This is a genomic window from Butyrivibrio sp. MB2005, assembly GCF_000424285.1.
GTDB lineage: Bacteria > Bacillota > Clostridia > Lachnospirales > Lachnospiraceae > Butyrivibrio.
Genome location: NZ_AUJP01000004.1, coordinates 1 through 115,343, shown reverse-complemented (window position 1 = coordinate 115,343; position 115,343 = coordinate 1). Strand labels below are relative to the sequence as shown.

General features: G+C 42.2%; 88 protein-coding genes and 1 pseudogene. 16 read left to right on the top strand and 73 right to left on the bottom strand.

Features of this window, described 5'->3' with window-relative positions; genetic code table 11:
- Window positions 1-100: 100 nt before the first annotated feature.
- A complete protein-coding gene (flgM, locus tag G610_RS0101835) occupies window positions 101-382 on the bottom strand; it encodes a flagellar biosynthesis anti-sigma factor FlgM (RefSeq protein WP_026523417.1) in 282 nt (93 codons plus the stop codon).
- A gap of 326 nt (window positions 383-708) precedes the next feature.
- On the opposite strand from flgM, the gene glnA reads away from it, so the two are divergent.
- Together glnA and G610_RS0101825 are read left to right on the top strand one after the other, a co-directional pair.
- Window positions 709-2,013 carry a type I glutamate--ammonia ligase gene (gene glnA / locus G610_RS0101830; RefSeq protein ID WP_026523416.1) on the top strand — a complete coding sequence of 435 codons (1,305 nt, stop codon included), beginning with the start codon at window positions 709-711 and terminating at the stop codon, window positions 2,011-2,013.
- A 19-nt stretch (window positions 2,014-2,032) separates the two neighbouring features.
- Window positions 2,033-2,578 (top strand): ANTAR domain-containing response regulator, encoded by a 546-nt coding sequence (locus tag G610_RS0101825; protein WP_026523415.1) that lies wholly within the window; start codon window positions 2,033-2,035, stop codon window positions 2,576-2,578.
- A gap of 503 nt (window positions 2,579-3,081) precedes the next feature.
- On the opposite strand, the gene G610_RS19335 is transcribed toward G610_RS0101825, so the two are convergent.
- A complete protein-coding gene (locus tag G610_RS19335) occupies window positions 3,082-5,322 on the bottom strand; it encodes an LTA synthase family protein (protein ID WP_051197466.1) in 2,241 nt (746 codons plus the stop codon).
- A 65-nt stretch (window positions 5,323-5,387) separates the two neighbouring features.
- On the opposite strand from G610_RS19335, the gene G610_RS0101815 reads away from it, so the two are divergent.
- Entirely contained in the window at window positions 5,388-6,227 is an 840-nt protein-coding gene (locus tag G610_RS0101815; protein ID WP_026523414.1) for a glycerophosphodiester phosphodiesterase family protein, read from the top strand.
- Here the strand turns inward: G610_RS0101815 and G610_RS0101810 are convergent.
- Both G610_RS0101810 and G610_RS0101805 read right to left on the bottom strand, forming a co-directional pair.
- On the bottom strand, window positions 6,205-8,493 hold the full coding sequence (locus G610_RS0101810) for a YfhO family protein (protein ID WP_026523413.1): 2,289 nt from the start codon (window positions 8,491-8,493) through the stop codon (window positions 6,205-6,207). The genes G610_RS0101815 and G610_RS0101810 overlap by 23 nt on opposite strands.
- A 6-nt stretch (window positions 8,494-8,499) precedes the next feature.
- Window positions 8,500-11,259, bottom strand: coding sequence for a hypothetical protein (locus G610_RS0101805; protein WP_026523412.1), 2,760 nt, complete (start codon window positions 11,257-11,259; stop codon window positions 8,500-8,502).
- A 135-nt stretch (window positions 11,260-11,394) separates the two neighbouring features.
- Here G610_RS0101805 and G610_RS0101800 point away from each other — a divergent pair, with 135 nt between their 5' ends.
- From G610_RS0101800 to G610_RS0101790, 3 genes are all read left to right on the top strand, one after another.
- Window positions 11,395-12,939, top strand: coding sequence for a glycosyltransferase family 4 protein (locus tag G610_RS0101800; RefSeq protein WP_026523411.1), 1,545 nt, complete (start codon window positions 11,395-11,397; stop codon window positions 12,937-12,939).
- Window positions 12,936-14,075, top strand: a complete 1,140-nt coding sequence (locus G610_RS0101795) for a DegT/DnrJ/EryC1/StrS family aminotransferase (RefSeq protein ID WP_026523410.1) — start codon at window positions 12,936-12,938, stop codon at window positions 14,073-14,075. Before G610_RS0101800 ends, G610_RS0101795 begins: the two co-directional genes overlap by 4 nt.
- A 121-nt stretch (window positions 14,076-14,196) precedes the next feature.
- Entirely contained in the window at window positions 14,197-14,694 is a 498-nt protein-coding gene (locus tag G610_RS0101790; protein WP_026523409.1) for a QueT transporter family protein, read from the top strand.
- A gap of 64 nt (window positions 14,695-14,758) precedes the next feature.
- Here the strand turns inward: G610_RS0101790 and G610_RS21900 are convergent, their stop codons facing one another.
- A complete protein-coding gene (locus G610_RS21900) occupies window positions 14,759-15,778 on the bottom strand; it encodes a hypothetical protein (protein WP_051197464.1) in 1,020 nt (339 codons plus the stop codon).
- A gap of 178 nt (window positions 15,779-15,956) precedes the next feature.
- Here G610_RS21900 and G610_RS0101780 point away from each other — a divergent pair, with 178 nt between their 5' ends.
- Complete coding sequence (locus tag G610_RS0101780) at window positions 15,957-17,303, top strand: PilZ domain-containing protein (RefSeq protein ID WP_035796643.1); 1,347 nt, start codon at window positions 15,957-15,959, stop codon at window positions 17,301-17,303.
- Here G610_RS0101780 and G610_RS19325 read toward each other — a convergent pair.
- Complete coding sequence (locus G610_RS19325; protein WP_051197462.1) at window positions 17,300-20,806, bottom strand: glycosyl hydrolase 115 family protein; 3,507 nt, start codon at window positions 20,804-20,806, stop codon at window positions 17,300-17,302. The two genes, G610_RS0101780 and G610_RS19325, sit on opposite strands and share 4 nt — an antisense overlap.
- 221 nt (window positions 20,807-21,027) lie before the next feature.
- Between G610_RS19325 and G610_RS0101770 the strand changes: the two genes are divergently transcribed.
- The gene (locus G610_RS0101770) at window positions 21,028-22,701 is read left to right on the top strand and encodes a putative bifunctional diguanylate cyclase/phosphodiesterase (protein ID WP_026523407.1); all 1,674 of its coding nucleotides are present in this window, start codon (window positions 21,028-21,030) and stop codon (window positions 22,699-22,701) included.
- A 13-nt stretch (window positions 22,702-22,714) separates the two neighbouring features.
- Here the strand turns inward: G610_RS0101770 and G610_RS0101765 are convergent, their stop codons facing one another.
- Window positions 22,715-23,665 (bottom strand): hypothetical protein, encoded by a 951-nt coding sequence (locus G610_RS0101765; protein WP_026523406.1) that lies wholly within the window; start codon window positions 23,663-23,665, stop codon window positions 22,715-22,717.
- 80 nt (window positions 23,666-23,745) lie between these two features.
- Here G610_RS0101765 and G610_RS0101760 point away from each other — a divergent pair, with 80 nt between their 5' ends.
- Both G610_RS0101760 and G610_RS0101755 read left to right on the top strand, forming a co-directional pair.
- Window positions 23,746-24,816 (top strand): diguanylate cyclase domain-containing protein, encoded by a 1,071-nt coding sequence (locus tag G610_RS0101760; protein WP_026523405.1) that lies wholly within the window; start codon window positions 23,746-23,748, stop codon window positions 24,814-24,816.
- Between the two features lie 116 nt (window positions 24,817-24,932).
- Window positions 24,933-26,105 (top strand): DUF3048 domain-containing protein, encoded by a 1,173-nt coding sequence (locus G610_RS0101755; RefSeq protein WP_026523404.1) that lies wholly within the window; start codon window positions 24,933-24,935, stop codon window positions 26,103-26,105.
- A gap of 56 nt (window positions 26,106-26,161) precedes the next feature.
- Here the strand turns inward: G610_RS0101755 and G610_RS0101750 are convergent, their stop codons facing one another.
- Window positions 26,162-28,048: a putative bifunctional diguanylate cyclase/phosphodiesterase gene (locus G610_RS0101750; protein WP_026523403.1), complete on the bottom strand. Its 1,887-nt coding sequence runs from the start codon at window positions 28,046-28,048 to the stop codon at window positions 26,162-26,164.
- A gap of 108 nt (window positions 28,049-28,156) precedes the next feature.
- Complete coding sequence (locus G610_RS0101745; protein ID WP_026523402.1) at window positions 28,157-28,684, bottom strand: zinc-ribbon domain-containing protein; 528 nt, start codon at window positions 28,682-28,684, stop codon at window positions 28,157-28,159.
- A gap of 87 nt (window positions 28,685-28,771) precedes the next feature.
- Here G610_RS0101745 and G610_RS0101740 point away from each other — a divergent pair, with 87 nt between their 5' ends.
- Both G610_RS0101740 and G610_RS0101735 read left to right on the top strand, forming a co-directional pair.
- Window positions 28,772-29,485 (top strand): ABC transporter ATP-binding protein, encoded by a 714-nt coding sequence (locus tag G610_RS0101740; RefSeq protein ID WP_026523401.1) that lies wholly within the window; start codon window positions 28,772-28,774, stop codon window positions 29,483-29,485.
- A 77-nt stretch (window positions 29,486-29,562) separates the two neighbouring features.
- Window positions 29,563-32,283 (top strand): ABC transporter permease, encoded by a 2,721-nt coding sequence (locus G610_RS0101735; RefSeq protein ID WP_026523400.1) that lies wholly within the window; start codon window positions 29,563-29,565, stop codon window positions 32,281-32,283.
- A gap of 121 nt (window positions 32,284-32,404) precedes the next feature.
- On the opposite strand, the gene G610_RS0101730 is transcribed toward G610_RS0101735, so the two are convergent.
- The 29 genes from G610_RS0101730 to G610_RS21885 form a co-directional block, all read right to left on the bottom strand.
- The gene (locus G610_RS0101730; RefSeq protein WP_026523399.1) at window positions 32,405-33,400 is read right to left on the bottom strand and encodes an ABC transporter ATP-binding protein; all 996 of its coding nucleotides are present in this window, start codon (window positions 33,398-33,400) and stop codon (window positions 32,405-32,407) included.
- Window positions 33,400-34,560 carry an ABC transporter ATP-binding protein gene (locus tag G610_RS0101725; RefSeq protein WP_026496378.1) on the bottom strand — a complete coding sequence of 387 codons (1,161 nt, stop codon included), beginning with the start codon at window positions 34,558-34,560 and terminating at the stop codon, window positions 33,400-33,402. The genes G610_RS0101730 and G610_RS0101725 overlap by 1 nt, the downstream gene beginning before the upstream one ends.
- 10 nt (window positions 34,561-34,570) lie before the next feature.
- Window positions 34,571-36,307 carry an ABC transporter permease gene (locus tag G610_RS22570; RefSeq protein WP_026523398.1) on the bottom strand — a complete coding sequence of 579 codons (1,737 nt, stop codon included), beginning with the start codon at window positions 36,305-36,307 and terminating at the stop codon, window positions 34,571-34,573.
- Window positions 36,308-36,325: 18 nt separating this feature from the next.
- The gene (locus G610_RS0101715) at window positions 36,326-37,312 is read right to left on the bottom strand and encodes an ABC transporter permease (RefSeq protein WP_026523397.1); all 987 of its coding nucleotides are present in this window, start codon (window positions 37,310-37,312) and stop codon (window positions 36,326-36,328) included.
- A gap of 130 nt (window positions 37,313-37,442) precedes the next feature.
- Window positions 37,443-39,896 (bottom strand): ABC transporter substrate-binding protein, encoded by a 2,454-nt coding sequence (locus tag G610_RS0101710; protein WP_026523396.1) that lies wholly within the window; start codon window positions 39,894-39,896, stop codon window positions 37,443-37,445.
- A gap of 82 nt (window positions 39,897-39,978) precedes the next feature.
- Window positions 39,979-40,539, bottom strand: coding sequence for a hypothetical protein (locus G610_RS0101705; RefSeq protein ID WP_026523395.1), 561 nt, complete (start codon window positions 40,537-40,539; stop codon window positions 39,979-39,981).
- Between the two features lie 160 nt (window positions 40,540-40,699).
- Window positions 40,700-42,262: a WecB/TagA/CpsF family glycosyltransferase gene (locus G610_RS23420; RefSeq protein ID WP_242829598.1), complete on the bottom strand. Its 1,563-nt coding sequence runs from the start codon at window positions 42,260-42,262 to the stop codon at window positions 40,700-40,702.
- 16 nt (window positions 42,263-42,278) lie between these two features.
- Entirely contained in the window at window positions 42,279-43,562 is a 1,284-nt protein-coding gene (locus tag G610_RS0101695) for a DegT/DnrJ/EryC1/StrS family aminotransferase (protein ID WP_242829597.1), read from the bottom strand.
- A 4-nt stretch (window positions 43,563-43,566) separates the two neighbouring features.
- Window positions 43,567-45,510 (bottom strand): polysaccharide biosynthesis protein, encoded by a 1,944-nt coding sequence (locus G610_RS19320; RefSeq protein WP_026671037.1) that lies wholly within the window; start codon window positions 45,508-45,510, stop codon window positions 43,567-43,569.
- A 22-nt stretch (window positions 45,511-45,532) separates the two neighbouring features.
- Complete coding sequence (locus G610_RS0101685) at window positions 45,533-48,202, bottom strand: O-antigen ligase family protein (RefSeq protein ID WP_026523392.1); 2,670 nt, start codon at window positions 48,200-48,202, stop codon at window positions 45,533-45,535.
- Complete coding sequence (locus tag G610_RS0101680) at window positions 48,199-49,863, bottom strand: DUF6020 family protein (RefSeq protein WP_026523391.1); 1,665 nt, start codon at window positions 49,861-49,863, stop codon at window positions 48,199-48,201. Before G610_RS0101680 ends, G610_RS0101685 begins: the two co-directional genes overlap by 4 nt.
- The gene (locus tag G610_RS0101675; RefSeq protein ID WP_026523390.1) at window positions 49,847-50,791 is read right to left on the bottom strand and encodes a glycosyltransferase family 2 protein; all 945 of its coding nucleotides are present in this window, start codon (window positions 50,789-50,791) and stop codon (window positions 49,847-49,849) included. Before G610_RS0101675 ends, G610_RS0101680 begins: the two co-directional genes overlap by 17 nt.
- Window positions 50,792-50,795: 4 nt before the next feature.
- Window positions 50,796-51,323 carry a GNAT family N-acetyltransferase gene (locus G610_RS19315; RefSeq protein WP_051197460.1) on the bottom strand — a complete coding sequence of 176 codons (528 nt, stop codon included), beginning with the start codon at window positions 51,321-51,323 and terminating at the stop codon, window positions 50,796-50,798.
- 51 nt (window positions 51,324-51,374) lie between these two features.
- On the bottom strand, window positions 51,375-53,144 hold the full coding sequence (locus G610_RS0101665; RefSeq protein WP_026523389.1) for a hypothetical protein: 1,770 nt from the start codon (window positions 53,142-53,144) through the stop codon (window positions 51,375-51,377).
- A gap of 47 nt (window positions 53,145-53,191) precedes the next feature.
- Window positions 53,192-54,328, bottom strand: a complete 1,137-nt coding sequence (gene rffA, locus G610_RS0101660; RefSeq protein ID WP_026523388.1) for a dTDP-4-amino-4,6-dideoxygalactose transaminase — start codon at window positions 54,326-54,328, stop codon at window positions 53,192-53,194.
- 3 nt (window positions 54,329-54,331) lie between these two features.
- Window positions 54,332-54,811, bottom strand: a complete 480-nt coding sequence (locus tag G610_RS0101655; RefSeq protein WP_026523387.1) for a GtrA family protein — start codon at window positions 54,809-54,811, stop codon at window positions 54,332-54,334.
- A 45-nt stretch (window positions 54,812-54,856) separates the two neighbouring features.
- Entirely contained in the window at window positions 54,857-56,620 is a 1,764-nt protein-coding gene (locus G610_RS0101650) for a hypothetical protein (protein WP_026523386.1), read from the bottom strand.
- Window positions 56,621-56,639: 19 nt separating this feature from the next.
- Window positions 56,640-58,391: an ABC transporter ATP-binding protein gene (locus G610_RS0101645; protein ID WP_026523385.1), complete on the bottom strand. Its 1,752-nt coding sequence runs from the start codon at window positions 58,389-58,391 to the stop codon at window positions 56,640-56,642.
- A gap of 151 nt (window positions 58,392-58,542) precedes the next feature.
- Window positions 58,543-59,685, bottom strand: coding sequence for a glycosyltransferase family 52 (locus G610_RS0101640; protein WP_026523384.1), 1,143 nt, complete (start codon window positions 59,683-59,685; stop codon window positions 58,543-58,545).
- Window positions 59,686-59,861: 176 nt separating this feature from the next.
- Window positions 59,862-60,905, bottom strand: a complete 1,044-nt coding sequence (locus G610_RS0101635; RefSeq protein ID WP_026523383.1) for a glycosyltransferase family 2 protein — start codon at window positions 60,903-60,905, stop codon at window positions 59,862-59,864.
- Window positions 60,906-60,935: 30 nt separating this feature from the next.
- Complete coding sequence (locus G610_RS0101630; protein WP_026523382.1) at window positions 60,936-62,138, bottom strand: hypothetical protein; 1,203 nt, start codon at window positions 62,136-62,138, stop codon at window positions 60,936-60,938.
- A gap of 104 nt (window positions 62,139-62,242) precedes the next feature.
- Window positions 62,243-63,478: an ATP-grasp domain-containing protein gene (locus G610_RS0101625; RefSeq protein WP_035793903.1), complete on the bottom strand. Its 1,236-nt coding sequence runs from the start codon at window positions 63,476-63,478 to the stop codon at window positions 62,243-62,245.
- A gap of 19 nt (window positions 63,479-63,497) precedes the next feature.
- On the bottom strand, window positions 63,498-64,670 hold the full coding sequence (locus G610_RS0101620; RefSeq protein WP_026523380.1) for a PseG/SpsG family protein: 1,173 nt from the start codon (window positions 64,668-64,670) through the stop codon (window positions 63,498-63,500).
- Entirely contained in the window at window positions 64,663-65,700 is a 1,038-nt protein-coding gene (gene pseI / locus G610_RS0101615) for a pseudaminic acid synthase (RefSeq protein WP_026523379.1), read from the bottom strand. The genes G610_RS0101620 and pseI overlap by 8 nt, the downstream gene beginning before the upstream one ends.
- A gap of 51 nt (window positions 65,701-65,751) precedes the next feature.
- On the bottom strand, window positions 65,752-66,456 hold the full coding sequence (gene pseF, locus G610_RS0101610; RefSeq protein ID WP_026523378.1) for a pseudaminic acid cytidylyltransferase: 705 nt from the start codon (window positions 66,454-66,456) through the stop codon (window positions 65,752-65,754).
- Between the two features lie 20 nt (window positions 66,457-66,476).
- Window positions 66,477-67,685: a UDP-4-amino-4,6-dideoxy-N-acetyl-beta-L-altrosamine transaminase gene (gene pseC, locus G610_RS0101605; protein WP_026523377.1), complete on the bottom strand. Its 1,209-nt coding sequence runs from the start codon at window positions 67,683-67,685 to the stop codon at window positions 66,477-66,479.
- A 41-nt stretch (window positions 67,686-67,726) separates the two neighbouring features.
- The gene (gene pseB / locus G610_RS0101600; protein WP_026523376.1) at window positions 67,727-68,728 is read right to left on the bottom strand and encodes a UDP-N-acetylglucosamine 4,6-dehydratase (inverting); all 1,002 of its coding nucleotides are present in this window, start codon (window positions 68,726-68,728) and stop codon (window positions 67,727-67,729) included.
- A 92-nt stretch (window positions 68,729-68,820) separates the two neighbouring features.
- Entirely contained in the window at window positions 68,821-69,228 is a 408-nt protein-coding gene (locus G610_RS23415; protein ID WP_051197458.1) for a helix-turn-helix transcriptional regulator, read from the bottom strand.
- Window positions 69,229-69,377: 149 nt separating this feature from the next.
- A complete protein-coding gene (locus G610_RS21885; RefSeq protein WP_081667126.1) occupies window positions 69,378-72,506 on the bottom strand; it encodes an InlB B-repeat-containing protein in 3,129 nt (1,042 codons plus the stop codon).
- A gap of 157 nt (window positions 72,507-72,663) precedes the next feature.
- Between G610_RS21885 and G610_RS0101580 the strand changes: the two genes are divergently transcribed.
- Entirely contained in the window at window positions 72,664-72,909 is a 246-nt protein-coding gene (locus tag G610_RS0101580) for a helix-turn-helix domain-containing protein (RefSeq protein ID WP_026523374.1), read from the top strand.
- A 535-nt stretch (window positions 72,910-73,444) separates the two neighbouring features.
- Window positions 73,445-73,681 carry a helix-turn-helix domain-containing protein gene (locus G610_RS0101565; RefSeq protein WP_026523373.1) on the top strand — a complete coding sequence of 79 codons (237 nt, stop codon included), beginning with the start codon at window positions 73,445-73,447 and terminating at the stop codon, window positions 73,679-73,681.
- Window positions 73,682-73,767: 86 nt separating this feature from the next.
- Here G610_RS0101565 and G610_RS0101560 read toward each other — a convergent pair whose 3' ends face one another.
- From G610_RS0101560 to G610_RS0101410, 31 genes are all read right to left on the bottom strand, one after another.
- Window positions 73,768-75,558, bottom strand: coding sequence for a hypothetical protein (locus G610_RS0101560; protein ID WP_026523372.1), 1,791 nt, complete (start codon window positions 75,556-75,558; stop codon window positions 73,768-73,770).
- An 8-nt stretch (window positions 75,559-75,566) separates the two neighbouring features.
- Entirely contained in the window at window positions 75,567-76,595 is a 1,029-nt protein-coding gene (locus tag G610_RS0101555; RefSeq protein WP_026523371.1) for a glycosyltransferase family 2 protein, read from the bottom strand.
- 16 nt (window positions 76,596-76,611) lie between these two features.
- On the bottom strand, window positions 76,612-77,835 hold the full coding sequence (locus tag G610_RS19295; protein WP_051197456.1) for a glycosyltransferase family 4 protein: 1,224 nt from the start codon (window positions 77,833-77,835) through the stop codon (window positions 76,612-76,614).
- Window positions 77,832-79,148: a glycosyltransferase family 4 protein gene (locus tag G610_RS0101545; RefSeq protein ID WP_026523370.1), complete on the bottom strand. Its 1,317-nt coding sequence runs from the start codon at window positions 79,146-79,148 to the stop codon at window positions 77,832-77,834. Before G610_RS0101545 ends, G610_RS19295 begins: the two co-directional genes overlap by 4 nt.
- 57 nt (window positions 79,149-79,205) lie before the next feature.
- Window positions 79,206-80,090: a glycosyltransferase gene (locus tag G610_RS0101540; protein WP_026523369.1), complete on the bottom strand. Its 885-nt coding sequence runs from the start codon at window positions 80,088-80,090 to the stop codon at window positions 79,206-79,208.
- Window positions 80,091-80,118: 28 nt separating this feature from the next.
- Window positions 80,119-81,279: an EpsG family protein gene (locus G610_RS0101535; protein WP_026523368.1), complete on the bottom strand. Its 1,161-nt coding sequence runs from the start codon at window positions 81,277-81,279 to the stop codon at window positions 80,119-80,121.
- 25 nt (window positions 81,280-81,304) lie between these two features.
- Window positions 81,305-82,090, bottom strand: a complete 786-nt coding sequence (locus G610_RS0101530) for a glycosyltransferase family A protein (protein ID WP_035793907.1) — start codon at window positions 82,088-82,090, stop codon at window positions 81,305-81,307.
- A gap of 1 nt (window position 82,091) precedes the next feature.
- Window positions 82,092-83,186, bottom strand: coding sequence for a hypothetical protein (locus G610_RS0101525; RefSeq protein ID WP_026523366.1), 1,095 nt, complete (start codon window positions 83,184-83,186; stop codon window positions 82,092-82,094).
- 32 nt (window positions 83,187-83,218) lie between these two features.
- Window positions 83,219-84,634, bottom strand: coding sequence for a sugar transferase (locus G610_RS0101520; protein WP_026523365.1), 1,416 nt, complete (start codon window positions 84,632-84,634; stop codon window positions 83,219-83,221).
- 22 nt (window positions 84,635-84,656) lie between these two features.
- A complete protein-coding gene (locus G610_RS0101515) occupies window positions 84,657-85,427 on the bottom strand; it encodes a glycosyltransferase family 2 protein (protein WP_035793910.1) in 771 nt (256 codons plus the stop codon).
- The gene (locus G610_RS0101510; protein ID WP_026523363.1) at window positions 85,427-86,359 is read right to left on the bottom strand and encodes a glycosyltransferase family 2 protein; all 933 of its coding nucleotides are present in this window, start codon (window positions 86,357-86,359) and stop codon (window positions 85,427-85,429) included. Before G610_RS0101510 ends, G610_RS0101515 begins: the two co-directional genes overlap by 1 nt.
- A 1-nt stretch (window position 86,360) precedes the next feature.
- On the bottom strand, window positions 86,361-87,302 hold the full coding sequence (locus G610_RS0101505) for a GDP-L-fucose synthase family protein (RefSeq protein WP_026523362.1): 942 nt from the start codon (window positions 87,300-87,302) through the stop codon (window positions 86,361-86,363).
- 67 nt (window positions 87,303-87,369) lie between these two features.
- Complete coding sequence (locus tag G610_RS0101500) at window positions 87,370-89,151, bottom strand: LIC_10190 family membrane protein (RefSeq protein WP_026523361.1); 1,782 nt, start codon at window positions 89,149-89,151, stop codon at window positions 87,370-87,372.
- Between the two features lie 14 nt (window positions 89,152-89,165).
- Complete coding sequence (gene rfbD / locus G610_RS0101495; RefSeq protein WP_026523360.1) at window positions 89,166-90,047, bottom strand: dTDP-4-dehydrorhamnose reductase; 882 nt, start codon at window positions 90,045-90,047, stop codon at window positions 89,166-89,168.
- A 64-nt stretch (window positions 90,048-90,111) separates the two neighbouring features.
- Window positions 90,112-90,375: an HPr family phosphocarrier protein gene (locus G610_RS0101490; RefSeq protein WP_026523359.1), complete on the bottom strand. Its 264-nt coding sequence runs from the start codon at window positions 90,373-90,375 to the stop codon at window positions 90,112-90,114.
- A 17-nt stretch (window positions 90,376-90,392) separates the two neighbouring features.
- A complete protein-coding gene (glmM, locus tag G610_RS0101485) occupies window positions 90,393-91,742 on the bottom strand; it encodes a phosphoglucosamine mutase (protein WP_026523358.1) in 1,350 nt (449 codons plus the stop codon).
- A gap of 14 nt (window positions 91,743-91,756) precedes the next feature.
- Window positions 91,757-93,049, bottom strand: coding sequence for a CdaR family protein (locus G610_RS0101480; protein WP_026523357.1), 1,293 nt, complete (start codon window positions 93,047-93,049; stop codon window positions 91,757-91,759).
- Window positions 93,046-93,927 carry a diadenylate cyclase CdaA gene (cdaA, locus tag G610_RS0101475; protein ID WP_026523356.1) on the bottom strand — a complete coding sequence of 294 codons (882 nt, stop codon included), beginning with the start codon at window positions 93,925-93,927 and terminating at the stop codon, window positions 93,046-93,048. Before cdaA ends, G610_RS0101480 begins: the two co-directional genes overlap by 4 nt.
- 6 nt (window positions 93,928-93,933) lie before the next feature.
- On the bottom strand, window positions 93,934-94,899 hold the full coding sequence (locus tag G610_RS19290; RefSeq protein WP_035793915.1) for a hypothetical protein: 966 nt from the start codon (window positions 94,897-94,899) through the stop codon (window positions 93,934-93,936).
- A gap of 4 nt (window positions 94,900-94,903) precedes the next feature.
- Window positions 94,904-95,293: a hypothetical protein gene (locus tag G610_RS0101465; RefSeq protein ID WP_026523355.1), complete on the bottom strand. Its 390-nt coding sequence runs from the start codon at window positions 95,291-95,293 to the stop codon at window positions 94,904-94,906.
- 7 nt (window positions 95,294-95,300) lie between these two features.
- Window positions 95,301-95,726 carry a flagellar protein gene (locus G610_RS0101460; RefSeq protein WP_026523354.1) on the bottom strand — a complete coding sequence of 142 codons (426 nt, stop codon included), beginning with the start codon at window positions 95,724-95,726 and terminating at the stop codon, window positions 95,301-95,303.
- 29 nt (window positions 95,727-95,755) lie between these two features.
- Window positions 95,756-96,469, bottom strand: a complete 714-nt coding sequence (locus G610_RS0101455) for a ComF family protein (RefSeq protein ID WP_026523353.1) — start codon at window positions 96,467-96,469, stop codon at window positions 95,756-95,758.
- Complete coding sequence (recD2, locus tag G610_RS0101450) at window positions 96,462-98,705, bottom strand: SF1B family DNA helicase RecD2 (protein ID WP_026523352.1); 2,244 nt, start codon at window positions 98,703-98,705, stop codon at window positions 96,462-96,464. The genes G610_RS0101455 and recD2 overlap by 8 nt, the downstream gene beginning before the upstream one ends.
- Before the next feature lie 92 nt (window positions 98,706-98,797).
- Complete coding sequence (locus G610_RS0101445) at window positions 98,798-99,172, bottom strand: hypothetical protein (RefSeq protein WP_026523351.1); 375 nt, start codon at window positions 99,170-99,172, stop codon at window positions 98,798-98,800.
- Between the two features lie 17 nt (window positions 99,173-99,189).
- Complete coding sequence (locus G610_RS0101440) at window positions 99,190-100,017, bottom strand: flagellar hook-basal body protein (protein ID WP_026523350.1); 828 nt, start codon at window positions 100,015-100,017, stop codon at window positions 99,190-99,192.
- 89 nt (window positions 100,018-100,106) lie between these two features.
- Entirely contained in the window at window positions 100,107-100,967 is an 861-nt protein-coding gene (locus tag G610_RS0101435; protein WP_026523349.1) for a flagellar hook-basal body protein, read from the bottom strand.
- 54 nt (window positions 100,968-101,021) lie between these two features.
- Window positions 101,022-102,014, bottom strand: a complete 993-nt coding sequence (locus tag G610_RS0101430) for a rod shape-determining protein (protein ID WP_026523348.1) — start codon at window positions 102,012-102,014, stop codon at window positions 101,022-101,024.
- A gap of 201 nt (window positions 102,015-102,215) precedes the next feature.
- Window positions 102,216-105,095: an excinuclease ABC subunit UvrA gene (uvrA, locus tag G610_RS0101425; protein WP_051197495.1), complete on the bottom strand. Its 2,880-nt coding sequence runs from the start codon at window positions 105,093-105,095 to the stop codon at window positions 102,216-102,218.
- A gap of 77 nt (window positions 105,096-105,172) precedes the next feature.
- Window positions 105,173-107,164 carry an excinuclease ABC subunit UvrB gene (gene uvrB / locus G610_RS0101420; protein ID WP_026523346.1) on the bottom strand — a complete coding sequence of 664 codons (1,992 nt, stop codon included), beginning with the start codon at window positions 107,162-107,164 and terminating at the stop codon, window positions 105,173-105,175.
- 221 nt (window positions 107,165-107,385) lie between these two features.
- Window positions 107,386-108,420: a serine/threonine protein kinase gene (locus G610_RS0101415; RefSeq protein WP_026523345.1), complete on the bottom strand. Its 1,035-nt coding sequence runs from the start codon at window positions 108,418-108,420 to the stop codon at window positions 107,386-107,388.
- Entirely contained in the window at window positions 108,417-109,034 is a 618-nt protein-coding gene (locus G610_RS0101410) for a hypothetical protein (RefSeq protein WP_026523344.1), read from the bottom strand. The genes G610_RS0101415 and G610_RS0101410 overlap by 4 nt, the downstream gene beginning before the upstream one ends.
- Before the next feature lie 174 nt (window positions 109,035-109,208).
- On the opposite strand from G610_RS0101410, the gene G610_RS0101405 reads away from it, so the two are divergent.
- A complete protein-coding gene (locus tag G610_RS0101405) occupies window positions 109,209-111,035 on the top strand; it encodes a DUF3298 and DUF4163 domain-containing protein (protein WP_026523343.1) in 1,827 nt (608 codons plus the stop codon).
- A 115-nt stretch (window positions 111,036-111,150) separates the two neighbouring features.
- Here the strand turns inward: G610_RS0101405 and G610_RS19285 are convergent, their stop codons facing one another.
- On the bottom strand, window positions 111,151-111,537 hold the full coding sequence (locus G610_RS19285; RefSeq protein WP_196808101.1) for a DUF4342 domain-containing protein: 387 nt from the start codon (window positions 111,535-111,537) through the stop codon (window positions 111,151-111,153).
- Between the two features lie 179 nt (window positions 111,538-111,716).
- Between G610_RS19285 and G610_RS19280 the strand changes: the two genes are divergently transcribed.
- The gene (locus G610_RS19280; RefSeq protein WP_035796639.1) at window positions 111,717-112,595 is read left to right on the top strand and encodes a cation diffusion facilitator family transporter; all 879 of its coding nucleotides are present in this window, start codon (window positions 111,717-111,719) and stop codon (window positions 112,593-112,595) included.
- A 50-nt stretch (window positions 112,596-112,645) separates the two neighbouring features.
- Here the strand turns inward: G610_RS19280 and G610_RS0101390 are convergent, their stop codons facing one another.
- From G610_RS0101390 to G610_RS23275, 3 genes and pseudogenes are all read right to left on the bottom strand, one after another.
- Window positions 112,646-114,199 carry a sodium/proline symporter gene (locus G610_RS0101390; protein WP_026523342.1) on the bottom strand — a complete coding sequence of 518 codons (1,554 nt, stop codon included), beginning with the start codon at window positions 114,197-114,199 and terminating at the stop codon, window positions 112,646-112,648.
- A gap of 115 nt (window positions 114,200-114,314) precedes the next feature.
- Window positions 114,315-114,908, bottom strand: a complete 594-nt coding sequence (locus tag G610_RS0101385; RefSeq protein ID WP_026523341.1) for a hypothetical protein — start codon at window positions 114,906-114,908, stop codon at window positions 114,315-114,317.
- A 155-nt stretch (window positions 114,909-115,063) separates the two neighbouring features.
- Window positions 115,064-115,343 (bottom strand): annotated as a pseudogene (locus tag G610_RS23275) (RNA-guided endonuclease InsQ/TnpB family protein); the annotation flags it as partial.

The window sequence follows — 115,343 nt, the reverse complement described above, 5'->3', positions numbered from 1 at the left end:
CCTTTCATCTATCTCAAGGCATAACAAAAGAGCCCGCTTCACCCCTGGAGCTAACCACTTAAGTTAAGCCGGCTCTATTAGTTCTTTATTAAATTGGACATTAGCCAAATGATTCGCTGAGTTTAGCGAGGAGCTTATCTGCAAAATCCTCTCCGCTAACGTCATACGTTCCGTTTTGAATAGCAGCCTTAATAGGTGCCGTTACGTCCTCCCTGACATCCGGAGCTTCTTTCACAGCCTGCTTGGCGATCTGAATATCCTTACCGATTGAAGATATCTTAAGAGTGTCAGAAACACTATTAGTCTTCTCAGTCTTAGCGGTCCTATTCACTTTGCCTGTGCCATAAACCTGTTGAATCTGGCTGTAAGCTTCTATACGCATATTCTTGTCCTCCTTCCTTGGAGAATTTCTTCAGTTCTACTACTTTTATCGGCGTATTCTGATTTTACTTTAGATGTATTTGGAAATTTTTTCAAATTTACTTAAAAAATTTTCTCCCGCACACAATCTTGTTGATAAAAAAATCATCATACTCTATATTGTAGTATCCTGTAGGAAAACCCAAGGTATTGTACTTTTCTTCCCCACCGATAATAGTATCGGACAGGAATTAAAAAAACTTAACCCCTTTTTCAAAAAAAATTTTATTTTTTTTTTAGATTTTGAATTACAATAGTAGATAATTGTAAAACGATTTAGGAGGTCATATGAGCAAACTAACAAAAGAGGATATATTCAGGATTGTCGATGAAGAGGATGTGGCTTTCATCAGACTTCAATTCTGCGATATCTACGGAACTCCCAAAAATATAGCAATCACTGCGAACCAGCTCGATGCTGCTCTTAATAACGAGTGCTTCTTTGATGGTTCTGCAATAGAAGGTTTTGGTCAGGACCACGATAGTGAACTGTATCTGTATCCGGACCTGGACAGCTTCCAGATATATCCCTGGCGCCCTCAGAGCGGCAAGGTTGCCAGAATGTTCTGCAACGTATACTCCTCTGACAGGAAGCCCTTCGAAGGTGACCCCAGATATATTCTGAAAAAGGTTCTGTCCCGTGCAGAAGATATGGGCCTTTCATTTAAAGCAGATCCTGAGCTGGAATTTTTCCTGTTCGATCTTGATGATGAAGGTCAGCCTACCACCAATACCCATGAGAGAGCAGGCTATTTTGATCTTGCCCCTGCTGATCAGGGCGAAAATGTCCGCCGCGACATCATCATGAACCTTGAAGAGCTTGATTTTAATATAACCTCATCCCATCATGAGATTTCTCCTGCTCAGCACGAAATAGATTTTACTGAGGACAACGCTGAGATAATGGCAGATAAGATCATGACCTTCAAGATGGCTGTAAAAACCATTGCCAAGAGGCACGGTCTGTATGCAACCTTTATGCCAAAGCCCAAGGAAGGTATCAACGGTTCAGGTATGCATATAAATATTCTCTGCGAGGACAATTCCGGAAAGGACGTCTTTGCTGATGGCAGCGAGTTGTCAGGTACAGCAAAGAGCTTCATCGCAGGTATTTTGCAGCATATAAAGGGTATGGCCCTGGTAACCAATCCACTTGTAAATTCATATAAGAGACTTGTTCCGGGATACGACGCACCTGTTTTCATTTCCTGGTCATCATCTTCATCTAACCGCAGTGCCCTTATCAGAGTACATTCTGCCAAGAGCAGCGGTATCCGCATAGAGCTCAGGAACCCGGATGCTACAAGCAATCCTTATCTTTCACTGGCTCTTATCCTGGCTGCAGGTATGGATGGTATTGAGAAAAAGCTCACTCCTCCCGATGAACTTGTAGCAGGACACAGCGAAGGTCTCACAACTCTTCCCGAGACTCTCGGCGAAGCAATTGAAGCATACAGCAATGATTCTTTTGTTAAGAATATTCTTGGAGAGACTGTTTACAGTAAATTCCTTGATTCCAAGAAAAAGGAATGGAAGAATTTCAGAACCTGCGTAACTCAGTGGGAGCTGAAGGAGTATTTAAGAAACCAGTAACTTCGGGAGATTTTAGAGCTTGCAGAACATCATTGTCGCATTTGCATCGCAGACTGATGCCGGAAATTTCAAAAGCATATTGATGCGTGGCGGTTTTGAGCCGGCGTATGTGTGTACCTCCGGTGCCCAGGTCCTCTCTGCTATGGAGAATCTGGGTAGTGGAGTAATTGTGTGCGGCTATCGTCTCGGTGACATGCTCTACAATGAACTTGCAGAAAACATGTCCGAATATTTCAGCATGCTGCTGATCGCAAGCCCTTCCAAAACTGACGAAGCAGTTTTCCCCGAAAGCATAATCTATCTGCCCACACCTCTCAAAAAGGACGACCTGATCTCCACCTTAGAGCTCATGGTAGAGGGTGTCACAAAACGCAGAAAAAAGATCAAAGAAAAGCACCGTTTCAGAAGTGCCGAGGACCAAAAAGTCATAGACTCAGCCAAAGCTCTCCTAATGGAGCGTCACAAAATGACAGAACCGGAGGCCCATCGTTACCTCCAAAAATGCTCCATGGACTCCGGCACCTCCCTCCTGGAAACTGCCGAAATGATCATATCCCTTGGCTAAAATAGCATACTCGCCCCTCGGCGGCTGCAGAAATTATCGCCATCCCCGCACCGGTGTAGTGGATGGAGCCATCATTGCAGGGTAATCCCTCGCAGGAGCCGTTGTTATGGCCATCCCGTGCAGCTTGCGACGATATGAAAATTCCCAGGGCGTTTATGTATGCTGCGTGCAACATGTTTGAACATCTGCGCCTTTAAATTATCAAAATGGTCCATTGCCAGCTCGTTATGCTCGCTTGTTTTCAAAACCAATAGTAGGTATAAGAAAACGAGCGCTCGCATATAATCGCTGGCAATGGACCATTTTACTAATCCTATGCGCAGATGTGAGTTTTGCTAAGCAGCATACGCTTATAAAAAGCCCTGGGAATTTTCATGTCTTGAGGAGCGCAGCACGGGATGGCTATGATAGCAGCTCCTGCGAGGGGTAAAGCGAAATGATGGCTCAGCCGATTTGTCCCGGTGCGGGGATGGCGACAATTTCGGGCTCCGCCGAGGGGCGGGTCAGCGTCTTGTTTCGCCATCGATGAGGTCAAAGTCGACGCAGTCGATGACGCGGCCTGTCTGGTTGTTTATGACTGCAAAGTGAAGGCCTTTACGCTGGATCATGCGGTCCTGATCGTCTACGATGATGCCAAAGCTGCCCTCATCTGAACCATTCCAGCTGCCCTTAACGAGATAGGTAGTTCCATTGGGGATTGTACCTGTGATCTCGGCATAGTCTTTTGTTACATGACTCTCGGAGCCGTCTGCAGAAATGGCTGCAACGATAGTCATATCCTCCCCTGATACTATATCATCGGTGATTCCGATTTCATTAAGTGCTGCAATGTTGTCCTTGGTAAGACGGGCCGTTGCGTTCTTACGAGTAGAAATCAGAACTGTGTAGTTACCGGTTTCAAGGTAGTCTTCGATGGCAGAAAGGTATTCTGCAAAATCTGTCTGCTTGAGATTCATGTCACCCCTTTGAGCAAATACCTGCCATCTTGAACCAAGGGCACTGTTTACATAAATATTAAAATCTGTATCGTCGACATCTATGTCTGCCAAAGACACTTCAGAAACATAAGACCCATCCGGCTGTTTGTCCATATTCAGGACTATCTTCCTTGATGAATCCCCATCCGGAACACAGTTAAGCTCAACACTTGTGATCTGCTCATTTACATTCTGGATATCAGAAACAACAATCCTTACTGTTCCGTCATCTTCAATCGAAATATCTGCAGCTGCTGTAGGATCGCTGTAATTCTGCATGGCGATGTCATATTCATCCATCTCTGCCAGCTCATCCATGAAAGCAGACCTTCTTGAAAGCTCCTCGAACTCATGCTCCATACCATATTTTTCAAGGAGCGTATCCTCAGATGAAAAGAGGTTTGTTCCAAGTCCAAGTCTATCGCCTTCAATCTTTACGCCCATAGCTGCAAGGGTTGTGGGGAACATGTCAAAGGTAGTGTACTCTCTTCTCTTACCTGTCTGCTGTACACTGGCATCTGCATTTAAGTAGCAGGTATATACTCTTCTGACATAGTCCTCGTCTATCATGGCGCAGAAATCAGCATCCATTGTAGGATGATCTCCCACAAGAACTACAGTGGTATTTTCATAGAAATCCTGCTCTTTTATCCACTTCACAAATTCAGTAACCTGTCTGCTTGAGCAGGCATAAACATTTGAATACTGATCCTCAAACTCGTTCTCGCAAAGTCTGCACACATAACCATCCTCAAAATGGGTATCCGCAGTAATAATTGTGAGATTGAAAGGGTCATCGCTCTTTGACAATTCCTCAAGTCTCTTTTTAGAAAACTCAAAAAGCTTCTCATCTTCATAGCCCCACCACACGCCGTAGTCCTGAGGAATCCATCCCTGCTCCTTGGCATAGGGGTAATCGCAGATATCATAATTGCCATGAGATTTGAAAAACAGCTCTCTTCCGCCAAAGCCCGCTTCCGATCCGCAGACAAATTCATTGTGATAGCCCTCTGCTTCAAGGATATCTCCTATTGCACAAACGCTGGGGAAGAATTTCTCCTGGCTTGACATGCTGTTTGCTTCAATTCGAATCTGCAAAGGAAGGCCTGATGACTGAGCAAATATAGCACCCATAGTCCAGTCAGTCCCGGGCATGGAAAATCCGCCATCAAGAGTTTTATTATCACCGCTGAAGTTCTCATTTTCGTGAGAAAGCTGAGTAAGCTCGGGTATCCTGCTCTTCTCAAAGGATCCGCCGTTTTCTTTATCTGCATCCGTAACCTCTACAGACTCAAGATAAACATAGATGAGATTTCTCTTCTTTACAGGAAACTCCAGGGTTACATCATTTGGATCCACATAGTTTTCTTCGATGAATTTTGATGCATTTATCTGCTGCTCGATATACTTTGTCATATCAAGCATAACCCAGGTATAAGCAATGGCTGCTATCAAAACCGCTATATCAACCAGGATCAGAATAAGTCTCTTTTTGCCGCCAAATACCTTGTTGCCTGCAAAGCTTATTATCAGATACAGGATAATTCCTGCCACAATCGTAGGAAGCAGAGCCTCCATCAAAAACAGCTTTATCATGGCATGTGATGCACCTGACATCGACATCTTTATATTGAATACAAGCTCATTAACCGTCATGGTGCTCCAGGTATGGAAAAACCACCAGGCAGTAAAAAACAATAAAAACGGTATCGTCATGATAAGCGTTACCGGTATATTTCTAAAAACTAATTTCTTTTTCTTTCCCATTAAAAACTCCCAAAAATGATATAATCAAAAGCAGCAATATTATAACATGGAGTGCAAACAAAATCATGAAAAGCTTTATTTTACGCGTGGCAGCATGTTTTTGCATGCTTTCTTTTCTGACAGGCTGCGGAGGCGCAAAAAGAACTGCAAAGGTGGATGCCATGCGAGAATACTTTGCAGAAAACAAATATATTATTCATGCATGCGGCGAGATAGCTGATGAAAACGGCAATCTCTATACCTATACCAATTCAAAGGAAGCCCTGGAAAACAGCTATAATGCGGGGAACCGCATAATTGAGATGGATTTTCATTATACCAGCGATGACCATCTGGTACCGGGCTATGCCTGGGGTGATCTATATAAGGGCGATGAGCAGATGACTCCCGGAGTTGCTCCTTCACTGGCAGATTATCTTGAATGCAAAATTGATGGATGCTTTACTCCCATGACCTTTGAGGATGTGGCAGAATTTATGCGAGCTCACGAAGACCTTCTTATTGTCACTGACACAAAGGAAGAAAACGAGAAATTCTGCAAAATGGTATCCCATGATTACACGGATCTAGAGGACCGCTTTATAATTCAGATCTACCATGCAAAAGAATACGAGCCTGTAATCCGCTCGGGATTTGACCATGTGATCTACACCCTCTACGAAACAGAAGAATCTGAGCGAACTGAAAAAGCCCTTATGGATATCGCAAAAAAGCACCTGGTAGGCTTTACTGTTTACGCAGAGTGGGCTGATGATCCGCAGTTTCTGGAAATCCTGAAAAAAACAGACACCCCCATTTATGTTCATACAGTAAATGAGGATGCTGCCATCGCATCATATTTTGATCTTGGAATAAAAGGCATATACACTGACAGAACCGATCTTAGTGAGAATAACGTTCGGTAACTACAACGGGTGCTGCGGGAATATCTCCCATGGCATCCGTTTTTATTTCCAATTTGCAGCTATCGCCACTCTTAAAATATCCAAGACATATAACCTTCTGACTTGAAGCATTTCCATAGCCTGAAAGGAATTCTCCGTCAAGATAAAGCTCTAAGCTTCTTTCTGTAACCTTATCTCTGTCCATATAAAAATACATAGCGCCATCTTCTTTTGCGGTAATATCAAGACTTACACCATCCTGAGATTTTGCACTTACCACGTCTGCCTCTGCAAAGTTTTCGCAAACATTACCGGTCAGCTTTTCATACAAAATCTTCTGAACCTCAAACGGATTATCTGAATCCGAAGCAGTCTCAACATATTTAATGCATTCCTTCACATTTCTTTCCTCAATATACTTATCAGAAGAAAGCACCTTTTCATTCATAAGGACATTCTGTGCGATAAGCTGCTGCCCTTCTCCAGCCTCAGTACTGCCGTCAGTAATAATATATTTTATTCCAAGAAGTTCATCCGCAAGTCTGGTATTTCCTTTTGCGTATTCCGTATAAAGACCGTTATCATTAAAGCCAAGCTTATAAAGCAAAACTCTGTCTTCCACCTTCAAAAGACTGTTGTAGGTAGAGACACTGCTATATCCAAAATGAATTCCGTCATTGGCCGTTCTGCCTGCGTAGGTCTCTATTCTGTAACCGGCATTTTCGCCATCTGCACCGGTCTTTTCATGTTCATCAATCACATCAAGAGCTGATCTTATTCTATCCATCTGATTAATATAATCACTTTTGGATGTTGCATTAACCGACTGATGTCTGTAGATCCAGATAAAATTAAGCGAGAGCTCTGCTACCAAAACAGCTAAGGAAAATACCACAAGACATCTTCTTAATGCAGCTTTGTCTTTACATACCCTATGCAAAATTATGGCACCTGTAATGCTTATGATAATTGCCGTATTTATTACAAGTACCTTTCTGGAAATAAATCTGACAGGAAGCACATACACGGAAACCAATAAGAGCTCTGCAATTACGCCGCTTATAAGTGTTCCGCCGGCAGTAATTCCATCCCCATTGCACAGACATACAAATCCAAATATCAGACAAAAGAATGAAAAGATAACCGAGTATCTGTAAAGGTAGCCGTAAGCATCAGTCCCAAAATGAGCAAGCTTATTAAGTGCATCTACGCAGAAAAATGCAATCGTAATCAGCACAAAAAATAATGCAGCCATCTTTTTCTTAAAACCAATCCTGAGATTTAAAAAGAAAAGAATAACAACCACAAAAACCGCCGTGCCCACATAAATATTGGGAAGTCCGTCCATTATCTCTATACTGTCGTAGCTCATTGTAAATAGCTTTGAAATAACGCTTAAGGGCGAGATGTCTTTACCTACAGCTTCAGATGATGGCAGTATATTATGAAATGCTGCCGATAAGCCTTTGCTGTGATCCTTGTTGCTTCCCTTTAAAGTAAAAACAACAGGAATCAAAAACCAAATATCAAGTATCGTCGACAGTAACGAATAAAGAGTAACTCTGATAAAGCTTTTGCCATCAATCAGTCTTAAAACTAAGAGCAAAATCGTATAGATCACCAGGAACAAAGCTGTCATAAAAGCGATGTAATAATTCAGATAAATCATTGCCATCGCAGATATAACATAAAAGACTCTGACCTTTTCTTCATTCCTAAGGAGCTTCAGATAAAGCATAAAAACCAGAGGCAAAATCGCTGCCACGTCAACCCACATGGTATTTGTCATGTTGGATACCATCCAGCCGCTAAAAGCATACGCTGTACCAAAAACCGCCTTCACCATAGTGCCGGTAAATGTCTCTTCATCAAAGAAACTTCTCTCGATGTTTTCTGAAAGATAATTCAAAAGTACTCCCATTGAAAAAGCTGCCATTACCATCTTTGCACATATAAGAAATGTTACCGCTGTGGGAATCATTTTTTCAGATATAAAGATAAAGGGTATTAGAAAAGGACTTGTCAGGTAGTATGTCCAGATACCCGTCATGCTACTTCCAAGTCCGCAGTTTTCAGACCACAAAAAGCCGTCCTGACCATGGAAGACGGCTTTGTAATAGGAATAGAAATCAACATATTGCTGTTTCATATCCAGATATAAAAATGTTTTGTCACCAAAAGGAGCTATTCTTTCTATCATGCAAATAGCCATGAACAACGCTGCCGTTAGCAGCGCTGCCACACATCCTGTCATAGCTCCTTTTGAAAAATCATTACGTTTGTTCATCAATATTTATTTCTTTTTACCCTTTATGTATTTAGCAATTTCAGTCCTGATGGGTTTAAGAAGCATCTCATCTACAGGCATATCGCTTCCTGCAGGAAGTGTTTTAAACTTACTGGGAAGTTCGACATTATCGCCCTCGAAGGGATGTATAACTCCTGCTTCATCTCCGCAGATTACTGCTCCGTCACTAAAGGCAGTCAGTTCACCGATCTGCGCATCGGTCATGTTGGCACCTGCAAAACCTGCAAGGCACATACACATTTTTTCACGAACACCGCCATAGCCCTCAGCTGCGTTGTAGACTTTTCCTTCATTTACAATATCGCTGTATTTCTGAACTATTCCTGCGCTCAAAGAAGGATATTTCCTGTCGCTCCTGCCATAGGTTCCAAACGGATTAAGGCTTACATGCTGTCCGTCGCCGTCAGTAACAAGTCTTCCGGGACATACCGCCATGCTGCCAAGAACCTCTCTTGCAAAGCTTATGGTAAGACCTGATAAAGCGCCTTTTAATCCCACAAGTCCTGCTGTCAGCTGATGATTAAATGAGCTGACATTTGAGTTCTCCCTTACAGTTTTTGTAAAACCTGACACGGGATAATCGGAGATCTCTCCGGCAAAGCCCTTCCTGATAACAGAAACGCCGGCCCTGTATAAAGGTGAAATCTGGAAGGGTGCGACTTCCTCGTACTTCTTTATTCCAAGACCTGACGGATCAGGATATTTTACATCCAGATAAACGAAGATTCCATCAGCACCTTTAAGTGCAGGAGAACTTATAAACATAAGGGTATAGTTACCGGGTGCACTTCCAAAGGAATCATGAACTTCCCCTGTTATCCTTACGCCTTCACCTCTTCCTGCAATCTCTACATCCTCAATCTTCTTACACTCAAATTCTTTTACGACACCATTTGACTTAAGGTATGAAGCAAGGAACTGATCATCACCGATTTTCTCATCGCCGTAAAATACTTCACGCACTTTTCCCTTGGTGGCACCTGTTCCTGTAATTACAATTCTAAGATTCCTGCTTCTGCTCTCCACAACATAGGATTCTTTTTCAGTAACAGCATTTGCTACTGCTGCTCTTCCTACAGAAGCTGCATCATTCATAGCAGCTATTCTGTCAGCAACAGCCTTGTTCTCATCCTGCTTGGGTTCTTCGGGTTTCTTAAGTTTCCCCTGTGCTTCAAGAAGTCTCTTCATGGCACCTTCTGCATGGAAAACAGGAATCTCTTCAGGCTTTACCTCGATCAAAGGCTTATGAACTTCTTTAGGAAGATCTGATCTGTCAAAGTGATAATAAATCTTGTAGGTATTCTGAACCTCCACAAATCTCATCATCACAAAGGCGCTTACAACAAAGCGTCCGTCGAAATCCATAGGGATGGCGGTATAGCTGTCTATCTGACACTCGTCGCATTCAAGCACAAGTGTACCGATCTTGGGACACTGCCCGCTTTCTATAGCAAGCTGGAAGGTCATGGTTTTCTGACCTGCTGTATTCATTATGATAAAGGAATTTCTCTCTTCATCATCTTTTCTTCTGGAGTAAAGATGTTTGCCAATAGCGCTGTTATTAAGCCTTTGACGGCCACTGGTACGCATGGACATCTCTTTTTCGTTGACTGCTTTTCTCTCTGTCTCCTGAATTTCACGTGAAAGCTTATCAGCAGCATCAAATCTCTCTCTTAAAGGAGCGGGACTTACTCCTGAAAAATCTATTCCGGATAAAAGCTTAACTCTTGAAGATAATGTCTCGGATGCCTTATCTGCAGCGTATGTTTTGCTGTACATTCTGGCTCTATCCGCCCTTGTATGGAAAAGTCTTTCATAGGGAAGTTCACCTATAGCTGACAGATCTCCCGCGCCTGAAATATCCCCTGCAAAAGAAAACTCAGAAACAGCGGGGTGATCCTTCAAATATCCTGAAGGGGTATTATAAGCCACATAATCAAGCTTCCTTAAATCCTTAAGGAATCCTGCAAGGCCTTCTGTTCCTGTTACAGGCGTAAACAAAGAATGAATGCCAAGTCTCTCCCAAAACGGGCTACTAATATCCTCACTTATAAGAAGGAAAAGGTCACTCTCAATATCTCCCGACAGCTGTTTTTCACGAAGCTCCAAAAGAAGATTTTTAAGTGCTCCTGCATCCACAAGATCTGCCGGTGAATATGATGGCATTACCGTGATGGATTCATTGCCATGTCTGTAGGTTGTGGGATTATATTGAACAAAAGCCGATTTTCTAAGTTCAGGCGCTACTGTGGAAAGCGCATCGGGACCGATACTACTGTTACCAAGGACTACAGCTCTTACTCCTGTTTTTTTCAGAAGGCCGATCTGTGTTGGCGAAAAGATATTTTTATAAGAGCACAGGGTATCGGATGTATCCCCCAAAATATTGTTTGCTCCCTTGACCGCTACCTTTAGCTCTTCTCCAGTCATGGCAGCAAAAATATCCGCATGACTTCCGGAGATCATAAGCTCATCGCCTCTCTCCCTCAGTCTTGCTTTTACGCCCTCAATCACATCAGGCCCCAGTGATGGAAGAATTCTTCCAAGAGTATATTCATTCTCAAAATCCCATGCTGCACGCACAGGCTGCCCTTCATTATTTGCTTTTCCAAGTATCTCAAGGATACTGCGAATCTGGGCAAGGTCTCTGCCAAATCCGTTATTGTCATTGGAATCACCACGATCAGCGTGGCAGAAATTTACATGAAAATTCAAGCCGATATGAATCCTATGATTCATCCCCATAAGTCAACGTCCCCCAAACAAAATTTTCTTTTCATATTTTACCACAATTCAGAGTATAATATGAACATAGGATGTCGATAAATAATAATATATGCACACTTTTTTACGAGAGCTTTGATGAGGGGGGGGGGAAACATGAAAAGCTTTGAAAACCTGTGTGACAGGGTTTTGGCTGTAATTAATTCGAACTATCCTGAGCGCACTGATGACTACGAATCCAATATCGATGCGCTTACTTCTGAAATAAAGAATTCCGGTTGGAGTCCTGATGAACTCCTTTCTCTTTCTGACCGGGCTTTTTCCGATGATGTACAGTTACATATTCTTTTTTTGTCTGCGGTTTATCTTAGCACCTCTGATCCTGAATACCTTGTCAGGATTGAGAATATTATGCTAACTGATCCCCTCGATATTAAGCTTACGTCGGCTCTTCTTTTTCAAACAAGATATTATCGTTTTGCCGGTGGAAAAAGAGATGACTACCCTTTCATGAGAAAACTAAACAGGCATCTCTCCGAGAGATTTATCCGCGAGCTTAATGTTTCCATCGACATGATTCCGTACGAGCAGCGCAATCATAACCTTATTTTTGTTGTAACAGGCCAGCTTCTTGGCGAGAGACATGCGCCCTCAAGACTTGTGCTGTCCCTTTGCTGGTATCTGCAAAAATACTTTGGCTATCTTGTTCAGCTCCTTGTTATGGGAGAACCTGTTGATATTAATTCCACCGCTGCTTACTGGGCAGGCGATATAGTCACTCCTAACTATTTTCCTGACTGGGGTGATCAGGTATATCGTTTTCATGATGAGGACATCCATTATTATCAGATTGATTTAAACAGCGCATCACGCGACAAGCTGATTGAAGTTATCGGTGCACTGTATTACAAACAGCCTGAATTCATACTTCAGTTTGGCGGTTTTCCCCGCACAGACCTGTTATGGCGGTCAATGTCCACCTTCATCTCGATTCCTGCAGGAAATAACTATGACATATCTGATGCTCACCTGCTGGTGTCCTATCAGAAAAATCAGGCAGAGGAAGAGGAGGAATTTATACATTCCCAGGGTCAGGAGACTCTTTATATCAATCTTAAGTCCCTGCCTCTTACAGAAAGTGCCACGGAAAAAAAGTATTCAAAAGAAGCTTTTGGAATAGACAAAGATTCCTTTGTTATATCCATAATAGGAAATCGTCTTGATGATGAGATCACTGATGAATTCAAAGCTGTTATGAGCAGAATACTTGCAGAAAATGAAAATGTAACCTTCGTAATAATCGGAATTTACGAGCTTCCACTTCCCGAAGACATCGATACTCACACAGTAAGACTTGGTTACAGAGAAGACTTTGTTCAGACAGTTCGTATCACCGATCTTTTCCTGAATCCCAAAAGATCAGGCGGTGCAGGAGGCGCATTAAGATCACTTATTAACGGAATTCCTGTGATCACACTTCCGGACTGCGACGTAAGTGCTTTTGCAGGTGAGGATTTTATATGTAAAGACTATGAAGAGATGATATCCCTTGCTCATAGGTACATCACAGATAACACCTTTTATAAAGAACAGTCAGACAAAGCCAGGGCATCTCAGAAGAACAAAACTGCAAACGTTGATATCAAAGCAGAACTTCAAAAGCTCATCGACAAAGCAGTCGAGATAGGGAGAGCACAATGAGTAAAATATTTATCACCAAATCATCCATGCCATCTTATGAAGAATACATCGAAGCCATAAAGCCTCTATGGGATACCCACATGCTCACAAATATGGGTCACTATCACAGAGAGCTTGAAGACAAAATGAGAACATTTTTAGATGTCCCCTTTGTCTCCCTTATGGTGAATGGTCACATGTCCTTGGAGCTCACGCTCCAGTCCTTTGGATTTCCTGAGGGCAGCGAAGTTATTACTACACCCTTCACCTTTATTTCCACGACTCACGCCATCGTAAGAAACAGGCTTGAACCGGTATTCTGCGATATAAAGCCGGAGGATGGCACAATTGATGAGAGCAAAATTGAAGATCTGATAACAGAAAAAACCGTGGCTATCATGCCTGTGCATGTTTACGGCAACATCTGTAATTATGAGAGAATTGAAGAAATTGCCTATAACTATGGCCTTAAGGTCATTTATGATGCAGCCCACGCCTTTGGTGAAAAAATCATAATGAAGTCTTCCTCCGGAAATAAAGAGGAATCCGTCGGAGTTGGCAATCTCGGTGATACCTCAATTTTCAGCTTCCATGCCACCAAGGTATTTAATACCATCGAGGGCGGCGCGGCAGTATTCTCCGATCCTGCCCTTTATGAAAAGCTCTACAATCTTAAAAACTTCGGAATCCGTGGTGAGGAGCGGGTTGTAGAGGTTGGAGCAAATGCCAAAATGAATGAATTCTGCGCAATAATGGGCCTTTGCAATTTAAAGCATATAGATGCCGCTATTGAATCAAGAAGCCAATGTGCAAAAAGGTATGACGATGCGCTAACATCCGTGACCGGCATCAGTTTCCTTAACCCGAGAAAGGATGCCACAAGGAACTATGCTTACTATCCCATAATTCTTGAGGATGACTATGCCATTACCAGAGATATGCTTTACACCAAGCTAAGGGAGAAGGATATTTATACCAGAAAATATTTCCATCCCGTAACCTCCGATCAGAGCTGCTTTAAAAACAAATATAAGAACTGCAGCCTTGATGCAGCAAGAGACCTTTCCAAAAAAGTTCTTGTCCTTCCAATATATGAGGATATGCCTACAGAAAGTCAGGATATGATAATAGACATAATTATGAATCCTGAAAAATAATGCTTGCCATTAATTGCTTCGGGTGTTATATTAGCATACGCTACATTTTTAATACGAGTGTTTACGACTTATTTATATGTAAGTCTTCCTTCCCACTCGCAAAAACCTAAAGGAGACAGAAATGAAAAAGAATGTATTATTTATGACTCAGGCAGCCATTATAGCTGCTATCTATGTTGTGCTTACCATGATGGTAGCAACAGTCAACCTTGCAAGCGGCGCTATTCAGTTCCGTATTTCCGAAGCACTTTGCGTACTTCCATTTTTTACACCTGCTGCAGTTCCGGGCGTTATTATCGGATGTTTTCTGAGCAACGTTCTCACAGGCTGTGCACTTCCCGACATCATATTTGGAACACTTGCTACAGCAATTGCCGCGGTAGCTTCTTACAAGCTTAAGGATCACAGATTCCTTGTGACTCTTCCGCCTGTTGTTTCAAATGCACTTATTATTCCTTTTGTACTTAAGTTTGCGTATGGTCTGGAAGGTACCATTCCTTTCTTTATGGTTACAGTTGCTGCCGGTGAAATTCTTGCATGCGTAATCTGCGGATCAGTTCTGATCACAGCACTTATGCCTGTTCGCAAGTACATTTTTACACCTTCAGTAACCCAGTAATAACAATATAAGAACAAAAAAACGCAGCGGAATTTGTATCATTCATTCCGCTGCGTTTTTATTCTCAGGATATCTTGGCCATATCTATCTGATGGACCACTCCCGCTTCACCCGTCGATTCCTTTAGAAATACTCCGCTTGATCTAAACTGAGCATTGATCATGAAATCACTTCCCCTGGATGTAAAATCTGTATCTGCTTTTCCAAGATAAATAGCTCCAACGTCTGCCTCCTTTAATGTCATAAGAGTTTCTTTACCATTCTCATCATGGCACCATACCCGGAGCTTTTCATAGATCTCATCATTTTCATCAATCCAGTTATTATTGTCCTTATCAAACTCGGACAGCTCTGCAAAGCCGTCACCACTCTTAGCACCAAATAGCTCAGTTCCGTTGTTTATGACGCCGTCACCATTTCTGTCATAGGCTAGAAAGCCGCTGCCGTGGCCAAGCTTTTTTATCTCATCCTCTTCTCCATCAGCATCAAGATCAAAGGTAAAGGATTGATCAGAAATACTTGTAACGCCGCTTCCCACATTTATTACAAGTGGGTCAATTAGCTGTGCCGGCTGCATATGTGTTACTCCTATGGACTCGCAGAACCTGCTTGTCATGGAAACATTTATTCCAAAATGAAGCTCCCTTCCATCCTCTGTCATGGCAATGCCACTAGCCTCAAACGCTGTGTGTTCCTCTTCTATACGAGTGTATGTAGAAGTAGTTACACTCATTAGCTGATATGAACCTGCATTCATTTTGGAGGTTAACTCCTTCATATACTCACTGGTTCTACTGTTTTTGCCTTCGCTACCTCCGAATAATATCTGCATAATATTTAGAAGCTTTTCAACGATCTGCCGCCTTAGCTCATCTATCTCCGACACCTTCTTATCTTCCGGAGTGTCGCTCATAACAGCAAATTCTCCCTCCGCATTATAATTGGTAAACAGTACATCCCTGAAATCTGCTACCCCTTCACTTTTGTTACTGATGGAAGTCATCCCTTTCTCCATTCGAAATTCAGAGCGTGACACATATTTTCTCTCTGAAATCAGGTTGATGTTACTACTGGCAATTCTCATAAGCAGCCCTCCATGTTAACACTAAAAAACACAACACTTAACTAAGCTATGCCCATTTTGAGAATTACTTTTTGAAACAAAAAAGAAACCGGGCATAACTATTTAAGCTCTGCCCAGCTTCTGATTCTTATATCGTCATTTATCTCGTATTTTATTAGCGTTGTGGTATAATATTTCTATGAAACTCAGTGACGTAATGAAGGGCTCCAAAATAAAAATTCACGCTAGTATTAACGGACATGGGATTCTTCTCATAACCAAGGCTGCCATCGGTGTTCGAGACGGCCTTTTAGTCGAGTCCTTAACTTATTTCGATCACGATCTCACTTTCCGTGAGCCCTGCAAAATTGTTGCAGTCAACAAAAGAGACGGCAGAAGCTATCAATTTGAATCTCAGAGCATTGGTCCTGTAGAAACCAAATATGGAAAATTTCATCTTATAAGATGTCCCGAAGATGGCATCGTGATGAACAGAAGACAGGCTGAGCGCTATGATATTGATAAGCTCGGTGTTATTCGCATAGGTAATAAAGGCGATATCAGAAATGCCCTTGTCTATGACATTTCAATGAAGGGTATTGCTTTTATTCTGGACAACGACGCTATCTGCAAGGTTAGAGATCATATCACAGCATCCTTTAGATATGATCCCAATTACTTCCATTTCTATGCCTGCGAAGCTACCGTTGTAAGAGTTTTCACCATTGAAAATCAGCTGGCCATCGGATGTACCCTTGATTCTATGGGTGCAGATCTCGTTACCCTTATTGCAAATAAGAAAAAAGAGAAGGCCGGTATCAAGATAAATGATATTCTGAACATCTCAGAATCATCAGATTCAGCCATTGCATCTGGCGATAAGATACCTGTAAATTACGTACCTCCGACTCAGAATTCATCCGCAGCCAAAGCGGCTTCTTCAGCGCCTTTACCGGTACCTGCCAAGGCTCCTGCTACGCCTGCTGCCCATGAAGAAGACGGAACTGCCATGAACCTGTTTGAACAGCTGCTGTCTCCTGATGCCGCAGCGGATCTTATTCCCGAGCGCAAAGAGTCCGATATTATGAAATCAAGAGCTGAGCGTGTTGCGGATATTGCTGATATTCCTGAGCTTGAAGGTATACGGGAAGGCAGAGCTCCGATTCCTTCATCCAAAGCAGAACACCCTACAGCTTCACCTATAGAGCAGCTGGTAGACTTGAATGACCTTGCTGAGCTGCAGTCCATAGAAGACAGGACTCCCGCAAAACAAAAAGCAGCTCAGAAACCGGCTCCTGCGCCCGCAAAAAAACAGGCAAGCTCTTACGATCCTGCCCGTTCTCTTGCAAATGCAGCTAATGCCGATAATGCCAAGGTTCATCTTAAAAACGCAGCCTCTTCTGATTTTGATGGATACTTCAACCAGAAGGGTAATGCCGTTGATGAAAGCCTCTTCATTAAAGGTAAAAAGGAAGATGGCTTCCTGACTCCCGAGCAGATAGCTGATATCATCGATCTCGAGAGAATAAATAAAAGTGATTTTTAAGCCATTGCCGGTGGCATTCCATCGGTAGATGTAATGAAGAACTGCTCTACACGAATGCCTGCTGACATAGCATAATACCTCAGGGTATGCCTTCCGTTTCGAAGCTTCACGTCCACAAGCGGTACCCAGCGCCAGATATTTTCAGCAGAGAATCTCCAGATTCCCTGGCCGCCATAGAGATCCTGCTCTGAGTAGATCTTGTCATCAATGCCGATTGTGAAGTGCGATTTTGCAGCATCCCACATAAGAACCCTTGCCCAGATGCGATAGGTTCCTCCCCTTGCTTCAAAAACATAATGAAGTGAAGGGGCTTTTTTTATGGCACTTGTTCCGCCCCATTTAGTCTTGTGGAAATTCTCAAGCCCGGCTTCATCTCTTATGTACATAGCAAGACCTGTCTCTCCGTGAGATGGTGCGTTGCAGTAATCCCAAAGATCAGTCTCGGTATAAGCAGCTCTTGAGTTGCAAAGAGCAGATGCCGCTTCAATAAGTAATCTTCCATCCTTCTCCTGCATAGGATGAAGGCCCTGTGCCAGAATCTCAGAAGCAGGAATCGGAGTTCCATAGTGGCTAAGGAACTCCATGTGCTCTCCTATTCCGTCGCCCTTCTGTTTCCTGAGAGCATAATATACAGGTCTCGGCGGAAGTTCGTAAGCTTCCTTACCATAGAAATCCCATGAAAATCCCGCAGCATCAAAGGAAAGCGGAAGTCGCAGATCACCGCCGCGGATTCCTAAAGTATTCTCTCTTCTTTCCTTGGTGTAAATAACAAATCTCGAGAATGCAAAATACTTATCCACTGCGTGGAATATGATTCTGTGGGCACCGGCTTTAATGTTCGGAAGACGCAGATAAAGCTTATCCACGTTGTTTCTTACATTATTTTTCCAGTCACCCTTATACTCATCTATGGATTCAGATTCGATCATCTCTGCAGGGTTTTCATCCACGGATACACCTATCCTGATTCTGCCCATTGCATTAAGAGACGGGAATCTGTGCAGCTCTAACAGGAAAGCGCCTTCACTTGTCACCGTAACTTCATAGGTAAGTGTCGCCCTTTCCATTCTGGCTTCAACCAAAGATCCTCTGTTTCTTCCAAGATTCGGAATACGTATCCAGGCACCAGAAAGGTCTCTGACCATGTCTGCCTCAATACGAAGCATTCCGTCATCTTCCATGTGAGGCGGGAAAACAATATTGTTTTGTCCGAGAAGAGTGATGCCTCTGAAAAGTTTGATCTCAACAGGAATCACACAGCTTTCACCTGTCATGAGAGCCATGATATGTATTTCATCCTTGATGGAAACAATCTTATCCTCAGGCTTAACGTCTCCTCTTTCGGACATCTGTGCGATCATCTCAGGCACAGACTCCCAGTCTACCTCCAGAAGGATTCTCTCTTCGCCTTTTATTCTGATATCGCCGTGGCCTTCAAAGCCCACGATACTATCCTCAGCAATCCTGAGCCATCCCGGCAGATCAACCGTTACCACGATCTCATTTTCTCCGGCATTGGCTATTTCAAACCACTTCTCAACAGGCTTTACAAAGGTAATGCCGCTGTCATCATTCTGACAGGTGATTATTAGATGATCCGGTGCCTTCTCAAGAGGCGGCTTACATGCCGGATACATGGCGGTTCTTGGCGGCGGAAAATCTTCAGGTGTAAGGATTCCGTCCCATTTGCCATTTGCCATAACATGGTTGTAGAAATACAACATACCCCTTCTTGCATGATCAAAGGACAGGGCTTTTTCAGTGTAATCAGCGGCACTGTGGGTTTTACCCTGTTTCATGCAGAGGTTACTTCTATCCGCATAATAATACATTGTATAGGTATAATATGCGGCATGAATTTTCATAAGTATTAACTGGAAAAACGCATCCTTTTCATTATCGGGTAGAGAGTGATAGATACGATTTCCGGTTTTGAACATGTATTCATAGCGATGGATTCTGCTAACCGCCTCATCGGTATATGCAGTCTGCGAGAAAGCATCCACATCCATCTGCTCTACTTTGCGTACATTTGTAAGCTGATCAAACTCAACCAGGAGCGGTGCCAGCTTTTTGCCATGCCTTCCACTGAAGGTCTCGTCTATCCACTGGGCAAGAAACTGTATTTCATCGCCACAGATAGTATTTTCTTTTCCTATATCCCATGCAAGCTGAGCATAGTAAGTAATTTGCTGTTCAAGAGGTTTTATGGCACCAAAATTTGTCACCCAAAGCTTACGTATTCCCTCTTCATAAGCTTTTTTCAGCTCATTTCGGGTCTGTGCAAGAGGCACTGAACAAATGAAAAGATAAGACTGTCCGGGCGGTGCCCAATAGGAATTGTGGTAATAGATACCATTGCCGCCGGGGCGTCTCTTTTCCTCCTCATTGGGATATCTTCTGACATGTCCGTAATTATCGTTTACCCATATAAGGGTATAGTCATCTGGAACATGCAGACCATTGTCGTAAAGCTCCAGAACTTCCTTATAGGGCACAAATATCCTCATGGGCTTATAGTCCAGTGTGGTGTCCAAAATCTCCTGCTGGATCTCCATTACCTCTTCAAGGAGCTCCATCTTGCCTCTTATAAGGTCATCACCCTGAAGCCCGGAAAGGGCCATGGTCTCAAAGCCTGAATCATGTATTCCGCGCATTCCAAGGGTATAGGTAACTTCGTAATCCTTGTTCTGTTCAACACTCTCACGCCAGTATTCAATTATGGCATCACGGCTCTTATCTGATGCGGTAATATCATATCTGACATCATTGTAACCCTTTTTCTCAAGCCAGGGTCTCCATTCCTTATTGTTACTGCGCATAAGCATATCGCAATGGGATGATCCCACAACAATACCCATCATATTTGCCAGAGCGCCATTTTGTTTGTCTGCATTAAAAGAATTCACATGCATGGCAGGCCAGATATAGTTAAGCCTCAGCCTTAGCATGAGTTCAAATATTTTCTCATAGGTTCTTACGCCAATGGTGGTCTCCCCCATGTAACGCTGAACCCACTGTTCAAGTTCTTCCTCGTCGTTTATGAAAATCCCTCGATACTCGATACTGGGATGATCAGAAACATGATAATCATCCGGAAGTACCACTTCCGTCTTAGGTCTTATGGGAACATCAGCCATGAAATACCAGGGCGATACTCCCAGTATGGTTCTGCAAAATTCATAGATACCATAAATAGTTCCGCGCTTGTCTGATCCGGCAATGACCAGCATTCCGCGCCTGTCGCGTATTACATACGCTTCCTTTCGTCTTCTTCCGGACGTGCTGAAAAGACCTGTAAGATCTTCCTCTTCAAGGTCATCACACACTCCGACAGTTCCTACCAGTACTCGCTGGCAGTCTGGATCTGCAGCTTCAGTATTAATTTGTAGCACACGTTTGAAGTCCCGGATCAGATTCGATACCGCAATTTTGACTGCTTCCGATTCTCGCTCGCTGATTGTCACCACAACCGATGAGTACTGCCTGATTGTTATCCCCATTTTTCTCCCCCTCGTGAGATTTTTAGTCAAGCATATAATCTATTTTACCAATTTTTTATAATTATGTGCTATAGCAATTTTACGAAATTTTTATAATTAATTGTATAAAATGCCAATGAATGAATAAAGCGAAATAAATGCTTGTCTTAGCAGTATATTTGTTGCAAAATAAAGATTGTACCGATAGTGATGTATTTTCATATCAGAAAATGGGCTTAAATATGCAGAATTACAACTTACTGGACAGGTTCATTCAGGCGCTGTCAGCAACTGAGAACACTGTTGGTTCCGCACAGGAAGCATTTTATGAGATTGCTCCTGCCTACAGCATTACTCGAATAACATTGGATATGAATATTCCTGAAACGCGCCAGTCTCCCACAGGAGAGGTGCGTCATTTATCTGTGTATGAGGGAGAGATTTCCGATGACACCGAAGCCGAAATAGTATGGCTTGAGGAATCATACAGAACCTTTGAAAATGGCATAATCACTGCCAAGGTTTATGCTCCCATAAGTACTAACTGGAGCCCGGAAGATCGGCAGATTCTTCTGTCGATTATGAAAGTATTTCTGATTCATATAGGTCGCTGCAGACTGGTCGAGCTTGTACAGAGAAGCGTTCTGACTCAGTATCTAACAGGTCTCCCCAACTCAGGAGGATTCCTGTCCTTTGCCACTCAAAAAATGTTGGCAGGTGAACTCAAAAAATACAACTCCTACTATTTCAATCTTAGAGGCTTTGGCCTTATAAACAGACGTTATGGACCTGAAGAAACTGATAATATCATTGTCAGATATTCGAGGATCCTTTTGGAATTCACGTCTGAAGATGAACTGATAGGTCACCTTGGCGGCGATAATTTCGTTGCACTTATAAGAAAAGAAAAAACAGAAGCCTTTCTCAATCTTTTGCAGAAAACAGAGACCTTCGGAATTAAGGACGGCGCAAAGGTGCCCATCACCATAAGTGCTGTTGCGGGCGTTTTTGATATCGATGATTCCGTAAAAAATCCCGGTCAGGTAATCGGCAGAAGCTCCATTGCCTGCAGCGTTGCCAGGTCCTTATCAAATGAGCCCTTCCTCTTCGTAACAAAAGAAATGAGCACCAGGGTTTACCGTGAAAAACAGATTGAAGATCGTTTTGAAGAAGGACTTCAGCAGAAGGAATTCAAGGTTTACTATCAGCCCAAGGTAAACACTCAGACTGGCGAGCTTGTTGGCGCAGAAGCCCTCTCCCGCTGGCTGTGTAAGGGCGAATATGTTTATCCTGCAGAATTCGTACCTGTGCTTGAGCGAAACAGCTATTCAATCGGTCTCGATATATATGTCATGGAAGATGTATGTCGTACCTTGAGAGAATGGATTGATCATGGAATGGAGCCCGTTCCCATATCTGTTAACTTTTCAAGGAGCGATCTGACAGACGATCAGCTGGCTGATCAGATCCTTAAGATTATTCATAAGTATGATATCGATCTTGATTACATACAGATAGAGGTTACAGAAACTGCTACCTCCAAGGAAAAGAGCCTTATTACCGATTTCCTTCACAAGCTTAAGGGCATGCACATTGCAAGCTCCATTGATGATTTTGGTACCGGTTATTCATCCCTTGGAATTCTAAGGGATCTGCCTGTAAATACCATAAAAATAGACAAATCCTTTATCGATGCTGAGGTACTCACATCCAGGGATGAAACCATTCTTAAGAATATTATCAGAATGGCACAGGAGCTTGATATTGAGGTTATTACCGAGGGTGTAGAGAGAAAAGATCAGATCGACCTGCTTCATAAAGTAGGCTGCGATCTGGTACAGGGCTTCTACTTTGATAAGCCCCTTGAGAAAGCAGAATTTGAAGATCGATTAAAGACAAAAAAATATGAAGTATAAAAAATTTGCGGCATTATTTCAATGCCGCAAAAATTATGCTTACAACTATTTGAAGAATCACAAATCTGATAACAACCTGTGTATCTGACCATTCCATGTTTTTACGAACATGATCATGGATAGGTGTGCGAAGGTTAGTCATAATGTGAATTTTACAAAAACGAATCAGTGACACCTTGATAAGTCCAAGTCCTCCGTCAACTATCAGGACAATTGACAGAATAATATATGCAAAGGGATGCGCTGACTTCATGGCAAGTATCGCAATAAAGAATCCAAGGGCTCTTGAACCGGCATCTCCCATGAGCATGCTGCTGGGTGAACAGTTGAAATACAGATATGCCAAAAGTACTGCGCATAGTATCTGACCAGCAGTCGCCATACTTCCAAGTGTTTCAGAAAACAGTATCGCAAATGACATCACAGTAATAACTACAAGCGATCCGCAAAGACCGTCAACTCCATCGGAACAGTTAGTTACATTTACCGCTATCCATATAAGAGCTACACCCAAAATGAAATAAATCACGTAAGGAATTTTGAACTGAAGTGTGAAAAAGGATACTTCAGTTCCGTTATATTTAAGGAATGTAACCATGGTCAAAACTGAAATGACAAGGTCAATAAGACCTTTCTTATACTCATTCCATGGTTTTTCAGCTGCATCATCCAAATATCCGCTAAGCATCATCAAAAACAGAAATATCAGATACAGTATGTACTCAAAGGAAAGCGGAAGGAATAATAAGGATGCTATGATAAAGTCGATAACAAACACTATGCCAACGCCACGAAGTTTCCCCTTGGAAAGTGCTCCGTTAATGGCAAACGCCCTTCCCTGATCCTGCGGAAGAAAGCTAAATCTCATATTCAGTGTAATGAAAGTCAGCAAAAATGCCACTGCCATAGCTATGGCTGAGGTTTGAAGCGGCGTAAAATAACCAAATAAAATATCATATAACATAAACAAACTCCTTTAAATTTATAATAATATGTTATAATTTTACTCATGTTTACTGATTATAATAACGAAGGAATTAAATAATGGCAACTTTTTCAAATAAACTAAAGGACCTTTTTTCACCATATATCCATCCCTCAATAAGAGAGAGTATCTATCATATTAATTTGCAGGCCACCAAAATATTCGCTCTTTTCATGTCTATTCTTGAGTCCGCAATTTTTTTATTTATGATTTTCTTTGAAAAGGAAATCTTTGGCGAGCCTTTTGTGCTTCTGATGTGCTTATATGCGATTTTCTCAAGCCTATTTTTTCTGTTTATAACTAACTACGCTTTAAGGAAATCACATAAGCCCTATAGCAGATACAGATTTATTTACATAGCCTACTACTTCTCTATTCTGGCATTTGGTATGTTTACTTCTTTTTATCATTATTCGCACGGTAAGCAGATGCTGGCTTTCTTTGCTACAGAATTCTGTGTTGCAAGCTTTCTTATTTTGCCGCCCTGGTGTTCTATTTTGCTGATCGTAGGCTCATATATCGGTTTCTATGGCATTTTGTTTGCATATAACGGGGCACCTACCGTAAATCTGATAAACTATACTGTACTGGCCTTTTTGACTACTGCCGGCTCTGTCCGCAAATATCGCACCCAGGCTACTGAGCTTGAGCGAATACATCGTATTGAGACCATGAATGAGATGATGCAGAATCTCCCGGTTCATGATGCCACCACCAATTTAAAGAGCAGATATGCTCTTCGTGATGATTTTACTTCATATCAGAATCATCCCATTATCGTCATCATGCTTGATATCGATGACTTCAACTCAATCAATGAAGCTTACGGAACAAAAACCGGCAACGAGGTTCTCAGCAATATTGGCGAACTTATAAGCAATCATCTCACAGAGAATGCTGCTTACAGATATGGAGATGACTCATTCCTGATCATTTTGCAGGATGTTGATGTGGATGTTGCCATGCAAAAACTCTCCAGATTTGAGAGGAGTCTTGCTACGCTTAAGGTTCCGGGATCAGAAACAATAGTTCACTGCAACAGCGGATATTCTCATGGAACTCCCAGAGATGAAGAGGACTTAAGACTCCTTATAGATGCTGCCGCAGTAAAGAGAAGAGAGTTTTTATAAAAGGCATATAAATTAGAATTCTTGCGCAAATTTGAATTTATACTTTTGTCATAATGCCTTTTCTGTTAAAATGGTAAAGGCGTTTTCTTGCGCCGCATAATAAGGAGGATTATATTATGAAGTTAAATAAGAGATTTATGAGCATAGTTCTTACTTCAGTTATGCTCACAGCTGCTGTTGGATGCGGCAAATCTACTGAAACAGAAGATTCTTCAGAAGGCCTTTCATGGGAGTCAATCGAGGATAACACATCAAATGATGCATCTTCAGAAGAAAGTGTCGAAGAGGAAGTAGTTACCGAAGAAGAGCCTGTAGTATCTGCTGAAGTTCCTGCCGGAATGTATCTCAGCGAGCTCACAGGTGAGCCTATAGACGAAGCACTTAAAGATCAGCGTCCTATCGCTGTTATGGTTGATAACGAATCAATCGCTCTTCCCCACTATGGAACATCTGAAGCAGATGTTGTATATGAGATGATGAACAGTACACAGAACGGTCGTATCACACGTCTCATGTGCCTTGTAAAGGATTGGGGTACAATCAAGCAGATGGGTTCAATCAGAAGTACAAGACCTACAAACATTATTCTTGCAGCTGAGTGGAATGCAGTTCTTTGCCACGATGGCGGTCCTGCAGTTCATATCAATCCTTACCTTGCAAAGGAATGGGGAACTAACCACTTCTCAGGTACATTCTCTCGTGTAGATAACGGTAAGAGCCGTGAGTATACAGAGTACATCCTTCCCGGAGATCTTGAGAACAACTTCTCCAGCAGCGGATTCTCTACTACATACAATGAGTTCACACCCGACGGAGTTAAGGATAATCACTTCAACTTCACAACATGGGGTAACGAAATCAATCTTGAGAACAAGGGCTATGCTAAGTGTCTCGATGCTACAACAATTGACATCGCTTCATTTACACACAACACTTCAAAGCTTGTTTACAACGAGTCAACTAAAGAATATGAGTATTATGAATATGGCAAGCAGCACCTTGATGCTGAGGACAGCGCTCCTCTTTCATTCAAGAATGTAATTCTTCAGAAGTGCACATTCAACCAGCTTGATGATCACGGTTATCTGATCTACAACTGTATCGATATCAACCAGCCCGGTTATTACTGCACAAACGGTAAGGCTACTGATATCGTATGGACAAAGGTTGGTGAGCTTAACAAGACTCAGTACTACGATTCACAGGCTAACGAGCTTGAGATCAACACAGGTAAGACCTACATCGCTCTCGTACCTGCTGATACATGGGACACACTTGTAATCGAATAATTACAAATCATACCAGATATATAAAACCTCCGATGAATCACCATCGGAGGTTTTAATTATTTAATCATCTCTTTGAACTTATCAGGAGACACGGGCCGCGAGAAGTAATATCCCTGAATCATATCACAGCCTATTCCTTTGACGTACTCGTACTGGCCTTCTGTTTCAACGCCCTCTACCACAATGGGCATATCCAGCTTATTTGCCATCTCTACGATGGTATTGATAACAATCTTGCCTTTATCAGAGCTCTCGATTCCATCCATGAAACGCATATCAGCCTTAAGAACATCCACATGAGCATCCTTGAAGGTGTTAAAGCTTGAGTATCCGGAGCCAAAGTCATCCATAAGAATTCTAAAACCCACTTCCTTAAGCACTTCGATGGTGTTAAAGAAACGCTGATTGTCTGCCACGAATGCACTCTCAGTAATCTCCAGCTTTATATCAAGGGGCGACAGGTGATATTTCTTGATAAGGTCTACGATTATCTCATAGAGGTTATCCATCTGAAGATCTCTTCTTGAAATATTTACTGATACCGGAGGCACCAGAATTCCTTCTTTTCTCCACTCAGAAATATATTTGCACACCTGCTCCCACACGTAAACATCAAGCTTATTGATAAATCCGTTTTTCTCAAATATGGGAATGAAGTCTCCGGGGCTGATGAGTCCGTACTGCTTATCCTTCCATCTGACCAAAGCCTCTGCGCTGCATATTTTTTTGGTATTGGCATCATAGATTGGCTGAAAATATGGAACAAATGCTTCCTCATGGATAGCTCTCTCACAATTGTGAAGCATGTATGCCTGCATCTCAAAAGCATGATCCTGACTCATATCATAAACACATTCATGCTTGTCATAGTCATACCTGATAGACTGCATCGCAAATCTGGCTCTGTCGCACATAAGGATAGGATTCATGGTCCTGTCTTTTATCTTATAAACACCAGAGTATAACGAAAGATTGTAATCCATGTCCTCGCCCGGATACATTTCATCCAGCGACAGGATTCCCTGAAGCATCCAATATGTGCCCTCCGGGAAAAGACCTACAAAATTATCTTCGCCTAAATATCCAAGCTCAACTTCCCAGGAAAAGCTCTTTCTCATAGCGGCTGCAACTCTTATGAGGATATCATCACCTCGTTCAAAGCCGAACCTTTCATTAACATCCTGAAAATTTCTGATATCAAGAACACAAAGCTGGTAGTTTGTATCGGGATTAAGTGCCAGATCCTCCTCTACTGCTCTGAAGAATGCTTCTGACTTATAGATACCTATCTTGGGATCAGTGGGATTATCCACGATATACAACATTATCAGGTTGAAGGTTACAAAGGTAGCAAATACCGCTCCCATGAATTTAAAATCTGATATTTTGTAATTCAGCGCCGTTATGCAAAATACAAGCACCACTATCGCTGCTATTGTGGAAGAAGCAAGTACACCCAGTCTCCTTCTGTGTCTGATTACCAGATAAGCAATCGTAACAACATAGCCAAGCAGAATAACTGTGGAAATAAAAATAAATGTCAGTTTTTCAAGTGTGATCTGCCCCCTGACTTCAGGATAATATGCCACATGATTAATAGGATTTATAACCAGCAAGAAAATCATTTGCAATACGCAGGGGAATATAGAAAGCAATGGACTTTTTTCTTTAGCACGAACAAGACCTATGGTAATCTTCATAGCAAACAGGAGATACGATGTCAGTGCAAGAGTAAAAGCAGATATATTAAAAACATATATCTTATCTTCGCTTAACGATACGAATCTCGAAACAAAATCACTTCCCCATACCAGGAGGATATATAAGATTGTTACAATGATTTCCAGATCTATCCATAGCTTTCCTACACTACGGCTTATACTTCTAGCCCTTATTGCAAGAACACCTATGGTCAGGATTCCAAAACTTAGCAGTGTAATCATGGACAATCTCCCACTTTCATATATACCCATTATACACAAAAAAATCGGCGAACCATTAGTTCACCGATTTTTTCAGATTTTTTTAATATCGTTTTTATTTTTTTCGAATTACAGAAATTTGAAAGCATGAACGATAGGCAGTTCCTTAGCCTTACCATTGCAAGCATTTACAAAACCGATAATCTGTACAACGAAAAGAACAATTCCGAATACACCCGCTACGATAGGAACAATGATTGTCCAGCAAAGAACAAGTGCAACGATTGCAACAAGTGACTCAAGAACTAAGAGTCTTAAAACCTCACGAAGGTGGAATCCAACAAACTTAGAATCTCTTGCAGCAAGTAATGCAATGAGCATACCTGCCCAGCTAAGAACATAAATAGCGATAGCAAGAATCTTATTCTCTGCGATATCAGCAGGATCCATCTCTGCTGTGTGATCTGAAGGATCTACAACATATACAGGCTGATAGCCGGGTGCTGCAGCGTAAGGCTGTGTGGGCTGCTGCATATTAGGTGCCGCGCTGGGTGCCGGATTAGGTGTTGCATTAGCTGCTCCTACCGGTGTTCCACACTTAGGGCATACCTGAGCATCCTCTTCTAAGCTCTCTCCACAATTTGTACAAAACTTCATACCATACACCTCCCAAATGTATTTTTATTACTTTTTTGCATCCCTATAATAATACACGATTTTACGCAAATATGCTATATTAAAGATATGTCGGACTCAAATATTATTGTATCGTTAAAAAATGTCACACGTTCGTTTAAGTCCGGTGACAACAGACTTGAAGCCCTGAAGAATATAAGCCTTGAGATTTATGAAAAAGAGTTTGTAGTGATACTTGGTGAAAGTGGATGCGGTAAGACTACCATTCTGAACATCATTGGAGGCATGGATCACATGTCAGATGGAAGCCTTTTTATCGATGGAAAAGATTACTCCAATCCAACTAATCAGGAACTCACTGCCTACAGACGTAATTTCATTGGTTTTGTTTTTCAGGATTATCATCTGATGCCTAATTTAACTGCCAGGGAGAATGTTGATTTCATAGCAGAACTCCTGCCTGACTCCATGGATTCCGACGAAGCCTTGAAGCTTGTAGGCCTTACCGACAGAGCAGATAACTATCCATCACAGCTTAGCGGCGGTCAGCAGCAGAGAGTATCTATCGCAAGAGCAATCGCAAAAAAACCTCGCCTTATACTTGCCGATGAGCCCACAGCTGCTCTTGATTTTTCCACCAGCATCGAAATCCTCTCTGTGTTTGAAAACATTGTAAGATCTCAAGGCACAACTGTTGTGATGGTCACACATAATAACGAGATAGCTAAAATGGCCAATCGTATTATAAAAATAAAAGACGGTCAGATTGATAGAATAATCACTAACGAGAACATAGCGAAGGCAACTGACCTCTCCTGGTAGCTATAAAGTAGATTTCCACCAAGGCAGCACAGCTTGCATTTTAAGCTTGTACGTGGCCTTTTAAACCGGGTATTTATATGGCTAAAACAGGTCGAAAGGACACTCTTAGGAACATTCGAAAGCAGCTGGTTTCCTGGCTGTCCATAATTATCATCACCTCATTTGCTATCACTGCATATCTGGGGCTTTCTTATTCTGCGTTCTCTATGTCCCGTGAGGGCAAACGCATTTATGATTCCACAAACTTTCATGACATTCAGATATCTTCCAACTGTCTCTTATCAAAGGATGATCTTGCCGCAATCTCCGGCCTTGAAGGGATAAAAGAAATCGAAGGCATACTGAGGTCCTCTGTCAGAATCACACATGGCACCAAAACAAAATCCGCTTACATCACATCCCTCGGAAGCAATATCGATATCCCCATGCTTCAATCAGGTGCTCTTCCCGTCACAAAGGATGAGTGCGCTATTGAACAAAGCATCGCTGACGACCTGAGTCTGTCTATCGGAGATAAGATCAGTCCACTGGATGCTTATAACGAAAAGCTTCCGGAGCTCTCTGTAGAAACGCTTACAATCACAGGAATTTTTAAACATGCCGAACACATGAGTTATGACTTAGACGAGCCCTATTGCATACTTGTAACCAAAGAAGCCTTTGATGAAGAACGTTTTGACGGATGCTATGCTTTGGCAAATATTGTTCTTGAAAAGCCGTATTATTCCAAAGCCTACGATAAAAGATATTTCTCTCTGGTTTCAAAAAGGTGTGATGCCATAAAAGAACTCTCTGATCTTCGTTCTCAGGCTAGATATGAAGACTACACTCTGTTCCTGGAAAATCAGATATCAGACAGTGAAAAAGATCTGCAAAATGCCAAACATGACCTTGCTCTTGCAGGTCGAATGATACCTTCCATGTCCGGCAAAACCGGCCAGGTAATGGCTGATCTTGGAAATATGCTCTCTGTAATAATCTCAAAAGAACCCTCAGAGTATAAAACTGCTCCGAAACAGATCTCAGACTATGACAAAGCACTGATTGAATATAATAATGCTTTGCAAAAACTCGAAGACTCGAAAAAAAGACTCATTAAACTTCAAAATCAAGGTGAATGCGACTGGTATGTCTTAGACAGGAATTCGAACATTTCCTACCTTTATCTAAAAAATAACGCTGAAAACCTTCATAAGCTTACATCTACATTCTCCATATTGTTTGTGATCATTGCAATTATGGTAATTTTTGCATCCCTGTCGAGAATGCTCTACTCTCAGCGCACTCTTATAGGCGCTTCAAAGGCACTTGGCCTTACTAATGCAGAGATATTTTCAAAATACATAATCTTTGGCTTATCAGCCACGGTAATTGGAAATATCCTTGGCATTTTAATGTCCGCACTTATCGTGGAATACGTTATTGCCATCGGCTATGATAATCATTTTATTTATGGCCGTTATCCCTGTACCATATCTATCCTGCCAAGTATCATAATATCCGCTCTGGCTATTGCCACCGCATTCCTTGCAATTTACGCCTCCTGTTCAAAGCTTATGAAGCAAACTGCTAAAAAGCTTATGTCCCCACTTGCTCCGGATAGCAAGCGTGAGAGCCTGAAAAACAATAAATTCCTCTCTAAGCTAAGCCTTTACAGCAGAATGATCATTCTGAACATGCAAACCGATATCCTAAGAGTACTGGTGACAATTATCAGTGTTGCCGGATGCTGCGCTTTGATTGTAATCGGTTTTTCCCTTAGGCGCTCTATATCAGGTTCTCTTGACGGTCAGCTTACTGAAATATCTACTTACGACGGAAAGATCACTTATAATGCAAATATTTCAGATTCTATCGAGGAGGAAATCACTAAAGAAATATCTGACAGAAATATAGAATATGTAAATCTATTAGATAAATATGGTAGCCTCCAGATAGATGATATGATGGAATTTACTGAATTTTTCATCACTGATGATATAGTTGCTCTTTCAAAATTCCACAATGTCCTCGATTATTCTACAGGAAGGTCTCTTTTTGATGGTAATTCGCAAGACATATCAAAACTTTCCGATGGAATAATCATAACAAACAGACTTTCAGAGCTCTATAATCTATCTGTTGGTGATAATATCGAATTGATTGATGATATGGGAATACCGCACAATACTAAAGTATCAGGAATAATGAAAAATTACATCGGTCGTTTCGCCATTATTTCAAAATCATTATATGAAAATCTTGTAGACGACAACTTTGCCAACAATACATATCTCATAAGAACCGGAAACTTATCACAGGAAGATTCAACAGATACCATTATTGCTAATATTTCTGAGCTTCAGGGCTTTGACAATTACTCTCCATCCTCAGAACTAACAGACATGTTCCGTAACGTTATGATAGTATTAAATCTGATTGTATGGCTGCTGATTGTTTTATCAGGAGTTCTTTCAATGTTTGTACTCTTAAACCTCGCAAACATGTATCTGATATCCAAACATTCAGAACTTACGATAATGCGAATCAATGGTTTTACAGTTAAAGAAACTGTTATTTATGCCGTAAGGGAAGTAATCATAACTACTTCCATAGGAATCTTCTTTGGAATCGTATTTGGTGCTGTTATGGTCTATTCCATCATAAGAAAAATGGAACAGGTTCATCTTATGTTCGTCCGCACTCCCGATGTATCTGCATGGGTTATCAGTGCGCTTATTACAGTTGCCTTTTCTGCCGGAATCTACTATATTCCTATGTCCAAAATAAAAGACCTGTCTCTGACAGATCTTTTCTGAATATTTTTATATGTTAATATGACCGATTCCAAACCAGCATCATAATATGTCCAAAACAAGCGAAATGGCAGCCATTACAGCTGCCATCTCTTATAGATATTTTTATTTAGAAGTTTTCAAATTATTTGTCGTCATATAAGTGACATCTTACAACATGTCCGTTACCCATATCCTTGGCCTTAGGATCCTGCTCCTTACAGATTCCCATGCAATGAGGACATCTTGTGTGGAACTTACATCCCTTAGGCGGATTAGCAGGTGAAGGGATATCTCCCTCAAGGAGTACTCTCTCCTTCTTGATATCGGGATCCGGCATCGGAATAGCACTGAAAAGTGCCTTCGTATAGGGGTGAAGCGGATTCGCGAAAATATCTTCTGTCTCACCTGTCTCAACAAGGTTACCAAGGTACATAACACCTACTGCATCTGAAATATGCTCAACGACAGACAGATCGTGTGAGATAAACAGATATGTAAGATTATTCTTTTCCTGAAGTTCCTTAAGAAGGTTGATAATCTGTGCCTGAATAGAAACGTCAAGCGCTGATACAGGCTCATCACATACAACGAACTCAGGCTTTACAGCCAGTGCTCTTGCAATACAGATACGCTGTCTCTGTCCGCCGGAGAACTCATGAGGATAACGATCCTTGTGATACTCCTGAAGACCACACTCCTTCATAACCTCGGTAATATAGTCATCAAACTGTTCCTTGGGAACAAGACCGTGCTCACGTACAGCCTCACCGATAATCTCACCGATAGGAAGACGTGGAGACAGTGAAGAATAGGGATCCTGGAAAATGATCTGCATCTTTGTACGAAGCTCACGAAGCTGCTTCTTATCAAAAGTGCTTATATCCTTACCATTGAAAATGATATCACCTTCAGTTTTCTCAATAAGTCTGAGGATAGTTCTTCCTGTTGTAGACTTACCACAGCCTGACTCTCCAACGAGACCCATTGTGGTTCCACGGGGAATTGAAAAAGAAACATCATCAACTGCCTTTACATTGCCGGTAACACCACCAAAGAACCCTCCCTTAATAGGGAAATACTTTTTGAGGTGCCTTACTTCAAGAATGTTATCTTTTATTTCATTTGTCTTATCACTCATTAGTTTGCACCTCCTTCCTCAGTTTTCTTACCGATAAGCTCCTCACATCTGTAGCAGCTAACCTCATGAGTAGGTGACACCTTGTAAACTCCGGGATATTTGCCGCTGCACTTCTCTACACACATTTCACATCTGTCCTTGAAGTAGCAGTAATCGGGCATATCGATAGGGTTAGGAACATTGCCGGGTATGCTATAAAGCTTGTCAACGTGCTTACCTACAACGGGCTTTGAATTCATAAGTCCGATAGTGTAGGGATGTCTGGGATCTTTGAATATTTCTCTTGCAGTACCTTTTTCAACAACACGGCCTGCATACATTACTACAACATAATCAGCCATCTCTGCTACAACACCAAGGTCATGTGTGATAAGCATGATTGAGCTGTTGATCTTGTCCTTAAGGTTTCTAAGAAGGTCAAGTATCTGAGCCTGAATTGTAACATCAAGAGCTGTTGTAGGCTCATCGGCAATGATAAGCTTAGGGTCGCAGGCAAGCGCCATAGCGATCATAATACGCTGTCTCATACCACCTGAGAGCTCATGAGGATACATTGAATAAACGCCCTCTTTGTTAGCGATACCAACCATCTGAAGCATCTCTATTGTTCTTTCCTTAACCTGCTCCGGTGTCATCTCAGGATTGTGAAGTGCAATAACCTCATCAACCTGTGCACCGATTCTGAAAACCGGGTTAAGTGATGTCATGGGCTCCTGGAAGATCATTGACATCTTGTTGCCGCGAAGCTTCTGCATAACAGAAGCAGGTGCATTAACAACATTTATTGTTCTCTCTCCATCATTAAAGCGAATCTCGCCTTCAACTGTCTGACCTGAAGGTCTCTGAACAAGCTGCATAAGTGAAAGGCTTGTCACAGACTTACCGCAGCCTGACTCACCAACGATACCAACAGTTTTTCCCTGAGGTACCTCGAAGGATACACCGTCAACTGCCTTAACTGTACCTATATCTGTAAAGAAATATGTATGTACATTATCAAACTCTACACAGTTGTCAGGATTCTTCATCTGTGTAACATATTCACTTTCAGGAATATGTTTTCTATTTCTCTTTTTCTCAATCTCGGAAGTAATCTTTCTGTTCTCTCTTGAGATTTTTCTGGACTCCCTGGCCGAGATATAATTTGAATTCTTTGCCATCTTAGTCTCCTTATCTCTTCATTTTCGGGTCAAACGCATCACGAAGACCATCACCAATAAAGTTGAATGCAAGAACTGTAAGAAGGATAAGTGTTCCTGCAGGAATCCATACAAAGAGGTAATTGGTCATAACGTATGAATCTGTAACTGCGTTGATAATACTTCCCCATGAAGCAGCAGGGTACTTGATACCAAGACCAAGGAAACTAAGTGAAGCCTCTGAAAGGATAACCTCACCAAGACCCATACTTGCAAATACAATAAGCTGAGGAATTACATTCGGTATAAGGTGCTTGAAGATTCTGCGGTATGTGCTGATACCAAGTGCTTCAGCAGCAACCATGAACTCCTGCTCACGAAGTGAAAGGATCTGACCTCTTACAATACGAGCAATTCCAACCCAACCGATAACAGCCATTACGATACAGAGCAGATAAATACGTGCTCTTGGGCTTGCCTGATAGTAGTCCATGATAGAACCAAGGATCAGGTAAAGGGGCATCGCAGGGATACAGTAAACTACGTCTACAAGTCTCATGAGAAGGTTATCAACCCATCCGCCAAAGAAACCTGCTACACCACCGATAATCATGCCAATAAATACTTCGATAAATATTACTACGAAACCGATCAAAAGTGAGATTCTGCCACCATACATAAGACGCGCAAGAAGGTCCATACCGTTTGCATCTGTTCCTACAAGGTGCTCCTTGGAAGGTGATGCATAAGTATCTATAAGTCTTGTCTGCTGGAATCTCTTAATAATGTACTGGCTGGTCTTCTTATCCAGACGATACTCGATCATAGTACCGTCTTCATCCGGAAACTCGAATGATGAAGCACCGGATGCGAAAGCCTCAAGTGCAGCTGCCTTATAATCAGGACTAAGGAATACACCTGATACAGCAGCATTGAAGTTCATGTTGGAAACAACTGCATAGCCTTCACCATTAAGTGAAATAAGACCATCTTCAGTAATGTCATAAGTATTGCCATCAGCCTCAAAGCTGCTCTCTCCTGTAGCAGAAGCTACAAGTGCATTTCTGTAGAACTCGTAAGAGAACTTTGTATCCTTTGAATAACCAGTGAAGGATTTCTTGCTGGCTACTGCAATCTCTGTTGCCTCAAATACATCAGCTTTGAAGTCTTCTCCCTTATACATGTAGAGAACCCCGTCCTCTTCGAAATAAGGAAGACCTGCTTCCAATGCTTCATTGAAGCTCTTTACGTTCTTAAGGAACATCTTGATGGGTTCAAGTGAATAAACAAGATAAACATCTGAGCCTTCAGCTGCAGGTGTCATACCCATCTGTGAACCATCTCTTGTCTCAAATACATACTTTCCTGATGAAGCTGCAATAAGCGCCTTTGAATAAATATCTGAAGGAAGCTCAACACCTTCAACATTCTGGAACTGGAACTGATCTATCTCTGTAGCACCGGCATAATCCTTAAGGACTTCATCAGTCTTATAGAATACCTGGCTCTCAGAATATGGATAAAGGGCACCACCTAAAAATGCAAAGAGGAACATGGCAACAATGATTACCATTCCCACGATAGCAAGTCTGTTTCTAAGGAATCTCTTAAGGACCATCATTCCCGGAGAGAGGACACGGACTCTGTTTGCGTCATCGAGATGCATTTCGAGTTTAAACTCTACTTCTATGCCTTTTCCGTCTTTTTTATCTTTAGCTGCTTCGTCATTTACTACTTCAGTAATCTCGTCTTTTCTTTCGTCTGACATTTAATCCTCCTCCTTTCCTTAGTTTACTCTTACTCTCGGGTCAACAACCGCATAAAGAATATCTGCGATAAGGTTACCCAGCAAAATAAGTACTGCCATAAATACCATATAGAACATTACGAAAGGAATATCTCCCTGCACAACGCACTGATATGATGTATATCCGATACCGGGGATCTGGAACAATGTCTCAGTGATCATAGCACCGCTGAAAAGTCCCGGAAGCGATCCACCGAGAAGTGTAACGATGGGAATAAGTGTGTTTCTGAAAGCATGATAGTTAACTACCCTATCCTCAGACACACCCTTAGCTCTTGCTGTTCTGATATAATCAGCGTTCAGAACTTCGAGCATATTGGTTCTGGTATAACGCATAAGAGAACCTACACTAACAACAGTAAGTGTGATTACAGGCATGATCATGTGCTTAGCCATATCCAGGATCTTGCCCATCTGAGAATATGACTCGTGATATCTGCCAACAATTCCGTAAAGGTCAAGCCAACCAAGTTTTACGGACAAAATGTATTTCAAGATCGTCGCAAAGAAAAAGCTCGGAAGTGAAATTCCGATAAGTGCGATTACCGTAACTGTGTAGTCGGTTGCAGAATACTGTCTTCTTGCTGCTGCTACACCTGCAGGTATTGCGATCACAATTTCCAAAATAAAAGTTACAAGTCCAAGTGCAAACGAATACCAAATAACGTTGCTGAATTTTTGTAATACTGGTTGATTCCAAAACCATGAATCGCCAAAGTCAAGTGCAATTGCTCTTGATGCCCACTTAAAGTAACCCTGGATTACCCCCGTGTCCAGACCGTACTGGGCATTTAACTGGTCAACCCATTCTGCATAGCTCTTGGCACCAGGCTTTGTTGATAAAGCCATTGCCTGCTGCTCAACGTATGAAATGGGCATACATCTCATGATCGCATAAATGATCATTGATACGAAAAACAGTAAAACTACCGATATGAGCAGACGTTTAATGATGAATTTCCTCATTGCTGCTTATACTCCTTCTAAATAAAATATCTTCTGCCTGAAAAAGTTTCTTTACATAGACTTGTCCGCGGAGGCAAAAGCCCCCACGGACTAAGTCACACGTATTTATGTAATTATTACCAAATACGAATTACTTTGTCTTAAGTGACTGGATCTGATCAAATCCACTTGTGTTGCTGTAGAAATTGTAATATGTTGTCTGATCCTGAAGCATTACAGAGTTGTCAACGTCTACACGGTCAACAGCGTAGATTGAGCACTGCTGTCTCTGATATGTAGGAATCTCAACTGCGTAATCAACGATGTAGTCAAGGCACTCCTTGTAGATAGCCTTACGTACAGCCTGATCAGTTGTTGAACGGCCTTCCATGATAAGGTCATCAAGTTCCTTCTGGTTGATTCTGTACATGTAAGCAGAACCACCGTCTGTATGATATACCTGGAACATATCAGGATCGATTGATGATCCCCAAGCTGCACACCAGATCTCTGCTGTACCGCCCTGTGTAGCAGTCCAAAGAACTGAAGAATCAGAAAGGTCATTGATTACAAGATCAAAGCCAATCTTCTCAAGATCTTCACGAGCTGCTGTAAGGATACCAAATGCAGGGTGATCACCTGAACCATCTGCAGGGATCATAGCCTCGTATGAAAGCTTAGCACCTTCAGGAGCTGCTGTAAGCTTACCATCTGTTACTGTGTAACCAGCTGCCTCGAAGAATCCAAGTGCAGCCTGAAGAGCTGCCTCATACTTCTCATCCTCGCTCATGCCGTCTGTGTAAATATCATTTCCGTCAACATCAACTGAGAAAGCAACCTTGTAATCAGGATCAGATGCCTGAGGAGCTGCCCATGATGTGTTAGAAATAGGATAGTTGATAACGTTAGCTGCATCACCATAGTAAGAATCGATAACTACGTCACGATGTACAGCAAGTACTGTTGCGATAGCCTTACGAAGGTTCTTGGATGCATCACTTGAAGGATCATCGCCAACCTTAACGTTCTCAGAGTTCATACCGATGTAACCATAACCCTGGTTATCAACAAGTGCTGTGTAAAGAACATCACCTGAAAGCTCACCGTTTGAGTTCTCGCCAGCAATCTGCTCAAGAGAAGCCTTGTTAGCCTGAGGCTCTGCGATATCAAGAGTACCCTGAACTACACCGGGCTCTTTATCTGCATCAGTTGTAACCTTCATCTGTACGTCCTTGATAATAGGAGCACCCTGATAGAAGTTCTCGTTAGCCTTGAAGTAAACGATCTTGTTCTCGTACTTATCGAATACATAAGGGCCGGCACCAAGAGGCTGAGTTGTCTTAGAACGAACAACTGAAAGGTCACCCTTGTCAAATCCGAACATGTTGTTGTCATAATCATACTTGGACTCATCACCATAGTAGTGAAGAGGAGCAATTACAACACCGATATCATAGATAGCTGTAGCATCGAGCTTGTCCATGTGGATACGAAGTGAATAATCACCGGTCTTCTGGATACCTTCGATGTTCTTAGCTGATTCTCCGGTCTCGATAGCGTTCTTGTACTCATCTCCAAGGATGTCAAGGAAGCTGTCGCCAGCCTTTTCAGCATCAGTAGCTGCTGCAACGTCTCCGTCGTAAGCTGCTAAGAGCTCTGTCCAAAACTCTTCTACGCCGAACTCATCGCCGCCCTTGATGTCATAAGCCTTACCTGAAGAACCTGTTACCTTACCGTCTTCAGCTGAAGCGAGGTTCCATGAAACAAGTGCGTTTGCAAAAGCGTTAGCTGCAACATCAGCATCATCGATCTTGCTGTCGCCGATATAATCAACGATATCCTGAACAAACTTAGCCTTAGCTGCGGGATAATCTGTCTCCCAGAACTTCTTAGCCTGATCTTCTGTAAAGTATGTGAAGTCTGTGTTGTCCTCACCTGCACTCACAAGGAGGTTGAAAAGTGTGTCAGAACCCTTTCTGTATGCTTCCATACCGGTGATAGGAAGAGCATAGAATGATGATGATCCATCATATGAAGGATCTGCAAGTACATACATTGAGAAGATAACATCATCGATAGTAGCATTCACACCATCGGAGAACTTGATGTCATCGCGCATTGTTACGTCGTAATCAACTGATCCGTCTTCATTCTCAGTAACAACAACGTCAGATGTTCCCTTGTACTCATAGCTGTTACCGTCGTACTCTTTGGTCTCACCCTCGATGCCGTTGTAAACAATCTCACCAAGACGGTCTGTCATAAGAAGACCAGCCTGTGTAAGAGCTGATACATTCATGTCATAAGCTGTTGTGTTGAAGAAAGGACTGAATTTCTCAGAAAACTCAGATTCTCCAATAACGAGCGGTGCGCCGCTTCCTGTGCTCTCAGCAGCATCTGTAGCCTCTTCTGTGGATTCAGCTTCTGTTGCTTCTGCAGTTTCAGTGCTCTCCTCAGTTGAAGCATCTGCAGTAGATTCTGTCTGATCTGCAGACTCTGTAGTTGCAGTATCTGAGCCTGTGTTTGTAGCGCCGCCACAGCCTACAGCTGATGCAACCATTGTTCCGGCAAGTCCAAGTGCCAGAAGTTTGCCTAACTTTTTCATAGTGCCCTCCATTCCGGGGTTCTCCCCAAAGTGATATATGTGCATCCACTACAGTGGTTGTCACCTCAATAACTCAAAACACTTATGTATTCTTTTCTATAGTAATGTCAGCAAAATGTCTGTTGTAATATCTTCCAAATAAAACTGCTATTAAAATAACCGGTATGTGCAAAGCCAAATAAATAAGCTCTGTTCTTAATTCATACTGCCCTCTTCTGATGATCAGATAAAGGAGTTCGCATAACGAGCTTATAATCGCAAGTACCATCACTGCTATTCCGCAAAAATGCATACGTCCGATACCTTTGTCGTACTGCGGTCTTGTCATTCTGGGAGTCGACCAGGCATATTCCAGAATTCCTACCATATAATAAAGTACAGGTAAAAACTGAAAGAAATATGGAACAACAACCCATAAAGTATGTGATGACGTCTGATTTACCATTCCTTGCAGAATTACAGCCGCAAACATACCAAGGCCGTATAAAACACACGGCAGATAGGTTTTCCTTTTAACATTCTCATCAAATGGAAGTAGATAGATATCCCCTTTATAGAAAAATCTGTCTCGGAACCTACCCCTTTTATCCAACTCAGGAGCATGATCAAAGTCTCCCTTGTACGGATTTCGTAAAATACTCATTAACTAAAAACCCCAGAAATAAAGCCTTATCCAACAGCCGACAATAAATTATATCAAATGATTAAAAAAAGTCAAGCTTTGGCGTACTTTTGTCTTTGCACCGCGGACACTCACACGCTTTAAAGCAGCATAGCGGAAACGCAAAAAAACATACACTGTTTCATTTCCTCAGAAAAAAGACTTTCCAAATAAACTTTGCATTTGACTCAAGGTATCTCTTGAAAAGACGTTTTGGATCCTGAAACAGTCTGTAGAGCCATTCCATACCGAGCTTCTGAATCCATACAGGCGCTCTTTTGATATTCCCTGCAAAGAAGTTAAATCCTGCACCGACACCAAGCATAACTCCGCTAAGCTGACCCTGATGTGCAGCCATCCATTTTTCCTGTTTGGGAGCACCAAGTCCTATCCATATAAGATCTGCTCCTGATGAGTTGAGCATATCGATTACTTCTTCGTCTTCTTCCGGTGTCAGCTCTCTGTATGGTGGTGAATAGTATCCTCTTATATCCATACCGGGGAATCTGGCAGGTAGTTTTTCTTTCAGAAGCTCTATGGTCTCCTCGGAAGCGCCATAGAAAAAGTGTGAAACCTTTCCATCCATTGTGGATTTGAACATGGCTTCCATGAAGTCAGGTCCGGCAATTCTTTCAGCTTTGACGAATCCCGCTTTTTGGATCAGATTAACGATTGGCTGTCCATCGGGGAATGTCAGTACAGAGCCGTTCTGGATACTCATGTAATCCTCGTTTTCACTTGCTTCAACTGTCGTATGTACATTACAAAAGCAAATGTATTTTCCAATAAGAGACTTAATATGACTTCTTACATATAAGACGGCATTCTCTACATTTGATACTGCAAAGTTCACTCCGAGAACTCTGCATCTTTTCACCATAGCTGAATAATATGCTGCCTGATAATAACCGATATCTCTTATAAGATTTCCTGTAATCCAAATACCGTCGAGAGAAAGACCAAAGTAGGTATTCACACCTATATCGCAAAGTCTTCCTACGATATCTTTTCTTATATAATCTGCCGTATCATTCATAGGCTTATTGGGAATGCATACAAATGCATCGCTGCAGCCAATCTCCTTTATACGGCTGATGAGCTCGTTTCTGTTTTGTTCTATGTTATCATTCTCAGTTCTGACTGATTCTCTCGGATACGCTGCATCCAGATTCAATATACCTTCAAGCTCATACTCAATTCCAAGTTCATTAAGATGTCCCTGAAGTACTTCCCTGTCTGACTCATATACCAAAGCCACAAGCTTTCTTCTGTGCCTTTCTGGATTCCCCTTCTTTCTAAGAATGAATCTGTAGATAAGCCTGCCGGCAAGAACAAATATGACATTGAAGATCACCAGATAAGCCATAGCCAGTCGTGACATATAGTAGGTGTTCTGAGTTATCATCAGCACAACCAGCAGAAAGGCAAACTGAAGTATCTGATTCTCAAAAACAACTTTGAATACCTCGACAGGGTCACAGTCTTCAAGGTTCCTGTAATTCTTGCGTCTGCTTCTGTATACATCCACAAGCACTACAAACATAACCTCTACTACAAAGATCATGCCATAAAGAGGCGCCATCCATTTCTTGGTAAAATGCCAGTTGAACCTCAAGGTGATCATAGCGATGTAAGCAATGCTTAGTGATACAAAATCCACAATCAGCAATATTCTGTTTCTCTTATGCGAGCGGGAAAGGCTCATATTATCGAATTCCTCTTTACTTAAAGCATCTGTGTATTATGTCAATTACAATATCCTGATCATGCTCGGTCATCTTTACATCTGAAGGAAGGCATAAGCCTCTTTCAAAGATATCCATACTTACATCAACCGCTTTACCTTCATCTATGTAAGCATTGCTTCTGCCTCGCAGGAGTCCCTGGATGGTAACGAAGCTGTTTGTTCTGTAAATAGGTTGCATGTGCATGGGCTTCCAGATAGGTCTTCCCTCTACATTAAACTGCGCCATGCTGTTTAATATCTCAGTAGGGCATGATTTTCCGGGTTCTGAGTTATAAAGCGCTTTTCTCTCAGACCTTACCTGAGGACACATCGAATCCTCATCAATTATCATGCAGCTGAGCCAGTAGTTAGGCTCAGTGTTATTCGGTATAGGATTCATGGATACCGGAAGATCCTTAAATCCATCCCTATATCTTTCGTATATTCTCTTTTTAGCAGCAATATGCTCATCCAGATAAGGAAGCTGACCTCTGATAACACCGGCAACAATATTGGACATGCGATAATTGTAGCCAAGCTCTTCATGCTGGTACCAGGGCGCATCTTCTCTGGCCTGTGTGCTGAGCTTTCTGACCTTGTGGCAGTCAGCTTCAGAATCAGTAAGGAGCATTCCACCTGAACTACCGGTGATGATCTTGTTTCCATTAAAAGAAATTATACTGTAGTCACCAAATTTTCCTGTCTGAACACCCTTGTAGGTAGCACCGAAAGACTCGGCAGCATCTTCAACAATAAGAGCTCCATGTTTATCTGCTATGCTTCTGATCTCATCTATCTTACCGGGAGTACCGTAAAGATATGCAACCACAATAAGCTTTACATCCGGAAAAATCTCAAAGGCTTTTTCCAACGCTTCAGGACTCATGTTCCAGCTGTCTTTTTCTGTATCGATAAAAACTGCTTCGCCACCTTCGTAGGCTACAGGATTAACAGTGGCATCGAAAGTCATGTCAGAGCAGAAAACCTTCTGTCCTGCAAGTGTGCCCACATTTGCAGGCTTTGTTCCATAGAGCCTTTCGCCGGCAAGTCTGATCGCAAGATGGAGAGCCGCTGTTCCGGCGCTAAGACCAATGGCATATTTTCTGCCGATCTTTTCCTGAACAAGTCTCTCTACTTCATTTATGTTCTCGCCAAGAGTAGTAACCCAGTTGGTCTCAATGGCTTCATTTACCCACTTGCTCTCATCTCCATGCATGGTAGGTGTTGCAAGCCATACCTTATTTTCAAATCTTTCAATTCCCTCAAATCTGTTATCCATATTTTTACTCCGATTCATTTATGAGCTGCGCAGCACGCTCAAGCGCTTTCTGATGCTCTGTCGTATGATCCTCGGCATTATCCTCAGGATGATATGTAACTACTATCCTCTGAACAATCTCTCTTATCTCGTCTGCGTGCTCTGCCTTAGCAGCTCCGTTAAGTTCTTCAAGCTGAGCAAAGAATCTCATATCGTCCATTGCTATGGGTTTTCCGATATGGATCATTCTGTTGGCTGTTTCCTGGAGTCCCTCTTCATCCATGAGCATCTCTTCATAGAGCTTCTCACCGGGACGAAGACCTGTGAACTCGATCTTGATATCCTCGCCTACCTTGTAACCTGAAAGCTTGATAAGGTTCTCTGCAAGATCAAGAATTCTTACAGGCTCTCCCATATCAAGAACGAATATCTCGCCGCCCTTGGCATAAGCGCCGGCCTGCATCACAAGACTTACGGCTTCCGGAATGGTCATAAAGTATCTGATGATATTAGGGTCTGTTACAGTAACAGGTCCTCCTGCTGCAATCTGCTTTTTAAAAAGCGGAATAACAGAGCCGTTGGAACCAAGAACATTACCAAAACGAACCGCAACAAACTCTGTATCATAATGCTTGTTAAAGGTCTGAACTATCATCTCGCAGATACGCTTACTTGCACCCATGATGTTGGTGGGATTAACCGCCTTATCTGTTGATATCATTACAAACTTGCTACAGCCGTTCATAGCTGCTGCCATGGCTGTCTTAAATGTACCAAATACATTGTTCTTGATAGCTTCTCCCGGGCTGTCCTCCATAAGCGGTACATGCTTGTGAGCCGCTGCATGGTAAACAATATCCGGCTTATAGGTCTCAAAAATCTTATTAATTCTGTTGGTATTTCTGACAGATGCAATAAGAACCTCAAGATCCAGCTCAGGATGCCTTGTTTTAAGCTCCTGCTGAATATCGTAGGCATTGTTCTCATAAATATCTACTATTATAAGCTTGCCCGGCTTGTGGTTAGCAATCTGTCTGCAAAGCTCGGAACCGATGGATCCGCCACCGCCTGTAACAAGTACGGTTTTACCACTGACATATCCTGCAATCTGTCCAAGATCAACCGCAATGGGATCACGGCCAAGAAGGTCCTCTACCTCAACATCGCGGAGCTTTGAAACATTGACTTCACCGTTAACAAGCTGATAAACACCTGGAAGTGAACGAAGCTTACAGTTGGTCTCCTTACAAAGATCAAGAAGCTTTCTCATATCACTTCTTGAAAGAGAAGGAATCGCAACTATTATCTCTTCTATATCATAGAGATCCGCGCACTCGATAATCTTATCGCGTCCGCCCACTACTCTGATACCCTGAATGTAATGTCCCCACTTACTGCGGTCATCATCGATGATACATCTGATAACCATTGTGGAATAGTTACTGTTAACAATCTCTTTTATGATGACATTACCCGCTTCACCGGCACCAATCACCATTACAGAGGTGGAATTCTTCTTATTCTCAGACTTATGCTTAACACTTCTTAAAAATCTGTAACTAAATCTGCTTACAAAAATGAAAGACATAAGCCAGAAGAAATACAGAAAATAATAGCTCTGCGGAACAGGCTGTCTTCCCACCCTGAAAAACTGAAGTCCTATGGCGCTAATAACAGCTGAGGACGCACAGCCCATTACAAGGTTCTGCAGCTCTGTCTCACCTGCATAAGCCCATAAGCTGTGATAGAGTCTGAAAAAATAAAATACAATTATAGTGAGGACTATATTTATCCCCATAAACTCCGTCACCGGAACCATAAATTCCGTGGGCACCAGATCTATGTTGAACTCGTATCGCATAAGCAGCGCAATATAGCCGGCTGCTATTATGCTGATAACGTCATAAACGATAAGACCTGCTCTTCTATAAAATTTTGCATAGTTAAATGGTTTCTTTTCTGAATTCATAATAGTCTATAATACCACAATTTTATTTTTTCTGCTCTTTCATGCAAAGAGGCATAAGTGACAGCATAAGAGCAATAGTCATTGGATTGCTGAGCTGGAATACCCATTCGGATATTGAAGCTACCGCAAAACATACTGTCATGGCACCGGGAAGAAGGGCTCCCGGAATTTCTCCCTTATATCTCCTGTAATACAACCATCCTGAGACAATGGAAATGAGGACAAGCCCTGCAAAAAGTATTCCCGTAATTATTCCATTATCATACATAACCTGAAGATAAGTATTATGGGCATGAACAGCTATTTCACCGGAAGGAAGCTCAGCTCCCATTTCCTCATGTCCCCACAGATTCATCTGCTGCAGGTATGATTTGAAAATAGTGATTCTTCCGTTTGAGAACTCTTCTATACCATCTGAAAGATTCTGCTCCTGTGGAGCTTCCTCTGTTACTTCTACAGTCTCTACTGTTTCTTCCTCTTCCTGCGGCTGATCGAGCCCAAGCTCGTAGCCCGCTGTATCAAGAAGATACTGTTTGTCATCTTCAGAAGTAAGCGCTGATTCAAGAAGATCTTTGATTTCAACCTTACAGAATTCAGCCTGAACCTCTGTAAGCTTTACACCGTTCTGGCCATAGATTGGTCTTCCCTTTTCGTCGTAATTGTACTTATCCTCCGGATAGTTGTAATTAATGAGGTCTGCGCCAAGTATCTTTTCACAAAACAGATCAGCGAATCTCTCAACATTCATAAAAAGTGTGCTGCCCGGATTGCCACCACCGTTTAATCCGGGATTCGAACCCTCAATAATAAAGGTCTTGGGATGAGCCGAAATCGCAGGGAGTATTCTCTGCATGGTAAATGCCGCAGGGAAACACAGGATAACAGCAAAGGCCATGGTTACAACCTGCCTTAGGAAATACATAAGCTTTCCCTTTTTATTATCCGCGGTAGTTACTATACAAACAAACAGAAACATCACGATACATGCAAGGTATGAGGTTCTTGAAATAGTAAATATCATGTATGCGCTTACAAAGCCAAACAGAATGAATTCCTTCCAAAGATATCTGAATCTGTCACCGAACCGCTTTATATCCCTGGTATCATAAATCTTGTATGCCAAAAGCACCATAGACACGCATTCCATAGCAGTCATATACTCTGCTGTTACCGTAACAGTGTGGAAAACAAAAGGAAATCTTCCGGTATTAAACGCAGGGAACATTCTGTAAGCCCAGCAGTATAGCATGGATACCACAAAATTCAGAAGGAGACCTCCCATAACAAGCTCGGGATATCCTTTTCTGCTCTCTTTATCTGCATGACAAAATCTTCCATAACAGAACATCAAAAGAAGCACAAAGGCTGCCAGTACTACGCCCCACCACCTGGTGTTTCTGAAAAGTGCCATGGCTGCAAAAAGCAAAACAGTGATGAAAGCCATAACCGTCAAAGAAGTCTTTGTTCCTTTCTTTGAACCTCTATCCTTAACCATGCGAACAATTTCAATAAGGATATTCAAAAGTAAGAATTCAAAGAGAATTACGATTACAACACCGTAAGTCGTTGCTGCGTTGTGAAGGTCATATTCCTTCTCGGTGTCTGCCATCAGATGAGTATTTCTGTAAACAGCTCCTGCAACAACAGCAACCGCGCAGTAGATAAGATTGTATATCTTAAGCACCTTTTCTCTTGGAATAAACAGACACAGGAAAATAAGAAGGCAAATAATCTCCTTGCGCTCTGCTATACTTTGGAAAATAGTATAAAAAGCATTCATATACTCACAGCAGAACCACACCGCTGCTGCGATCGTACTCATTTTTATGAAGTTTAAAGCATTGTGCCAAAGCTTTACATCAAGAGTCGCATCGTTTTCATGGTTGATAGCATACAGCATGAAAAAGCCGCAGATTAAAACTCCGACCTCATAAAACACAATGTCTATCATTCTCTCATCAAATATCTTAAGCGGAAATATCATCACCATAAGAATAGCTGTGATAGCAACCGCTATGGGATTACCCACAAATCTGATAACTCTGTGAACCGTAACAAGCTTATTTCTCTTGCCGCCATATACCACTGATACCAGGAGACATAAAATAGCTGCAACAACTATGGTTGCAAGTATTATAAGTAGTGACGCCTTTTTAGTAATCGGCTGCTCATAATTATAAACTGCTGTAAGACTTACTCCGCCTACTTCAGTGTCATGATATGCAAAAGAAAGCACATAAGGAAATCTTGCGGGATCGTAGGTGCTATATCCCACTTTGTATGAAGAAAAGCATCCATTTAAAAGAATGGTATAGGTCTCCCCAACCTCAAGATCCAGTTCCAAAGGGATAGTAACATATCCCGGAATAGTCTTATCCCCAAGATAAACATATCGTTCGTAAAGCACTTCCATGGTAGGCTTGTATACTACCACAGACATATACTGACCTCTTTCAAGCTCATTTACAAATACATCTATTGATTCAATCCTGTCGTACTGTGCAATAAATTTCTGCACCACATCATGATAATCATTTACCCTGTCTGAAACTGAAGTAACCTCAGCATCACTATGCTCACTGATGGTCCTCTGCCAGATTCTAAAAGGAAACACAGATAGCACTGTAAGCAAAGCAAAAAGTATAATAACAGCTCTTGCAGCCGTCTGTTTTGTCACAACCGTTCTTCTCATAATTCCTCCACCTGCAATGCTCCAATCTGAAACAAAACAGGAATAATATACCACAAATATACAACGTATCTAACCAGATATGTAGGTCCAAGAAGCACTGTAAGCCACACCAGCATAATAAGCAGATATGGGTAGAGCAGGTTCTTTTTCCTGTGCTGGGCAGTCAAAAACAAATAAAGACATCCAAAGAAGTATGCAGCAGGTGAAAATAAAAGTGATATCACAGGTATATTCTGCTGAAACTTCTCAATTGAAAGCTTCCTGTAAAACTCATCAATAATGGGAATAAATGACGTTCTCTCCCCCGGAAGTTCAACCTCATATCCAAAATATGAGCTGTCTTTGTAAGTAAAAGTAAAAACCGTATTCCCCTGATATACGTTTATTACAGCCCCCGGATACCAATATCCGTAAGACGTCAAAAACCATGCATTAACATAGCACATGGGATGCTTAATAAAAAGTCTGCCCCAAAGCTTCCAAAAGCCTAATCTGTCACTCTCATACAAAGAATTATCAAAATACATCTTCAATATATCAGATATTCTGGGCGTGTAGTGTGACAGACCTTCTTCGCTTATATAACTGACAATCGCATCCTTATCTTCCTGTGAAAGCTCATCGCCCTCATATACATAAGTCCTTGCCAGCTGCTGAATTGGCACCGTAAGCATCTCCTGATGCTCACCGCTCTCTGCCTTAAGCGCAGCCCCCATCACAGTATTTATAGCAAGATACAGAATAATCGGAAGGATCAAAAAGAACCTTCTTCCATTCTTAACTGTGTTCTTTCTATGCTTCTCCCTGCCTGCTATCAGCACAAACACTGCAAATACAAGGTAGGCATACATGCCGTTATGCCTAAAGAGCATCATAAGAAGAGCACTTACTACTATCTGTCTCTGCTTGCATTTCCTTTTATCATTACCTGTAAGCTCTTCCCACTCCAGAATCAGAATAACCGTAAGCACCAGAAATGCCGAAAAAAGGCCGTCCTTACTGGAGCACAAAGTGTACATAACAACTGTAGGAAAAACACCAAAAAACAGTGCTGTAGCAGTTCTTAGCTTTCTGCCTGCGCCATGCCTTTTCATGAAGCTGATAATATAGGTAAAAATCCATGTCATTATAAGCATCTGAAGGACGGTATAGACAAATATTCCCACATTGTAGCTGCCTGTCAGCTTGTGAAAAAATGCAACGCTGCCTCCAAGCATAAGCACATGCAATAGCGGATGATGCGTATTAAAGCTCCTTGTCAGAACCTCAGTAACCTCTGTCTGGGCATCATATACAAAGAAGCCCGGGTAAACGCCAAGAAGCACAATGAAGCTGAATAAGGCGATGGCAAACCATACCGCAAGAAAACAGCCTCTGTCGTATCCCTTGTATTTACTCATTTCCTTCTTATGAACCACATGTATCTGTTCTTCGCTGTGACTTAGTCTGGCATCTCTTTTGTCAAGGCGACTCCAGCTAAACTGAACCAAAAGAGCAAACAAAACCGCAAGCGCTGCAAATATTCCGGCGCTCTTTATATCCGTAAGAACGATATGATCATAGTGTTCAAGCTGATATCCCCAGGTTATTGAAAGGGACAGCAATACGCCAAATAAGACCGGCAATTGCCAGGTCTTATTTCTATTACTTTGATTCCTCATGTGTAACCTCGTCGCGAATCACGTACTGCGGATTATTATTCTGAGAAATATATATTCTTCCAATGTATTCGCCCACCAGTCCGAGCATTATCATTATCATTCCGCTCATAAATGTCATCATAGACATCAGAGCACTGAATCCGACAATCGGAAGGTCAGGATACAAAAGCTTCTTGATTATGGTATATATTCCGTATAAAAAGCCAAAGCATGCGATCAGGCCGCCCATCATAGTCCCAATTCTAAGGGGCTTGATGCTAAATGCCGTAAATCCGTTAATCCACAGAGCCAAAAGCTTGGAAAAAGTATATCCGCTGCTGCCTACAGTCCTCGCTCTGTGAGTCACATCCACATTCACGATATTTCTGGTAGTTCTAAGAACAAGACCTATAACATAAGGATACGAGCTCTTATACTTCACCATCTCATCAACAACAAATCTTCTGGCTGCAAAATAGCTGGATACAAACAGATCCTTGGGCTTACCAAGCATCACATGAGCCATCCATTCATTCATGGCTGTGCCAAAATTTCTGAAAAGATTGTGCTGCTTATGTCCATATCTGGCATAAACCACATCAGCTCCCATCTCTATCTGATATAAGAGCTTACCGACTTCATCGGCAGGCGTTTGTCCATCATCATCAAGGCAGACAATAATATCCCCCTTAGCCTCATTAAAACCGGCCATAAGAGCTGCGTGCTGACCAAAATTCTTCGCCAGATTATAGCCGCGAATCTCATCATGCTCCTTTACAAGCTCACATATTTTCTGCCAGGTATTATCCGGAGAACAGTCATTCACAAGAATGATCTCGTAGCTGTAAAGCACAAGCATGTCCATTGCGCCTTCAATCTCGTTTATAACATCTTCAATTGTCTTCTCCGAGCGATAGCACGGAATAATAAAACTTACTAATTTATGCATAGAATTATTCTACCATATCTGCCAATTTCTTTTCCATCAGAATCATGTCCCTGACTTCGCCATCAGAGCACTCTACACCGGGGAGGTCCTCTGTCTTAACAAACCCGGCATGCTCATAGCTCTTTCTTGCAGGCTCATTATCCGTGAAAACTCTGAGGATAAGTCTCTTTAACCCAATTTCCCTTGCAGCATATTCACACATAAGGGTGGCTGCTTCGTTGCCATAGCCCTTTCCAAGCGCATCGTCTTCGCCTATAAAAATGCCGTACTCAGCTTCCTTAAGGTCCATATCCACATCGCGAAGATAGACACTTCCGACAGGTCTTCCGGTCTCCTTCTCACATATAATCAGCTGAATAACTTCTCCTGTCTCAACCTTATTCTTCATCCAGCTGTTATGACCTTCTTCGGTAAAGACTTCCCTGTAGATAAAATTGTTCCTTACCCTCTCATTATTTCGCCACTTAACTATAAAGGGCGTATCATCATATGTGATTTTTCGTAAGAATACCTTGCTTCCTTCTTTTACCATATTCCAAATCCCAAGCGTCCCAACCAAAAATATGTTGGACTCCAATTTTCATTATCCATTCACCATGTAAATAACAAACTCACCTGCAATTTCATCAACCGCTTTCAAAGAAACACTGATACCTTTTGCTTCGTAATAGCCGGTAAACCACTGCATATCAGTATCTTTATCAGCAGCAATAAAGCTATTAGGTGCAAGCACAGCATCCTGCATGTTTTCAGAAAGTCCGTGAGCTGCCAGCTTCTTTTTTTCAATAGGACTCTTGCTGGCCCAGCCGCCCATCAAAATACTGTTAGAGCCTTTATTCCCATGGGTATCAAACATCTTCTGAGAATAGGTATAACCGTTATCCTCGTAAGCTACAGAGGAATACACATCCACAAAGTAGAAATTCTCTGAGTGCTCCTCAAAATAACTCTCAAGGATCTCATATACTTCGTTATACTCTCGCCTGCCCGTACATTCCCTGCCGGTAACTCCTGCCTGAAAAGGTATGTAAATAAGCATAACAACCGCCAAAATGGCAGCAAGAATATTTAACGGCTTTTTATAAAACGGCTTGCTTTCTGATTCCTCAGTACCATCGCCTGCATGAATACCTGCTATAACAGTTACCAGCACAATGATCTCCAGCATATAAAGAGAGTGGGTAATCCTTATGGGATCTCTTCCTCTGACAAGGATATAAAGCCATAAGCTGCTCCTTCCAAGGAAAAGAACTGCCGCCTTGCCAAGTAAAATAACGCCATCCCTTACCCCTGACTTTTTCATGGCCATGCATCCCATTATTATCACGTACAGATAGAGCAAAAACGTGACAATGTTCCAGGGTGAATCCGTCATGGGATACTCAAAGCTCTTTGGAAGCGATACGCTTCTTAACCTGTAGAAATACTTTGGAAGAGCCGTCTTAAGCCTTGATAATATACTCTCCTCATGCTTGATGGATGCAGCATACTCAGCAATTTTCTTCATGGTATCTGCGTTTATCTCATCATCAAGTCCGAAATTGTAATTTATTAAAAGCTCATACTCAGTCTTATCAAGACCAATCGAATCGTAGAACTCTTTGTTTTCATCATAATCAGGCACCTGATAAAAATCGTAAACCTCAGTCCTGCTGTCAAAAAATGAATTAAACTCCCTCCAGCCCGCTGAGCTGTAGCCTGCAAAATGCAAGCCTTCCGACACAAGGAGCCCTGCTACTATCATTAAAAAGCAGGTAAGTGCCTTCTTAAACGCGCCGCTTTCCCTGAAATTATCAATGAACCTGAAAAACAAAACCAGCATAACCATAGGCAGCATCAGAAGCGTCATCTCTGATCTTGTAAGAAATGCCACAACAATAAATGCCATCGCCATCTTATCCCTGCCTTCGGCAATCAGAACCGCCGCAGCACCGCACATCATGGCAACGGCGAAGGTATACTGGACTATAACAAAATGCCCCAGCATCAAGGATGAGCAGATAAGAAGAACAAAGGCTGCTGCCTTAAGAGTCTTCTTTGTTTTACCTGCTACAAAATCTATGATCAGCGAAAGGCTCAGATACTGACATACCAAAAGGTATAATCCATACCAGTCCGCTGCCCGAATTATCCTGTAGAAAATACTTATAATAAGACTGACAGGATAAAGCATCTGAATATTATGTCCTTCAGGCTTTCCTGTATAAACACCTGACAGAATATCTTTCATGAGGACATCGTCGTTAAGATCATAGAAATAACCGTACAAAAGTCCCACAGCTACCGCAAATGCAGTAACCATGAGACCTGTGCTTATATAATTACGTTTTCTGTTTTCACTAAAATTATTCATACTATCAGTCTTTTCTCCGATTTCCCCATTATCTTCAAAACGACTTATCAAACTGCCTTGTAGAATTCCTTAACTCTCTGAATTACTTCACCTTGATCTTCCTGAGTAAGCTTGTAATACATAGGAAGACGAAGGAGCCTTAGACTCTCTTTTGTGGTGTACTTATCTTCACCATGGAATCTTGAAAACTTAAGTCCCGCAGTAGATGTATGAAGCGGTACATAATGTGAAGCCGGCAGGATATCATTGCTCTTTAAATAATCTATGAGATGACCTCTCTCCTCGCCATCTTTGCACTTGATATAAAACATATGCGCATTGTGTACGCACTCCTTGGGTACATAAGGAAGCTCTATAAGTCCTGCCTCTTCAAGAGGTTTAAATTCTTCTATATATCTGTTGTAATGTGCAATTCTGTCATTGTTTATCTCATCAGCCATTTGAAGCTGAGCATACAGATAAGCTGCGTTCATATCACTGGGAAGATATGATGATCCGGGCATAAGCCAGGTGTACTTATCAACCTTACCAAGCTGATAAAGAGTTCTGTTGGTACCCTTCTCTCTGATGATGATCGCATCATTGACAAAATCCTCATCACGAAGAAGGAGGGCTCCTCCTTCACCCATACTGTAATTCTTGGTCTCATGGAAGCTGTAATTACCAAAATCGCCGATGGCACCAAGTGCTTTGCCCTTGTAGGTAGCCATAACGCCCTGAGCAGCATCCTCAATCACAAAAAGATTATGTCTCTTTGCAATATCAAGAATGGTATCCATCTCACAGCCAACACCTGCATAATGCACGGGAACGATTGCCCTTGTCTTAGGTGTAATAGCATCCTCGATAAGCTTCTCATCAATATTCATGGTATCCGGTCGGATATCGACAAATACTACGGTTGCGCCACGAAGCACGAATGCATTGGCAGTGGACACAAAGGTATATGAAGGCATGATAACTTCATCACCTTCCTTGATACCTGCAAGAATAGCAGCCATCTCAGTGGCATGAGTACATGAAGTTGTAAGAAGGCACTTGCTTACGCCTGTTTTCTCTTCAAACCACTCATTATCCTTCTTTGTATAAATGCCGTCACCGCAAATCTTCTGGTTCTCTACGCATTCCCTTATGTATTCCATTTCCTTCCCTGTATAGGGAGGTACATTAAAATTTATACGCATAGGTTAATCCTCTTTTTTCTTAAATACTATCAGCTTACTGATAAAATAGTTAAGAACTATAACAACAAAAGTCGCTGCCAGCTTTACAGGCATCTTGGCAAATCCCAACAATGTTATGAAGATAAATATCAACAGATCCTCTACTACAAGTGTAAATAACCTTCCTGCAGTGAAAGATCCTGCCTGCTTTAAGAAATCTTTTTTCGTATCAACTTTACCGTCAAACACCCAGGTCCTGTTAGTAAAGAACTGAAATGCCACACATATAACCCAGTCAATGGTGTTGTTTAGCACCTCGTTCATGTGCATCACACTATCCATAAACCAAAAAAGAAAAATACTTAAAAAGAATGCCAGTCCTCCAAAGAATAAATACAATAATCCTTCTTTATACTTTTTATATAAAGGTTCAAATATATTCAGAACCGGCAGTGACATGATCTTGTCAAAGATATCCTTCTTTGGTGTTTCATTTAATTCCATAATTCCTCTTTTCTTCCTTCCGTCTCTGAAAAACTGTGCCTTTAATCATTCAGAAACTGCATAAACAATAAATCGACCGTTATCAAAGACATTATTATACTTAAAACTATGAAGGAAGTCCAATAAAAGGTCACACTTTTCTTCTGCCAGCACTTCACCCTCGAGATCGGGGTTCACGATAACAACAGGAAGCTCATCAACATCTGCGCCTCCATAGGCTTCAAGTGCCTCTTCGAATTTTGCGACAGTATTGGAATCAAGGTCGGGCCATGTACTGAAAATAGCAGGTTCCATTCTAAATAAATATGAAAGTCCGGGAGCTTTGCCAAACTGCAAAAGCTTCTTATTCTGAAGGCCGTTATCACACAAAAACTCATAGAGATCAGAAAGAGTCTGTGCATTGGTCTGTGTCGTATGCATGCCTGCTGCCCTAGGAATATCCTGTGAACCCACAAGAGCACTTCTCTTTTCACCATCTGTTCCATCCACAAAGCTATGGCAGATATGGAAAAGACCTCCCTGAATACACAATACGGTAAGTAGTGTTACAAACACGGCTTTCCATGTAAAATTAAGTTCACTTACACCTGCTGCCTGCCTTACACGTCTGAACATCCACAGAATTACAGGCGCCACAATGAAAAGATTGTTGAGAACAGGATAGGTATAATTGTTACTTCCAAGAGGAGTAATCAATATGATAAGTATCGAAGCAAGGCAAAATGATCTTTCAGAAGCCTGACCATGAAGGAGCGGAGTAACACCAAGTACCAGGAAAACAAGACCGGCAATAAGGAACATCATTGCAGGCTCAAACATACTGTCATAGTAGAAATAGCTTCTGGTAATGATTCCGCTCTTAAAGAAATATCTTACAAGCACGAGAAGCCCAGCCACATACAGTAATCTCTTAATCCAGTAATACTGTCCCGGCTTAAGCAAAAGAAGAATAGCAGCAGCCATCATGAACGGCATAATTATAAGCATGTGTCTTAAGCTGTTAAGCCATGCGGAGAGAATTGATGTTACCATTCCCGCACTGGAATAATCACTGGCACCTTTGGACATTGCAAACAATGATCCAATCATCTGCGGATATGCACTAAATCCGTAAACTATGCAGATGATAATAAACGGAACCAAGAATCCAATACAAAATCCCAGAACGCAAAGTCCGAGCTTTTTCAAGATTACTTCCTTCTCTCTCTTATGAAGTATCTCGTAATACAAAAGGGTCAAAATCAAAATGACTTCAACAATATTGGGAAATCTCACCATGACATTGAGACCAAAGAATACTCCTGCAAGGACAAACTTATATGCCTTTTTCTCGTAATCGGTCATTGCACGAAGAAGTGTAAGAATCCCCAGTGTAAAGAACATGTATGTCATGTAATTATATAGAATAACTCTGGGACACCAGCAAAGGCTTATTGCTATCATCTCGCCAAGGAATGACATCCATCCGGGAATCCATCTCTGCAGCATATAGTAAGATGCAAGAGCAGTTATGCAGATGAAAATCGTGCAATAGATATTCATTCCAAGCATTCCGTCTCCACCAGGAAGAATCGTAAAGAGCTTTCCTATAAGATTCGGAATAAATGTAGCCAGAAACCACATGGGATCTATGGTACCGGAATATACATAATTACCAAGGCTGTAGGTGGTATCAGTCACATCTACGCCCTGGGCAACTCCTATAAAAGGATAGAAAAATATGATCAGTGGAAACAGCCACTTCTCCATGGGTTCCTGATATTTTTTAAGTCTGAAAATCTCGTTTCTAACAGCTGTCAGTGTCAGCATTCTGTTTCCCCCAAGTCTGTTATCTTTCTTGTGTAACCTTCTGACCATTTACTCTGTATACCATATCGCACTTCTCAATGGTCTGAAGTCTGTGTGCGATTATTACAAGTGTCTTCTTGCCATGGAGTCTGTTAATGGATTCCATGATGGCAGCCTCGGTCTCGTTATCAAGAGCACTGGTTGCCTCGTCGAGAACCAGTACCTCAGGATCCTCAAAAAGCGCCCTTGCAATACCGATACGCTGTCTTTGTCCGCCGGAAAGTCTTATACCTCTTTCTCCGATTGTAGTATCAAGTCCATCCGGAAGTCCCTTTACATATTCATCAAGCTGAGCTTCCTTAAGAGCAGCCCAAACCTTGTTATCATCAATATCCTCATCCGGAATTCCAAAGGCCACATTTTTCCTGATAGTGGAATCAAGCATAAAAATAGTCTGAGGAATATAACCGATATTCTTAAGCCACTGAGGATAATGCTCTCTTATCTCAACGCCGTCAGCAAGAATCTCACCTGTCTCGATTTTCAAAAGGCCAAGCATAATATCAACTATGGTGGTCTTACCTGCTCCTGACGTACCTACGATACCTATAGCCTTACCTACAGGTATCTCCATATCCGCATTCTTAAGAACATAGGTCTCTGAATTTGGATAGTGATAGGTGATGTTTTTAAGCTCTATAGTCTTATGAACAGGAAGCTTTTCTACTTCCTTCATTTCCCTGTAATCTTCTGCATTGTATGAAACAGAGCCATCGTTTATCTCCTGCTGGAGATTATCACTTACATTCATAAAAAAGGGCTCAAAATATGCGATTGAAGTAAGATAATTGTTAATTCTGTTGGCACTTGGAATAAGCCTTGTGGCAGCGGCACCCATGACACCTACAAGAGCCACCATATCCTTCAAAGCTTCGCCCCTTGTGATTACAAAGAGCATATATCCAACCATTCCCGCAACACTTATGGTCTCAATAAGGAGTCTTGGAGTTGAATTGTAGAGATTATATTTTTGTACCGCATGAACATAACCGGCACCGCAATCCGCATAACCGTTTATGAAATAGTTTTCCTTGTTGGCGATCTTAATTTCCTTGATACCCATTACAGACTCCTCAATCCATTTGAAAAGTCCGCTGTAATAATCCTGGTTATCCTGACCTGCCTTAACCATGATGGGCTTAATAATAAACTTTATTATCAAAAGCACCGTCACCAGCAAAACTGCGATAGACAGTGTCATCTTGGCATCAATATAAAGAAGCATGATAACAAGACATGCAAAAACAATCATCTCTGAAGTGAGCTGAAGGCAGCTCAAAATGAGACCGTACATATTGTTTACATCAGAGGTTATGTTTCTCTGAATAACAGAAGTGTCAGCATTTAAATAATACTCATAAGGTCTTTGCATGAAGTTGATCATCATGCGTCTTGATGTGGCAAACTGATTGGTATAAACGAACCTGAGCTGAACCACATTTATAAAAAACAGAACAATGTTCTTTACAATGAAAACCACTATCAGGGCCACAAAGATAATTATTGCAAATTGCGTGATGCTGGTGCAGCCAAGTATGTTATAAACTGCTGAAAGCTTCTCATTCTCCGATACCTTATCGGGATCTATTACTGTTGTCATTGCAGGAAGCAGCATGGCAATTCCGAGAGTCTCAAGAAGGCCTCCCAAAAGCATCATTAATACAATAAGCACCATCTGCTTTTTCTGGCGCTTATCCAAAAGCACCATCATCTTTTGATAAATCTTTTTCATGTTTCTCCTATAGTACCCTCATCCGCCCTTCGGGCACCTTCCCCCATAGGGGGAAGGCAATGTTTTAATACCTTCTCCCTTTTGGGGGAGGCAATTTTTAATGCCTTCTCCCTTTGGGAGAAGGTGGCGCGAAGTGCCGGATGAGGGCATCTTAATCGTCAATAATCTGTTCGTTAAGTCGGTGAATCTCAGGTGCTTCATACTTATCCATGAAATCATCACCAAGAAACAGCTTTTCATCCACAAACTTTATCGAATCTACAACTGTATATACAGATACTAGTCTATCAAATTTGAGCCCTTCGATAAAGTTGAGCATCTCCATGGGGAATGTGCCCGCAAGCAGGATCACATCCGGGAACTTCTCTTTGTAATCAAGATAATCCCTTGGATGCTGTTTGATCATAACAACAGCGTCCTTACCGTTAACCTTACCGTACTCATTCACCAGGTCTCTAAAGAGCCTTTCCCTGGTCTCAAGGTCGCATAAAGGCTCAGATAAAATAAGAACTCTCGGCTTATCCTTACCCTCTTCAAGCTGAGAATTAAGCTCATCCATATTCTCCACAAAAAGCTTAAGCATCAGCTCCTTATCGGATCTTGTAAGTTCCTCAACAAGGGGCTCTCTTGGAACCTCAATATACTTGGGACATGGATAATCCAATATGGATATATCATTTACTTCCATGTCTATGCAGTATTTTCCCCATCCGTTCTGTATGAAAATAAGTCCCGTGGAAGCAAGCCAGGCCTTAAACCTGAAATGTCCGTTATTGTCATATCTTGCCTGATCGCCGTATTTAATACAGTTAAGACCATCCTCAAGGGCATGGTATTTTATCTTCTTGTAATTCAGATAATAGCCTATTGGATCCGAATCACAGAACACATAAATATCCTTATATTTCTTGAAATTAACAGGCACATATTTCTCCTGAAGCTGTGCAAAGCGCTTACAGAACTTAATCCTGTTGATCATGTTCTTGGCAAGGCTTCCCGTATTGGTGCGAAGAGGCTTAAGCTCAGGGAAAAAGGTATCAACCTTCTCATCATACTCTATTACCTCTTCAAAAAGTCCGCACTCCCTTGCTCTTTCTACCATTGAGCCGAACTTGTTACTCATTTTGGAGAGCACAAGGGTGGCACGGCCTGCCATATCACTGCCAATTCCAGCCTTTTCCTTTGCAAAAAAGCCGTCCTCGCTTCTCATTACCTCATGTAAAATATGAAATTCCTTAAGGCATGCCACATACACATGATAAAAGGTGTGGCACACATAAATTCTCTCGTACAAATTAACTCCTTATACCCTCATCCGGCGCTCCGCGCCACCTTCCCCCAGAGGGGGAAGGCTCTTTTTTATCTTCCCCCTTTGAGGGAAGGCTCTTTTTGTCTTCCCCCTTTGAGGGAAGGCTCTTTTTGTCTTCCCTCAAAGGGGGAAGATGTCAGCGAAGCTGACAGATGAGGGTTCTATTTTCTTAAGCCTCTATACATCCACAAAAGCCTGTAATATACATAGAATAGCAAATGTGACTTCATCTGCATTGAAATAAGCTTTTTCTCCTCAGGATGAATTCGCTCCTTATAATAAGGATTCTCCTGAAAGTCTGGGAAAGCATCCTTCATTTCCTTAGCCATTTTCTTTGTGAAATTGTAGCAACCCTCGATATGCTGCTCTTTTGGCATTGCTGAAAACAGCGTATTTACATAGAAAAGCACAGTATACATGAATTCTATTTCAGGCTTGTAGGTTTCAAGATAGCCATTCTCCTTAGCTTCCGCAAGGATCTGCCGCCCTGCAGTCATTCTGTCCTCGAGATTTTTCTTTGAAACAGTATGTACCGTGGAAGCGTTATGCTGATAATAAAAATACAGCGGCTCCTCTATGTACTCAAAGTGCTTAACCCTAAGCATCCATGTGTTACTTACTGCATTGTCTTCATAGAATATATCTTCAGGAAAAATCTTCCTGCTTTCACAGGGCTCATTTCCAAAAACAATATTTCTCTTATAGATTTTTACAACGAGACTTCCGGTATCAAGAAGAAGCTTTCTGTATTTCTCCTGGTCCATTACTCCTGTCTGATCTGCGTTGTTATTATGAACTATCTGTCCCGGCTCAAAGGTGTAGTGATCAACAAGACTATAATCACAGCCAACCATATCTGCACCGGTTTCATCTGCCTTCCCAAGAAGTCTCTCATAGTAATCGGGGACAACCCAGTCATCGGCATCTATAAATCCGATCCACTCACCCTTGGCAATCTGAAGCCCCATATTCTTGGCGCCGCCCTGATGGTGATTCTGGGGAGAATGAAGAGCCTTGAATCTATTAGGATAACTCTTTTCATATTCCTGCATTATGGCAAAGGAATTGTCCGTGGAGCAATCATCCACCGCAATTATCTCTATGTCTCCATTAGGCATTGTCTGCTGCACAAGCGAATCGAGACAGTGCTTTAATTTATCATCACCTGCCATATTGTAGACAGGTACTATCACGCTAAGTCGCATTAGTCTTATCTTCCGTAATCTCTATAGTTATCAGAGCCTGCTCAGCTCTTCATCAAAAACTCCTGCTGCCTGTTCCATATCGAAACGGTTATAGCGATGATCGATCCAGAACGCCAGCATATTATTGGAGAATTCTGCTGAAACCTCACATACCTTTGCGGCTTCATCAGATATAGGCCAAAGTACAGGCGCATATATTCCGCGAACTGCAAGTCTTCTCTCAAAACCGTCTCTTGTGATATTCTTGCCTTCTTCAGTAATTGCGCTTCGTCTCATAAAATCTATATCTAGAACAATAGGCAACATGAAGGGTGTATATGCATAATCTATACCGTACTCGGAAAGCTCAGTTTCTGTGAGGAGTCTGAAGGCTTTGCCGCAAAGAGGCAGGCTTTCAAGTCTCTTATAGAGATTTCTGTAATTCACATTTCTCCTTGCTTCCAATGTTCCGGCATCAATATCACTCAAAATATCTGCACTCATGTCAGAGATGTGATAAGGATCAAGGCCGTCACTTAAGGTATCCTCTGCATCAGAAAGAAGCTTTCTGTAGTGATCCTTAAGCTCATTATCTCCGTTTTCAAGATACTCTGTCTTTTCCTTTAAAGCCTCATATCTCATGGCAGAAAAATCTGTTTCTCCTGTAAGTGCACCCATTATGAATTCTTTTTTGCTGACAGCAAAGGCTCCGTCGGGAACACCAAGCCACTTTCTTATGCTGCCCACCTGGTAATCCGGAACATACTCATCTTTTCCATAAAAAGCATTATCCAGATATTTTTCGGGATTAAAAAGAATATGTGTCACATCCTCAATCAAAATCGCATCAGGATATTTATCCCTTAACGCTTCAATGGAGCCTCTTACTTCTGCAATTCCATAGAAATTCATAAGAAGCACTACAGGCGATTTTACATCACCGATGGCATCAATTAAGCTGTCTGTATGAACGGTCAGATTGTCATTAAGCCTGTAATATACCACCTTAAATCCGCGGACCTCAAAGGGTCTTACCATGGAGTCGCAGGAAAGTGCAGGCATAAACACTGTCTTCTTATCATCAGACAGATCATCAGCAATAATATCATCCGCAACAAAACCTATGGCATCTCTGCCGCATCTCAAAAACTCTATATATTTACCGCTCTTTTCAGCCTTGTCTGTAAAAAAGCTGATAAGATTCTTTCTGTCGTAATGCTCGGTTAAATTAAACTCACTTCCGATTTCATACATATCAATAATTCCTCCAGACAGATTAATTACATGATATACGAATTGCTTCGTGTCCCATGGCCTAGCAAGCATGTACGCATTTTTGCCTTTTGACACCTATATCATTATACATATTCAATACGAATGCGGGCAAGGGCGCTCTCTGCGTTCCTGGCTGCTTCGTCAGCATCCTTGCCGGTTGCGATAACATGTCCAAGTCTGTCACCGCTGTTTTTCAGACGCTCAGCTTTATCACCCGGGGCTTTGTACATAACAATTTCTTCTACGCCCGGCATTTTAAGCGCATCCTCCACACCCTCGATGGATTTGATGGTACGTACTTCATCATCTGAATCCTCTGCAAAAATGAATCTGATGGCGCTTCCGTTTTCCTTAGTTCTCTGCCACTTTACTTCTTCTCCAAGAGTAGATGCTATGCAGCAATCTATCATATCAACTCCCGTTGAAAGAGGCACAAGTCTTGAAGTTATATAATCTCCGCCAAGGCGTGCAGCTATCTCAACAAGCTTAGCTCCGGAAGGAGTAACCTTTATCTCAGTATGTGTAGGTCCGTCCTTTACACCAAGTGCCTTTATGGCCATAAGTGCAACTCTTCTGATGTCCTTCTGCTGTTCATCACTGAGTCTTGAAGGCTCTGTGTGCCCGGTTTCAACAAAGAAAGGAACCTCTGTAACCATCTTATCCGTAATGGTGATGATATGTGTCTCCCCTCCTACTGTAAAGGACTCCACGCTGACCTCGGGACCTGTCATGAACTCTTCAAGAAGGACTTCGCCGTTTCTTGAGTATTCATGGGTATATTCATATATTTCTTTGAGGGATTCCCTTACACTTTCATCACCTGCAAGCTGTCTGATGCGTCCCTTATTAACAAGAACAACGCCTCTGCTTGCTGCGTTATCAGCAGGCTTACTTATGAAAACATCCGGAAAATTCTCTGCCTTTTCAAAGAACTCCTCAAGAGAATCTGCCACATAAAAAGCAGGAATCGGTACTCCGCTTTCCTTCATTCGTTTTCTCATAGCAGCCTTATCTGTGGCGCAGATTGCATCCTCATAAGCTATATCACTTCTTTTTCCAAGCTGCTCATTTACCCATGCCACAGTTCTCACAGGCATGTCACTGGTGGAAGTGATGATATAGTCAGGCTCATACTTTTTGGCTGCTTCAAGAACAGCCTCTTTATCGATGGTGCTGATACACAAAAACTCATCCGCATCCTTAATTCCAACAGCCTCCGGATCGTAATCAAGAGCATATACATACAGCCCTTTTTCCTTAGCCTTTCTTATGGCAGGCACCTGCAATGCACTGGCACCTAAGATAAATATTTTTTTCATAATGTCTCCTTAAATGAGGTCAAAGTTCGATTAGCGCTTCTGCTATTCTGTCAGCGCCCTGTCCGTCTATAACCGCCTTAAGTCTCTCTCCAATCTCTGCTCTCTGATCTATGCCCATCTCGGAATATTTCCTCAGGGTAGTCAGGATATTCATGATGACAAGATTCTCATCATTTCTGAAGTCGCCGGCATAGGGAATCAGCTTTTTCTTTGAAAAATAAAGTGCATCCGGCTCCATGTTCTCCGCAAATACATAGCTCACAGAGGGAACACCCACAGCACAAAGCTCATATAATGTGGTTCCCGCAGGAGTTATGGCAACGTCGCAGCAGCCCATAATATCTGCCACATTGTCGACGTTCTGATGCAGGATCACATATCCGTCTTCGATATATCTTTGAACCTTATCTGACACTCTGTAGTATCTGCCAGCCAGAACATGAATCTTTTTCTTATCCTTATCTCTAAAGCCAAGCTCCGGCTCAGACAAAATCGCGGCGATCAAAACCTCCGACAATCCCCTTGAATCTGCGCCTCCTGTTGTAAGGAAAATATTGCTAAGACCTTCATCAAAGCCGTAAGCTCTGTGGGCTCCGGCGGAAGCCTCCTCATTTTCTCCTGCAACAAGATCGATATTCATAAGAAGCTCACCATCTGTTCCGTAGCGCTCTTCTTTTTGTTCCTCAGTCATTCCTGCCGCAAATGCCCTTCGCTTCCAGAACTGTTCACGAAGAGGAATGTATTTGGTTCCAAGAAGAAGCATCGGCATATCATCCGCATACTTTTCCTCATATCCAAGCTCCGGAGCTCCCGGGCTGTAATTGACGATAGCCTTAACGGGATATGTCTCCTTTAGCATATCGTCCATGTACATGATTCTGATGCCGCCATTTCGCAGCATCTCAAAATAAGGCACTGTAACCTGATAGCTGTCCACCAGAAGAGTTTTTATCTCCTCTTCCCTAAGGAGTGCCAAAAGAGCAGGTACTTCCCTCTCCATTCGTCTCCAGTTTGAACCAAGTACCACAACCTCATAGTCATCCCCGATATAAGGCAGAATATTGTCATCTGCGGACACAAAAACGACAGCGCACCCCATCTGCTTCAAACTCGCTGCTATGGTTCTGCAGCGCATGATGTGCCCTGTCGCCACTATTTCATTTGCATCTACACGAATCGCAATCTTATTCAAATTGGCTCCAATCCAGCGGCGTTCCGCGTGTTAGCTTAGTCTTAACTTTTTTGCCAAGCACCTCTTCATAGTACTTAGGCTTAATTCCCTGAATATTGTAGGAGCGGATACTTCTCACATTCTTATCAGTGAGTTCCTCGCCCTCTTCCACATCCTCAACTATAAAAAGTGATCTGCGGTTGGTATATTCACCTGCCTCAGCCTCGGTAGGACCATAGAAAACCTTACCAAGTGCAAGCTCAGCATCGTGAACACCCTTTATCATATCTGCAAACTCAGCAGGCTCCATTGAAAAAGCAGAGTCAGCTGAAGGAATATCCCTGCTAAGGCAGAAATGCTTCTCAATAACTACTGCCCCAAGAGCTACTGCCGCAATAGCAGCCGTACTTCCCATGGAATGATCGGAAAGACCTACCGGCACTCCGAATTTCTCACGCATATCTGTGATGGTCCTGAGGTTTAAATCCTCTGAAACTGTGGGATAAACGCTGCAGCACTTAAGCAGTATTATCTGATCGTTCCCCTGTGATCTAATGGCTTCAACAGCCTCTCTTATCTCTTCCTCACTGCCCATACCACAGGACATGATGATAGGCTTACCTGTAGCTGCAATATACTTAATAAGCGGAATGTCCACAAGCTCGAAGGATGCGATCTTGTAAAACTCCTCGCCGATATTCTCAAGATAATCAACAGACGTCTTATCAAAAGGTGTAGAGAGGAAATCAATTCCAAGCTCTTCGCATTTTTTCTTAATGGGCTCCATCCACTCCCAGGGAGTATAGGCCTCCTTGTACAGATCATGGAGATTGTAACCGTCCCACAATCCGCCGTGAATCTTAAAAGCCTCTGCATCACAATCTATTGTAATGGTATCAGCGGTATAGGTCTGTGTCTTAAGACAGTCAGCCCCTGCCTTGGCAGCCGCCTCAACTATAGCAAGCGCATTCTCAAGAGATCCGCCGTGATTGGCACTCATCTCTGCTATCATGTATGCTCTGTGATTATCTAAACATTCTTGTAATCTCATATTTCCTCATCCGTCTGCTTAGCAGACATCTTCTCCTGAGGGAGAAGGCTTTTATCGTAGTATTCCCTGCTCCGTAAGGAAGCGGTACTTAAGCTCTGCAAGTAACCAGTCGCTCTCATTATCAATATCCTGAGATTCCACAGGACTTATGATATAAGGAATCGACTTCTCCATTGTAGTATCCTTCTGGATACGGAATGCATCATTTCTGAAAATATAAAACTGTCCGCACTCATGGTACTGAGTCTGAAGATCCTGGCTTCTGGTCTCGGCATATTCCGGATGAAGCATCTTCACAAGGCCCTTATCATCTATGAAAAGACCACGCTGTGGAGGATAGGAAAACTCCTGCATGGGAACGATGGACTCCGCGCCAGACTTAACAAGCTCGTCCATGGCTTCTCTGAGCTTCCTTGCTGTTATAAAAGGTGCTGTAGGATAAATACAGCAGCCATATTCAAAGCTCTGTCCTCTCTTTTCATACTCATCAAGGACCTCTAACAAAACGTCTGCGGTGGTGGCTGTATCACTTGAAGTCTCCGCCGATCTGAAAAATGGCACCTTTGCACCTGCTGCCTTAGCTATCTCTGCGATTTCTTCATCATCTGTAGATACCATGACTTCGTCAAATATTCCGGACTGTATGGCAGCCTCTATAGAATAGTGAATGATAGGCTTCCCACAAAATACCTTGATATTTTTCCTGGGTATCCTCTTACTGCCGCCACGGGCTGTTATTATAGCTATTGCACTCATGTATTAACTCCGAATATATCTTATTTTCTGTAATAGCTTACGATCTTTTTAACCGCCTCTATTACATCCTTAGCATCATCATCCGACATTCCTGAATAAAGCGGAATTGTAATCATCTCATCATAGAGCTTCTCGGCATTAGGGCAAAGTCCCTTCTTATAACCAAGCTTCTCATAATAAGGGAAATAGTAAGTCGGTATATAATGCACATTGCAGATGATATTCTCAGCAGCAAGCGCATCGAAAAACTCCCTGCGGCCTATCTTAAGCTTTTCGGGAACTATTCTCAAAATATAAAGATGGCGTGTACTGTCACAGCCTTCTGTTTCCTTCTGAACGAATAACTCAGGCATCTGAGAAAAGGCTTCATCGTAAAGCTTCTTGATAGCCTTTCTTCTGGTCATGAACTCAGGAAGTCTGTCCATCTGACTGGAAATAAGACCTGCCTGAATATCTGTGATCCTGTAATTGGGAGCAAGCATAAGCTGCTCATAATACCAGGGGCCATCGGATTCGTGCTCCATCTGGGCTTCGTTCCTTGTTATTCCATGAGCTCTTAAAAGCATAAGCTTATCGTAGAACTCCTTATTGTCGGTAACAATCGCACCGCCTTCACCACCTGTAACAGTCTTAACGGCATGGAAGCTGAAGGTACTCATATCAGCAATGGTTCCAACATGGGCACCCTTATATTTGGTACCGACAGAATGAGCCGCATCCTCTATCATAACAAGGCCGTGCCTGTCACAGATCTCTCTGATCTTATCAAGATCACCGGTCTGTCCTGTGTAATCAACAGGAATAACAACCTTGGTCTTATCAGTGATCTTCCTCTCTATATCCTCGGGATCAATCTGATAAGTCTCGGGACCAATATCCGCAAATACAGGTTTTGCACCACAATAGAGCGCACAGTTGGCGCTGGCTGCAAAAGTAATGGGAGTGGTAATAACCTCATCACCCTCTCCAACACCTGCTGCAAGACATGCTACATGAAGAGCTGCGGTGTCATTGCTTATGGCTACTGCGTATTTGGCGCCCGTAAGCTCACACAGTTTTTTCTCCATCTCAGTTATTGCAGGGCCTGTTGTAAGATAGTCGCTTTTTAATACATCTACTACAGCTGCAATATCCTTATCATTTATGTCCTGGTGCGAATAGTATAATTTTTTGTCCCTAACGGGCGAACCCCCGCAAATTGCAGGGATTCCAATATTTTCATTATTCATTTATGCCCTTATCTGTCAGCTAAGCTGAACTTACATACAAATTAGTGATCTACTGCCTCGTGAAGTCTTGCTCTGATGTCATCTACGCTCATCCACTCTGTGTTATTGCCTGAGCTATAGACGAATCCATCTTCAACCTTCTTACCTCTGGGATCAGGCTTCTGTCTGTCATTGAAGGTAACCTGAGGATAAACAATATAGTGCTTATCAAATTCATAGGTAAAAGGTGAATCCTCAGCAGTAACCATGCATTCATCAAGCTTCTCACCGGGACGGATGCCAACCTCTCTAGTAGCAATTCCGGGACACATAGCTTCAGCCAGATCCTTAACATTGAAGGAAGGAATCTTGCTGATGAAGGTCTCGCCGCCCTTAGCCTCATCCAATGCCTTGAGAACCAGCTCAACGCCCTCCGGAAGACTGATCCAGAATCTGGTCATTCTGTAGTCAGTAATAGGAAGCTCCTTCTCACCCTTCTCAATAAGACTCTTGAATAACGGAATAATTGATCCGCGGCTTCCTGCCACGTTACCATATCTTACAATTGAGAAGTTAATATCTTTATTACCTGCATATGCATTAGCTGCAATAAACAGTTTATCGGAAACCATCTTGGTTGCACCGTAGAGATTAACAGGATTTACAGCCTTGTCGGTACTAAGAGCAACAACTCGCTTAACTCCTGTATTAAGTGCTGCATTGATTACATTCTGCGCACCATTAACATTAGTCTTAATAGCCTCATCAGGATTATACTCACACGCAGGAACCTGCTTAAGAGCAGCAGCATGGATAACGTAATCAACGCCCTCCATGGCACGCTCCATACGAGCGCCATCTCTCACATCACCGATGAAAAATCTCATCTGATCAGCATGTTCCCTATAAACCTTCTCATTGGACATAGTGAACTGCTTGTACTCATCACGTGAATATACAATGATCTTCTTAGGGTTGTAATGCTCAAGAAGATACTCTGTAAAGCAATGTCCGAATGAACCTGTTCCTCCTGTTACCAGTATGGTTTTATCATCTAATTTCATTTCTTACCTCTTTTCAAAGCATAATTCTAATAGATTATACTATAAAATAAGAAATAAATGGATACCTTTATTAAAAATAGGAAAATATGTGGCTAGTTTTCAGCAATATCTTCAGGCTTGCAGGAAAGAACGTCAGCCAGTTTTTTCACAATTCTATACTGAGCACGTGAAATATCACGCTTACCTTGCTCATAAGCGCAGATTGTCTCCACTGAGATCCCGGCCTTTTCTGCAAGCTCCTCCTGAGAAAGTCCCTCGCTCTTCCTATACTTGGCAAGCTTTGTCTCCAAATTATCTGCACTTTTTTCTTCAAAAAATTCTGAAAGCGTAATTCCAAATGCTATGCACATTTTCTCTATAGCGTCCGTTGGTGGAACAATCCCTCGGCCATACCATGTCGCCATAGACGACTGCGGAATATTCGCATTTTTAGCCAATCTGTATACAGACCAGCCCCTCTCATTTCTAAGCTCAGTTACTCTATTCAAAACATCAAACATGTTATACCTTCGTATGCAAATTTTTATTGGACATTAAAAATATTTTTATTGCGAAAGAGCGGGCAAAAATCGCCCGCTCCTTCTAAAAGTTATTGAGGAAAGTAATTCTATAAGAGAAATCTCTCATAAAGATCGGATTATTAAGGATATTACTTCTTAACCTTAACCTTAACTGACTTAGGCTGTCCGCCCTTAGCCTCAACGTTCTTCTTGGTATCCTTGTCAGCTACAAAAATCTTAGCCTTCTTGTTGATCTTCTTGAATGCGTTCTTTCTGATGATTACGTCCTTACCCTTGATAGTAACCTTCTTAAGCTTGGAAGCACCATTAAATGCATTCTTTCCGATTTCGGTAATGTTAGCCTTTACAGTAATCTGCTTGATGGACTTATTCTTCCTGAATGTATTGTCCTCAATCTTTGTAACTGTGTACTCTTTACCGTTAACTGTGATCTTCTCAGGAACTTCGTACTTGCCGTTCTTGATTGCTGTTGCAGGAACTTCCTTAATGACAGCTGTTCCATCTGCCTTGGTATCAACCTTCTCACCGGATACTGCATTAACGTTATTCTCTGCCTTCGGAGCCTTTGCAAGTTCAGCCTTAGCTGCGTCTGCATCTGCCTTAGCTGCATCTGCATTTGCCTTAGCTGTTGCTGCATCCTGGTTAGCCTTGTCAGCTGCTGCCTTCTGGTTTGCTGCATCTTCCTTAGCTGCTGCTTCGCCTTCCTTAGCTGCTTCAGCCTCAGCCTCAGCTTCATTCGCAGCATCTCTAGCAGCTTGCACGTCTTCAGGAAGTACCCATACACCATACAATGTAATGGAATCTCCGTCTTTAGCTTTAACTTTTTCGATAACCTCAGCTACCGGATGACCTGCTAAGAAATCAGGCTCTTCAGCTGTTTTTGAAAGTGCCCATCCTAAGAAGCGATAGCCTTCAGGATAGCCATCACCTGCCCATTCATTATCAGGATCAACCAATCCTGTTGTTGCTATATATTCATCCTGTACACTAACACTAGGAATCGCGCTACCAATATCACAGTTCTTATTATAAACTATAATATACTCAGACTCATTGGGTTCCCACTGTGCTATAAGTTCTACAGCCGCCGTTGTAGTAATAGTTGCTTCATCTGCATATTCTGTGTCGCTACCATCTACTTTCCAGCCCTTGAATGTCTTACCAGCAAGTTTATATGTATTCTTGGGAAGTTTTGTTGCAACACCAGAATCTACGATAAATGCTTCCATAGGAGTTGCAGTTGCTCCTCCACCATTAAAGGTTACTGTTACAGTTGCCTTTGATACAGCATAGAACGTAATCTCACGTTCGCTGATATCTGCAGTCTGAGGTTTATATGTAGAACCAGCTGCATATATAGTTGCTCCAGCTGCTTTTGCAGCTGCCTCACTACCATAAACCTTTCCTAGTGTCCAACCAACCAGTGCTTTATCAGCTCCAGGGTTATAACTGTCATTTAGAGTAACGTTTCCGTTCTTTGATACAGTACTTGTAGCTACATTTTCTCCATCTTTAGTTGTTTTATAATTTATATCAATGGTATCATCAGTACTTGCAAAAATTGCATAAAGCTTAACTGTAGCGTTCTTTGCCGTAAATAAATTCTTGACCTGAGTTGTAGCTAAATATTTGGGATTTACAGCTGAACTATTTGTATCCCAGCCCAGAGCAGTTTTGCCATTAACATCTGGTAAAGCTCCTATATTACTAATATCATCAGTACTATCATACGGTTTTACTTTGCTTCCAATTTTTGTACTTCCGTTATATAGTTCTACGGTAAATGTATCTTTTTCCCACTGAGCATAATATTCAGCATTTGTAGCTATAGTTTCTTGGAAACCATCTGCCTTTGCTATTCCGTTGCCATTAGCAAGTGTATTCCATCCTTTAAAATGATAATTCTCAGGAGCAGCAAAGCTATTGGTTACAGTAACTTTTTTACCAACTTCGTCTTTCATTTTAATATCATCTGGTTCATTTGATGCACCAGCTGGATAATTGGCTTTAAGAGTAACGGTAGCCTCAGCTTTTGTGCTATTCTCGAATACAGCAAAAAGATTTATGTTTTGGGGATCTGCCTTATCAATACTAATCACATCGCCTGTATTATACTCAACTTCGCCATCTGCTGTAGTAGACCATCCTTTAAACTCATAGTCATCTGCATTTGCAAACTGAATTTGATTTCTTGTGTTCATAGCAGTTTTAACTACTGAAGGCAAGGTAACACTACCGCCATCCACCTTTAATGAAACTGTATTATTGTCATCCCAAGGATTTCCTGTCTTAACTATCGAAATACCGGCAGTATTAACTGCTAATGATACTTTATTTGTATCTGCAACCCAATTGTAATACAAGGTTGCTTCTCTATCTTCTCCTATTTTTGCCAGAACATTATCTACATTATCAGCATATTTAAAGGTAAATCCTGTACCATCAGCTTTTGTATTCCACTCATAACCTTCTTTAAGAGTATAATACTTCTTAGATACTACAACGCCATAGTCCTGCGGAGATGCTAATGTAGTACTGGATATATCACTATATTTTCCCGTAATTGCTGAAGGCACCTTGCCTGTTGTAGCACCATTCTTATCAAATCTGATGGTATACATCTGTTCTTCATATACCGGTGTAAATACTATGGTTGCATTATCATAGTTAGTATCTTTATAAGCAAGATCTATCGCAGCAGACTGCTTTGCAGCACTATCACCAGCCTTGATTTCAAGTTCAGGGTCAGAATCCAGATTCCATCCTTTAAACACTTCATGAGGTTTAGTAGGTTCTTCAATTGCTGTCTCCAAAGCTTTTTCGTAGGATTTAGTTGCCAATGTTGTATTATTGGAATCTTTTATCGTAAGTATATTTCCTACATAATTACCAGTCAGCGTAGCTGTATTTCTTGGTACCGTTATATTTCCATACTTCATTGTGCCTGGAACCAAATCATTCTTTCCATCGTTCCAAACAAAACGATACCCGCCAGGTAAGTTCTTTGCGTTTTCAATAATTTCACCCTGACCCGGAAGGGGAGCGTCTGTGTCACTTATAGCAATCGGATTAGCTATCGTACCCTTCAAATTTCCACCAGTATTACCAACAGCAAAAGTAATCATATCGTCTTCTTCTGCATTACCTATAGGAGACGACGCCATAGCCGTTAATGGACTAACCACCAATGACAAATTACTTACGGTCAATGCACCGGCCAGTGCAAGTGACCACACTCTTCCATGTTTCTTCAACATAATATTCTATTCTCCCTTCATAAAAAAATTTTTCGTGCTAAAGATAATCTTTTATGTTAAATTCTTATCTTTAGCATATTTTATGTTCAAAAAAATGTTAATGTCAATATATTATTCTGATTATTAACACATTTTTAATAAAGTGAGTAACTATATTATGAAAATTTATGAATTTAACGGCAGAAAAAATATTTGCGGGGAAAGAATAAAGGAAGCGAGAAAGGCAAAAAGACTGACGCAGACTGATCTTTCAGCTCAGATTCAGACCAGAGGCATCTTTATGGATCAAATATCTCTTAGTCGTATAGAGAATGGCGCCCGTTTTGTTTCTGACTTTGAACTTAAGTGCATTTCAGAATTATTAGACTGTAGCATATACTGGCTACTAACCGGAAAAAAATAACGAACTATGCTGCCATAGCATAATTCATTATCTTTTAACTCATATTAATTATTTGTTATCATTTTTGTGCCTTCACTATCTCACTGTTTTATTACGGGGAAAATATTGTTTTTCTTTTTTCATCCCCGTAATTTTTAGCCATTTTTCCGCCATTCTTACGTGGATGAATCTCATTTCTCTAAGCACCCCCGTAATCCTGAGCCTTTTTTCCGCCAATCTTACGTGGATAAATCACATTTTCCCATTCATCCCCGTAATCCACTCCACCATTTCCTGATTTTCTTACGTGGATAAATATTGTTTTTCACGATACCCACGTAATTCAAAGCAACTGTAAAAACTAAAAAGCAACATAAGCCGTTTTCTTTCTTATCTCATAAGGGACTTGCTTTAACTTAAATTATTAAATTTTTATTAAACCGCTCCATTCTTATCTTTAGCACATTTTTACGGAATAAAGATGATACTTTTCCATTTGACGATGAGAGTCGCTCCATATTTTCTCATCACTAATACGAATGGAAGGTATCTGAGTATGAAAATTTATGATTTCCAGGGAAAAAAGAATATTTGCGGACTTCGCCTAAAAGAAGCAAGGAAAGAGAAAAAGCTCTCGCAGTTAGAGCTTGCTGAAGAGATGCAGGCAAGAGGTATCACACTTGAACGTGATTCTATCAGCCGCATCGAGATTGGCACCAGATTTGTTGCGGATTATGAGCTAATGATATTTTCACAGATATTAGAAAAAGACGTGGATTGGTTTCTAAGTTGAAGCCAATCCACGTCTTTATTTATATAGCAGCCGTAACTTCATAAGCTATGCCGGGGAACATATCCCTTATTATTCTTGATATTCTTCTATTTCAATTCATATACTGTCCACATGTCTTTTGCAGAAATCTTCTCGCTCTTTTCACTCTTTGAATTACAGCTTTCTATGATAGACAAAATCTCATCACGGTTATCATGGTCTGCTGCATACACAATGACTGTGTCTGCTTCTGTAAGCTCTGCATCGCTTATTGCCTCCGTGTCTGCCTCATTGACATAGTACAGCTTATCATACTCTAACAATTCATCCGTAATTCTCCATATGTTATCCGGAGTCGCATCATTGTACATAACCACCGCTTTTGCACCGGCCTCATTCATTTGCCTTGCATAAGCTATTCTCGAAGCATCCTCCGGATACAGGAAAAGTACGTTCCGATCAATAACAAGTCCCTTCACGGTTATAAGTATGAAAATCAAAAACGTAACAAGCGTAGGAATACCGATTTCCATGAGCTTTCTATGTCCCACAATAGCCCTTATTCCGACTTTAATAAAATATACTGCCAAAAGAAGGATTATAGGATAAATCGGCATCTCATAGCGATTCGAAGTATTACCAAGAAGCAGCGCTGTTTTGGCAACTATAAGAAAATAACCGGTAGTAGCCGCCACAAGAATTCTTATATGGGCTATATGAAGTTTATCCTTCTTATTCTTCATTCTTACGAAAAAGAATAATCCGATAAGAGCTATTACACTGATCGCAATAACAAGCCATGCAAATCCCGAAAGCAGGTAATCATCCGCAAGTCCCACAAAGAATCTAAATCGCTCCCATATATTGGAACTGTCAGTAAAAGCAGCCTGGGCTTCCTGTCCTCTGTAGCCTCTGAAAATATGCGAGAAGGATGCAGGATATAATGCCACAGCTCCTATAAGAGCCAGTGCGCAGCCACATCCATATACCAGCAAATACCCAAATCTCTCTGCCATGGAAGCTGCCTGCTGCGTGAACTCCTCATCACCAAGCAGTTCGCCGATTGACATATTCATAGGGCTCCTGTCAGGAGCTTCCGGCATTCCTGATGAATCAAGTTTCTTCTTTTTCTTCTTTGGCATCATGAAAAGGAACCATAATCCAAAGGAAAGCGACATCATTCCCATATAAATCAGGAAATAATACTGGGTACTAAAACCTAAAAAGCTGACAACCGCAATGCCCAGAACAATATTTACAAACCCTTTTTTGAATTGTTTATCAAAGGGCTTAGAAAGAACATAGCCCGTAATCTCATTTCCAACATAATATCTTTTTATAAGACTTATGAGCCTCATGTGGCAAAGAGCATAAGCAAGCACAAACACAGTGAGCCACATATACATTCTGATAAACAACACACAGGAAATGGTCATTGGATTAAAGCCGTAGGCAAACATCAGCACAAGCCTTTCACCATCAGCCATTCCGATGCTTCTTGCAAGCTTATTAAGAAGTAAAAAACTGATTGCAAAGCCTATCAGATTCAGCAAAATACCCTGCCACTTGGAAAATACACCTGCCGATATTGAACAGATCGTATGGAGCATATCGTAAAACAGCGGGGGATGCACATCCCAGGACTGCACAATGTGCACCAGTCCGTAATTAAATCCTTCCCCCGGCAAAACCACAAACTCATTTCTTATAGTCTCAGAATCCACCCACTCCCTGTCTGGATAATAGAAACCAAGACTTCTGTTTGTTGAGAAAAAGGAATAGTACTCATCCTGATGAAAGCCCGCTTTTTGCACACCAAAAACACAGATCGTTATGATCTGCATTGCCAGCATTATGATAAGTATTAAAGTGACTTTTTTTGAAAGTGTTTCCTTCATAGTTCTGCTTAATAATCTATTCCTTTTAGTTTTGCGTGGAGCTTTCTGATCCCCTTTGGCGCCACTGCCAGCATGATCAGATATGCCTTATTTTTCCCTGTAAGATATTTATTCGAAAGTATATCTCCAAAGTGTTTTCTTAAAAAGGCCACGACTTCTTTATTATAAAAAGCATTGTCTCCGGTCATCCTGCTGATCGGAATATGCAAAAGATAATCAAGTCTCTGGAAGAGGCAAAATCTCACAGCCACTTCTTTAAGCTCAGGAAAATCATTCTGTACAAGTCTGTAGGCCACATCGGAATTGCGAACTATATCAGTAAATACCGGAGGAAAATAATCCTTCTGATCGTTCTTTTTCCTGGTGTTGCTGCCTGTTCTGTAGAAGACATGATAATACTGTCCGGGAAGAATGGCCAGTTTTTCAACCTTCTTTAACATGTGTATCATCAGATAAAAATCTTCATTCAGTTCATCCTCGGGAAAGCCCCTGCAGACTCCTGTAAAGAGTTCTCTGCTTGTAAGCTTCGTGCAAAATGAAGCATCTCCCGTATGCATAAGAAGCGTTCTAAGATGCTCCTGTCCTGTTATTATCTTCTTGGCAGAAGGCGGGATACACACATCAGGAAGCCTTTCTCCGGTCTCTGCAATCTCATCTCTTGAAGCCTGCACCATAAGGAGCGGCACTCCATCATCGTCTCCCTCAAGAGCTGCCTTCATAAGCTCCTCATACATGGCAGGATCAATGTAGTCATCGGCATCAACAAAACCCACATAATCACCTGTAGCAACGCTAAGCCCGTGATTCCTTGCCTTGCTGCTTCCTCCGTTTTCCTGATGGATCACAACTATATTGTCATGGTTTTTAGCAAACTCCTGTATCTTAGAAAGTGTGCCATCAGTAGAGCCGTCATCCACAACAATAATCTCCATAAGCTCCTTCGGATAGGTCTGAGCACATACGGATTCAAGGCATTTAATTATAAGTTCCTCTATGTTATAAGCAGGAATTATTACGCTTATTTTCTTGGTAAACAAATACTTACTCCTCTATCTATTCCAGATGATTATCTTCCAGGAATCCCCTCCAAAATGGCGGCGCTTTTATAACCTCTGCTTCACTCATGGGCCCTTTTGCAGGGGCTGCAACGCTTCCTCCGGACATTATCTGATTACAGAAGGACAACAATCTTTTTGCTGCATTCTCTGCATTCCAGGAAGATACAATGGTCTCATAAGCGGCATTTTGAAATCTTCTTATCATGGTATCGCCACTATCTCCCGTCAGCATCAAAAGCTTATTCTTAAAATCCTTTTTGCTGCAACCATCAAAGGTAAGTCCGTTTTCTCCATCTCTTATAAGATAAGGGACAGCGCCGGCTTCTGAGGATGCAATAACAGCGCATGCACTGTTCATTGCTTCATTAACCACAGCTCCCCATCCCTCAAGATAGTTACTTGCAAAAATAAATACATGGCTTTTTTCCATGACCTCTCTTACTTCTTCCGGACTCTTTGAACCGCAAAGGGTTACACATTCAGTTAATCCAGCTCCCTTTATCCTACTCTCAAGCTCTGCAAAAAGTGGTCCGTCTCCGACCACATCTATATGAAAATCTATCTTTTCCTTTTTCAAAATACCTGCGGCATACAGTACAAACTCCGGATGTTTAAGCTTAATCAGTCTCGCAGCAAAGCATATTCTAAGCTGCTCTCCCCTCCTGTAAAGCATTGATGAAAGTTCATGATCATCATATCTTTTTAGCGGCGGGAAATATCCCCACTTAAACATCTTGTCAGGATATGCACCGATAAGTTTAAAATCTCCCGAAACGTAAGCTCCTGCACACAGCATGTATACAGGACCGTTTTTATATCTCACATGCTCATCATATTTCGCCATAAGTCCTCTTGGCGAAATAGCCTTCCATCTGCCTTCTCTGTATATCCTCTCGCTGACTCTGATAACAGGTCTGCCGGAATCCATTCTCTCTCTTATAAGCCTGTCCTCATTGCTGTCCTTGCTAAGACCTGTCCAGCCCAGCATCAAAACATCGCAGTTTTTTATATAATCAGCGCAGACATTTTCTTCTTCATATAACCTGTGCACATAGGGAAGGCTCTCTGAATCATCGCTCCATCCCATGGCCTTTCGCCCCTGCTCCATAGGCACAGCTTCAATAAACCTGAAGGAATCTCCAAGGTTTTTGTACATCTCATCACAGAAAGGAATCTGATGATGATTTATGAAGTTCGAAACGAAGGTTACACTTATCATTCTCTCGTTATTTCCTGATATATTTCTATAAGTCTTTTAAAATTGGCATCCCCATCATGGGTAATAAGTGCATGTTTTCTGGCATTATCACCGTAAACAGCAGCTATCACGGGCTCCCTGAAAATCTGAATCACACATTTTGCAAGATCATGTGGATTGCCTTCTTCAAACAAAATTCCATCAACGTTTTTCTCAAGCATACTTGGAATACCGCCCGTATTGGATGCAACAACAGGCACTCCAAGAAGCATTGCTTCTGCAAGGGAGTTAGGTGAATTCTCAATGGTTGATGGACAAATGAAAAGATTACTCTTAAGGAGCTGCTCCTTCATCTGCTCAGCTGAAAGCTTTCCAAGCATTATTACTTTTCCGCCAAGGCGGTTTCTTCTTATCAGTTTCTTTAGATATTTACCGTATCCTGAAATGCGAATGGCAAGAGGATACTTACTTTTCCCGGAAGCATCCTTCTGCTCATCGGGCACTGTTACTGTCTTACGTTTTATCTTGCCTATAACGCTGTTACCAGCAACATAGATTTTCGTATCCGGGAATTCAGCAAGGATCTCAGGCATTGCTTCCAGCACAAAATGGAAGCCCTTTAAGGGATAGTCACCCTGAGATAAAAAGATACTGTGAGTAACTGTATTCACAGATCTCCAGGTACCTTTATAGAAGGTCGATCTCATGGTTTCATTCATATGATGATAAACCGCAGACGGATTTATTTCAGAAGTAACCCGTTTATCAAACTCGGTTCTTCCTGTGATGTGTCCCGCAAGTGAAATTGCTTTTTTCTCAGTCTCGCCCCTTAACCTGAATTTCTCCATCTGTTGAACGAGGCCATCATTTTTATATTTATCCCTGAAGGTCAGATCATTCTGAACGGACTCCGGGAGATGCGCCATATATACCTTCGCTATCTCACTGCATACACCCTGAATTCCAAGAAGTGTTCTGTCCGGTCTTCCAAAGGCCTTTTCTGCAGCAAGATTGTGTGGAAACTCTGTTCCAAAAACATGGATCATGTCAGGCTTAAAGTCGTCAATTATCTCCTTAAACCTGTCTTCCAATTTTTCATCATATACCTCAGGTGAATTCAGATTCTCATTAAAGCCATAGAATCTGACACCATCAATTTCTTCCATACCAAAATCGCCCGGAAAACTAATTCCGAGCTGAATTTTAACTGTATTCCTGCCTGCCTTTAGCTTCTCATAGGCACCTGAAAGCCATCCCTCTCTGTCTGACCAGGGAAGCCCCTTTGCCTTTGCAAAAGCAGGCAGCATTATATTACATACCCACAAAACTCTCATACTAAGACTCCTTCGCTATAGCAAGCGGCATAGCATTGCTGCTTACTACATGAGCGATTATTTTCGCCCATATATAAGGCTTTTTATTTTATTATAAAAACCTGCGGTCTTAGGATTCTGCGCTATTTTTGTACGGACAGGAGCCAAAGTAAGTGCTCTTATCATATCGTACTTCTGAATCTGTGACCTGCTGAGATACAAATGAATGATCTGTTCTCTCTCCCTCTCAGAAATCTTCCTGTTCTCCACAGTTTCCGAAAATCCGCCGCCCTCATAATCTGCTATAAGCATCCTGAGATATACGGTCTGAGCCTTCTCCACATACACACATCTGAGAAAATGCTCATAGTCCGCACGCACTTTCCAAACAGTATCGAACTGATATCTGAACATAAGTCTCATATCATAAAAACAAGCCTGATGCGAAGGCACATTTCTATAGCAGGCAAAATCATTTATCTTAGGAACAGATGAAACCCTCTGTCCTGTCTGCATCTCAAAAATATCACCATAGTATATGGCAGGAAGCGTAGTGCCAAGGCTCTTTATCGTATTCGTTATCTGCTCGTATACCTTGGACAAAACAAGAGCGCTTGAAAAAATATCTCCGCAGTTAAGGAAATAAATGAACCCCGGGACTTCTCCGGCACTTATCTCTGTGCCATAGTCTTCTTTTATATTCTCTACAGCAATATTCATGGCATCATAAATACCATGATCCTTGCCTTTAATGATCTTTGCCCTTCTATCAGGGGATTCTCCCGAGGCTGTAATTCCCAGCATCTGGGCAGCTTTTTCAAGAGATCCGTCAGTTGAACCGCCGTCTTTTATCACGATCCTGTAATCGTCAAAGCTCTGCATTTTTATGCTGTCTATGGTTTTTATAAGATCATCACCTGCATTATAGGCAACAACTATTATTGTAAAAAATGGTCTTTTCATATTCATACCTCAATAAACAGGGTTTAAATCAGCCAAAGCCTCTCTCTGATAAAGTCGCAGGGAGCTCATGGAAAAAGATTGTCTCATAGGGCAAAACTCTTACTCCGTCATCAGCTGCCCTTCTCATGTACATAACAAAATACAATGCGCAAAAGACTATGACAGCGATTTTTGCAAGAAGCTTCATGTTAACTCTGGACCTGATGTCCTCCTTCATCCTAAGAAGAAGTGCGGGTACAAAGAGAATCTGTGTAACTGTAAGGTAATATGCGATTCTGGAAACAGTAGGCAAGAATGAGCAAAATACATACAGTGCAAAAGCGCCGAAATTGCACATAAAGTAAAATCTCATACGCTTGTCGTCAAACAAATCTTTTCCAAGAACGTAAATCGCAAATACCATAACGGCAAGGCATCTTAATATACTTACTTTGCTGGTACCGCCGCTTAAATACTCTGTACCTTCATAGGAAGGATAAATCTTAATTGCAATCTTTAAATATATGTCCTTCAGAAACAGTGTCGAGATACAAAGCACTCCAAAAGCACCGTACATCCACCTCTTCCATCTGTATGCTGCCAGCGGATAAAGCACCAGAATCACCAGTAATGACTTGTGAAAAAGTGATCCCAAAAGCACCACCATCACAAATGCCGGCCAGTCTCCTTTAAGGCAAAATCTCATGGCCATAAGAGCTGCTCCAAGAGCAAGGTAATATCTCACCGTGCTTATGGACTGAAAATAATACCCAAGCAGCATGAACATCATAAAGGACATCCAGAAATCTTCTGATTGTCTGTATATCTCGCCAAGAAAAAGTGCTACCGTAACTGCCGCAAAAATTGCGAATACCGCCACATAATTCTCAAAGCCCGAAAACCTGTAAACGATCTTCGTCAGGGCATTGAATCCCCACTCTGTGGGAACAATGGCATCACTGTAAGCTCTGTGCATAATTTCCACATACTTACTGTAGTCATTACCCACATTCAGTCTTATGGCGGATATTCCCGTAAGCAGCACAAAAATGGCCAAAAGCCCCATACGGCTTTTTAGCTGGCTTCTGGTAATTCCACAATATACATAATTGTAATCATCCCTCACCAGGGCCGGTGTCAGCTTCTGCTTTGACTTTACAGTTAATGCTATAAGCAGAACCGAAACCGTCAGTAACAGGTAAATAATCATAGGTTCACCACAATGATGTTGAAGCTTATCTACGCGCGTCCTTTACGCCTCTTCTCATGATCAAAAAGCACCTTGGCAGCGATATCTCTTTGCACAGCTGCTTTTTATGCGCCACCAAAAATCTCATGCACATAGGTACGGCAAGCTGTCCATACAGGTAGTGATACAGATATCCTCTGTCATAGAAAAACTTCTCGTTATATCCCGAAAACCATGTGGAAGGACGACCTCCCTCCTCATGTCCAATCTGGATATTTGTTTTATAAATCCTGATTCCCTTATCAAGGCAGTCCTTTATAAAAAGAGAATCCTCTCCGTTACTGAATTTAGCACCGCCTCCAAAAAGAAGTGAAAAGGTAATCGAATGCTTGTGAAGCTTCTCTCTCCTTGCGATTATGGCATATGCAGGATATCTTCCGTAATTCTTATAGGTCACTCTGGCAAACTGGGAATTGTGATAGGTTTCTCTCCCCTTGGCCTGCTTCACATTAAACATGATCATATCGGCCTCGGGATGAGCATCAAACTCCTTCTCCACAAGAGCAGTATATCCATCATCAAGGACAATATCTTCATCACAAAACTGCACAAGCTCATGATCAGCGCGGAGTAGCGCAAGGTTTCTTGATAGCCCCACACCCTTCTCGTTGCAATTAAAAATCTTAATCTTATGCCCATTATAGCTTTGCTCTAAATAGCCGAATTTCATCTTCTGATTGATGATGATGGCATCGGACTGAATATTCATTTTTACCGGCAGTCTGTCCGTATCCTCAGACAGCGCCGAAACTAAAAGCTGAATTCTTGACATATCAAAGCCCCAAATATTGTTCCATAAACTTCTTATCCGCATCTACAAGTATCATACCAAGTACGGGACATCCAAGCTTTTTAAGCTGTGATATCAGATGCGCAGTCATAGCTCCGTTTCGCTTTCCGGCACGAATCATGATAAGTGCACCGCCCACAGTCTTCAGACTGCCTTCCGCATCTTTGTTATCTCCGGGAAGCGGCATGGGAACATACTTAATTTTCTCGGAAACAGTGCTTCCAAGAATTCCTTTAAGTTTATCAGTATTCCTGGTGGCAAGCTCAGCGTTACCTCTGTCATCGACACAGAAAACCGCTGCTTCGGATATACTTTTCATGTTAGCTTCATAGGCTGAGAGCAGCTCATTTCTGAAAAATGAAGGCTCCTCCTGGCCATCCCTTGTGATCACTCCAAAAACAGGCAGACGATACCTTCTCTCTGCATCCTCAGGAATATATATGGCATCATTCATAGACTCAAGAACAAGCTCTGCCAGTACAGCTATAATAAATCCTATAACTGCGCCAAGAATTATTGCTGTAAAAATCTTATCAGATACGATCTCCAACTTTACCTCAGACCTTCCAAGAAGCTTTATCTGATCAAAAGCCGTGTTGACCTTACCATAGTTTACAAGTGCATCATTCATGGCTACGGTCAGAGCTTCGGCAAAATCCTTATCTGTATTTTTTACTGTCAGCACCATAACCCTGACATCAGATGGAATATCCGCACTTACGCTGTCAGCCACAACATCGGCAGTGACATTGTCATAGCCTGCTGCCTTGAGCCCCTGGATAGCCTCACCAACTATAGACTCATCTGTCTTTATGAGAGTGTTCCAGGTAAAGGCATTGTAATAGTCCACCTGAGTTCCCTTATTCTCATCATAAGCAAAATAAATATAAAGTGTGGAATCCGTATAATAATTCCTGGGAGCAGCAAAAACAACGTTAGCCAGAAAATATATAAGTCCGCCTACAGCAGCTCCTGCCACTGCAGCCATGATAACAACCCAAAGTCTTGATATTAATCTTAAATAGAATGCTCTAAGGTTTATAATCTCACTGTCGTAATTCTCAGTTTTTCTACTCATAGTCAGGCGACTCCTGTCACGTAGCGTTAAGATCAGTTATTCTCACTGTCCTGTTTGAGAGCAGTAATCTGCGTCTCTTCAACACCCTCTGTGGCATCAGGTGTAAACAGTATTTTAAGTGTCAAAAGCATAAGTTTAAAATCGAGCCATACTGAATAATTCTCTATATATGCAAGATCGAGCTTCAACTTGTCATAGGGCGTAGTATTGTACTTACCGTATACCTGCGCATATCCTGCAAGTCCTGCTTTCACCTTCATTCTGAAAGCAAACTCCGGCATGGTCTCCATGTACTGCTCAATGATCTCCGGTCTCTCGGGTCTTGGTCCTATAAATGACATATCTCCGCGAAGGATATTGAACAGCTGCGGAAGTTCATCAATTCTGACTGCTCTTATGAACTTACCGATAGGTGTGATTCTGGAATCGTTCTTGGTGGCGAGTCTTGCAACACCGTCCTTTTCAGCATCCACACGCATGCTTCTGAACTTCATGATCTTGAACTGTCTCTGATTCTCTGTGCACCTTATCTGCTTATACAGCACCGGGCCACCGTCATAAAGCTTGATTATGATAGCTGTGATCAGCATGACAGGTGAAGAAAGCACAACAAGTATAAGAGCGCATATAACATCTACCATTCTCTTGATGGCACGTTCTTCAATCTTAAGGTAATACTCTCTAAGAAGAAGTACCGGAGTATCAAACAGATGCATCTGAGTTGAACCCTTTACCAGAACATCCGTAATCTTGGGCATCAGATATACCCTGATTGAATGTGCGTACAGGAACTTAAGAAGCTTGTTTCTGTCCTGGGTGGGAATATCCCAAATAACAACCGCATCATATCTTTCAAGGCTTTCCTTCTCGATCTTTTCAATGCCTTCCTTGATATTCATGCACTTTACAATATTATATTTATCTTTTCTGGAATTGAATTTCCGAAGGATATCATCAACCGGGTATTCCCCGCTTACAAGAAGCATCTGTCTTGCAGGGAAAATCGAACGGTACAGCCAGTTGGTACAGACAGCCCATAAAAATGAGATGATCAGCTGAATAGCCAAAAGCTCAAGCATAGGAACAATCCTTACCAGCTGAAGTCCAAACAATGATATCTGGAAATATGAAATTACATTTACCATTAAAAGGGCAAATATCTGAGAAAGGAAAATATCCATTGATTTCAGATATCCTATCTTCAGCCCTCCGTAGGTATTAGATAAAAAGAGTAATAAAACAAAATAGATCGCTATTACAAGCAGGTGTCCACGAAAATAAAGATGGAGTCCGGGACCTACATAATAACCGCCAGCATATCTTGGTTCATGAACCAGCGGATAATATACTTTAAGCCAAAAGAAGGCATATACTGCCGTCTGCATGGAAAGACCTATGAGTCCAAGACATAACACAAAAATTCTCTTTATGGATTCAACCTGTTTCATACAATATCCCTTTAGATTCCTGTCACAGTCTCCTCAGTGTAGCACGCAGCCCCCATGCCACGAGATAAAAAACACTGGAAACAGCTGACAATTCTGCAATATTTCTGTATAAACCCCAAATACGTTTAACTGCTTTCAGCTTATTGGATGAAAGTGACTTGACAGGTCTTCTGTAGACCACAAGAACCTCATCCAAACCGTAAGCCGTAATACCACTTTTTAATATTCTCCACCAGGTGGCTGTATCCTCACTCTCAATAATGGGCATGTGGATCAGCTCATCCGGAATAACTCTCCTGTCCATCAAAACCGTGGACGTAAAAATAATAGTCCTTGATAGAGCCTGCTTATAAGCTAAGGTCTTTGGAACATGCACCACCTTACCGGTAGGCTTTGCGTTTTCATCGCCAAATTCATAAGCTGTAAAAACAAAGCCTGCATTGTTCTCCTTCATAAAAGCCAGCTCTTTTTCGAGCTTACAAGGATCCCAGATATCATCAGCATCAAGAAATGCTATATATCTGCCCTCCGCAGCATCTATGCCTGTATTTCTGGCAGCCGCAGCACCTTCGTTTTGCTCCTTGCAAATAAGCTTAATACGCTGGTCATCTGCTGCCTTCTCCCTAATGATGTCTTCACTTCTGTCATTGGATGAATCCAGCACCAGTATCAGCTCAAAGTCACTATAGGACTGCTTCTGAACCTGTTCTATGGTCTCACCGATAAAAGCCTCTGCTTTATAAACAGGAACGATTATACTGACTTTTGTCTCTGAGGTGATTGCCCTGCTCATCAAATCTCTTCCTTAACAATGTAAATAGGTCTTTTCTTAACCTCAAGGTAGGTCTTACTGAGGTACTGTCCCAAAATTCCAAGGCAAAACAGCTGCACACCACTTACAAGACTGATAATACATACAAGTGACGGCCATCCGCTGGTGGGATCTCCGTATACTGCCTTTCTGACAATGGTGACTATAATAAGCACCGCTGCAAGGAAGCAGAAGAGAACGCCAAGAACTGAAGCCACTGCAAGCGGAACAGTTGAAAATGCTGTAATTCCATCCAGTGCGTATATGAAAAGCTTCCAGAAGGACCACTTGGTCTCTCCCTTCTTGCGCTCAATATTCTCATACTCAAGCCACTTGGTCTCAAAGCCGACCCATCCGAAAATGCCCTTGGAGAATCTGTTGTACTCCTCCATGGAAAGGATAGCATCAACAAACTGTCTGGTCATAAGTCTGTAATCTCTTGCACCGTCTACGATCTCAGTCTTGGACATTCTGTTGATAAGACTGTAGAATCTTCTGGCAAAAAATGATCTGATCGGCGGCTCGCCTTTTCTGGTCACCCTTCTTGTGGCAACAGAATCAAAACCATCATTTACGATATAGCCGTACATCTCAGGCAAAAGAGCCGGTGGATCCTGCAGATCGCAGTCCAGCATAACGACATAGTCACCCTTTGATTTCTGAAGGCCTGCATAAATCGCAGACTCTTTTCCGAAATTCCTTGAAAAGTTAATAAGGTGTACTCTCTCATCACGCTCATGAAGCTTCTTCACTTCGGCCACAGTGTGATCTTTTGATCCATCATTGACATAGATAATCTCAAAGTCCACATCATGCTGCTTAAAGAAGCTCTCTGTCTTCATAAGCTCATCATAGAAATCTGTTATATTTTCTTCTTCGTTATAGCACGGAACTATAATGGTAAGCAGTTTCATCTTATCTCTCCGCTCTCATTGGATTATTAAGGAAATCGTCGTATGCAAGTCTAATACCATCTTCAAGCTCTGTCTTATATGTCCAGCCAAGTCCTGCTGCCTTAGACACATCAAGAAGCTTTCTGGGTGTTCCGTTGGGCTTTGTAGCATCCCACTCAATCTCACCTTCATAACCAACAACCTTAGCGATGGTCTCAGCAAGCTCTTTAATAGTGAGCTCTTTACCCGTTCCGGCATTGACTGTCTCATTACCGCTGTAGTTATTCATAAGGAATACACACAGGTTAGCAAGATCATCAACATAGAGGAACTCCCTTAAAGGTGATCCGTCACCCCAGCAGGTTACCTTTTCAAGTCCTGCCTCCTTAGCCTCATGGAATCTTCTGAGCATAGCAGGAAGAACATGAGAATGTGTAGGATGATAGTTATCGTTTGGACCATAAAGGTTTGTAGGCATTACTGAGATATAATCTGTTCCGTACTGTCTGTTCAGGAACTCGCAGTATTTAAGACCTGATATCTTGGCAAGTGCATAAGCTTCATTGGTCTTCTCAAGCTCGCTTGTAAGAAGGCAGCTCTCCTTCATGGGCTGAGGTGCCATTCTGGGATAGATACATGATGAACCAAGGAATTCAAGCTTCTTACAGCCATTTCTCCAAGCTGCGTTAATAACGTTCATCTCAAGGATCATGTTGTCATACATGAAATCTGCAAGCGCACTCTGATTAGCTTCAATTCCGCCAACCTTAGCAGCTGCAAGGAACACATACTCAGGCTTCTCCTTTGCAAAGAACTCTTCAACCTGATCCTGTCTTGTAAGATCAAGCTCCTTATGAGTACGTGTGATTATATTAGTATAGCCCTGCTTCTCAAGCTCTCTTACAATAGCTGAGCCAACCATTCCGCGATGTCCTGCTACATATATTTTTGCATTCTTTTCCATATCTGTATTTCTCCATATAAAAATAATTCAACACATTATTTTACCTTATTTTCGCATTTATTTCCACTTACCCGGGATCTGCCGGCTCAAAGCCGGCACGGATATCGCTTCCTATGAGCTTAAACCCGTCAAGACTCGGCGCTGACGGAAACGCATCATAACCTGTTCTGTCACCGCTTACAGGATAGTAGAAGGCAATTCCTGAAATCTCCTTTTCCTCTACCTCATAGCTATTGTAATCCTGCTGCTTTACAAGGTATGAAGGATTGAATCTGCGGGCATCCTCAATTCCGAAATAAATGCTCTTATAGGTTATGAAAAGTACAAACAGCGCAAACACAGCCTTGTGCATGTACTCATATTTCGCAAGTCCCATCCTGTCATAGATAAAACATGCAAACCGCCCTATAAGTATCACAGCAGGAAGCCAGAGATAAACACATCCATATCTGATAAGCGGAGATGAGAAAAGCCAGTAGCAAAGTGATAAATAGGCGATGCCTTCCAAAAACAGGAAATCAGATAGAGCCACCGCCTTCCTGTGACTTAGCTTAAATACATTGCTTCCGCCTTTTCCTTTCCCGGATGTTCTGCCCACAAGCATATAATATATACAGCAGCCTGCATAAACAGGAAGGCAAAGAGTATCAAGAAGTAGCATCAGTTTGTTGAAGGTCCCAAGGGATGACACCCATCCAGGAAACCATTCCTTAAATGGTACTGCGTAATCTGCCACATTTGTAAAGCCTCTGCCGTATGCAATTATCTCATGGGCATCCGAAACAGCCCTGTCAATTGGCACCTTCCAGGCAACCGTAAAAATATCAATCGCCGTAAATGGATAAACCAACCACCCTGTCAGAATCATACTCCTAAGTACAAAAGGGAAAGAAATAAAGAATCCTATAAGCACAAAGTACAGGATAGGTCTTACTGCCCCTGATTTCCTTCTGGTAATCAGTCTGTGGATCGGATAGATCGCCAGTAAAAACAGCGGAGCTGCCGACAACTTTATGGTTGCTGCATACAACGCAGTCATACTCAAAAACGCATGTGGCAAAAAGGATCTTTCATGAATCGAGTAAAGATCAAGCCAGTGGATCACTATGTAGAACACCAGCGTAGTCATGTAATAATCGGACGCAGGTGATACCATCTCATCAAATATTGTGAACAGATAATAGATCGCAAGAATCCTTGCAAAATCAGGAAGTATAGGATAGCGCCTTCTCACTATCTGCACGATATCCGCACACTTTATCGCAAGGAGCAGCGCAAAATAACCTGCCATGGTATGAAGGGATTGTCCCATGAAGCTCATACTAAAAAGCGCAGAAAGCGCAAAAGAAGAGCTGTTATAGCCAAGTCGCAGATGCAGATTGCCAAGACCTTTTATTACACCGTATTCCTCAATCCATCTGATGGCCTGAGCGTGATACAGATCGGTGTCATAATGCATAAGACCGTGGGAGGTTGCATAAGCAAGAACCAGCGTTATAACAGCATAGATTACTACTATTTTTCTGTCAGCCAGCTTTGAAAATAGGTCCGTTAAACTTGAAAAAAGTTTATCCTTTTTCAAAAAAACAATAAGCAGGCAAATGCCAATATATAGAATATTGGCAATGATGCCCACTTTATAAACAATACTAAAAAGCTGCGCATAAGAAGTCGCAGCTATTATACCCGCAATAAGATAACTCTCATGATACCTAACCTCATATATGCTCTGCTTTTTACCTTTAAAAGTGAACATATGAGGATTATTTACGACAGACTGTAATATTGCGAATCCCCAAATATATGTAGTTACTATTACATAAATCCAGTTAAGTAAAACCGACAGCATTCACTGTCTCTCCCTTATTTTAAGATGTATTCCTTCATGTATTTCTCAATTGCATCGTGCCAGTCAGCAAACATGAAATCGGAAGTAAGCTTAAGCATATAGTTCTCAAGAATTGAATATGCCGGTCTCGGTGCAGCCTGAGGATTCTTCTGAGCGTACTCAGCACTTGTAACATGATTAACATGTGTGCTCTTTCCGGCGATGCGGAAAATCTCCTCTGTGAAATCAGCCCAGTTGGTATCTCCTTCACAGGTACCATGGAAAAGACCGTAGTTCTCTGTTTCAAGAAGGAAATGAATCGCTCTTGCAAGCTCGTAGGTGCTTGTAGGTGTTCCAAGCTGATCGCATACAACGCTTACTTCATCAAGCTTCTCAGAAAGCCCCATCATAGTCTTAACAAAATTCTTACCATCACCGTAAAGCCATGCTGTTCTGATGGTGAAATATCTGCTTGCGAATTTCTCAACAAACTGCTCTCCGGCAAGCTTGGTAATACCATACTTGCTGACAGGGCCCGTCTGATCAAACTCTGTATAAGGACGTGTTCCGTTTCCCGCAAAAACATAATCGGTTGAAACATGCACAAGCTTTGCACCAACTTCACTTGATGCTATAGCAAGGTTTCTGGGACCGATGGCATTGATCTTATATGCCAGATCAACATCCTTCTCCTGTGCATCAACAGCAGTATATGCAGCGCAGTTGATAATAGCGTAGGGCTTTACCTCTCTTACGAGACCTGCAACCTTATCAACATTTGTGATGTCAAGGGGAGTTATACCCTCGCCTTCAAATACATCAGTATTTACCAGCTCATACTCTCCTGACTTACCAAGCTCAAGATTTATGGCTCTTCCTAACTGTCCATTACAACCTGTAACTATAAGCTTTTTCATATCTTACCCTTTCGATTCAAACTATACGGACGACAAAGCTGCCGTCCGTCAAATTTCAAAAATATTATTCTCCAAGACCACTCTCTATAGCAGCTACAAGAGCATCAAGTGCTTCCTGCTCATCAGGGCCTTCACATTTGAATTCAAGCTCATCTCCACACTTAATACAAGCTCCAAGTACACTAAGCACACTCTTTGCATTAGCAGAGTTGGGACCATACATAAATGTGATATGCGATTTGTAGTTCATCGCGACTTTACATAAATTCCCGGCAGGTCTAAGGTGCAGACCTGTAGGGTTCTTAATAACAACTTTTCTAGTAACCATAGTATAACCTTTTATAATCAGAGCATTACATTCTGTATAAGCTCAGCCAGTTTCTTTGCTTCTTCTTCAATTATCTTCTGATCCTTGCCCTCGATCATTACGCGGACAAGGGGTTCTGTGCCTGACGGTCTGATGAGAACTCTTCCGTCTCCGGCAAATTTCATCTCAAGAGCATCGATTGCATCTGCAATTTCAGGATACTCCATGTAGTGATCCTTCTTATGTGTAGGCACAGTAGCATTGTAAAGTGCCTGAGGCATAACCTCCATGACAGATGCAAGCTGTGAAAGCTTCTTGCCTGTATCCTTCATAACCTTAAGCAGGTGAAGGGCAGAGAGAAGTCCGTCTCCTGTAGTATTATCATCAAGGAAAATGATATGTCCTGACTGCTCACCGCCAAGGTTCGCACCAATCTCTTTCATTCTCTCAAGAACATATCTGTCTCCAACCTTAGTCTTCTCAATAGTGATGCCTTCGCGCTCACCCATCTTGAAAAATCCCAGGTTACTCATTACTGTAGCAACCACAGTATTATTCCTGAGCTCGCCGTTATCCTTCATGTGCTTTCCGATGATAGCCATAATCTCATCACCGTCGACCATCTTACCGTTTTCATCAACAGCAAGGAATCTGTCAGCGTCACCGTCAAAAGCAAGACCGATGTCAGCCTTTTCTGTAACTACGCGGCCCATAAGCTCTTCCATGTGAGTGGAACCACAGTTGGCATTGATGTTGGTTCCGTCGGGATTGGTGTGAATAGCGATAACATCAGCTCCTGTCTGTCTCAAGGTCTCAACAGAAGTATATGAGCTGGCGCCTTCAGCACAGTCCATTACAATCTTAAAGCCGTCGAGGTGAACATCAACACAGTGAAGGTTGTGATTTATATACTCTTCTTTTGCATCGGGACGGTTCTTGATCTTACCAATGCCTGCTCCTGTAGGCATCTTAACGCCTTCCATATTGTTGCGGATAAGCTCTTCAATCTCATCCTCCATGGCATCGGGAAGCTTAAAGCCCTGTCCGTCAAAGAATTTGATACCGTTGAATTCCATAGGGTTATGTGATGCTGAGATAACAACACCTGCATCTACCCTGTACTTCTTGGTAAGATAAGCAACTGCGGGAGTCGGAAGAACTCCTACGTTAACTACGTTAGCTCCTACTGAGCATGCGCCTGCCATAAGTGCTGCAGCAAGCATATCACCTGACAATCTTGTATCGCATCCAACCATAATAGTGGGTTTATGCTTATTCTCCTTAGACAGAACATAAGCTCCTGCCTGTCCAAGCTGCATAGCAAGAAGTGGTGTAAGCTCATCATTAGCTACGCCTCTTACTCCATCTGTACCAAATAATCTAGACATACTACCTCCAAAAATTACTCTTCTTTAGTCAATCTGACTGTTACTTCCGCAGAATCACTTGTGGTCACACCACCGGGCAGTGAAAGTGCAATAGTCGCACTATACTCTCCGGACAGATCATCCTGATCCTCTGCGTCATCTGTGAGACTTGAAACATCTATTGTTCCTGTAACCTCAGAGGCTCTTGTTCCTCTGATTGTTGCCTCAAGTCCTTTTATCTTGATTTTAAAGCTCTCAGTTTCATCTGATACTATCTCTGCCTGATAGCCTTCAGGAACATTCATAAGCTCTACCTGACCAAAAGGTATCTCGAGCTCATTTTCAAGGGTTGCTTCGATATGTGCAACAACTGTAGCTATTCCGTTGAAGTCCTCATCACCAAATGATACGTTGCCGGGCAGATATCCGGACAGATCTATGGTAGCTGTAAGGTCTCCTGTAAGTCCTGTAATATCAAGTGATGTATCTGCTACAATGATTTCTTCAATCTTGTTAAGCACCGACTGTCTGCCTGCAAGGAGAACTGATTCCGGATTGGCTTCAACTTCTCCTGTAGCAGCATAACCATCAGCTGCAACTCCTGAAACCTGATAAATTACAGGTACTCTCTTTGTAGCAAGGATAGTTACATTAACACCTACCGATGTACTGCTGAGCTTCAGATTATCCTTCGGAATCTCCTCACCGTCTGCATCATAAAGATGAATCTCGGCATTGGTTCCGATGTTGGTGGTATAACCAGTAACCTCTACATTAACCGATGCTGTGGCAACACTTCCAACTACAGATTCTGCTCCCGTGATTCTGATCTGGTTCTGATCAGTAACAACATCTCCAATTATATACCCATCAGTCAAGCTACCTGTTGTAGCCGCAGAAATGGCGATTGTCTTTGAAGCGCGATTCTCGATATTCAGAAGCACCTTATCGCTGCTTCCGGCAATGCTCTGTATCTGATTGCTGTACTTATTGGTGGAAAGCTGAATCTGAACTTCATAAGCACCATCAACGCTTTTGGTCTCCTCAAGATCCGCAACAGCCACAATATTATCTCTGTTAAGTGAATCAACAATTGACCTTGGAGCATAAACAGTAACGGTAGATAGAAGATCGGAATCCTCAAGTATCTCGTACACCTTGTTTTCATCGGTAATGCTGTTGGCATTCCGTAGCTGTACGGATATATTACTGAATCTGACCGAATCTACCGGATCATTGATATTTGTAACCAGGAACCAAAGTAAAGCGGCAAAGAGCAGCGAAGCAATCTTTAGGCCCCAGTTGGCTGTCAAATTGAACTTCTTCATTTCGCCTTTCCTTTCCCCTTTTTGCCCGGCATTATCTTTTTCTTTTTATCCTTTTTACCATCAGCTGCCTTATTCTGAATCTGTCTGAGTCTCTCTTTGAGAGCATCACTGTCGAGAGCTCTCTCAAGCTCACCCATATAAGCCACGCTGATCTTACCTGTCTCCTCAGAAACTATGATAGTCAGAGAATCTGTAACCTCAGATACGCCAACGCCTGCACGGTGTCTTGTTCCAAGCTCTTTTCCCAATTCCATATTGTCTGAAAGCGGAAGGTAACATGTGGCTGATGTGATCCTGTCGCCCCTTATGATAACTGCACCATCATGAAGCGGTGTGTTATGCTCAAAAATATTGATAAGGAGCTGACTTGTAACTATGCCATCCACATCAATACCTGTGCGCTCATATTCACTAAGTGATGAAAGCTGCTCTATAACAATAAGGGCACCTGTTCTGACCTTGGCCATCTCAACGCATGCTCTTACTATCTCATTTATGGTCTTGTCCGAAAACCTGCCTTCTTCAGTTGCTTCTGAAAAATTGAACAGTCCGTGGAAAAAATTTCTCCTTCCGATTCCTTCAAGTGCTTTTCGCAGCTCAGGCTGCAGGATGACAACCATGGCTGTTACGGCAATTCCGAATACATTCTGTACGATCCACAAAATAGTGGTCATATTGAAGGCTGCCGCAATAACGATAAACACAATAATAACTACGACCCCTTTTAGAAGGGACCATAGTCTCGTTGTTTTCGCCCAAACCAAAATATGATAGATCAGGAAAGCTATGATCAACATCTCAATGACGTCGAGAGCTCTCACTGTCGGCATATGCAAGCTGGTCAGATTATTTTCAAGGAAAAATCCTATCTGTTGCATTTAAATTCACTCGCCTCTGTCTCTACCTCTGTAATCACGACTAACGTTTGACTGGTTAATCTTTTTTACCTGCGGAGCCGGAGTTGAAACCGAAACCTTCGGAACCGCTTTTACATAATAATAATATTCATCATCCTCAAACTGGACTTTCTCAATTCTGGTGTAGTCCAGATTAAATGCAAAGAACTGAATAACAAAAAGTATAAGCACTGCGATTATGGACTTAAGTATAATGCCAAGGAATGAAAGCTCTGTAGTATAGATAAGATCAGCTATAAGAAGAGCAATCACATCTGTGATGGCACCTGCGATGATGGCAATTGTCCAGGAATAATCGACAGACATTCTTCTGATAATGTAAACAACCGCAAGGGTAAGTGCAAAGCATGCCACATACATCCACATCTGCTTATTGGCAAGAAGCTCGGATATGATAGCCTGGAACTGAGTAGCCTTAGCCTCCATATCAGACGCAGTAAGCGCAGTTGCATTCCCCGAAAAGTATGAAATCATAAAAGCTACGATGACACCAAATGACATGGAAATAATGGATACGGGTGATCCGAGAAGTCCAAGAGCTATGGGCATCACATAGGGAAGTCCCAAATAAAAAGCCATTGGTGTAAGCATTACTGCGAGAGTGTCCTTCGGTGAAAATCTGAAATACAGAAGAAACATCATAAGAAAAACAATAAGTGCCACTACCGCACAGGGAAGTGAAAGCTTATATAAATGCGCAAGTATAAAGCCTGTTGACAACAAAACCATGAAATTCGACGGCATTATTGAACACAACAAAGAAGCCATCAAAAGAATTGGCAGCTTCATGAGACTAGTCTGATATCCGATCTTGTTGCCTATCATTGTGAAGGCCATCAGTGCAAGAAAAAACTTCCAGACATAGGTAATATAGATTTCAAATTTTATATAGAAACTCTTGATATATTCTCGTAGTTCAAGTAAAGACGTCATTTTATTATTCCTTTTCGTACATTCTTCCTAATTTTTTGAGGCAGCCGTAATATGCCCTCATGCTTCCACGCATCTTACGATACCGGATGGAATATATGATGAACGAAATCACTGAATATATAACTACAAGAGCAATGTAGTACACAAGATATTTCTTGGCTGTAGCCATAATGTCCGTATTATAAATATCCTGTAATACATCAGAAAAATGATACATCACATAGGCAGCGACCAGTATCAGATATACAATAGTGGCACTCAAGATTGATTTAAGTACCTGAAATCCAACATAGTCGCTGCGAAAGTATGTATTTATTGCGTTATTCTTTTTCCCCTCATGCTGCTGATATGCAGCCATCCTGGTCATCAGGATCACTCGCTCCTCGTTTAGCATAATCTCCTCACGTCTTCAGGAACTTCATTCCTGAGGTTGAATCAGAAGGCTTCTGCTTCTTGGCAAGTTCTGCTGCCAAAGCCTGCTGACGCTGCTGAACCGTAGCATTCAGTGCATTGGTAACAGTAGCCTTGCACTTTGCGCAAAGTCTTCCTGTCTGAATCCTTGCTCCACAGTTCTCACAGGTAATCTGAATGGGTGAATTCTCTGTAAACATGAGTCTCTCTTCAAGAATCCACTTCTTAAGCTGTTTTGTAGCAACTTCGCAATCTTCAGAAATCTGCTTAAGGCCGCTTCCGGGATTTTCTTCGATATACTTCTTAACTTCCTGGAATTTCTCCTCAATCTCTTTCTTGCAGGCATCACATATCACTTCGCCTGCAATGTAATTGAACATCTTACCGCATCTGGCACAATTCTTGATATTACTCATATTAACCTCCTACTGTGGTGATTATATAATTACACAACCTGGCCTATCGCAAGTGTTACAAAACAGATCCGTTCGACACCCATTCGTCGGAACTCTTTTGCTACAGCATCGATGGTACTGCCTGTTGTATAAATGTCATCAATAAGGATAATACACTTAAATTTTACATCATTTCTTCTTATATTAAAAGCTTTTTTCAAATTGGAGCGGCGTCCCTGCTGGTCCAAAAGCTTCATGGGGACTGTGTTTCTGGTCCTAATTATAACATTTTCATAAACTGGAACGTCGCAGGCTTTGCCTATTGCCTTCGCAAGAACTGCCGCCTGATTGTAGCCTCTTTTTCTCATCTTGGCGGCATACATAGGTATCGGTATTATGGCATCCGGGTTAATGGCTTTTATGGTACTTCCAAGATACTTCTTTGCTTTCTCTGCATAGAAATCCGCATACTCCCTTCTGCCTGCATATTTAAACCTGTATATCGAACCCGAAACAGATCTGTATCTGAAAATCGAATAACCTCTGTCAAAATAGTGGGTAGTCTTTACACAATCATCGCAAAACTCCCTGGTCTTATCCTTTATGGGCTTACCGCATTTCATGCAGGTGGTTCTGCCAACGGGCCTTATCTTCTTTTCACATCTCTCATGAATCAGCTTCTCGCCGTGGCGAAGTACATCATCGCACACGGGACATCTTCTGGGATACAGCAGCGAAATAACAAAATCTGCTGCCTTATTCATGTAGCTTCATAGCCTCCTCGATTCTGGTTCGCAGCCCTGTATATCTCTTTAGCTGTTCTTCGTTATCTATCATCTCCTGAACTGTGCTGTCACTTCCAAGTACCACAACGCAGCTCCTTGCACGGGTCACTGCCGTATAAAGCAGATTCCTGTTAAGCAGCATCCTGGGACCACCAAGGAGCGGCAGAATAACAGCCGGGTACTCAGACCCTTGGGATTTGTGGATTGTGATGGCGTATGCCAGCTCTAACTCATCAAGCTCAGAAAAAGGATAGGTTACGCATCTTCCCTCATCGAACTCAACTGTCAGCTCACGCATAGGGTTATTGATCTCTTTAATAAATCCCATATCGCCGTTAAAGACACCCATACCGCTGTCCGTAGGAATGCCGTATTTTCCAAGCACTTCCCACTCTGCCTGATAGTTGTTTTTTATCTGCATTACCTTGTCGCCCTCTCTGAAAAGGCGCTCACCATAGGTGTACTCTCTCTTTTTGTCATCAACAGGATTAAGGTATTTCTGCAGAACAACGTTCAGTGTTTCCGCGCCAAGGGGGCCTCTCTTCATTGGCGTAAGCACCTGAATATCCCCGCTTGTGGCATTCACATAGCCCGGCAGTTTTTTCTGGATCAGCTCAAGCATGTGCTTGTATATGACATCCGCATTATCTCTTTTTAGGAAAAAGAAATCCTTACTCTTATTGTCCATTGTGATATGCTCGCCCTTTTTAATGTGGTGAGCATTCATTACAATATCGCTCTCCTTGGCCTGTCTGAATATCTTCTGAAGTATAAGCGTAGGAAAAGCTCCTGTGGAAATAATGTCCGACAGCACCTGTCCGGGTCCCACACTTGGAAGCTGGGAGCTGTCGCCCACAAGGATAAGATGAGTCCCGGGAATTACTGCCTTTAAAAGCGCATTAAAAAGATGCATGTCAACCATGGACATCTCATCAATTATGATTGCATCCGCTTCAAGGGGATTCTCCGCATTTTTATCAAAATGAATCCTGTCTCTGCTCTTTTCTCCGTTATCGTCAGAGGCAGGCATTCCGCCCACTCCCAAAAGTCTGTGTATAGTCTGGGCTTCATACCCTGTAGCTTCTGTCATGCGCTTTGCGGCTCTTCCTGTGGGAGCTGCCAGAAGAATATCCATCTGCTCCTGAGCATAATACTGAATAATTGTATTTATTGTGGTGGTCTTTCCTGTTCCAGGGCCTCCCGTTATGATAACAACGCCGTTTTTGGCACTAGCCATAACAGCTTTTCTTTGAAGTTCATCAAGCTCTATGCCTCTGTCCTTCTCGATAGACTTTATCCTTTTTATCAAAGCAGCATCATCTGATGTGACTTCACTTGTAAGATCAAGATTAAGACCTGAAAGCATGGCAGCTATGGACTGCTCCTCATAATAATATGTGGATGCATATACCGCATCATCCCTTAGCACAAGCTTTCTCTCAACCATAAGGTTGTCTATCTGGGTATCGATCAGATCCTCTTCCACCTTAAGAAGCTCCTTGCTTTTACTAAGAAGCATTTTTCTTGGAAGATAACTGTTTCCGTCGGAAGCAGCTTCAAGAAGCGTATAAAGAATACCGCTCCTTACACGATAATCCGAATCTACACTGATTCCCACTCTTGATGCGATCTCATCTGCTGTTTTAAATCCGACGCCTTCGATATCATCTGCCAGTCTGTAGGGATTCTCCTTCATAATCCTATAGACCTGATTGCCGTATTTATCAAAAATCTTCACCGACAAAGTATTGGAGATTCCGTAGCCTGCAAGGAAAACCATGGCTTCGCGCATGTCTCTTTTATCTGCCAGCTGAATTGCAATATCTCTTGCCTTCCTCTCGCTGATACCCTTAATTTCAGCAAGTCTCTCAGGCTCGTCTTCTATTATTCTGAAGGTATCGGCGCCAAACTTTTTCACGATACGTCTTGCCATTGTCTCTCCGATACCCTTGATCGCACCTGAGCCAAGGTATCTCTCTATTGACTCTGCATCATCCGGCACAGATACTTCGTAAGAGCTTACTTTTATCTGCTCTCCATATACAGGATGCTCTGTAAGCTCACCCTCTATCTCGAGGGTATCACCTGTATCCACATCCAAAAATGTGCCGACACAGGTAATCTCCTCACCATCCGAGATAAATACCATTACCCCATAGCCATTCTCGCTGTTCCTGTATATAAAATGGTCTATATATCCTTTTATTTTTTCCATACTTTCTTCCCTGAAAATTTATCCTGTAACATAAAACGAGCTGCCACTTTTTCTAAAAAACATGGCAGCCCGTGGATTATCTTTGAAATGAATTATAAATTGTAATTCCTCTTCATATTCTCATACAACATCTGTGCAAGGCCCGTGCTCTGCTTGTCTGACTGAAGTGAAGATACTTCCTGAATGGTCACATCCTTAAAGTAGTCTACAAGCGTGCCCATTGAACCGGACTCATCCTTGCTGAATACCTTTGCTGTCTTTTCATACCCCTTATAGATCTGCTCCATAAAATATGCTTCAAACTGCTTACAGGCATCCATAAGTTCCTTGTCAGCCTGAGCCTTGTCCTCATCGGTCTTGATCGTTCTGATCCTGGAAGCTGCTGAATTGACTTTATCAACCTGAGCCTGACCGCTGGCATATTGTGATATTCCCGACAGATTCATTGAATTCATGTCTAATGCCATATCATCATCCCCTTAGATTATCTCTTGAGCTGGTTAGCTGTCTGCATCATCTCGTTAGTAGTTGTGATTGCAGTTGAATTCATTTCATATGCTCTTTGTGCAACGATAAGATTAACCATCTCGGTAGCAACGTTTACGTTTGATCCTTCAAGGTATCCCTGAACGATAACACTTCTTCTGATTCCCTGGGTGGTTGCCTCCGGAAGAGGATCACCACTGGCGGGTGTTACTGAGAAGCTGGTGTCACCTGTTCTCTCAAGACCTTCCGCATTTCTGAACTGGAACAGAGCTATCTGTCCAACATCCACACGCTCCTGATTGGCATCAAGATAATATAATGCACCTTCCTGATCGCAGGTGATATCTGTTGCCTTTACGGTCTCATCTGTTACAACAATAGGACCGCCGTCTATTCCAAGAACCGGATTACCTTCTGAAGTTGTAAGCTCCAATGTATTCTGCTCTGTAAGAGCCCAAACGAAATTACCGTTTCTGGTATATCTCGTATTTGCTTCGTTGATATTCTGAGCATCTACGGAATATGCAAAAAATCCGTCACCCTGAATTGCGAATGCAGAGCTTGAATCATTATCCTGCAAACTGCCCTGTGTGAAAAATGAATTGATAGATGATACTCGTACACCAAGACCTACATCTGAATTAACCGGAGATCCTGTATTCTGAACTGTCTTTGTCTTAAGCTCCTGGTAAAGAAGTGACTTAAACTTTGCACTCTGTGCCTTATAACCTGCCGAATTAACATTCGCCAGATTGTTGGCTATAGTATCAACATTTGTCTGCTGCGCATTCATTCCTGATGCAGCTGTCCATAAGCTTCTTACCATATCGTTGCCTCCTAGTTCGTGTATACCCTCAAAAAAACACGCACCTTACCGTTTATTATTTCGTCACATTATTCTGAAATCTTTAGCCTTTATCCATTAATTTTTCCAAGCTGTGTAACAGCAATATTAAGGGTATCATCTTCAGCCTGCATCACTTTGGAATTAGTCTCATAATTCCTTTGAATCGAAATAATGCTAACCATCTCATCAACAACGCTGATATTAGATTTTTCCAAAAATCCCTGATTAACGGTAGCATTAGCCTCGGCTGCTGTGAGGCTCACCACCTGCGCAGGACCGTCGCCTATAATAAAGGCATTATCCTGGTATCTCTGCAAAAATTGGGGATTATCAAATCTTGCAACCTGAATAGTAGTGATGGTATTTCCGTTCTGAGAAATATTACCATCCTGCAATATTGTAGTTTCTTGTGTTGGATCAACCTGAATGGGATTGTTGTTGACATCCAGGACATTGTTACCCTCACTGGTGACCAAATAGCCATCCTGTGTAAGGGTGAACGTTCCGTCTCTGGTATATTTGATAAGTGCTTCTCCCTGAGTAAAGTCAGATGCATAGGAAGTAGCAAAAAAGGCATTTCCTCCGGCTCCCATATTATCATTAACGTCAGCCGAATTCTTATCAGGGAGATTATTATTAATCGCCAGGTCAAAGGTATTGCCTGTGGATTCGAGGCCTCCCTGTTCAAAGTTAGTATATGATCCGGCAAGCTTAACACCGGGATTTATAAGGCCGAGTCTACGCGCGGTCCAGGGCGCATCAGTATAATCCTTGATCTTAAGTCCTAAAAGATCACGGAAAGACCTACTGACTGAGCGTTCCTCCTTGAAACCTGTAGAATTCGCATTTGCAAGGTTGTTCGTCTGGATGTCCATGCGATTCTGCTCGTTAACCATACCTGTATACGCCGTGTACAGCCCTTTTACCATATACTCTTACCCCTATTAAATTATTTTTTAGGTAGTTCTGCTCTCGCTAAGTGTTCAGTTTTCTCTGTAACCAGCAAGGAACTCAACATATCTGCCGGTGCCGATGGCAACTGCTGTCATGGGATCCTCTGCAGTTACAGTGTTGATGCCTGTCTTGGAAGCGATAAGGTCATCAAGTCCTCTAAGAAGACTTCCGCCACCTGTAAGCACAATACCTCTATCTGCAATATCAGCAGCAAGTTCCGGAGGAGTCTTCTCCAAAACGCTGTGAATAGCTTCTACGATCTGAGCTGTTGTCTCTCTGAGAGCTTCCTCTGTCTCTTCTGAAGATACCTTAACAGTCTTGGGAAGACCTGTTACAAGGTTACGTCCTCTTACATCGAGATAGTCTGCCTCTGCTCTGGGATATGCTGCACCAATCTTAATCTTGATATCCTCGGCTGTTCTCTCACCGATAAGAAGATTGTGCTTCTTACGCATATAGCGAACAATAGCTTCATCAAAATCATCACCGGCGATCTTAACTGAAGTACTTACAACAGTTCCGCCAAGTGAAATAACAGCGATATCAGATGTACCGCCACCTATATCTACGATCATGTTGCCGCAGGGCTTTGTAATATCAATACCTGCGCCGATAGCTGCCGCAATAGGCTCCTCAATGATACGAACATCTCTGGCACCTGCCATAAGAGTCGCATCCTCAACCGCCTTACGCTCTACTTCTGTAACTCCACTGGGTACACATACAGCGATAAGAGGCTTTCTGAAGGTTCTGTGTCCGATAGCCTTGGTGATGAAATACTTCATCATCTGCTCTGTTACTTTATAATCTGAAATAACGCCCTGTCTGAGCGGTCTAACTGCAACAATATTACCGGGTGTACGACCAAGCATAAGTCTTGCGTCTTCGCCGATAGCCTTAATCTTCTCAGTGTCTCTGTCATAAGCTACAACTGAGGGCTCTTTAAGCACAACACCCTTTCCACGGATATATACAAGAATGCTGGCTGTTCCTAAATCGATTCCTATATCTGTATACTGCATTTACTCTATTACCCCTTTCTAAAGGTCAAAAGCGCATAATCGCTCACATTAACTGTCATCAAACCATAATTCAATGCAATTATAAACCAAAGGGCAATATTTTGAAATACCAAACACAAAAAAATCATATTAAGGCTAAACTACCTCATAGAGAGTATCGACAACTCTTTATAAAAACTTTATACTTTATATGATATTTTTTTAATCCTTTTCCAGCATTCTTTTGATGTATGCCCCGGTATAGGATTCCTTGCACTTCGCAACCTTCTCCGGAGTTCCGCAGGTAACCACGGTTCCGCCTCCGGATCCGCCTTCAGGTCCCATATCGATGATGTAATCACCGGTCTTAATAACATCCAGGTTGTGTTCGATGACAACCACAGTGTTGCCTGCATCTACAAGATCGTGGAGAATCTTAACCAGCTTCTGGACATCAGCAAAATGAAGTCCTGTTGTGGGCTCATCGAGAATATAAATAGTCTTACCGGTGCTGGCCCTTGAAAGCTCTGTTGCAAGCTTGATTCTCTGCGCCTCACCACCTGAGAGTTCAGTAGAGGGCTGACCAAGCTTTACATAACCAAGACCCACATCATAGAGTGTCTTTATCTTGCGCTTGATGGTCTTAATATTTTCAAAGAAAGGAAGCGCTTCTTCTACTGTCATATCAAGGACATCATAGATGCTCTTTCCCTTATATTTAACCTCAAGAGTCTCCCTGTTATATCTCTTGCCTCCGCAGACCTCGCAGGGTACATAAACATCAGGAAGGAAGTGCATCTCTATTTTGATGATACCGTCACCGCCGCAGGCTTCGCAGCGTCCGCCCTTTACATTGAAGGAGAATCTGCCCTTCTTATATCCTCTTGCCTTGGCATCGGGAGTTCCTGCAAAAAGATCTCTTATCATGTCAAAGACACCGGTGTAGGTAGCAGGGTTAGACCTCGGTGTTCTTCCTATAGGAGACTGGTCAATAGCTATAACCTTATCAAGCTGATCTATACCATCAATACCCTTGTGCTTGCCGGGGATACATCTTGCTCTGTTAAGATCCCTTTCAAGATGCTTATAGAGAATCTCATTTACAAGAGAACTCTTACCGGATCCTGAAACACCTGTAACTATGGTAAGTACTCCCAAAGGGAACTTTACATCGATATTCTTAAGGTTGTTTTCCTGGGCACCCTTTACAGTAAGCCAACCAGTGGGCTTCCTTCTGGTACCCGGAACCTCTATTTTCAAATTACCTGAGAGATACTTGCCTGTTATGGACTCAGGGACCTTCATAATATCCTCTGCCGTACCAACAGCAACGATCTCACCGCCATGGGAACCCGCTCCCGGTCCCACGTCTACAATGTAGTCAGCGGCACGCATGGTATCTTCATCATGCTCAACCACAATAAGTGTGTTTCCAAGATCTCGCAGATTCTTAAGTGTATTAAGAAGCTTGTCGTTATCTCTCTGATGAAGACCGATACTTGGCTCATCCAGGATATAGCATACTCCGCAAAGTCCCGATCCGATCTGAGTAGCCAGACGAATTCTCTGAGCTTCACCACCTGAAAGAGTTCCTGTAGCTCTGGACAGAGACAGGTAATCCAGACCTACATCTATAAGGAAACCAACTCTTGCTCTTATCTCTTTAAGAACCTGGGCACCAATCATCTCCTGCTGCTTTGTAAGAGATAGATTCTGAAGATAATCACTGAGTTCACCTATGGACATGGAAGTGATCTCAAAAATATTCTTATCGTCAATGGTAACCGCCAGAGATTCGGGCTTAAGTCTCTGACCCTTACAAACAGCACAGGGAGTTATTCGCATGTACTGTTCATACTCTGCCTTTTGCTGCTCGGAATAGGTCTCGCGATATCGCTGCTCGACATTTTTTACAAGTCCGTCGAAGGTTATGGGATATTTACCCTCACCTCTCTGACCCTTATATTCAACGGTAACCTCTCTGTCGGCGCCGTTTATCAGCATATCCTGAACCTTGGCAGAGAGCTTTTCAAAAGGAGTATCAAGCTTAAACTTATATTCCTTGGCAAGAGCCCTCAGGATAGCATTGGTAAAGCTTCCTTCCTTCGAAGAAGATGCCCAGCCAGTCACCTGAAAGCACCCTTCATTAATAGAAAGACTCTTATCAGGGATCATGAGGTCAGCGTCAAATTCCATCTTGTAGCCAAGACCTGTACACTCAGGGCAAGCGCCAAAGGGATTATTGAAGGAAAAACTTCTGGGTGCTATCTCCGGAATACTTATTCCGCAATCAGGGCAGGCAAAATTCTGGCTAAAGCTCATGGTCTTGCCATCTATTACATCAACATCAAGAAGCCCCTCTGCAAGATTCAAAGCACTCTCAATTGAATCCGTAAGTCTGCCTCTCATCTCATCTGGATTATCTCTTATGATAAGTCTGTCCACGATGATCTCTATGCTGTGCTTAATATTTTTATCAAGCTTGATCTCTTCCGAAAGGTCGTACTGGCTACCATCAACACGTACACGTACAAAACCCGCACGCTTAGCTCTGTCAAAAACCTTGGCATGTTCACCCTTCCTGCCACGGACAACCGGTGCAAGAACCTGGAACTTGGTTCCTTCAGGAAGAGAGAGAATCTGATCTGCCATTTCATCAACGGTCTGTCTTCTGATCTCACGACCACAATTAGGACAATGAGGTATACCTATACGGGCATATAAAAGTCTGAAATGATCATAGATCTCCGTTACTGTTCCCACTGTGGATCTGGGGTTCCTGTTGGTGGATTTCTGATCGATGGAGATCGTGGGAGATAGTCCGTCAATCTTCTCAACATCAGGTTTATCCATCTGTCCAAGGAACATTCTTGCGTATGAAGACAGTGACTCCATATATCTGCGCTGTCCTTCAGCAAAAATAGTGTCAAAAGCAAGGGATGATTTTCCCGAGCCCGAAAGACCTGTAAAAACAGTAAGAGTCTCCCTTGGAATATTTACATCAACGTGCTTTAAGTTGTGCTCATTGGCGCCTCTTACCCTGATATAGTCGTGGATATCCGTAGGTAAAATACGCTTGGATGAGGTGTTTTCTTTTGTCATGTGTGAATTATCTTCTCTCATAATGCTCCTTATGGCATCTCATTTAGCCTGAAAATTCTGTAAGTTCCGATGGGGCGTCATTTTCCGCCTGTAAGCTCAAGTAAGTTCTTCTTAAGGTCAATCATCTGATCACGCAACATTGCTGCTGACTCGAAGTCCAGCTCAGCGGCTGCCTTCTTCATCTTCTTCTGAACTTCTCCAATAAGCTTCTCCAGCTCATCTCTGTTCATGGACTCAGGATCCTTCTCAAACTGTACCTCCTGTTTTGCAACAGCTTTGCTGATACTGATAAGATCTCTGACTGCCTTCTTAATAGTCTGAGGTGTGATACCATGCTCATCATTGTACTGCTGCTGAATCTTCCTTCTGCGCTCTGTGATCTCTATGGCGTTCTTCATGGAGTCCGTCATATTGTCCGCATACATTATAACGCGGCCTTCAGCATTTCTCGCAGCTCGTCCGATGGTCTGAATAAGTGACGTCTCAGAACGAAGGAAGCCCTCCTTGTCGGCATCGATTATGGCAACAAGTGAGATCTCAGGAATATCAAGTCCCTCCCTCAGAAGGTTGATTCCCACAAGAACATCAAAAACATCAAGTCTCATATCCCTGATGATCTCTGCTCTCTGAAGAGTATCTATATCGGAGTGCATATACTTTACTCTGATTCCTGTCTCTGCCAGGTACTCAGTAAGATCCTCAGCCATCTTCTTGGTAAGCGTCGTAACAAGAACCTTGTTCTTCTTATCAGTCTCTTTATTGATCTCCGTAATAAGATCATCGATCTGACCTTCCACAGGTCGTACCGAAATCTCAGGATCAAGAAGTCCCGTAGGTCTTATTACCTGCTCTGCTCTAAGAAGCTCGTGCTCCTCCTCGTAAGGGCCGGGCGTCGCAGAACAGAAAAGCATCTGATCTATACGTGACTCAAATTCTTCAAAATTAAGAGGTCTGTTATCTAAGGCTGACGGAAGTCTGAAGCCATAATCCACCAGCGTATTCTTACGGGATCTGTCTCCGTGGAACATAGCACCTATCTGCGGAATCGTCATGTGGGACTCATCCACTATAATAAGGAACTCTCCGTCAAAGAAATCCATAAGCGTAAGAGGCGTTGCCCCGGGCTCCATGAAATTCAGATGTCTTGAATAGTTCTCAATACCGGAGCAGAAGCCTGTCTCTCTTAGCATCTCCACATCAAAATTAGTGCGCTCCGCAATACGCTGAGCCTCTATAAGCTTATCCTCGCTCTTGAAAAATCTGACACGTTCCTCAAGCTCAGCTTCTATATTCTTGCAGGCAAGATTGATCTTCTCCTGAGGCACAACATAGTGTGACGCAGGATAGATCATTACGTGAGATAGTTCTTTTTTTACAACTCCCGTTACAGGCTCTATCTCGCAGATTCTGTCTATCTCGTCGCCAAAAAGCTCTATTCTGATCAGATAGTCATCTGCCTGAGCAGGGAAAACTTCTATGGTATCTCCGCGAACCCTGAAATTACATCTGTTTATATCAAGATCATTCCTGTCATACTGAATAGCCACCAGGTCTCTGATAATATCGTCCCTGCTTTTCTCCATACCGGGACGCAGCGAAATAGACATACCCTTGAATTCCTCGGGGCTACCAAGACCATATATGCAGGAAACACTGGCTACAACTATGACATCCTTCCTCTCAGTAAGGGATGCCGTAGCAGACAGTCTAAGCTTATCGATCTCATCATTTATGGAAGAATCCTTGGCTATATAGGTGTCTGTCTGAGGAACGTAGGCTTCAGGCTGATAGTAGTCATAGTATGAAACAAAATACTCAACCGCATTCTCAGGAAAAAATTCCTTGAACTCACCGTAAAGCTGTCCTGCCAGAGTCTTATTATGGCTGATAACAAGCGTAGGCTTATTAAGTGCCTGAATTACATTAGCCATGGCAAAGGTCTTACCCGAACCGGTAACACCCTGCAGGGTCTCAAACTGATTACCGCTTTTAAATCCATCCACCAGTGCTTTAATAGCCTGAGGCTGGTCGCCTGTAGGTTTGTAATCTGAACGTAATTTAAAGTCCATATTTATAAAAGCTCCCTATTATGCAATGCAAAAATCATCAAAAGCCTTAAACCACGCACATTTCCATACTTCTAAGCAAGTTTTGACTGCGCAGCATACTACCTATAGTTTACTATTTAGCGAAGCTAATGTCCACTGATTTTAGAACATTCGTTCTATTCCGCACCAGGTCTGTTTTCTCATACTAATTAAAGATTTCTATTACAAATTCTGCCTGATTTCTAAAAATCTATCGTATCGCAGGTCTTTACTATATCCAGGAAAAGCCCCGGTTTTTCAGGCATTTTCCCATCTTCAGACTTCTTTCCAAACAAAATCCCGGCTTCACCCATTATCCTATCACTGTTCCATATAAGTCTCCCAAGAAGCACACTGATAATTCCATATATCGCACTGATTTTCCCCATAAAAAACATAAGGATAAACACACCTGACAAAACAAATAATATAAAGCCCACAATTAGCCCTGCCGCTATAAAGCGCTTCCTTTTTGCAGCATTCTTTTCACATGAAAGAAGCGCAGCCTTAACCTCTCTACAGCTACAATATCTTGCACTCTTCCTTGCATCAGTACATCTTTCTATGACCTTCTTTAGCTCATCTAAAATAAATCCATCCCTGCAATCCTCCTTTAGTACCGCATCAAGGGTTCTCCCAAGAAGATAAATATCTGTCTGCATGCTCTCACTAACAAGACCGCCGTACTGTTCAGGAGCCGCATATCCTTTTGTACCTGCACCGTTTGCCGAATCTGCAACATCGCCGTCATTATAGCCACTAAGAATTCTTGCAGTTCCAAAATCAATTAAACAGATTTCACCGGACTGCCCTAGCATCACGTTAGATGGCTTTAGATCAAGATAAAGCACCCTTGGAAAGCCCTCGTGAAGGCTGGTCAGAATATCACACAGAGCCGTTCCAAGCTCTATGGTTTTCTTAGCATCAAGCTCCTTTTTTCCAAAGGTTCTGCCCTTAATATATTCCATCACATAGAAGGAATCGCCCTTTCCAAGGAGCCTTGGAACACCCTTTACGCCTTTGTCTTTAAGCGCCTCCAAAATACGCATCTCACCAAGGAGTTGTCTTTTTGCCTCGAATAGAGCATCCCCTCTTTTAGAATCCGTAAGCATTTTTACTGCAACAGCCCTGCCATCAGCCACGCTTCTCCCAGCGTACACTTTGCTCATCCCGCCTTTTCCAATGCATTCATCCATTATGTAGTTTTTGCCGTCATAAGTAGTAATTTTCATTTTCATCTGATGCACAGCGCCGCAGCACTGCGAGGTCTCTCCTCTCCCTTCCCAATAAGGCTCCGGGACATAAAGCCCAGCGCATATTCCATATATTCACTGTCCACACACATCTGGGGGCTCAGGTTCCCAATAATCTCTCTGTCAGATAATCTCTCTGAATATGAGTCCGTAGAAATCAGAATAGTGCAACCTTCCGTAAGTCTTCCTTTTAGTCCAAATGCCTCTTTATGAAAATATCCATCTCCGGGCCTATCAATTATTTTCTTATTCCTTACTCCAATTTTTGCAATTTGCCTGCCGCAATTACTCAGGATAAAATAATCGGCTCCGCGAAAGAACATAATGCTCAGCTTATTTTTTGAAGAAAGCCTCTTATCGAAAAATAACTCTTTGCAGCTATCATATAAATCCGAAGGCTCGACCTCCTCGAAGATCTCTTCTAAGGTTCTTATAACGTGGTCACTTAGCTTTGCTCCCCTCCTGTTTTTAGAAAAAGGAGTACAAAGAGCCATCATAACAACATTTTCTTCGCCCACGCGCCTTCCTTTTATCATAAGGCCGTCAGAATTCTCAGCATACGCACCATGCTCACGGACTACCGCAGCATAATAATTCATACTAATTTCCTTTCAAAACAAATTGAAAAATATTCGGTGAATCACCGAACTGAAAAACCAAGAATAAAGATATGCGAATGAATATACACAAAAATTATCCGGTTGTAAATACCCTTTAGAAAAACTACAATAAACTCGAGATTTATTCCTCACTTAATAACAAGGAGAAAATTTATGAAAAAAGCACTTGCCGTACTTTTATGTACAACTCTTACAGCTGCATCCTTAAGCGGCTGTGGTATGATTGGGAAACTTACCGGTTCATCTAATGATACAGATGCAGAATCAGAAGGATCAAGTTTTATAAACAAGATCAAGGATGGTCTGTCTGAGGAGTCAGGAGAAACAGCGGAGGAGTCTGCAGAAACAGTTACAGAAGAGCCTGAATCTGAAACAGAAACATCAACTGATACAGAAGCGGAGGATCAGCAGAATAAAGATACCGCAGATGATACTGCAGCAGATGAAAACGATACAGCTTCTGAGTCTAAGCTCAAAACACCTACCTACAAAATAGCCAGAAAGTATTTTACATACACATACGATGGTGATCTTAAATTCAGTAATCCGGAAAACGACTACGCTAACGGTGTTCTCATCACTGCTCAAGATGCCTTTGTAGTCATGGATGACAATTGCAAAAATGATTATCCGGAGCTTTACAATGCACTTAAGGAAAGAGCTCAGGTAAAATCAAGTTCAGGCTTTGATGACTGGGCAGCTGAAGCTAAAGGCCAATACGAGGACGCCATTCAAAATGATTACTCTTTCTTTGGCCCCTGGACCATGACGCAGGATTACTATTTGACAAGGTCCGATGAGACAGTTCTTAGCATTTACGACTATTCCAGCGATTACCAGGGCGGTGCCCATGGAATGTACGGTGCTGTCGGTATAAACTACGACGTGCAGACAGGAAAAGAACTCACACTGAGTGATGTTGTGCAATATTCCAAGGAAGAACTTGATAAAATTATTAAAGAAAAGCTCTATGAACTTCCTGATACAAACGATGGATACTGGGAGCTTGATGAAACATTGGCAAAATACAAACTTGATGCTTCTGATTCAAATGATGGGTATAACTACAAGTGGTATCTAAGTAACGATGGGCTTCATATAATTTTCAATCCTTATGAAATCGCTGCCTATGCATACGGCATGATAGAGGTTTCCATGGGCTATAACGAGTATGACGGTCTCATAAATGAAAAGTTCATGCCGGAGGAAGGTCGCGGATACATATCCCACTCTGACATCGGTCTCTACAATGCAAAATGGGCAGGTGACATAAAGGTGCGACACCTGGAATTCGAAGGCACAGAAGACAATGAATACGGCGATTATGCCGAGAGTCTTTCACTTGTTGATGGAGATAAAAAGGTCACTGTTCCCGCAAGCTTTGAAGTGGACTACGACAGCATCGTCACCTACAATGTTAAAACAGATGACGGAAAAGAATATATCTATGTTACAGTCCCTGACTACAATGACTATTATGCTCTTTTCGTATTTGATGTTTCAGGAAACGAATTCAAGGCTGCTGAGCCGGAGTACTTCCACTATGCAGGAGAGGATTACGGCAACGATTACTTCGCAGAAGCCCTCTTATCCGATCCTGACAACATGCCCTTTGCCATTGTTTCAGACTGCTTTGGAACAATGAACATCTACAACAGCTACAAAGTTGGCGATGATGGAAAGCCGGTACCTACAGAGCCTGTCTACACTGTTGGTTCCTACTGCTCTCCGAATGCCAAGTCAAACTCATACATAAAGGGCGACATCGTGGATGAAGACGGAAACGTCATCAACGCCGACGAAATCATAAAAAGCGGCGAAACCTTCGAGCCTATAAAAACCGACAACAAGAGCTATGTGGACTGCAGACTTGGGGATGGCAGAATCGTCCGCCTTACACTTACGTCAGCATCTTATCCTGTTTCAATCCGGGAAGGTGAGCTTGAAAAGGTATTTGATAACATAGTTTATGCAGGCTAAAAGCCGGGTTCAGGCCATTTACCCTGACAATTAAATCTCGTAACATGGAAAAACTCCGATGCTTCAATCGATGAAACACCGGAGTTTTTATTTGGAGTCTTTGTATTAGGAAGACTTATTTAACTTCGTCTGTTGAGCCGTCCTTGTGAACAACCTCAAGCTTGCATCCAAGACCAAATGCTGCTACAGCGCCTGCGATAAGTGCCCAGGGAGCAGCTGCAAGACCAAGAACGCCACCAATAATACCAACATTTACAGGAACGCTGAGAACGATTTCATCATCCTTGCGAATCTGGATTCTGTCAACGTTTCCTTCCTCAACTGTCTTCTTAAGCTTATCGATGAGACCCTTAATGTCCTCACCGATATCCTTTGTGTCAGGCTGAATGAGCTTAATTGCTTCATCAACATTTCCTTCGGTTCTCTCAAGCGCATCCTTAGCAACCTTGTACTCAACGCCTGTAAGCTCCATTACCTTTTCGATTGCCTCTAATGTAATCATTCTTTTCTCCTCTCTGCAAAGCATCGTCTTTGCAAACAAAATTTTTTCAAATCCATTAACCATAATTGGTTTTCTTATGATTGTATTATATGACAACTCTGGTGTATGTTATACATATAATAGAGCAAATAATTTAAATTTATTTTACTTATTTTGAAAAATAGCTCAGAGGTGTCATCATGGATGAACAGACTTTGATAAGAAAAATGTCCAGAGTGGGTGTACTTGGCAACATTGTACTGGCAGCATTTAAGCTGATCGCAGGCATTCTTGGAAAATCCGGGGCCATGGTATCGGATGCTGTGCACTCACTATCCGACGTTTTGGCAACAATAATTGCATATATCGGCGTGAAACTGGCAGGTCAGCAGGAGGATGCTGAGCACCCCTATGGCCACGAGAGATTCGAGTGCGTTGCATCACTTATTTTGGGGCTTATCCTTGCAGGCACAGGCCTTGGCATAGGTTATAACGGCATCAAAATGCTTCTTTTTGAAAAGTCAGCAATCGAAGTACCAACCATGCTGCCTCTTATCGCTGCTATCGTATCAATCGCAGTAAAAGAGGGAATGTTCTGGTACACCATGCACTACGCAAGAATCCTGGACTCACCTGCTTTCAAAGCTGATGCCTGGCACCACCGCTCAGATGCGTTATCATCAGTTGGTTCCTTCATAGGTATAGGTCTTGCAAGGCTTGGTTTTCCCTTCATGGATCCAATCGCAAGTATACTTATATGCGCTCTGATTCTAAAGGTAGCCTACGACATTTTAAAGGATGCCCTGAATAAAATGCTGGATACATCCTGCGATGCCACATACGAAGGGAAGCTCCGGTCCTTTATTTTGGAACAGCCCGGCGTCCTTGGAATAGATCTTCTCCATACAAGACAGTTTGGAAATAAGATTTACGTAGACTTAGAGATCACCGTTCAGCGAGATATCACATTGGTTTATGCCCACGCCATTGCAGAGCATGTTCACAGTAATGTAGAGAAAAATTTCCCTAACGTAAAACACATAATGATACACGTTAATCCCGAACCGGCAAAAGATTAAAAAAAGCAGCACACATAGCTCCTTGCCATGTGTGCTGCAATTTTATATCATCAGCTCATTTTTGACACATGCTCAAACTCTTCCGTAATCTTATCTGAAGGTGCAGGAGTGATAAGGCTCACCACCACGATCACGATAAGCGCTACAAGGAAAGCGGGTGCAAGTTCGTAGAGATCCCAGACACCGCCCATAGGACGAACCACGTACTTCCAGATAAATACCATGGCGCCGCCAACGATCATACCGGCTACTGCGCCGAACTTATTGGTGCGTTTCCAGTAAAGTGACAAAAGCATAATAGGTCCAAACACTGCTCCGAAGCCTGCCCATGCAAAGGATACGATTCCGAATACCGAACTGCCGGGATTCCATGCAATTACTACGCCAAGAATGGCTACCGCAATAAGTGTTGCTCTTGCTGTAAGCATAGCTGCTGCCTCTGACAGATTGATTCCAAAGGTCTCCTGAATCAGGTTCTCTGATACTGATGATGAAGCTGCTATAAGCTGTGAATCTGCTGTAGACATGGTTGATGCCAGGATTCCTGCAAGAACCATACCTGCAAGAAGTGCAAATATAAATCCGTGTTCACTTATCTGTCTTGCAAGAACTACGATAAGAGTCTCAGCAAGGGATGAGCTTGTGGGATTTTCAGGATCAATGAGGTTTTCAAGAACGCCGCCTGTTGTCATTGCTCTGCCTACTACTCCGAGAACAACAGCGATTCCAAGGGAGAAAACAACCCATACAGATGCGATTCTTCTTGAAAGCTTAAGCTCGCTGGATTTTCTGATAGCCATAAATCTGAGAAGAATGTGCGGCATTCCGAAATATCCAAGGCCCCAGCAGAACATTGTTATCTTATTAAAAATACCATAGGGATTAGCTGCATTTGCCACATTGTCGTGGGTTGCACTCATGTTAAGGAATCCGGGAAGACTCTGTGCATTTGCGATTACATTGCTAGCACCGCCTGCTGTTACAACGCCGTATCCAAGTACGAAGAAAAGTGCAACAGTCATGACTATTGACTGGATAAAGTCAGTCTTGGATGCAGCAAGGAATCCGCCTGTTGTGGTGTAACCAACGATGATTACAGCAGATGCGATCATTGCCAGCTGATAATTGATTCCGAAAAGTGATGAGAACAACTTTCCGCAGGCTGAGAATCCTGAAGCTGTGTAAGGTACGAAGAACACGATAATGAACAGAGCACCGATACAGAGCAGGATATTGTTTTTATCATCAAATCTCTTTTTGAAATAATCAGGTATTGTGATGGCATCAAGCTTCTCTGTGTAGTTACGAAGCCTCTTCGCTGTAAAAAGCCAGTTCAGATATGTACCTGCGATAAGACCAAGGCAGGTCCAACCGGCATCAGCTATTCCGGAAAAATAAGCAAGTCCCGGAACACCCATCAAAAGATAAGAACTCATATCGGAAGCCTCTGCGCTCATAGCTGTAACGAAGGGACCGAGCTTTCTTCCTCCAAGATAGAAATCCTTAACATCATTTGTGGATTTGGAAGCGACGAATCCGACAAGAAGCATGCCTGCCAGATAGACCAGAATCGAGATAATAATTCCTAATTGCGATGTAGACATAATTTCCTCCCCAAAAAACTTTTTTAGTAGTTTACCACAATAAAGTGATGAAGTATAGACCCAAATTTAAAGCCCCGATCATTTCTGAACGGGGCCCATAAAAGTCAATATAATCTTATTTAATCAGCTTATTTGCTACTCTCTTCTCGTTAATACCAAATGTATTGTAGTGCTCAAGGAGCTTTGCAGGATCTGCGCCAAAGGCTTCCTGAAGATCCTTATAATTGGTGTAGTAGTTGTAAGCATTAAAATCTGCTGTGTTGCCACTGAAGGTCTTGAGCGCATTTATCTGTGCTTCCTGCTGTGCCTTAAGAGCAGCTGCAGCGGGATCGGGATTCTGCACATAAACCTCTATGCAGTCGTGATGATCATAGGTAGTTCCATCTTCATCAGTTGAATAAAAATGGAAGAATACATTCTTGGTTGTCTCATCGGGACCGATATGAAGTCTCACATACTCAGAGCCCTTCTTGAAGGTGCACTCCATATATGTGCCCTTACTGGTATGGTCGCCAATGTAATAAGTATAGTCGGTATTAGCTCTTACCCAGACATCCTTATAGGTTCCGGCATCCATCTTGAAAACTGTTTCGCCAAAATCAAAATAATCAGGAATCTCACTGTAAGCAAGTGCCGTATTGCTTGTCAGAGCAAAAAGAAAAAGTGCTGCAGAAAAAGTACATAAAATACGTTTTACGATTTTTTTCATAAACTCGTCCTTGCCCCTCAGATAGACAGGGTATTTCCTTTCTTATAAATGTAGTCGGCAGTTATTACATCTCTATTATAGCTTTGGCATAATGCTTATGCACATTAAATTTTCATGAACTACCTCCACCGACTCTGCGTCGGAAGAGGTTTCTGTTATGCCGCAGAGCGGCATGAACCTTTGGAATGCTTAGTGCATCCCAAAGAACAGGGCATGTCCACTATGCCCCTATCCCATTGGGTTACCTTTGGGAATACTTTTCTTAAGATATTGGCAGCTCCGTTTATGTCTGCATTTGTTATTGTCCCATCGTAGTGCCTGTAAAGTCCACGTTTTATCCTTTTTCCGGAAAAAACATAGTCAGCATTACTTCCCTTTTTATACACAGGAATCTCATCCATCGCAAGAAAATCCGCTTTGGATGTATAGCTCTCT

Bases quoted from the DNA above. Each gene is read 5' to 3' on its own strand.
- G610_RS19335 (WP_051197466.1), bottom strand. From the start codon at position 5,322: ATGGGAAAGAAAAAGAAATTAGTTTTTAGAAATATACCGGTAACGCTT.
- G610_RS0101520 (WP_026523365.1), bottom strand. From the start codon at position 84,634: ATGAAACAGGTTGAATCCATAAAGAGAATTTTTGTGTTATGTCTTGGA.
- G610_RS19290 (WP_035793915.1), bottom strand. From the start codon at position 94,899: ATGACGTCTTTACTTGAACTACGAGAATATATCAAGAGTTTCTATATA.
- G610_RS0101750 (WP_026523403.1), bottom strand. From the start codon at position 28,048: ATGATTACACTGCTAAGTTTTGGAATCCTGACCATAGGTGTTCTTGCA.
- G610_RS0101540 (WP_026523369.1), bottom strand. From the start codon at position 80,090: ATGAAAAGACCATTTTTTACAATAATAGTTGTTGCCTATAATGCAGGT.
- G610_RS19320 (WP_026671037.1), bottom strand. From the start codon at position 45,510: ATGAATTCAGAAAAGAAACCATTTAACTATGCAAAATTTTATAGAAGA.
- G610_RS0101755 (WP_026523404.1), top strand. From the start codon at position 24,933: ATGAAGTTAAATAAGAGATTTATGAGCATAGTTCTTACTTCAGTTATG.
- G610_RS21900 (WP_051197464.1), bottom strand. From the start codon at position 15,778: ATGAGAATTGCCAGTAGTAACATCAACCTGATTTCAGAGAGAAAATAT.
- G610_RS0101665 (WP_026523389.1), bottom strand. From the start codon at position 53,144: ATGAATAATTTTAGTGAAAACAGAAAACGTAATTATATAAGCACAGGT.
- G610_RS19315 (WP_051197460.1), bottom strand. From the start codon at position 51,323: ATGGTAAAAGAAGGAAGCAAGGTATTCTTACGAAAAATCACATATGAT.
- G610_RS0101725 (WP_026496378.1), bottom strand. From the start codon at position 34,560: ATGGCAAAGAATTCAAATTATATCTCGGCCAGGGAGTCCAGAAAAATC.
- G610_RS0101745 (WP_026523402.1), bottom strand. From the start codon at position 28,684: ATGAAGTTTTGTACAAATTGTGGAGAGAGCTTAGAAGAGGATGCTCAG.
- G610_RS0101525 (WP_026523366.1), bottom strand. From the start codon at position 83,186: ATGAGTAGAAAAACTGAGAATTACGACAGTGAGATTATAAACCTTAGA.
- G610_RS19285 (WP_196808101.1), bottom strand. From the start codon at position 111,537: ATGATTACATTAGAGGCAATCGAAAAGGTAATGGAGCTTACAGGCGTT.
- G610_RS0101630 (WP_026523382.1), bottom strand. From the start codon at position 62,138: ATGTATGAAATCGGAAGTGAGTTTAATTTAACCGAGCATTACGACAGA.
- G610_RS19325 (WP_051197462.1), bottom strand. From the start codon at position 20,806: ATGGGGATAACAATCAGGCAGTACTCATCGGTTGTGGTGACAATCAGC.
- G610_RS0101465 (WP_026523355.1), bottom strand. From the start codon at position 95,293: ATGCTAAACGAGGAGCGAGTGATCCTGATGACCAGGATGGCTGCATAT.
- G610_RS0101385 (WP_026523341.1), bottom strand. From the start codon at position 114,908: ATGAAAAAAATCGTAAAACGTATTTTATGTACTTTTTCTGCAGCACTT.
- G610_RS0101655 (WP_026523387.1), bottom strand. From the start codon at position 54,811: ATGGAATTAAATGAAACACCAAAGAAGGATATCTTTGACAAGATCATG.
- G610_RS0101685 (WP_026523392.1), bottom strand. From the start codon at position 48,202: ATGAGAAGAACGGTTGTGACAAAACAGACGGCTGCAAGAGCTGTTATT.
- G610_RS22570 (WP_026523398.1), bottom strand. From the start codon at position 36,307: ATGTCAGACGAAAGAAAAGACGAGATTACTGAAGTAGTAAATGACGAA.
- G610_RS0101390 (WP_026523342.1), bottom strand. From the start codon at position 114,199: ATGTCTACATCGCAATTAGGAATTATTATCTCGATTCTGGTCTATCTG.
- G610_RS0101490 (WP_026523359.1), bottom strand. From the start codon at position 90,375: ATGGTTACTAGAAAAGTTGTTATTAAGAACCCTACAGGTCTGCACCTT.
- rffA (WP_026523388.1), bottom strand. From the start codon at position 54,328: ATGCGTATAAATTTTAATGTACCTCCCTATACAGGGAAGGAAATGGAA.
- G610_RS19295 (WP_051197456.1), bottom strand. From the start codon at position 77,835: ATGATAAGTGTAACCTTCGTTTCGAACTTCATAAATCATCATCAGATT.
- cdaA (WP_026523356.1), bottom strand. From the start codon at position 93,927: ATGCAACAGATAGGATTTTTCCTTGAAAATAATCTGACCAGCTTGCAT.
- G610_RS0101500 (WP_026523361.1), bottom strand. From the start codon at position 89,151: ATGCTGTCGGTTTTACTTAACTGGATTTATGTAATAGTAACTACATAT.
- G610_RS0101815 (WP_026523414.1), top strand. From the start codon at position 5,388: ATGAAAAGCTTTATTTTACGCGTGGCAGCATGTTTTTGCATGCTTTCT.
- G610_RS0101505 (WP_026523362.1), bottom strand. From the start codon at position 87,302: ATGGAAAAGAATGCAAAAATATATGTAGCAGGACATCGCGGAATGGTT.
- G610_RS0101765 (WP_026523406.1), bottom strand. From the start codon at position 23,665: ATGTTATATGATATTTTATTTGGTTATTTTACGCCGCTTCAAACCTCA.
- G610_RS0101405 (WP_026523343.1), top strand. From the start codon at position 109,209: ATGAAAAAAGCACTTGCCGTACTTTTATGTACAACTCTTACAGCTGCA.
- G610_RS0101565 (WP_026523373.1), top strand. From the start codon at position 73,445: ATGAAAATTTATGATTTCCAGGGAAAAAAGAATATTTGCGGACTTCGC.
- G610_RS0101740 (WP_026523401.1), top strand. From the start codon at position 28,772: ATGTCGGACTCAAATATTATTGTATCGTTAAAAAATGTCACACGTTCG.
- uvrA (WP_051197495.1), bottom strand. From the start codon at position 105,095: ATGACAAAAGAAAACACCTCATCCAAGCGTATTTTACCTACGGATATC.
- G610_RS0101695 (WP_242829597.1), bottom strand. From the start codon at position 43,562: ATGGATAACAGATTTGAGGGAATTGAAAGATTTGAAAATAAGGTATGG.
- G610_RS0101645 (WP_026523385.1), bottom strand. From the start codon at position 58,391: ATGAAAAAGATTTATCAAAAGATGATGGTGCTTTTGGATAAGCGCCAG.
- G610_RS0101480 (WP_026523357.1), bottom strand. From the start codon at position 93,049: ATGAAGAAGTTCAATTTGACAGCCAACTGGGGCCTAAAGATTGCTTCG.
- recD2 (WP_026523352.1), bottom strand. From the start codon at position 98,705: ATGGAAAAAATAAAAGGATATATAGACCATTTTATATACAGGAACAGC.
- pseB (WP_026523376.1), bottom strand. From the start codon at position 68,728: ATGAAATTAGATGATAAAACCATACTGGTAACAGGAGGAACAGGTTCA.
- G610_RS0101810 (WP_026523413.1), bottom strand. From the start codon at position 8,493: ATGAACAAACGTAATGATTTTTCAAAAGGAGCTATGACAGGATGTGTG.
- G610_RS0101530 (WP_035793907.1), bottom strand. From the start codon at position 82,090: ATGTCAAGAATTCAGCTTTTAGTTTCGGCGCTGTCTGAGGATACGGAC.
- G610_RS23415 (WP_051197458.1), bottom strand. From the start codon at position 69,228: ATGTTTGATGTTTTGAATAGAGTAACTGAGCTTAGAAATGAGAGGGGC.
- G610_RS0101730 (WP_026523399.1), bottom strand. From the start codon at position 33,400: ATGAGTGATAAGACAAATGAAATAAAAGATAACATTCTTGAAGTAAGG.
- G610_RS0101430 (WP_026523348.1), bottom strand. From the start codon at position 102,014: ATGCAGTATACAGATATAGGAATCGATTTAGGAACAGCCAGCATTCTT.
- G610_RS0101735 (WP_026523400.1), top strand. From the start codon at position 29,563: ATGGCTAAAACAGGTCGAAAGGACACTCTTAGGAACATTCGAAAGCAG.
- G610_RS0101580 (WP_026523374.1), top strand. From the start codon at position 72,664: ATGAAAATTTATGAATTTAACGGCAGAAAAAATATTTGCGGGGAAAGA.
- G610_RS0101800 (WP_026523411.1), top strand. From the start codon at position 11,395: ATGAAAAGCTTTGAAAACCTGTGTGACAGGGTTTTGGCTGTAATTAAT.
- G610_RS0101790 (WP_026523409.1), top strand. From the start codon at position 14,197: ATGAAAAAGAATGTATTATTTATGACTCAGGCAGCCATTATAGCTGCT.
- uvrB (WP_026523346.1), bottom strand. From the start codon at position 107,164: ATGGACTTTAAATTACGTTCAGATTACAAACCTACAGGCGACCAGCCT.
- G610_RS0101460 (WP_026523354.1), bottom strand. From the start codon at position 95,726: ATGAGTAATATCAAGAATTGTGCCAGATGCGGTAAGATGTTCAATTAC.
- G610_RS0101440 (WP_026523350.1), bottom strand. From the start codon at position 100,017: ATGGTAAGAAGCTTATGGACAGCTGCATCAGGAATGAATGCGCAGCAG.
- rfbD (WP_026523360.1), bottom strand. From the start codon at position 90,047: ATGAAAAAGCTTATAGTTACAGGTTGTAATGGACAGTTAGGAAGAGCC.
- G610_RS0101635 (WP_026523383.1), bottom strand. From the start codon at position 60,905: ATGCGACTTAGCGTGATAGTACCTGTCTACAATATGGCAGGTGATGAT.
- G610_RS0101705 (WP_026523395.1), bottom strand. From the start codon at position 40,539: ATGAGTATTTTACGAAATCCGTACAAGGGAGACTTTGATCATGCTCCT.
- G610_RS0101415 (WP_026523345.1), bottom strand. From the start codon at position 108,420: ATGAAAATGAAAATTACTACTTATGACGGCAAAAACTACATAATGGAT.
- G610_RS0101560 (WP_026523372.1), bottom strand. From the start codon at position 75,558: ATGAAGGAAACACTTTCAAAAAAAGTCACTTTAATACTTATCATAATG.
- glnA (WP_026523416.1), top strand. From the start codon at position 709: ATGAGCAAACTAACAAAAGAGGATATATTCAGGATTGTCGATGAAGAG.
- G610_RS21885 (WP_081667126.1), bottom strand. From the start codon at position 72,506: ATGTTGAAGAAACATGGAAGAGTGTGGTCACTTGCACTGGCCGGTGCA.
- G610_RS0101760 (WP_026523405.1), top strand. From the start codon at position 23,746: ATGGCAACTTTTTCAAATAAACTAAAGGACCTTTTTTCACCATATATC.
- G610_RS23420 (WP_242829598.1), bottom strand. From the start codon at position 42,262: ATGAGCCTTTCCCGCTCGCATAAGAGAAACAGAATATTGCTGATTGTG.
- G610_RS0101805 (WP_026523412.1), bottom strand. From the start codon at position 11,259: ATGGGGATGAATCATAGGATTCATATCGGCTTGAATTTTCATGTAAAT.
- pseC (WP_026523377.1), bottom strand. From the start codon at position 67,685: ATGAATAATGAAAATATTGGAATCCCTGCAATTTGCGGGGGTTCGCCC.
- G610_RS19280 (WP_035796639.1), top strand. From the start codon at position 111,717: ATGGATGAACAGACTTTGATAAGAAAAATGTCCAGAGTGGGTGTACTT.
- G610_RS0101545 (WP_026523370.1), bottom strand. From the start codon at position 79,148: ATGAGAGTTTTGTGGGTATGTAATATAATGCTGCCTGCTTTTGCAAAG.
- G610_RS0101410 (WP_026523344.1), bottom strand. From the start codon at position 109,034: ATGAATTATTATGCTGCGGTAGTCCGTGAGCATGGTGCGTATGCTGAG.
- G610_RS0101510 (WP_026523363.1), bottom strand. From the start codon at position 86,359: ATGAAACTGCTTACCATTATAGTTCCGTGCTATAACGAAGAAGAAAAT.
- G610_RS0101675 (WP_026523390.1), bottom strand. From the start codon at position 50,791: ATGCATAAATTAGTAAGTTTTATTATTCCGTGCTATCGCTCGGAGAAG.
- G610_RS0101435 (WP_026523349.1), bottom strand. From the start codon at position 100,967: ATGGTAAAAGGGCTGTACACGGCGTATACAGGTATGGTTAACGAGCAG.
- G610_RS0101770 (WP_026523407.1), top strand. From the start codon at position 21,028: ATGCAGAATTACAACTTACTGGACAGGTTCATTCAGGCGCTGTCAGCA.
- pseI (WP_026523379.1), bottom strand. From the start codon at position 65,700: ATGAGATTACAAGAATGTTTAGATAATCACAGAGCATACATGATAGCA.
- glmM (WP_026523358.1), bottom strand. From the start codon at position 91,742: ATGTCTAGATTATTTGGTACAGATGGAGTAAGAGGCGTAGCTAATGAT.
- G610_RS0101715 (WP_026523397.1), bottom strand. From the start codon at position 37,312: ATGAGGAAATTCATCATTAAACGTCTGCTCATATCGGTAGTTTTACTG.
- pseF (WP_026523378.1), bottom strand. From the start codon at position 66,456: ATGAGTGCAATAGCTATAATAACAGCCCGTGGCGGCAGTAAGAGGATA.
- flgM (WP_026523417.1), bottom strand. From the start codon at position 382: ATGCGTATAGAAGCTTACAGCCAGATTCAACAGGTTTATGGCACAGGC.
- G610_RS0101535 (WP_026523368.1), bottom strand. From the start codon at position 81,279: ATGATTATTTACCTGTTACTGACGGTTTCGGTTCTGCTTATAGCATTA.
- G610_RS0101650 (WP_026523386.1), bottom strand. From the start codon at position 56,620: ATGCTGACACTGACAGCTGTTAGAAACGAGATTTTCAGACTTAAAAAA.
- G610_RS0101445 (WP_026523351.1), bottom strand. From the start codon at position 99,172: ATGGCATTAGACATGAATTCAATGAATCTGTCGGGAATATCACAATAT.
- G610_RS0101710 (WP_026523396.1), bottom strand. From the start codon at position 39,896: ATGAAAAAGTTAGGCAAACTTCTGGCACTTGGACTTGCCGGAACAATG.
- G610_RS0101780 (WP_035796643.1), top strand. From the start codon at position 15,957: ATGAAACTCAGTGACGTAATGAAGGGCTCCAAAATAAAAATTCACGCT.
- G610_RS0101515 (WP_035793910.1), bottom strand. From the start codon at position 85,427: ATGAGCAGGGCAATCACCTCAGAGACAAAAGTCAGTATAATCGTTCCT.
- G610_RS0101795 (WP_026523410.1), top strand. From the start codon at position 12,936: ATGAGTAAAATATTTATCACCAAATCATCCATGCCATCTTATGAAGAA.
- G610_RS0101680 (WP_026523391.1), bottom strand. From the start codon at position 49,863: ATGAGGAATCAAAGTAATAGAAATAAGACCTGGCAATTGCCGGTCTTA.
- G610_RS0101455 (WP_026523353.1), bottom strand. From the start codon at position 96,469: ATGAATAAGGCAGCAGATTTTGTTATTTCGCTGCTGTATCCCAGAAGA.
- G610_RS0101625 (WP_035793903.1), bottom strand. From the start codon at position 63,478: ATGAAAAAAATATTTATCTTAGGTGCCAGTGCATTGCAGGTGCCTGCC.